The 111,173-nt window shown below is 60.6% G+C and carries 111 protein-coding genes, 2 pseudogenes and 1 riboswitch (2 of these 114 only partly in view); of the genes and pseudogenes, 55 read left to right on the top strand and 58 right to left on the bottom strand.

The genetic code is table 11. The features are described from left to right. The 3 genes from ilvD to AACY44_RS12055 all read right to left on the bottom strand — a co-directional run. Positions 1-783 carry the start of a dihydroxy-acid dehydratase gene (ilvD, locus tag AACY44_RS12065; RefSeq protein ID WP_339415237.1) on the bottom strand. Its footprint begins 1,059 nt before the window's first position, so 783 of the gene's 1,842 nt are visible here — the first part of the coding sequence; the start codon lies at positions 781-783; its stop codon lies off the left edge, out of view. Positions 784-1,008: 225 nt separating this feature from the next. Then, a complete protein-coding gene (locus AACY44_RS12060; RefSeq protein ID WP_339415238.1) occupies positions 1,009-2,199 on the bottom strand; it encodes an MFS transporter in 1,191 nt (396 codons plus the stop codon). A 125-nt stretch (positions 2,200-2,324) separates the two neighbouring features. Continuing rightward, complete coding sequence (locus tag AACY44_RS12055; RefSeq protein WP_049711083.1) at positions 2,325-3,521, bottom strand: class I SAM-dependent rRNA methyltransferase; 1,197 nt, start codon at positions 3,519-3,521, stop codon at positions 2,325-2,327. 267 nt (positions 3,522-3,788) lie between these two features. On the opposite strand from AACY44_RS12055, the gene AACY44_RS12050 reads away from it, so the two are divergent. Further along, on the top strand, positions 3,789-4,601 hold the full coding sequence (locus AACY44_RS12050; protein ID WP_339415455.1) for an HDOD domain-containing protein: 813 nt from the start codon (positions 3,789-3,791) through the stop codon (positions 4,599-4,601). A 21-nt stretch (positions 4,602-4,622) separates the two neighbouring features. After that, the gene (gene mutM, locus AACY44_RS12045) at positions 4,623-5,435 is read left to right on the top strand and encodes a bifunctional DNA-formamidopyrimidine glycosylase/DNA-(apurinic or apyrimidinic site) lyase (protein WP_339415239.1); all 813 of its coding nucleotides are present in this window, start codon (positions 4,623-4,625) and stop codon (positions 5,433-5,435) included. A 71-nt stretch (positions 5,436-5,506) separates the two neighbouring features. Here the strand turns inward: mutM and AACY44_RS12040 are convergent, their stop codons facing one another. The 5 genes from AACY44_RS12040 to AACY44_RS12020 form a co-directional block, all read right to left on the bottom strand. Next, positions 5,507-5,758 carry a YfhL family 4Fe-4S dicluster ferredoxin gene (locus AACY44_RS12040; RefSeq protein ID WP_003195146.1) on the bottom strand — a complete coding sequence of 84 codons (252 nt, stop codon included), beginning with the start codon at positions 5,756-5,758 and terminating at the stop codon, positions 5,507-5,509. A 102-nt stretch (positions 5,759-5,860) separates the two neighbouring features. After that, the gene (gene coaD / locus AACY44_RS12035) at positions 5,861-6,340 is read right to left on the bottom strand and encodes a pantetheine-phosphate adenylyltransferase (RefSeq protein ID WP_049711086.1); all 480 of its coding nucleotides are present in this window, start codon (positions 6,338-6,340) and stop codon (positions 5,861-5,863) included. Positions 6,341-6,443: 103 nt separating this feature from the next. After that, a complete protein-coding gene (locus tag AACY44_RS12030) occupies positions 6,444-8,039 on the bottom strand; it encodes a GMC family oxidoreductase (RefSeq protein ID WP_339493244.1) in 1,596 nt (531 codons plus the stop codon). A gap of 76 nt (positions 8,040-8,115) precedes the next feature. After that, complete coding sequence (locus AACY44_RS12025; RefSeq protein WP_339530323.1) at positions 8,116-8,661, bottom strand: twin-arginine translocation pathway signal protein; 546 nt, start codon at positions 8,659-8,661, stop codon at positions 8,116-8,118. A 28-nt stretch (positions 8,662-8,689) separates the two neighbouring features. Next, the gene (locus AACY44_RS12020; RefSeq protein WP_339455991.1) at positions 8,690-10,117 is read right to left on the bottom strand and encodes a coniferyl aldehyde dehydrogenase; all 1,428 of its coding nucleotides are present in this window, start codon (positions 10,115-10,117) and stop codon (positions 8,690-8,692) included. 146 nt (positions 10,118-10,263) lie between these two features. On the opposite strand from AACY44_RS12020, the gene AACY44_RS12015 reads away from it, so the two are divergent. Both AACY44_RS12015 and AACY44_RS12010 read left to right on the top strand, forming a co-directional pair. Further along, positions 10,264-10,935 carry a TetR/AcrR family transcriptional regulator gene (locus tag AACY44_RS12015; protein ID WP_339436152.1) on the top strand — a complete coding sequence of 224 codons (672 nt, stop codon included), beginning with the start codon at positions 10,264-10,266 and terminating at the stop codon, positions 10,933-10,935. Positions 10,936-10,968: 33 nt separating this feature from the next. Then, the gene (locus tag AACY44_RS12010) at positions 10,969-11,823 is read left to right on the top strand and encodes a sulfurtransferase (protein WP_339436151.1); all 855 of its coding nucleotides are present in this window, start codon (positions 10,969-10,971) and stop codon (positions 11,821-11,823) included. A 28-nt stretch (positions 11,824-11,851) separates the two neighbouring features. Here the strand turns inward: AACY44_RS12010 and AACY44_RS12005 are convergent, their stop codons facing one another. The 4 genes from AACY44_RS12005 to AACY44_RS11990 are packed head-to-tail and all read right to left on the bottom strand — an operon-like array spanning position 11,852 to position 16,325. Continuing rightward, on the bottom strand, positions 11,852-12,847 hold the full coding sequence (locus AACY44_RS12005; protein WP_339415244.1) for a hydrolase: 996 nt from the start codon (positions 12,845-12,847) through the stop codon (positions 11,852-11,854). A 22-nt stretch (positions 12,848-12,869) separates the two neighbouring features. Continuing rightward, positions 12,870-13,487: a 16S rRNA (guanine(966)-N(2))-methyltransferase RsmD gene (gene rsmD, locus AACY44_RS12000; protein WP_339415245.1), complete on the bottom strand. Its 618-nt coding sequence runs from the start codon at positions 13,485-13,487 to the stop codon at positions 12,870-12,872. After that, positions 13,487-14,977 (bottom strand): M16 family metallopeptidase, encoded by a 1,491-nt coding sequence (locus AACY44_RS11995; RefSeq protein WP_339415246.1) that lies wholly within the window; start codon positions 14,975-14,977, stop codon positions 13,487-13,489. The genes rsmD and AACY44_RS11995 overlap by 1 nt, the downstream gene beginning before the upstream one ends. Next, positions 14,970-16,325 carry a M16 family metallopeptidase gene (locus AACY44_RS11990; RefSeq protein ID WP_339415247.1) on the bottom strand — a complete coding sequence of 452 codons (1,356 nt, stop codon included), beginning with the start codon at positions 16,323-16,325 and terminating at the stop codon, positions 14,970-14,972. Before AACY44_RS11990 ends, AACY44_RS11995 begins: the two co-directional genes overlap by 8 nt. A gap of 285 nt (positions 16,326-16,610) precedes the next feature. On the opposite strand from AACY44_RS11990, the gene ftsY reads away from it, so the two are divergent. From ftsY to rpoH, 4 genes are all read left to right on the top strand, one after another. Further along, positions 16,611-18,011 (top strand): signal recognition particle-docking protein FtsY, encoded by a 1,401-nt coding sequence (ftsY, locus tag AACY44_RS11985; protein WP_339530346.1) that lies wholly within the window; start codon positions 16,611-16,613, stop codon positions 18,009-18,011. After that, entirely contained in the window at positions 18,008-18,679 is a 672-nt protein-coding gene (gene ftsE, locus AACY44_RS11980; RefSeq protein WP_003213784.1) for a cell division ATP-binding protein FtsE, read from the top strand. The genes ftsY and ftsE overlap by 4 nt, the downstream gene beginning before the upstream one ends. After that, positions 18,676-19,701: a permease-like cell division protein FtsX gene (gene ftsX, locus AACY44_RS11975; protein WP_339530321.1), complete on the top strand. Its 1,026-nt coding sequence runs from the start codon at positions 18,676-18,678 to the stop codon at positions 19,699-19,701. Before ftsE ends, ftsX begins: the two co-directional genes overlap by 4 nt. 128 nt (positions 19,702-19,829) lie before the next feature. Continuing rightward, positions 19,830-20,684 carry an RNA polymerase sigma factor RpoH gene (rpoH, locus tag AACY44_RS11970; protein WP_003176698.1) on the top strand — a complete coding sequence of 285 codons (855 nt, stop codon included), beginning with the start codon at positions 19,830-19,832 and terminating at the stop codon, positions 20,682-20,684. A 98-nt stretch (positions 20,685-20,782) separates the two neighbouring features. Here the strand turns inward: rpoH and mtgA are convergent, their stop codons facing one another. Next, complete coding sequence (gene mtgA / locus AACY44_RS11965) at positions 20,783-21,505, bottom strand: monofunctional biosynthetic peptidoglycan transglycosylase (protein ID WP_339415249.1); 723 nt, start codon at positions 21,503-21,505, stop codon at positions 20,783-20,785. A 74-nt stretch (positions 21,506-21,579) separates the two neighbouring features. Here mtgA and AACY44_RS11960 point away from each other — a divergent pair, with 74 nt between their 5' ends. The 4 genes from AACY44_RS11960 (at position 21,580) to trmB (ending at position 23,817) form a co-directional block, all read left to right on the top strand. Continuing rightward, on the top strand, positions 21,580-21,954 hold the full coding sequence (locus tag AACY44_RS11960; protein ID WP_339415250.1) for a DUF423 domain-containing protein: 375 nt from the start codon (positions 21,580-21,582) through the stop codon (positions 21,952-21,954). A gap of 80 nt (positions 21,955-22,034) precedes the next feature. Beyond that, complete coding sequence (gene thiS / locus AACY44_RS11955) at positions 22,035-22,235, top strand: sulfur carrier protein ThiS (RefSeq protein ID WP_163003275.1); 201 nt, start codon at positions 22,035-22,037, stop codon at positions 22,233-22,235. A 52-nt stretch (positions 22,236-22,287) separates the two neighbouring features. Continuing rightward, on the top strand, positions 22,288-23,082 hold the full coding sequence (locus AACY44_RS11950) for a thiazole synthase (RefSeq protein ID WP_032884143.1): 795 nt from the start codon (positions 22,288-22,290) through the stop codon (positions 23,080-23,082). 9 nt (positions 23,083-23,091) lie between these two features. After that, positions 23,092-23,817: a tRNA (guanosine(46)-N7)-methyltransferase TrmB gene (gene trmB, locus AACY44_RS11945; protein ID WP_339415251.1), complete on the top strand. Its 726-nt coding sequence runs from the start codon at positions 23,092-23,094 to the stop codon at positions 23,815-23,817. A gap of 158 nt (positions 23,818-23,975) precedes the next feature. Here trmB and AACY44_RS11940 read toward each other — a convergent pair whose 3' ends face one another. From AACY44_RS11940 to AACY44_RS11900, 9 genes are all read right to left on the bottom strand, one after another. Beyond that, positions 23,976-24,299, bottom strand: a complete 324-nt coding sequence (locus AACY44_RS11940) for a DUF3392 domain-containing protein (protein WP_010207241.1) — start codon at positions 24,297-24,299, stop codon at positions 23,976-23,978. Between the two features lie 17 nt (positions 24,300-24,316). Continuing rightward, complete coding sequence (gene hemW, locus AACY44_RS11935) at positions 24,317-25,519, bottom strand: radical SAM family heme chaperone HemW (RefSeq protein WP_339415252.1); 1,203 nt, start codon at positions 25,517-25,519, stop codon at positions 24,317-24,319. Then, entirely contained in the window at positions 25,516-26,112 is a 597-nt protein-coding gene (gene rdgB / locus AACY44_RS11930; protein WP_339427647.1) for an RdgB/HAM1 family non-canonical purine NTP pyrophosphatase, read from the bottom strand. The genes hemW and rdgB overlap by 4 nt, the downstream gene beginning before the upstream one ends. Further along, positions 26,109-26,543 (bottom strand): DUF4426 domain-containing protein, encoded by a 435-nt coding sequence (locus AACY44_RS11925; RefSeq protein WP_339415254.1) that lies wholly within the window; start codon positions 26,541-26,543, stop codon positions 26,109-26,111. The genes rdgB and AACY44_RS11925 overlap by 4 nt, the downstream gene beginning before the upstream one ends. A gap of 22 nt (positions 26,544-26,565) precedes the next feature. Next, positions 26,566-27,186, bottom strand: a complete 621-nt coding sequence (metW, locus tag AACY44_RS11920) for a methionine biosynthesis protein MetW (RefSeq protein ID WP_339415255.1) — start codon at positions 27,184-27,186, stop codon at positions 26,566-26,568. Positions 27,187-27,193: 7 nt separating this feature from the next. Continuing rightward, positions 27,194-28,333, bottom strand: coding sequence for a homoserine O-succinyltransferase MetX (metX, locus tag AACY44_RS11915; RefSeq protein WP_339415256.1), 1,140 nt, complete (start codon positions 28,331-28,333; stop codon positions 27,194-27,196). A 207-nt stretch (positions 28,334-28,540) separates the two neighbouring features. Further along, complete coding sequence (locus AACY44_RS11910; protein ID WP_339530319.1) at positions 28,541-29,131, bottom strand: YggT family protein; 591 nt, start codon at positions 29,129-29,131, stop codon at positions 28,541-28,543. A gap of 9 nt (positions 29,132-29,140) precedes the next feature. Beyond that, positions 29,141-29,959, bottom strand: coding sequence for a pyrroline-5-carboxylate reductase (gene proC / locus AACY44_RS11905; RefSeq protein WP_339415258.1), 819 nt, complete (start codon positions 29,957-29,959; stop codon positions 29,141-29,143). Between the two features lie 34 nt (positions 29,960-29,993). Beyond that, complete coding sequence (locus tag AACY44_RS11900) at positions 29,994-30,680, bottom strand: YggS family pyridoxal phosphate-dependent enzyme (protein ID WP_339415259.1); 687 nt, start codon at positions 30,678-30,680, stop codon at positions 29,994-29,996. A 57-nt stretch (positions 30,681-30,737) separates the two neighbouring features. Between AACY44_RS11900 and AACY44_RS11895 the strand changes: the two genes are divergently transcribed. Beyond that, positions 30,738-31,772 (top strand): type IV pilus twitching motility protein PilT, encoded by a 1,035-nt coding sequence (locus tag AACY44_RS11895; RefSeq protein WP_339427648.1) that lies wholly within the window; start codon positions 30,738-30,740, stop codon positions 31,770-31,772. A 77-nt stretch (positions 31,773-31,849) separates the two neighbouring features. On the opposite strand, the gene AACY44_RS11890 is transcribed toward AACY44_RS11895, so the two are convergent. Continuing rightward, entirely contained in the window at positions 31,850-32,488 is a 639-nt protein-coding gene (locus AACY44_RS11890; RefSeq protein ID WP_339415261.1) for a C40 family peptidase, read from the bottom strand. Between the two features lie 250 nt (positions 32,489-32,738). Here AACY44_RS11890 and AACY44_RS11885 point away from each other — a divergent pair, with 250 nt between their 5' ends. Further along, positions 32,739-33,167, top strand: a complete 429-nt coding sequence (locus AACY44_RS11885) for an NINE protein (protein WP_370467849.1) — start codon at positions 32,739-32,741, stop codon at positions 33,165-33,167. A gap of 76 nt (positions 33,168-33,243) precedes the next feature. Here the strand turns inward: AACY44_RS11885 and AACY44_RS11880 are convergent, their stop codons facing one another. From AACY44_RS11880 to gshB, 7 genes are all read right to left on the bottom strand, one after another. After that, positions 33,244-34,515 carry a dihydroorotase gene (locus AACY44_RS11880; RefSeq protein WP_339415262.1) on the bottom strand — a complete coding sequence of 424 codons (1,272 nt, stop codon included), beginning with the start codon at positions 34,513-34,515 and terminating at the stop codon, positions 33,244-33,246. After that, positions 34,512-35,516 carry an aspartate carbamoyltransferase catalytic subunit gene (locus tag AACY44_RS11875; protein ID WP_049711114.1) on the bottom strand — a complete coding sequence of 335 codons (1,005 nt, stop codon included), beginning with the start codon at positions 35,514-35,516 and terminating at the stop codon, positions 34,512-34,514. Before AACY44_RS11875 ends, AACY44_RS11880 begins: the two co-directional genes overlap by 4 nt. Before the next feature lie 24 nt (positions 35,517-35,540). After that, positions 35,541-36,047, bottom strand: a complete 507-nt coding sequence (gene pyrR, locus AACY44_RS11870; protein WP_339415263.1) for a bifunctional pyr operon transcriptional regulator/uracil phosphoribosyltransferase PyrR — start codon at positions 36,045-36,047, stop codon at positions 35,541-35,543. 72 nt (positions 36,048-36,119) lie between these two features. Further along, entirely contained in the window at positions 36,120-36,557 is a 438-nt protein-coding gene (gene ruvX, locus AACY44_RS11865) for a Holliday junction resolvase RuvX (RefSeq protein WP_003176676.1), read from the bottom strand. Beyond that, positions 36,557-37,126, bottom strand: coding sequence for a YqgE/AlgH family protein (locus tag AACY44_RS11860; protein WP_339415264.1), 570 nt, complete (start codon positions 37,124-37,126; stop codon positions 36,557-36,559). The genes ruvX and AACY44_RS11860 overlap by 1 nt, the downstream gene beginning before the upstream one ends. Positions 37,127-37,193: 67 nt before the next feature. Further along, positions 37,194-38,099 carry an energy transducer TonB gene (locus AACY44_RS11855; protein ID WP_339415265.1) on the bottom strand — a complete coding sequence of 302 codons (906 nt, stop codon included), beginning with the start codon at positions 38,097-38,099 and terminating at the stop codon, positions 37,194-37,196. 76 nt (positions 38,100-38,175) lie between these two features. Then, positions 38,176-39,129, bottom strand: coding sequence for a glutathione synthase (gene gshB, locus AACY44_RS11850; RefSeq protein WP_339530316.1), 954 nt, complete (start codon positions 39,127-39,129; stop codon positions 38,176-38,178). Between the two features lie 239 nt (positions 39,130-39,368). Here gshB and pilG point away from each other — a divergent pair, with 239 nt between their 5' ends. From pilG to AACY44_RS11820, 6 genes are all read left to right on the top strand, one after another. Beyond that, on the top strand, positions 39,369-39,776 hold the full coding sequence (gene pilG, locus AACY44_RS11845) for a twitching motility response regulator PilG (protein ID WP_339415266.1): 408 nt from the start codon (positions 39,369-39,371) through the stop codon (positions 39,774-39,776). 46 nt (positions 39,777-39,822) lie between these two features. Beyond that, positions 39,823-40,188, top strand: coding sequence for a twitching motility response regulator PilH (gene pilH, locus AACY44_RS11840; RefSeq protein ID WP_014720320.1), 366 nt, complete (start codon positions 39,823-39,825; stop codon positions 40,186-40,188). 12 nt (positions 40,189-40,200) lie between these two features. Beyond that, on the top strand, positions 40,201-40,725 hold the full coding sequence (locus tag AACY44_RS11835) for a chemotaxis protein CheW (RefSeq protein ID WP_339415267.1): 525 nt from the start codon (positions 40,201-40,203) through the stop codon (positions 40,723-40,725). Next, on the top strand, positions 40,722-42,773 hold the full coding sequence (locus tag AACY44_RS11830; RefSeq protein WP_339436147.1) for a methyl-accepting chemotaxis protein: 2,052 nt from the start codon (positions 40,722-40,724) through the stop codon (positions 42,771-42,773). Before AACY44_RS11835 ends, AACY44_RS11830 begins: the two co-directional genes overlap by 4 nt. A 107-nt stretch (positions 42,774-42,880) precedes the next feature. Continuing rightward, positions 42,881-48,700: an Hpt domain-containing protein gene (locus AACY44_RS11825; RefSeq protein WP_339530314.1), complete on the top strand. Its 5,820-nt coding sequence runs from the start codon at positions 42,881-42,883 to the stop codon at positions 48,698-48,700. Continuing rightward, positions 48,693-49,148, top strand: coding sequence for a chemotaxis protein CheW (locus AACY44_RS11820; protein WP_339415270.1), 456 nt, complete (start codon positions 48,693-48,695; stop codon positions 49,146-49,148). Before AACY44_RS11825 ends, AACY44_RS11820 begins: the two co-directional genes overlap by 8 nt. Positions 49,149-49,211: 63 nt before the next feature. Here the strand turns inward: AACY44_RS11820 and AACY44_RS11815 are convergent, their stop codons facing one another. Beyond that, positions 49,212-49,343, bottom strand: a complete 132-nt coding sequence (locus tag AACY44_RS11815; RefSeq protein ID WP_339530350.1) for a hypothetical protein — start codon at positions 49,341-49,343, stop codon at positions 49,212-49,214. A 137-nt stretch (positions 49,344-49,480) separates the two neighbouring features. On the opposite strand from AACY44_RS11815, the gene AACY44_RS11810 reads away from it, so the two are divergent. From AACY44_RS11810 to madM, 15 genes and pseudogenes are all read left to right on the top strand, one after another. Beyond that, entirely contained in the window at positions 49,481-49,864 is a 384-nt protein-coding gene (locus AACY44_RS11810; protein WP_339415271.1) for a polymorphic toxin type 44 domain-containing protein, read from the top strand. Continuing rightward, on the top strand, positions 49,842-50,261 hold the full coding sequence (locus AACY44_RS11805; protein WP_339415272.1) for a hypothetical protein: 420 nt from the start codon (positions 49,842-49,844) through the stop codon (positions 50,259-50,261). Before AACY44_RS11810 ends, AACY44_RS11805 begins: the two co-directional genes overlap by 23 nt. 328 nt (positions 50,262-50,589) lie before the next feature. After that, complete coding sequence (locus tag AACY44_RS11800; protein ID WP_339415273.1) at positions 50,590-50,829, top strand: DUF6124 family protein; 240 nt, start codon at positions 50,590-50,592, stop codon at positions 50,827-50,829. Between the two features lie 44 nt (positions 50,830-50,873). After that, positions 50,874-50,999 (top strand): annotated as a pseudogene (locus tag AACY44_RS11795) (transcriptional regulator); the annotation flags it as partial. Next, positions 50,962-51,183: pseudogene (locus AACY44_RS11790) on the top strand (hypothetical protein); the annotation flags it as partial. The pseudogenes AACY44_RS11795 and AACY44_RS11790, both read left to right, overlap by 38 nt. Before the next feature lie 180 nt (positions 51,184-51,363). After that, complete coding sequence (locus tag AACY44_RS11785) at positions 51,364-52,086, top strand: hypothetical protein (protein WP_339530312.1); 723 nt, start codon at positions 51,364-51,366, stop codon at positions 52,084-52,086. A gap of 153 nt (positions 52,087-52,239) precedes the next feature. Beyond that, complete coding sequence (mdcA, locus tag AACY44_RS11780) at positions 52,240-53,910, top strand: malonate decarboxylase subunit alpha (RefSeq protein ID WP_339415275.1); 1,671 nt, start codon at positions 52,240-52,242, stop codon at positions 53,908-53,910. Continuing rightward, positions 53,911-54,744, top strand: a complete 834-nt coding sequence (locus tag AACY44_RS11775; RefSeq protein ID WP_339415276.1) for a triphosphoribosyl-dephospho-CoA synthase — start codon at positions 53,911-53,913, stop codon at positions 54,742-54,744. It begins immediately after the preceding gene. Then, positions 54,744-55,043, top strand: a complete 300-nt coding sequence (locus tag AACY44_RS11770) for a malonate decarboxylase subunit delta (RefSeq protein WP_339415277.1) — start codon at positions 54,744-54,746, stop codon at positions 55,041-55,043. Before AACY44_RS11775 ends, AACY44_RS11770 begins: the two co-directional genes overlap by 1 nt. Then, positions 55,036-55,878: a biotin-independent malonate decarboxylase subunit beta gene (locus AACY44_RS11765; protein WP_339530310.1), complete on the top strand. Its 843-nt coding sequence runs from the start codon at positions 55,036-55,038 to the stop codon at positions 55,876-55,878. Before AACY44_RS11770 ends, AACY44_RS11765 begins: the two co-directional genes overlap by 8 nt. Continuing rightward, positions 55,875-56,645 (top strand): biotin-independent malonate decarboxylase subunit gamma, encoded by a 771-nt coding sequence (gene mdcE / locus AACY44_RS11760; protein ID WP_339415279.1) that lies wholly within the window; start codon positions 55,875-55,877, stop codon positions 56,643-56,645. Before AACY44_RS11765 ends, mdcE begins: the two co-directional genes overlap by 4 nt. Beyond that, the gene (locus tag AACY44_RS11755) at positions 56,639-57,235 is read left to right on the top strand and encodes a malonate decarboxylase holo-ACP synthase (protein WP_339415280.1); all 597 of its coding nucleotides are present in this window, start codon (positions 56,639-56,641) and stop codon (positions 57,233-57,235) included. Before mdcE ends, AACY44_RS11755 begins: the two co-directional genes overlap by 7 nt. Continuing rightward, complete coding sequence (gene mdcH / locus AACY44_RS11750) at positions 57,232-58,131, top strand: malonate decarboxylase subunit epsilon (protein ID WP_339415281.1); 900 nt, start codon at positions 57,232-57,234, stop codon at positions 58,129-58,131. The genes AACY44_RS11755 and mdcH overlap by 4 nt, the downstream gene beginning before the upstream one ends. 67 nt (positions 58,132-58,198) lie before the next feature. After that, on the top strand, positions 58,199-58,591 hold the full coding sequence (gene madL / locus AACY44_RS11745) for a malonate transporter subunit MadL (protein ID WP_339415282.1): 393 nt from the start codon (positions 58,199-58,201) through the stop codon (positions 58,589-58,591). Between the two features lie 5 nt (positions 58,592-58,596). Beyond that, positions 58,597-59,361, top strand: a complete 765-nt coding sequence (madM, locus tag AACY44_RS11740) for a malonate transporter subunit MadM (protein ID WP_339415283.1) — start codon at positions 58,597-58,599, stop codon at positions 59,359-59,361. On the opposite strand, the gene AACY44_RS11735 is transcribed toward madM, so the two are convergent. Continuing rightward, the gene (locus AACY44_RS11735) at positions 59,339-60,271 is read right to left on the bottom strand and encodes a LysR family transcriptional regulator (RefSeq protein ID WP_339415284.1); all 933 of its coding nucleotides are present in this window, start codon (positions 60,269-60,271) and stop codon (positions 59,339-59,341) included. The genes madM and AACY44_RS11735 overlap by 23 nt on opposite strands. Before the next feature lie 145 nt (positions 60,272-60,416). Between AACY44_RS11735 and trhA the strand changes: the two genes are divergently transcribed. Continuing rightward, a complete protein-coding gene (gene trhA, locus AACY44_RS11730) occupies positions 60,417-61,034 on the top strand; it encodes a PAQR family membrane homeostasis protein TrhA (protein WP_339415285.1) in 618 nt (205 codons plus the stop codon). Positions 61,035-61,076: 42 nt separating this feature from the next. On the opposite strand, the gene AACY44_RS11725 is transcribed toward trhA, so the two are convergent. Next, positions 61,077-61,979: a LysR family transcriptional regulator gene (locus AACY44_RS11725; RefSeq protein ID WP_339427657.1), complete on the bottom strand. Its 903-nt coding sequence runs from the start codon at positions 61,977-61,979 to the stop codon at positions 61,077-61,079. 108 nt (positions 61,980-62,087) lie between these two features. Here AACY44_RS11725 and AACY44_RS11720 point away from each other — a divergent pair, with 108 nt between their 5' ends. Together AACY44_RS11720 and AACY44_RS11715 are read left to right on the top strand one after the other, a co-directional pair. Next, a complete protein-coding gene (locus AACY44_RS11720; RefSeq protein WP_339415287.1) occupies positions 62,088-63,311 on the top strand; it encodes a D-amino acid dehydrogenase in 1,224 nt (407 codons plus the stop codon). A 34-nt stretch (positions 63,312-63,345) separates the two neighbouring features. After that, positions 63,346-64,248, top strand: coding sequence for a transporter substrate-binding domain-containing protein (locus AACY44_RS11715; RefSeq protein ID WP_339415288.1), 903 nt, complete (start codon positions 63,346-63,348; stop codon positions 64,246-64,248). A gap of 76 nt (positions 64,249-64,324) precedes the next feature. On the opposite strand, the gene AACY44_RS11710 is transcribed toward AACY44_RS11715, so the two are convergent. Then, positions 64,325-65,044 (bottom strand): 16S rRNA (uracil(1498)-N(3))-methyltransferase, encoded by a 720-nt coding sequence (locus AACY44_RS11710; RefSeq protein WP_339415289.1) that lies wholly within the window; start codon positions 65,042-65,044, stop codon positions 64,325-64,327. Between the two features lie 30 nt (positions 65,045-65,074). Further along, positions 65,075-66,481 (bottom strand): adenosylmethionine--8-amino-7-oxononanoate transaminase, encoded by a 1,407-nt coding sequence (locus AACY44_RS11705; protein WP_339427658.1) that lies wholly within the window; start codon positions 66,479-66,481, stop codon positions 65,075-65,077. A gap of 272 nt (positions 66,482-66,753) precedes the next feature. Here AACY44_RS11705 and AACY44_RS11700 point away from each other — a divergent pair, with 272 nt between their 5' ends. Next, complete coding sequence (locus AACY44_RS11700) at positions 66,754-67,305, top strand: cytochrome b (protein ID WP_339415291.1); 552 nt, start codon at positions 66,754-66,756, stop codon at positions 67,303-67,305. Positions 67,306-67,337: 32 nt separating this feature from the next. After that, positions 67,338-67,916 carry a YceI family protein gene (locus AACY44_RS11695; protein WP_049711142.1) on the top strand — a complete coding sequence of 193 codons (579 nt, stop codon included), beginning with the start codon at positions 67,338-67,340 and terminating at the stop codon, positions 67,914-67,916. 213 nt (positions 67,917-68,129) lie between these two features. On the opposite strand, the gene AACY44_RS11690 is transcribed toward AACY44_RS11695, so the two are convergent. The 5 genes from AACY44_RS11690 to ahcY all read right to left on the bottom strand — a co-directional run bounded on the left by AACY44_RS11690 (position 68,130) and on the right by ahcY (position 74,694). Continuing rightward, on the bottom strand, positions 68,130-70,028 hold the full coding sequence (locus tag AACY44_RS11690) for a DEAD/DEAH box helicase (RefSeq protein ID WP_339415292.1): 1,899 nt from the start codon (positions 70,026-70,028) through the stop codon (positions 68,130-68,132). Positions 70,029-70,249: 221 nt separating this feature from the next. After that, complete coding sequence (locus AACY44_RS11685; protein ID WP_339427659.1) at positions 70,250-71,041, bottom strand: substrate-binding periplasmic protein; 792 nt, start codon at positions 71,039-71,041, stop codon at positions 70,250-70,252. A 63-nt stretch (positions 71,042-71,104) separates the two neighbouring features. Beyond that, positions 71,105-72,187 (bottom strand): hypothetical protein, encoded by a 1,083-nt coding sequence (locus AACY44_RS11680; protein ID WP_339530307.1) that lies wholly within the window; start codon positions 72,185-72,187, stop codon positions 71,105-71,107. Between the two features lie 82 nt (positions 72,188-72,269). After that, on the bottom strand, positions 72,270-73,115 hold the full coding sequence (metF, locus tag AACY44_RS11675) for a methylenetetrahydrofolate reductase [NAD(P)H] (protein WP_339415295.1): 846 nt from the start codon (positions 73,113-73,115) through the stop codon (positions 72,270-72,272). Positions 73,116-73,284: 169 nt separating this feature from the next. After that, positions 73,285-74,694 (bottom strand): adenosylhomocysteinase, encoded by a 1,410-nt coding sequence (gene ahcY / locus AACY44_RS11670; RefSeq protein WP_339415296.1) that lies wholly within the window; start codon positions 74,692-74,694, stop codon positions 73,285-73,287. Positions 74,695-74,715: 21 nt separating this feature from the next. Then, positions 74,716-74,822, bottom strand: a riboswitch (S-adenosyl-L-homocysteine riboswitch). 205 nt (positions 74,823-75,027) lie between these two features. Here ahcY and AACY44_RS11665 point away from each other — a divergent pair. From AACY44_RS11665 to AACY44_RS11650, 4 genes are all read left to right on the top strand, one after another. Continuing rightward, entirely contained in the window at positions 75,028-75,432 is a 405-nt protein-coding gene (locus AACY44_RS11665) for an acyl-CoA thioesterase (protein WP_339415297.1), read from the top strand. A gap of 99 nt (positions 75,433-75,531) precedes the next feature. Continuing rightward, positions 75,532-77,463 (top strand): patatin-like phospholipase family protein, encoded by a 1,932-nt coding sequence (locus tag AACY44_RS11660; RefSeq protein WP_339415298.1) that lies wholly within the window; start codon positions 75,532-75,534, stop codon positions 77,461-77,463. 71 nt (positions 77,464-77,534) lie between these two features. Beyond that, entirely contained in the window at positions 77,535-78,422 is an 888-nt protein-coding gene (locus AACY44_RS11655) for a formate/nitrite transporter family protein (RefSeq protein WP_339415299.1), read from the top strand. 131 nt (positions 78,423-78,553) lie between these two features. Further along, entirely contained in the window at positions 78,554-78,940 is a 387-nt protein-coding gene (locus AACY44_RS11650) for an MAPEG family protein (protein ID WP_339415300.1), read from the top strand. A gap of 60 nt (positions 78,941-79,000) precedes the next feature. On the opposite strand, the gene mltA is transcribed toward AACY44_RS11650, so the two are convergent. Continuing rightward, entirely contained in the window at positions 79,001-80,185 is a 1,185-nt protein-coding gene (gene mltA / locus AACY44_RS11645; RefSeq protein WP_339415301.1) for a murein transglycosylase A, read from the bottom strand. Positions 80,186-80,314: 129 nt separating this feature from the next. Between mltA and AACY44_RS11640 the strand changes: the two genes are divergently transcribed. Next, a complete protein-coding gene (locus tag AACY44_RS11640; protein ID WP_028618262.1) occupies positions 80,315-80,764 on the top strand; it encodes a c-type cytochrome in 450 nt (149 codons plus the stop codon). Positions 80,765-80,770: 6 nt separating this feature from the next. Here AACY44_RS11640 and AACY44_RS11635 read toward each other — a convergent pair whose 3' ends face one another. The 5 genes from AACY44_RS11635 to AACY44_RS11615 form a co-directional block, all read right to left on the bottom strand. Then, on the bottom strand, positions 80,771-81,166 hold the full coding sequence (locus tag AACY44_RS11635) for a DUF1090 domain-containing protein (protein ID WP_339415303.1): 396 nt from the start codon (positions 81,164-81,166) through the stop codon (positions 80,771-80,773). 39 nt (positions 81,167-81,205) lie between these two features. After that, positions 81,206-82,870 carry an NAD-dependent DNA ligase LigB gene (ligB, locus tag AACY44_RS11630; protein ID WP_339415304.1) on the bottom strand — a complete coding sequence of 555 codons (1,665 nt, stop codon included), beginning with the start codon at positions 82,868-82,870 and terminating at the stop codon, positions 81,206-81,208. Positions 82,871-82,965: 95 nt separating this feature from the next. Then, on the bottom strand, positions 82,966-83,316 hold the full coding sequence (locus AACY44_RS11625; protein ID WP_049711156.1) for a DUF1090 family protein: 351 nt from the start codon (positions 83,314-83,316) through the stop codon (positions 82,966-82,968). 222 nt (positions 83,317-83,538) lie between these two features. Next, a complete protein-coding gene (metK, locus tag AACY44_RS11620) occupies positions 83,539-84,729 on the bottom strand; it encodes a methionine adenosyltransferase (protein ID WP_049711157.1) in 1,191 nt (396 codons plus the stop codon). 18 nt (positions 84,730-84,747) lie between these two features. Continuing rightward, entirely contained in the window at positions 84,748-85,743 is a 996-nt protein-coding gene (locus tag AACY44_RS11615; RefSeq protein WP_339415305.1) for an ArsR/SmtB family transcription factor, read from the bottom strand. A 259-nt stretch (positions 85,744-86,002) separates the two neighbouring features. On the opposite strand from AACY44_RS11615, the gene tkt reads away from it, so the two are divergent. The 6 genes from tkt (at position 86,003) to fba (ending at position 92,310) form a co-directional block, all read left to right on the top strand. Beyond that, the gene (gene tkt / locus AACY44_RS11610; RefSeq protein ID WP_339455968.1) at positions 86,003-88,000 is read left to right on the top strand and encodes a transketolase; all 1,998 of its coding nucleotides are present in this window, start codon (positions 86,003-86,005) and stop codon (positions 87,998-88,000) included. Positions 88,001-88,140: 140 nt separating this feature from the next. After that, a complete protein-coding gene (gene epd, locus AACY44_RS11605; protein WP_339415307.1) occupies positions 88,141-89,196 on the top strand; it encodes an erythrose-4-phosphate dehydrogenase in 1,056 nt (351 codons plus the stop codon). Positions 89,197-89,213: 17 nt separating this feature from the next. Beyond that, positions 89,214-90,377, top strand: a complete 1,164-nt coding sequence (locus AACY44_RS11600; protein ID WP_339415308.1) for a phosphoglycerate kinase — start codon at positions 89,214-89,216, stop codon at positions 90,375-90,377. 29 nt (positions 90,378-90,406) lie between these two features. Next, a complete protein-coding gene (locus AACY44_RS11595; protein ID WP_339415309.1) occupies positions 90,407-90,634 on the top strand; it encodes a hypothetical protein in 228 nt (75 codons plus the stop codon). Positions 90,635-90,661: 27 nt separating this feature from the next. Further along, a complete protein-coding gene (locus tag AACY44_RS11590) occupies positions 90,662-90,994 on the top strand; it encodes an MliC family protein (RefSeq protein ID WP_339415310.1) in 333 nt (110 codons plus the stop codon). Positions 90,995-91,245: 251 nt separating this feature from the next. Continuing rightward, positions 91,246-92,310, top strand: a complete 1,065-nt coding sequence (gene fba / locus AACY44_RS11585) for a class II fructose-bisphosphate aldolase (RefSeq protein ID WP_076953202.1) — start codon at positions 91,246-91,248, stop codon at positions 92,308-92,310. 56 nt (positions 92,311-92,366) lie between these two features. Here fba and AACY44_RS11580 read toward each other — a convergent pair whose 3' ends face one another. After that, on the bottom strand, positions 92,367-92,657 hold the full coding sequence (locus AACY44_RS11580) for a fructose-bisphosphate aldolase (RefSeq protein ID WP_339530344.1): 291 nt from the start codon (positions 92,655-92,657) through the stop codon (positions 92,367-92,369). A gap of 100 nt (positions 92,658-92,757) precedes the next feature. Then, on the bottom strand, positions 92,758-93,423 hold the full coding sequence (locus AACY44_RS11575) for a polysaccharide lyase family 7 protein (protein WP_339415311.1): 666 nt from the start codon (positions 93,421-93,423) through the stop codon (positions 92,758-92,760). Positions 93,424-93,733: 310 nt separating this feature from the next. On the opposite strand from AACY44_RS11575, the gene AACY44_RS11570 reads away from it, so the two are divergent. From AACY44_RS11570 to AACY44_RS11560, 3 genes are read left to right on the top strand one after another with little or no spacing between them, the layout of a single operon-like run. After that, positions 93,734-95,839 (top strand): putative bifunctional diguanylate cyclase/phosphodiesterase, encoded by a 2,106-nt coding sequence (locus AACY44_RS11570; RefSeq protein WP_339415312.1) that lies wholly within the window; start codon positions 93,734-93,736, stop codon positions 95,837-95,839. A 42-nt stretch (positions 95,840-95,881) separates the two neighbouring features. Further along, positions 95,882-96,382 carry a M48 metallopeptidase family protein gene (locus AACY44_RS11565; protein ID WP_065871892.1) on the top strand — a complete coding sequence of 167 codons (501 nt, stop codon included), beginning with the start codon at positions 95,882-95,884 and terminating at the stop codon, positions 96,380-96,382. A 19-nt stretch (positions 96,383-96,401) separates the two neighbouring features. After that, a complete protein-coding gene (locus AACY44_RS11560; protein ID WP_339415313.1) occupies positions 96,402-96,698 on the top strand; it encodes a winged helix-turn-helix domain-containing protein in 297 nt (98 codons plus the stop codon). Between the two features lie 113 nt (positions 96,699-96,811). Here the strand turns inward: AACY44_RS11560 and AACY44_RS11555 are convergent, their stop codons facing one another. Then, positions 96,812-97,264 (bottom strand): GNAT family N-acetyltransferase, encoded by a 453-nt coding sequence (locus tag AACY44_RS11555; protein WP_339415314.1) that lies wholly within the window; start codon positions 97,262-97,264, stop codon positions 96,812-96,814. Between the two features lie 200 nt (positions 97,265-97,464). On the opposite strand from AACY44_RS11555, the gene AACY44_RS11550 reads away from it, so the two are divergent. Continuing rightward, entirely contained in the window at positions 97,465-98,202 is a 738-nt protein-coding gene (locus AACY44_RS11550; protein WP_339530305.1) for a substrate-binding periplasmic protein, read from the top strand. A gap of 22 nt (positions 98,203-98,224) precedes the next feature. Here the strand turns inward: AACY44_RS11550 and yccS are convergent, their stop codons facing one another. From yccS to betB, 9 genes are all read right to left on the bottom strand, one after another. Beyond that, positions 98,225-100,408: a YccS family putative transporter gene (yccS, locus tag AACY44_RS11545; protein WP_339415316.1), complete on the bottom strand. Its 2,184-nt coding sequence runs from the start codon at positions 100,406-100,408 to the stop codon at positions 98,225-98,227. Between the two features lie 123 nt (positions 100,409-100,531). Further along, positions 100,532-101,710, bottom strand: coding sequence for an NAD(P)/FAD-dependent oxidoreductase (locus AACY44_RS11540; RefSeq protein WP_339415317.1), 1,179 nt, complete (start codon positions 101,708-101,710; stop codon positions 100,532-100,534). A 155-nt stretch (positions 101,711-101,865) separates the two neighbouring features. Continuing rightward, positions 101,866-103,203 (bottom strand): ATP-dependent RNA helicase DbpA, encoded by a 1,338-nt coding sequence (gene dbpA / locus AACY44_RS11535; RefSeq protein WP_231982804.1) that lies wholly within the window; start codon positions 103,201-103,203, stop codon positions 101,866-101,868. 205 nt (positions 103,204-103,408) lie between these two features. Further along, complete coding sequence (mdtD, locus tag AACY44_RS11530) at positions 103,409-104,836, bottom strand: multidrug transporter subunit MdtD (RefSeq protein ID WP_339415318.1); 1,428 nt, start codon at positions 104,834-104,836, stop codon at positions 103,409-103,411. Between the two features lie 35 nt (positions 104,837-104,871). Further along, complete coding sequence (locus AACY44_RS11525) at positions 104,872-105,720, bottom strand: alpha/beta fold hydrolase (protein ID WP_339415319.1); 849 nt, start codon at positions 105,718-105,720, stop codon at positions 104,872-104,874. Positions 105,721-106,008: 288 nt separating this feature from the next. Further along, positions 106,009-107,325, bottom strand: a complete 1,317-nt coding sequence (locus AACY44_RS11520) for a TldD/PmbA family protein (RefSeq protein ID WP_339415320.1) — start codon at positions 107,323-107,325, stop codon at positions 106,009-106,011. Beyond that, the gene (locus tag AACY44_RS11515; RefSeq protein WP_339415321.1) at positions 107,325-108,767 is read right to left on the bottom strand and encodes a TldD/PmbA family protein; all 1,443 of its coding nucleotides are present in this window, start codon (positions 108,765-108,767) and stop codon (positions 107,325-107,327) included. Before AACY44_RS11515 ends, AACY44_RS11520 begins: the two co-directional genes overlap by 1 nt. A gap of 180 nt (positions 108,768-108,947) precedes the next feature. Continuing rightward, positions 108,948-110,651: a choline dehydrogenase gene (betA, locus tag AACY44_RS11510; protein ID WP_339427662.1), complete on the bottom strand. Its 1,704-nt coding sequence runs from the start codon at positions 110,649-110,651 to the stop codon at positions 108,948-108,950. A gap of 128 nt (positions 110,652-110,779) precedes the next feature. Next, a protein-coding gene (gene betB / locus AACY44_RS11505; protein ID WP_339415323.1) for a betaine-aldehyde dehydrogenase crosses the window boundary here: on the bottom strand, positions 110,780-111,173 show its 3' end. Its footprint extends 1,079 nt past the window's final position; the window shows 394 of its 1,473 coding nt (coding positions 1,080-1,473); its start codon lies off the right edge, out of view — the gene reads right to left on this strand; the stop codon is at positions 110,780-110,782.

Raw genomic sequence — 111,173 nt, 5'->3', positions numbered from 1 at the left:
CTTGAAGTTAGCGATATTGCGCGGCAACACCGATTCATCGTTGTCATGGTAGTAACGCTTGCACAGCTCGACGATGGTGCGGCCGGCCTGCAGGAACAGTTGCTCGCGGTCGCTGTGGGTGGCCAGTGTCGAACCGTTGCCCGGCAAGGCCAGGCCCAAGGCTTCCACCAGGCAGTTCATCGAATTGGCGGTGAACATGCCGGAGCACGAACCGCACGTTGGGCAAGCGCTGCGCTCGTATTCCGCAACCTTCTCGTCAGAAGCGCTGGAATCGGCGGCGATCACCATGGCGTCGACCAGGTCGAGGCCGTGGGAGGCGAGCTTGGTCTTGCCGGCTTCCATCGGGCCGCCGGAAACGAAGATCACCGGGATGTTCAGGCGCAGGGAGGCCATCAGCATGCCGGGGGTGATCTTGTCACAGTTGGAGATGCACACGATGGCGTCGGCGCAGTGAGCGTTGACCATGTATTCCACGGAGTCGGCGATGATCTCGCGGCTCGGCAGGGAATACAGCATGCCGTCGTGGCCCATGGCGATGCCGTCGTCCACGGCGATGGTGTTGAATTCCTTGGCTACGCCGCCAGCGCGCTCGATCTCGCGGGCGACCAGTTGGCCCAGGTCCTTGAGGTGGACGTGGCCGGGTACGAACTGAGTGAATGAGTTGGCAATCGCGATGATCGGCTTCTTGAAGTCGTCATCTTTCATCCCCGTGGCACGCCACAGTGCGCGCGCGCCGGCCATGTTGCGGCCATGGGTGGATGTTTTCGAGCGGTAATCTGGCATGGAGCACTCCGGGCGGCTAATCGGTATCAAAGGGGAGTGAGCTTCTATTGACGTCTGGAACACTCAGAAAATGGCCGTGTGTCCAAAAGTTGCCACTCGCGTCGCGGGATCGCCGCTTGCTTGGGCCTTGAGCTCATAAACCCGCCGGGGGATGACTGGCGATGAATAGGCCGATTCTACACCGCTGGCGGCTGGAGGGAATGGCTGCAACCGTGAAGATGGCGGCTACGGGACGTGCGGGTGGCGCCGCACCCATGCGTTCAACGCCAGTGCGACGATGCTCAGAATTAGAAAGCACAGGCCAAGCGCAGTGCTTAGCTGGTGAGTAAAGGTGCTGATGAATGCACTGATAAGACCGCCGGCAATGAACAACACTGCTGCTACGGCTGATGCCGCCGTCCCCGCACTGTCTGGAAACAAGCTCATGGCCCTGGAGTTGGAAATGGGCCGGGTGATGGTCGTGCCCGCCGTGCAGAGCAGCATGGGCACCAGTACGGTCAGCGTTGATAAGCCGAACTGATAGGCCAGAAGTAGCATGACCAGCCCAGAAATCGCGATCAGCACCAGCCCTATGGCCATCTGAGTCGCAGCAGGCAGGCGTTTGTGCAGGAAGCCTGCACAGACGCCGCCCAATACGTAAGCGGCGCCATAGAGGAGTAAGGTCAGTGAGTACTCATGGGGTGACAGTTTCAGTTGGTCCATGAATATGAGCGGTGAAACAACGATGAACGAGAAGTGGCAGGCGAAGGTAATCGCGGAGATCGTGGCATAGCTGACGAAATGGCTGTTGGCGAAGACCTTGGTATAGGCCTTGAAAATACTGTATTGGCTCGCGGCCGTTTGAGGCATGCCGCCATGGAGTAACCGGTTAGCCATGATCAAGGATGCTGTACAGAGGGCTATGAACACGTAGAAGCTGGCTTGCCAGCCCCAATGCAGTTGCAGCCACGCGCCCAGCAGCGGCGAAATCGAAATGAAGATTCCTCCGGCCGTGACCATTGCTATGCGCAAACGCTCTTGTTCTCTGCCGAAAAAAAGGTCCTGCACCAACGCCTGGGACAATATGAAACCGCCGCAGCCCATGGCTTGGATGACGCGAAAGAACAGGAATTGGGGGGTGTTGCTGGCGGTCAAGCACCCGGCGGCACCGATGATCGCCACGACCATGCTGGCCAGTAGCAGCTTCTTGCGGCCGATCTTGTCGGACAACGGGCCGATCAACAGCATTGAGCATGAAAAGCCAATGGCGAACAGGCTGACTGATCGGGCGATATGGGTTGTCGATGTGTGGAAGTGTTCCGCCAAAGCGGGAAAGGAAGGCAGCACGACGTCAAGAGGGAAGACGCCCAGCAGGGTCATGGTCATCAGCCAGAAAACAATGAATGGTTTTTCAGCGAGCGTGATAGCAGCCGACATGAGCGAGCCTCGATTCCGTGAGGAAGGGGAGAATCGAGCCTGTGGGGAGGAAAGTCAAAGTCTGGTGCGGGACGAAACTTCCTTAAAACCTGTAGGAACCCGGAAGTCCCTACAGGTCAATAGCATCAGCTATTGGGCAACAACCGGCACGTAATGCTCTTGATATACCGGGTCTCAACAATCGCCGGGTGCACCGGATGATCCGGGCCCTGGCCGCCGCGTTCCAGCATCTGGATATTGCGATCCAGGTGACGGGCGCTGGTCAGCAGGATGTTTTGCAGGTCGTCTTCCGGCAGGTGCATGGAGCACGAGGCGCTGACCAGGATGCCGTCCTTGCTGAGCAGGCGCATGGCTTGCTCGTTGAGGCGGCGGTAGGCGCCTTCGCCGTTTTTCATGTCTTTTTTGCGTTTGATGAAGGCCGGTGGGTCGGCGACGATCACGTCGAAGCGTTCTTCGCTGGCTTTCAGCTCTTTGAGGGCTTCGAACACGTCGCCTTCAATGCAAGTCATCTTCTCGGCAACACCGTTCAGCGCGGCGTTGCGCTCCACGCCGTCGAGGGCGAAGGCGGAGGCGTCGACGCAGAACACTTCACTGGCGCCGAAAGCCGCAGCTTGCACGCCCCAGCCGCCGATGTAGCTGTAGAGGTCGAGCACGCGCTTGCCTTTGGCGTACGGGGCCAGGCGGGCGCGGTTCATGCGGTGGTCGTAGAACCATCCGGTTTTCTGGCCCTGGATCACCGGGGCTTCGAATTTCACGCCGTTTTCTTCCAGGGCGACCCATTCAGGCACCAGACCGAATACGGTCTCGACGTAGCGGTTGAGGCCTTCGGCGTCGCGTGCGGCGGAGTCGTTCTTGAACAGAATGCCGCTCGGCTTGAGCACTTGGGTCAGCGCAGCGATCACGTCTTCCTTATGCGCTTCCATGGTCGCCGAAGCGATCTGCACCACCAGGATGTCGCCGAAACGGTCGACTACCAGGCCCGGCAGCAGGTCGGAATCGCCGTACACCAGGCGGTAGAACGGCTTGTCGAACAGGCGATCACGCAGTGACAGCGCCACGTTGATCCGGTGCACCAGCAGCGACTTGTCCAAAGGCAACTTGATGTCGCGCGACAGCAGGCGGGCGCAGATCAGGTTGTTCGGGCTCATGGCCACGATGCCCAGGGTCTTGCCGCCGGCTGCTTCCAGGATAGCCTGGTCGCCTGCCTGGAAGCCGTGAAGTGGGGTGGCCGCCACGTCGATTTCGTTGCTGTAGACCCACAGGTGGCCGTTGCGCAAACGGCGATCGGCATTGGGTTTGAGGCGCAGGCTTGGCAGGGACATGACGTCGCTCCGGAAAAAAGAGCGGGAGTATACCTTGTGTGGGAGCGGGCTTGCTCGCGAAAGCGGTGGGTCAGGCACTGGATCCGCCGACTGGTATACCGCTTTCGCGAGCCAGCCCGCTCCCACTTTTGATCCATTTTTAATCCGGGTTTTGATGTGTCGGTCAGCTTCCTATAAAGGTTAGAATCGCCCCCTAGCCCGGAGTATGTACTTATGTCCCAAGAGCTTTCCGCCGAACAGATCCAGCAGACCCTGCAAGGCATCAGCGTGCCGCCTCAACCGCAGATCATGGTGGATTTGCAGATGGAGCAGTACATGCCCGACCCGGACCTGGAGGTGATCGCGCGGTTGATCTCCCAGGACCCGGGCCTTTCCGGCGCGCTGCTGAAGATTGTCAATTCGTCCTATTACGGGCTGAGTAACAAGATCGCCTCGATTCAGCGCGCGGTGAACCTGCTGGGCAGCCGTTCGATCATCAACCTGATCAACGCCCTGTCGATCAAAGGCGAGATGAGCGACGACACCATCGTCACCCTCAACCGCTTCTGGGACACCGCCCAGGATGTGGCCATGACCTGCCTCACCCTGGCCAAGCGCACCGGCGCCCAGGCGGTCGACGAAGCCTATGCATTAGGGCTGTTCCACGATTGCGGCGTGCCGCTGATGCTCAAGCGCTTCCCCAATTACATGGCCGTGCTGGAGCAGGCCTACGCCAATGCGGGGCCCGATTGCCGTGTGGTCGACACCGAGAACAACGCGTTCAACACCAACCATGCGGTGGTGGGTTACTACACCGCCAAGTCCTGGCGCCTGCCGGAGCATGTGACCGACGCCATCGCCAATCACCACAACGCCTTGGCGATCTTCAGTGATGAGTCGTCGCGTAATCCGCAGCTTAAAAACTTGCTGGCGATCCTGAAAATGGCCGAGCACGTCTGCTCGTCCTGCCGCGTGCTGGGCAATCAGACCATCGACCATGAGTGGAATACTATCGGCCACCTGGTGCTGGACTACGTGGGGCTGTCGGACTACGACTTCGAGAGCATGAAGTTGTCGATCCGCGAGCTGGGCGCGCACTGACCCTTCCTTCACGAGGTACACATGCCCGAGTTACCAGAAGTCGAAACCACCCGGCGCGGCATTGCACCGCACCTGGAAGGCCAGCGCGTCAGCCGCGTGGTGGTGCGTGAACGGCGCTTGCGCTGGCCGATCCCGGAAGACCTTGATGTGCGCCTGTCCGGGCAGCGCATCGTGCTGGTGGAGCGGCGGGCCAAGTACCTGTTGATCAATGCCGAAGTGGGCACGTTGATTAGCCACCTGGGCATGTCGGGCAACCTGCGCCTGGTGGAAGTCGGCATGCCGGCCGCCAAGCATGAGCATGTGGATATCGAGCTCGAATCCGGCCTGGCCCTGCGATACACCGACCCGCGGCGTTTCGGCGCGATGCTTTGGAGCCAGGACCCGCACAATCATGAGCTGTTGATTCGCCTGGGGCCAGAGCCGCTGACGGACCTGTTTGATGGTGATCGCTTATTTCAACTGTCCCGTGGACGGTCGATGGCGGTGAAACCGTTCATCATGGACAACGCGGTGGTGGTGGGTGTGGGCAATATTTACGCGACGGAAGCGCTGTTTGCGGCGGGCATTGATCCGCGTCGCGAGGCCGGAGGTATTTCGCGGGCGCGTTATCTGAAGTTGGCGATTGAGATCAAGCGCATCCTGGCCGCCGCTATCGAGCGCGGTGGTACGACGCTGCGGGACTTTATCGGCGGTGACGGGCAGCCGGGGTATTTCCAGCAGGAATTGTTCGTTTATGGCCGCAGCGGCGAGGCATGCAAGGTGTGCGGGACTGAGTTGCGCAATGTGGTGCTGGGGCAGCGGGCGAGTGTGTTTTGCCCTAAGTGTCAGCGCTGATTGATGTGCGAAGGCTGATGCAGCCTTCGCGGGCTTGCTCGCGAAGAGGCCCTTGCAGTCACTAAAGAGCCTCAGGCCTTACCGGTAATCTTCCGGTACTTCTCCATCAACTGCTCTTCCGTCTCCGGATGGGCCTCATCCAGCGGAATGCAATCTACCGGGCACACTTGCTGGCACTGAGGCTCGTCATAGTGGCCGACACACTGGGTGCACAGGTTAGGGTCGATCACGTAGATCTCCTCGCCTTGGGAAATCGCGGCGTTCGGGCACTCGGGTTCGCAGACGTCGCAGTTGATGCAATCGTCGGTGATGATCAGGGACATGGAAACTCCTGCCAGGGCTGTCAGCCAAGGCATCTGAAAACTAATGCGCGCAATTGTGCCGCATTGGCGCCCGCAGTGCGAGCAGGCGCCGATTAAGCGGTCTTACTTCTTGAAGCGCAGTGTCAGCGCATCGGCCACGGCCGGGTGCACGAACTTGGTGATATCGCCGCCCAAAGCGGCAATTTCACGGACCAACGTCGAGGAAATGAACGAATAACGTTCAGACGGCGTGAGGAACAGACTTTCCACGTCCGGCGCCAATTGGCGGTTCATGTTAGCCAATTGGAATTCATATTCGAAGTCCGACACCGCGCGCAGGCCACGCAGGAACACATTGGCGTTCTGCTCTTTGGCGAAGTGCGCCAGCAGTGTGGCAAACCCCACCACTTCCACGTTGGGCAGGTGTTTGGTGACCTCACGCGCCAGCTCCACGCGCTGTTCCAGGGGAAACAGCGGGTTTTTCTTGGGGCTGGCCGCGACCGCGATGATTACATGGTCGAACAAGCGTGAGGCGCGTTCGACCAGATCGCCATGGCCTTTGGTAATCGGGTCGAAGGTACCTGGGTACAACACTCGGTTCATCGCGTCGTCCTGGCGGAGTCCGTTGGGGAACCGGATGGTATCGCAGCCATCCCGGTCGGCCAAGTCGACTTATGTAGATACATGCCGCTTATCGCGCGTTTTTTCATGCTGTTTTCAGACGTTCGGCCAAAGCCGTCGCCAGTTGCGCGGTCAAACCGTACACCGATAATTGTGGATTGGCCCCAATACTGGTGGGGAATAGCGAGCCATCGTGGATCGACAGGTTGCGCAGTTGGTGATGACGACCGAGGCTGTCGGCCACTGCGTTTTTCGGGTCTTCACCCATGGCACAACCGCCCATCACATGGGCGCTGCCCAGGCAGGTGCGGTGCAGTTCCAGGTTGAGCCCGTCGATCAGGCTGCGCGCTTCGGCCAGGGTTTTCACGTAGCGCGCGTCGTGGTGCAGCGGCTTGACCGACTTGGCGCCCGCCGCGAACTGGATTTCGGCCATGCTGTGGAACGCGCGGCGCAGGCCGTCCCAGGCGTAATCCGAGACCTGATAGTCAAGCACTGGCGTACCGTCGCCGCGCAATTCCACGCTGCCGCCCGGGCTGTCGGGGTGGAAGCCGTCGCGCAGCAACGCCAGCATCGCGTGGGTGTTGGGCAATTGGCTCATATCCAGAGCGTTCTGGGTGCCATAGCCGCCGAGTAGGGTGCTCGCCAGCGCAGGGTGTAAGGGTGGCGCTTCTAGCTTGTAGGACATTTTGCCAGTGGTGCCGTCCTGCCATTGGAAATGGTCGGAATAGATCGACTGGGGTGCGCCATAGAACGGGTTGATCACCTCATCGAATAGCGCTGCGGAGAAATTCACCAGATGCAGGAAGGTGCGCTTGCCCAACCGTGAATGCGGGTCCGGAGCATCCGAGCGCATCAGCAGCGCCGGGCTGTTGATACCACCGCCCGAGAGCACGTAATGCTTGGCTTTTACCGTGATCTTACGTCCGGTCGGCGCCACGCACAGGTCGTCCAGGGCCACGCATTCCAGGCTGCTGATGGTGTCGCCGTTGTAGACGAGGCGTTCGGCGCGTGCCAGGTAAAGCAGCTCGCCGCCCTGTTCCAGGGTGGAGGGAATGGTGGTCACCAGCATCGACTGCTTGGCGTTGACCGGGCAGCCCATGCCGCAATACCCGAGGTTGAAACAGCCACGCACATTGCGCGGGATCACATGCCAGCTGTAACCGAGCTTTTCGCAACCTTTGCGGATCACATCATTGTTCGGGTTGGGCGGCAGGGCCCAGGGCGCTATGCCCAGGCGTTGTTCCATCTTTTCAAACCACGGCGCCATCTCGGCGCTGCTATGACCCTTCACCGCATATTCGCTGGCCCAATGGGCGAGTGTGGCGTCCGGGGTGCGAAAGCTCGACGTCCAGTTGATCAGTGTGGTGCCACCTACCGCCCGACCCTGCAGGATGGTGATCGCACCATCCTTGCTCATGCGGCCGATGCCCTCCTGGTACAGGCTGGTGTAGGCCTCGTCCTCGAGCAGCTTGAAATCGCTGCTGGTCTTGAGCGGGCCTTCTTCGATCAGCAGCACTTTGTAGCCGGCAGCGCTGAGGATTTCTGCGGTGGTACCGCCACCTGCGCCGCTGCCGATGATCGCCACATCGGCTTCCAGGGTCAGGTCGCTGTCGAGGGCGGCGCCGTTATGGGTTTTCCAACCACGGGCCATGCCGTCGCGGAACAGATCAGGTACGGGCATAGAAGTGCACTCTTGTTGTTATAGATATCACTGGCTATGACGTTGCGGTCCCACATTCTTGAGTGGGTTATCAGGGTCAGATTTTGGGCGGGCCCGGATAGCCGCAGTGGGCCCAGGACGCCGGCTGGAAGTACCAGGCCATGATCACCAGCTTGAGCAGCGAGCCCTGGCCCATGCGCAGCAGGTTCAGGTAGCTGTTTTCCCAGCGGTGCAAAAAGTTGCGAATCTGTTCGCCGCTGGCGTTCTCCCAGCTGCCCCAGATCCCGGTCAACGGCCCACGGGTAATGCCCATGCCCAGCACGTCGAACAGTTGTTGGGTGAGCTTGAACATCTCCGGCGACAGGCGCTGCAGGCTGAAGTCGAGCTTCTTAAGCGTGTCTTCAATCCCGCGGGTGACTTCCTGGGCGCTGGCGACGCCTTCGAGCAGCACAGGGATGACTGCGCGCAAGAAGGGCAAGTCACTGCTGCGCAACATGGCAAAGCCGCTGGCCGGCGTGCTGCTGGAGCAACCGCTGAGGCTGGCGCCGAGCCCGGCGGTGGCCAGGAAGGCACTGGCGCACAAGCCGATTTTCAAGACGACGCGCCGTGAAAGCGCAGGTGAATCAGTCAGGCTAGGGTTCATTGTTGTTGTTATCCCGTGGGTGGCGGTATCAGCGAACGAACAGCTTCTGGATCAACGTCTGGATGGATTTGCCGTAGGGTGGGTAGATCAACTTCGCCGCGTTCAGGCGTTGTTTCACCAACACACCCTTGGCTTTGCTGAAGGTAAGAAAGCCTTCGTGACCGTGGTAATGGCCCATGCCCGAAGGGCCGATGCCGCCGAACGGCATATCGTCCTGGGCCACGTGCAGCAAGGTGTCGTTCAGGCACACGCCACCGGAGTGGGTTTCGTGGAGCACGCGGTTTTGCTCGCTTTTGTTGTAGCCGAAGTAATACAGGGCCAGTGGGCGAGGGCGCTGGTTGATGTAGGCAAAGGCTTGGTCGATGCCGCGATACGGCACGATCGGCAGCACCGGGCCGAAGATTTCGTCCTGCATCACGGTCATGTCGTCGCTGACATTCAACAACAGGCTGTGAGCCATGCGCCGCGCCTGGCCCTGCTCGTACAGCGGGATCAGGGTGGCGCCCTTGTCGGTGGCGTCTTTAACGTAGGCATTGAGCCGGGTCAGTTGGCGCTCGTTGATGATGGCGGTGTAGTCCGGGTTGTTGGCCAGGGTCGGATAAAACCCGCGAATGGCCTGGGTGTAGGCCTCGACAAAACCGTCGACACGATCTTCCGGCACCAGCACGTAGTCGGGTGCCACGCAGGTCTGGCCGGCGTTCAACGCTTTACCGAAGGCAATGCGCTCGGCAGCATCCTTGAGCGGTACATCAGCGGACACGATGGCCGGCGACTTGCCGCCCAACTCCAGCGTGACCGGCGTGAGGTGTTCGGCCGCCGCACGCATTACATGCTTGCCGATGCTGGTGGCGCCGGTAAACAACAGGTGGTCGAAGGGCAGCTTGGAGAACGCCATGCCTACTTCGGCTTCACCCAGCACCACGCACACCAAATCCTCCGGGAAGACCTTTGCCAGGAGCGCCTTGAGCAGTTCGCCGGTGGCAGGGGTAGATTCGCTGAGCTTGAGCATCACCCGGTTGCCCGCCGCCAACGCGCCGACCAGCGGACCGATGGCCAAGTACAGCGGGTAATTCCAGGGCACGATCACCCCGACAACGCCCAAGGGCTGGTAGATAACTTTGGCCGAAGCCGGTTGGAAGGCAATGCCTACAGCTCGCCGGGACGGTTTCATCCAGCCCTTCAGGTGTTTGCTGGCATAGTGAATGCCATGCAGGCTGGGCATCAGTTCGGCGAACAGGGTTTCGTCGGCGCTGCGGTGGCTGAAGTCCTGGCTGATCGCGTTGATCAACGCCTGGCGCTCGTCGCTGAGCAAATCACGCAGAGCCTTCAGCCATTGTTGGCGCTGTGCGGCCGGTGGCATTGGGTTGGCGGCGTAGGCGCAGCGTTGCGCATCGAACAGGGTCTGGAGTTGATCCAGCACCTGGGAATCTTGCAAGTAGGCAACGTTGGCAGACATGGCGGCGTTCCCGATTGTTATAGGTCTGCCTGAGTTTTTAGAGTCATTACTCTAAATTGTCAAATAACATCGCAGCAACATGCACATTTATCCTGGCAAGGATAGGCCGTAAGATGCCCCATCACGTGTACAGAAGCTGATCCCCTATGGCACCACGAGTAAAGACCAGCGAGCGCATTGTGCAAACCAGCCTGGAGCTTTTTAACCAGCAGGGCGAGCGCAGTGTGAGCACCAACCACATCGCCGCCCATATGGAAATTTCGCCGGGCAACCTGTACTACCACTTCCCCAACAAGCAGGCGATCATCGCCGTACTGTTTCGCGAATACGAAGCCCTGGTGGACAGTTTCCTGCGCCCGCCTCAAGGTCGTGCCATGGCCGTGGCGGACAAGCGCTTCTACCTGCAAGCCGTATTGGCCGGCATGTGGCGTTATCGTTTCCTGCACCGCGACCTCGAACACCTATTGGAAAGCGATCCAGAACTGGCCACCGGCTATCGGCGTTTTTCCCAGCGCTGCCTGATCCAGGGCGGCGCGATTTACCAGGGGTTTGTCGATGCCGGCATTCTGAATATGGACCCGGTGCAAACCGAGGCGCTGACCCTCAATGCGTGGATTATCCTGACCTCCTGGGTGCGTTTTTTGTGCACGACCAACGAAAATTCCACCCACTTGAGCGCCGAGGCCATCAAGCGCGGGGTGTATCAGGTGTTGGTGCTGGAGGCTGGGTTTGTCACGCCCCAGGCGAAAGAGGCCGTGGACGCCTTATTCAAAGAGTTTTACGTGCCGTTGAATCAGGCATTGGAAGAAGTGAAGTAGGACCTTTCTCGAATCTATTCATAGGAGGCCGTCATGCCGCTTGCCCAACTGATCAGTCCCCAGCAACTGGCCGAGCGCCAGAAGGCTGGCGGGTTGGTGATCCTGGATTGCCGCTTTGCCCTGGAAGACCCGGACTACGGGCGCTGCAGCTACGCCGAAGGGCATATCGAGGGCGCGCAGTATGCTGACTTGGAACGTCATATGAGCGGGCCGGTGACCAAGGGTGTGACCGGGCGTCATCCGTTGCCGGCAGCGCAGACGTTCGCTCGGCAATTACGGGCTTGGGGCATCAGCGCTGACACCGATGTGGTGCTGTATGACGACGGTCCTGGCGCCTACGCCGCGCGGGCATGGTGGCTGTTGGTTTGGTTGGGCAAGCGTGATGGCGTGTTTATTCTGAATGGCGGCCTCAAGGCATGGCATGCCGCGGGTTTCGCGTTGAGCCTGGATACGCCGGTCGTTGAAGCTGGCACTTTCGCGGGGACGCCGGACAATCGCCTGCTGCTCGATGCCGAACACCTGCAAAAACGCCTGGGCCAGCCGGGATTGACGCTGATCGATGCGCGCGCTCAACCGCGTTTTCGCGGCGAAGTGGAGCCTATCGATCCGATTGCCGGGCATATCCCTGGGGCGCAATGCGCGGCGTTTAACGAAAACCTGGGCAGCGACGGTCGCTTCCTGCCGGCAGATCAGCTTAAGCAGCGCTTTGCTGCCCAACTCCGGGGGCGCTCGCCGGATGAGCTGGTGGCGTATTGCGGTTCAGGCGTGACGGCCTGCCACAACCTGTTTGCGTTGAGCCTGGCGGGTTATCCCTTGGGTAAGTTGTATGCGGGGTCTTGGAGTGAGTGGATTACTGATCCGCAGCGGGAAGTCGCTACCGGCGACTGAGTTGTCCGGCGAGCAAGCCCACACATGTTTAACCGTGTTGTGTCAGTAACCACTGGGGAATCCGGCGCTCCAGGTAGTAACCGGGGCGTTTGAGCGAGCCCTCAACAAACCCAACATGCCCACCCTTGTCCGTCAGCTCAAACTCAGTGCAGTCCGACAGCTCGCTGGCCTCTGGCAGGCTATGGGCAAACACAAACGGATCATCCGCCGCCTGGATAATCAGGGTCGGCGTGCGGATACTGGCCAGGTAATAACGACTCGATGCGCGGCGGTAATAATCCTCCGCACTCAGGTAGCCGTGCAGCGGCGCGGTCACGCGGCCATCGAAGTCCCAGAACGTGCGCATCTTCTCCAGTGAGCCGAGGGACTCCAGGGTTTTAAGCCCGTCAGCCCGACCATCCTGTAGAAAACGGCTTTGCTTGACGCGGATATACGCGAGCATTTCACGCATGAAGTGTTTTTGATAAATCCGCGAAAAGCCCAGGCCGATCCGGTCCGCACACTGATCCAGGCGAAACGGCACCGACACCGCCGCCGCGCCTTGTAGCCCCGACGCCTTTCCGGTTTCGCCCAAATGCTTGAGTAGCACATTGCCGCCCAGGGAATAACCCACCGCGTACAACGGCGCCAAAGGCCGCTTGGCGCGCAGATGAGCAACCGCTGCGACCAGGTCTTCGCTGGCGCCGGAGTGGTAACTGCGTGCCAGCAGGTTGGGTTCACCCGAGCAACCGCGCCAATTCAGCGCCACGCTGGCCCAGCCTTGGACGGCGAGGGCTTTTTGCAAGCCCGCTACGTAGGGTGAGTTGGACGAACCTGTCAGCCCGTGCAGCACCAGCACCAGAGGTGCTTGCGTGTCATGAGGCCCGTGCCAGTCGAGGTCGAGGAAGTCGCCGTCGTCCAGCCACAGGCGTTCGCGTTGGCGCTCGATATGAGTGGTGGGGCGGCACAGCGGCCCCCATAGCGTTTGCAAGTGGGGGTTGCCGAGGCCGAAGGCGGGGGTGAATTTTTCAGTGAAAGGCTTCATGAGGGTCCCGCTCACCACAGGTTTAGGCGGCGGTTTCGACCACGCGGTGCCACAACGCGTAATACACCCGACCGGACTTCTGCTCCCGGTGCAGGCGCCACGCGCCCGGCAAGCCCAGTGTCGACGGCGCAGTCTCACTTTCGGTGTAGACCCACGCATCCGGCGCCAGCCATTGGCGTTCTTCCAGCAGCGCACACACGGTCGGCAGCAGGTTCTGGTTGAACGGCGGGTCGAGGAACACCACGTCGTACTCGCTGGCGGCTTGGGTTTCCAGGTAGCGCAGCGCGTCGGCGGTTTGCACCTGGCCGTTGGTGCAACGCAGGGTGCCCAAGTGTTCCTTGAGGCTGGAGACGGCCACATTGCTGGCGTCCAGCGCCTGCGCCTGGGCGGCACCACGGGACAGCGCCTCCAGGAACAGCGCGCCGCTGCCCGCGAACGGGTCCAGCACCTTGGCCCCTGCGATGTAAGGTGCGAGCCAGTTGAACAGGGTTTCGCGCACGCGATCTGGCGTCGGGCGCAGGCCTACGACGTCGGGGAAGCTCAGCTTGCGGCTGCCCCATTCGCCGCCAATGATGCGCAGCTGGCCCACACCGTTATGCACGTTGTGGACAGGTTTTTTCGGGCGAGATGAACTGGCCATTAATGCTCCGGAACCCCGAGCGGCTGCTCGGCGGGTTTATCAGTGGGGGGCGGTAGTGGCTTTTGCGCAATCGTCGGGCCGGCGGTCACGATGACCATCTTGTCCGCGCTCAAGTGTTTGTTCATTGCAGCCTTGACCTGTTCTACGGTCAGGGCCTGGGATTGTTTCATGAAATCTTCCAGATAGCTCAGCGGCAGGTTGTAGAAACCCATCGCGCCCAGCTGCCCGACGATATCGGCGTTGCTTGCGGTAGACAGCGGGAAGCTGCCAGCCAGCTCACGCTTGGCGTCATCCAGTTCTTTTTGCGTCGGGCCGGTCTTGAGGTAGTCGGCGACCACATCCTCAACCAGACGCAGGGTGCCGCCGCTCATTTCGGCGCGGGTCTGCAGATTGATCATGAACGGTCCGCGCACCTGCATCGGCGAGAAACCGGAGTACACGCCGTAGGTCAGGCCGCGCTTTTCACGCACTTCACTCATCAAGCGAGTGCCGAAACCACCGCCGCCGAGGATCTGGTTGCCCAAGGACAAGGCTGCGTAGTCCGGGTCGGCGCGGTCGATCCCCAGTTGCGCGAACAGCAGGTGAGTCTGCTTGGACGGGAACTCGATACGGGTCAGGCCGGGCTTGGGCTCGGTGGGCTGGGCGATTTTTGCCAGGGCCGGGCCTTTGGGCAGCGATGAGGAAATCTTGGCCGTCATGGCTTCAGCTTCGGCGCGGGTCATGTCGCCGACAACGGCAATCACCGCGTTGCCCGCTGCATAAGCCTTGGCGTGGAACGCCTGCAACTGCGCCAGGGTAATCTTCGGAACGCTTTGCGGCGTGCCTTCGCTTGGGTGAGCGTAAGGGTGGTCACCGTACAAGCGCTTGAACAGCTCGAGGCTCGCCAGCTTGCCGGGGTTTTGCTTCTGGTACTCAAAGCCGGCCAGGATCTGGTTCTTGATCCGCGCCAGGGAATCGGCCGGGAAAGTTGGCTTGCCGATCACTTGATCAAACAGGGTCAAGGCGGCGTCGCGTTTGTCGCTGTCACTCAGGCTGCGCAGGGAAACCAGCGCCATGTCGCGAAATGCGCCGTTGCCAAAGTCCGCGCCGAGGCCTTCAAAGTCGCGGGCAATCTGGCTCACGTCCTTGCCCGGCACGCCTTCGTTGAGCATGGCGTTGGTCATCAGCGCCAGGCCAGGCACGTCGCCGTCCTGGCTGCTGCCAGCGGCGAACAGGATGCGCACGTCGAACATCGGCAGTTCGTGGGCTTCGACGAACAGCACTTTGGCGCCTTCGGCGGTATTCCAGGTCTGCACGTCGAGCTTGCGGTTGGTCGGCGCCTTGCCGTCCAGTTCCGTCAGGGATTGCAGTGTATTGCCCGATTGGGCTTTTTCCAGCGCTGGGCTCGCAACCGATTCAGTCGGACGCATGAAGTACACGGCGCCGGCGGCGATTAAGGTGACAGCGATCAGGCCGGGAAAGATCAGGCGGCTGTTTTTGCGATCACTCATGAGCGGTCTCCTGGGGCAGGACATGGGCGACGCTGAGACGTTCGCGGGTGAAATAGGTGCGCGCGGCTTTCTGGATATCTTCCGGGGTCACGCTTTGCAGGTCGGCCAGTTCGGTGTCCATCAGCTTCCAGGACAAACCGACGGTTTCCAGCGCGCCAATGGCCGTAGCCTGGCTGGTGATGGAATCACGCTGGTAGACCAGGCCGGCAATGACTTGGGCTCGGATGCGTTCCAGTTCTTCGGCGGTCGGTGGTTTGGCTTTCAGCTCTTCCAGCAGGCGCCACAGGCCGGCCTCGGCTTGGGCCACGGTTTTCTTTTTCTGCTGGTTGGGAGTGGCGGTCAGCATGAACAGGGTATCGCCACGGGTGTAGGCGTCGTAGTGGGTAGAGGCAGCGGAGACCAGTTCCTCACCGCGTTCCAACTGCTCGGAGATACGCGCGCTGTAGCCGCCGTCCAGCAAGGCCGAGATCAGGCGCAGGGCTTGTACCGAGCGTTTGTCTTCGGCGGTGGCCAGCCCAGGTACGTTGAAACCCAGGATCACGCTCGGCAGTTGAGTCTGCACATGCAGGGTCAGCAGGCGTTCGCCCGGCTCGGCCAGTTCCATCGGGATCTTGGCCGGTGGTACGTCACGCTTGGGGATCGGGCCAAAGTAGCGCTTGGCAAGGTTTTTTACCTCGTCCGGGGTGACGTCGCCGACCACCACCAGGGTCGCGTTGTTCGGCACGTACCAGGATTGGTACCAGTGGCGCAGCTCTTCGACCTTCATGCGGTCCAGGTCGGCCATCCAGCCGATGGTCGGCGTGTGATAACCGCTGGCCGGGAAGGCCATGGCCTTGAAGCGCTCATAGGCCTTGGACATCGGATTATCATCGGTGCGCAGACGGCGCTCTTCCTTGATCACCTCGATCTCGCGGCTGAACTCGTCGGCCGGCAGGCGCAGGCTGGCCATGCGGTCGGCCTCCAGCTCGAAGGCCACACCCAGGCGGTCACGCGCCAGCACTTGGTAGTAGGCGGTGTAGTCATCGCTGGTGAACGCGTTTTCTTCGGCGCCGAGGTCGCGCAGGATCAGCGAGGCTTCGCCGGGGCCGACTTTGGCGCTGCCCTTGAACATCATGTGCTCCAGGGCGTGGGACAAACCGGTCTGGCCCGGGGTTTCGTAGCTCGAACCGACCTTGTACCACACCTGGGAAACCACCACTGGCGCGCGATGATCTTCGCGCACGACCACCTTGAGGCCGTTATCCAGGGTGAACTCATGGGTGGGTTGTGGGTCGGCAGCCAAGGCTGACAGAGGCAGACAAACTGTACCGAACAGCAGGCCTGCGGCGCGGCGGGCTAGAGCATTCATTCGTTTTTAAACCTGTTGGGCTGACCGCTTGGTCTTAGCGTCGGCGGGCGAGGAGGTTAGGGCGTGTCATTCATCATTACCAGTGGCACTGGTAATGATGAATGACACGCCCTAGGATACTGATCCGACTTAAGGACGGCCACTGCGGCGGTCCTGTTGAGGCCCTATTTAGGCCTTACAAAATGTTGCGCATGAACGAGCTGGCTAAAAAACAGTCTGTTACGCATCAAATTTTATTTACCGAAGCGCCCCTTGGCGCGTCGCTACCTTGAGATAGCCGTCTCCATGTTTGGTTCCAACGACGACAAGAAGACCCCAGCTGCGGCTGGCGAGAAGAAAGGCCTGTTCGGATGGCTGCGCAAAAAGCCGCAGGAAACCGTCGTCGAACAGCCGCAGGTTCAAGCTGAACCGATCCCTGACCCTATAGTAGAAGCCGAACCGGTCGCCGAAACGCCAGCGCCGGTGGTGTTGCCGATGGCTGAACCGGTGTTGCAGCCGGTGGCAGAGGGTGAGCCAGGGCCAGAGCCAGAGCACAAGCCGTGGCCTGAGTTGCCGGTGGCCGAAGAGCCTGTGGCGTTGGTTGAAGATGTGCAGGCCGAGCATGTGGCACCGCCGATTCCGGCTGTGGCTGCGCCGGTTGACATCGTGGTCGAAGCGCCGCCCGTCGTTGAAGTGCCTGCGCCAACGGTGGTCGAATCCCCGCCTGCCGCCGTCGAGCCCGAGCCCGAGCCTGTCGCTGACACTGCGCAAACCAGCAAAGCTGGCTTCTTCACCCGCCTCAAGCAAGGCCTGAGCAAAACCAGCGCCAGCATCGGCGAAGGCATGGCCAGCCTGTTCCTCGGCAAAAAAGTCATTGATGACGAACTGCTGGAAGACATCGAAACCCGTCTGCTCACCGCCGACGTGGGCGTCGAAGCTACTGCCGTAATCATCCAGAGCCTGACCCAGAAGGTAGCGCGCAAGCAGCTGACCGATGCCGACGCGCTCTACAAATCCCTGCAGGCAGAGCTGGCCGCCATGCTCAAACCGGTGGAAGCGCCGCTGGTGATCACCCCGAACAAGCCGTTCGTGATCCTGGTGGTGGGCGTCAACGGCGCCGGCAAGACCACCACCATTGGTAAATTGGCCAAGAAACTTCAGTCGGAAGGCAAGAAAGTCATGCTGGCCGCGGGCGATACCTTCCGTGCTGCCGCGGTTGAGCAGTTGCAGGTCTGGGGCGAGCGCAACAAGATCCCGGTCATCGCCCAGCACACCGGCGCCGATTCCGCCTCGGTTATCTTCGATGCCGTGCAAGCCGCCAAGGCGCGCAACATCGACGTGCTGATCGCCGATACCGCCGGTCGCCTGCACACCAAAGACAATTTGATGGAAGAACTGAAGAAAGTGCGCCGCGTGATCGGCAAGCTGGATGCAGACGCGCCGCACGAAGTGCTGCTGGTGCTCGACGCCGGTACCGGCCAGAACGCCATCAGCCAGGCCAAACAATTCAACCAGACGGTGCAACTGACCGGCCTGGCATTGACTAAGCTCGACGGCACGGCCAAGGGCGGTGTGATTTTCGCCCTGGCTAAACAGTTCGGGCTGCCGATTCGTTACATCGGCGTTGGTGAAGGCATCGACGACCTGCGCACCTTTGAAGCCGAACCCTTTGTACAGGCGCTGTTTGCCGAGCGGGAGCGTTCATGATTCGATTCGAACAGGTCGGTAAACGCTATGCCAACGGGCATGTCGGCTTGCATGAGCTGAGCTTTCGAGTGCGTCGCGGCGAATTCTTGTTTGTCACCGGCCATTCCGGTGCAGGCAAAAGTACCTTGCTGCGCCTGCTGCTGGCCATGGAGCGCCCAACCACCGGCAAACTGCTGCTGGCGGGTCAGGATCTGGCAACTATCAGCAATGCGCAGATTCCCTTCCTGCGCCGCCAGATCGGCGTGGTGTTCCAGAACCACCAGTTACTGTTCGATCGCACGGTGTTCAATAACATCGCGCTGCCGTTGCAGATCCTCGGGCTGTCCAAGGCCGAGATCGTCAAGCGCGTGGACTCGGCCCTTGAGCGCGTGGCGCTGTCTGACAAGACTGATCTCTACCCCGGCGACCTGTCCACCGGCCAGCAACAGCGTGTCGGCATCGCCCGCGCCATCGTGCATCGCCCGGCCTTGCTGCTGGCTGATGAACCCACCGGTAACCTCGACCCGCGACTGGCGGCCGAGATCATGGGGGTATTCGAAGACATCAACCGCCTGGGCACCAGCGTGCTGATCGCCAGCCACGACCTCGCGCTGATCGCGCGCATGCGCCATCGCATGCTGACCCTGCAACGCGGCCGCCTGATCGGTGACGGGGAGGCCGGCGTATGAGTGCAACACGCAGCCCTAAAGTCTCCGAGCGCGTGGCGCCGAAACCGGCCGACCCGCAACCGCAGAAGAAGAAAAAACACGACGAAGACGACGGCCCGAACTTCAGCACCTTGCTGCGCGCCTGGATTGAAAGCCATCGCGCCAGCCTGCTCGACAGCCTGCGTCGCCTGGGCAAGCAGCCGATCGGCAGTTTTTTCACCTGCCTGGTGATGGCTGTGGCGTTGAGCCTGCCGATGGGTTTGTCGTTGCTGCTCAATAATGTCGAGCGCCTGGGCGGTTCCTGGCAGCGCGCGGCGCAAATTTCCCTGTACTTGAACATCGACGCCAGCGCCAAAGACGGCGAGTCCCTGCGCGATGACATCAAGAATATGCCCGGCGTGGCGGAGGCTGAGTACATCAGCCGTGATCAGGCTCTTGAAGAGTTCCAGCAACAATCCGGCCTGGGCGAGGCGCTCAAGGAGCTGCCGCAGAACCCGCTGCCGGGCGTGGTTCTGGTAACACCGAACGAAGTCGATAAGCCGACGCTGGAAGCCCTGCGACAAAAACTCGCAGAGATGCCCAAGGTGCAACAGGCGCAACTTGATCTAGTCTGGGTTGAGCGGCTGGCGGCGATTCTGAAGCTGGGCGACCGGTTTGTGTTCGGGCTGACGGTGCTGTTGGTGTCTGCATTACTTTTGGTGATAGGTAATACCATTCGTCTTCATATTGAAAACCGTCGCATCGAGATAGAAGTGATTAAACTGGTCGGCGGCACGGACAGCTATGTGCGTCGTCCTTTTCTGTACATGGGCGCGCTTTATGGCTTCGGTGCCGGGATTTTGTCCTGGGGGGTGCTGGCGTTTGGCCTTGACTGGCTGAACGACGCGGTTGTCGGGCTTGCCGGACTTTATGGCAGTGATTTCGCCTTGGCCGGTGTGCCGGTCGCCGATGGTCTGAGCCTCTTGCTTGGCGCAGTACTGTTGGGGTATATCGGTGCCTGGATTGCGGTTGCACGGCATTTACGTGAGTTGGCACCGAAGTAGTTAATGCCAGATTAATGTGGTTACGTTGTATTGACCGTATCAGTGGTTTAGGGAACTTGTCCTACGGTTCCCGGTCAATTTTCGCAGTGCTGAACTGCACGAGTTATGTGAGTCGGAGGTTTTTTCGTATGACCACTTCTTTGCAACCTGCTTATGCCTTGGTGCCAGGTGCGAACCTGGAAGCCTATGTGCACACGGTGAACAGCATTCCATTGCTGACGCCTGAGCAGGAGCGTGAACTGGCCGAGAGTCTCTACTATGAGCAGGATTTGGGGGCGGCTCGGCAGATGGTGCTCGCCCACCTGCGTTTTGTCGTACATATCGCCCGTAGCTATAGCGGCTACGGCCTGGCCCAGGCTGACCTGATCCAGGAAGGCAACGTTGGCCTGATGAAGGCGGTCAAGCGCTTCAACCCTGAAATGGGTGTGCGCCTGGTGTCGTTTGCCGTCCACTGGATCAAGGCGGAAATCCACGAGTTCATCCTGCGCAACTGGCGCATTGTGAAAGTCGCGACCACCAAGGCCCAGCGCAAGCTGTTCTTCAACCTGCGCAGCCAGAAGAAACGCCTGGCGTGGCTGAATAACGAGGAAGTCCACCGTGTGGCCGAAAGCCTCGGCGTGGAGCCGCGTGAAGTGCGCGAGATGGAAAGCCGCCTGACCGGCCATGACATGGCCTTCGACCCGGCCGCCGAAGCGGACGACGACAGCGCCTTCCAATCGCCGGCCAACTACCTGGAAGATCACCGGTACGACCCGGCGCGTCAACTGGAGGATGCGGACTGGAGCGACAACTCCAACCACAACCTGCACGAAGCGTTGGAAGTGCTGGACGACCGCAGCCGTGACATCCTCTACCAGCGCTGGCTGGCGGAAGAAAAAGCCACGCTGCACGACCTGGCACAGAAGTACAACGTGTCGGCTGAGCGGATTCGTCAGCTTGAGAAAAGCGCGATGAATAAGCTGAAGTTGTCGATCGCCGCCTAAAACGCTGCGAAAAGCCAAAAAAATGCCCCGATCGAGAGATCGGGGCATTTTTGTTTGCATCTATTAACTGACCGTAGCCGCTGTCGAGAGAGGTTGGGTCAGTCGGACCAAGGCGCCTTGCGGGAGTTATTCAACTCAACCAGATAACCATCCCCACCCAACTGGCCCATCTGCTGCCGAATCCACGCCGCGCGCCTTGCCACATACGCCGTCGGATGGCTGGCACTCCAGACCCGAGGGTTAGGCAGTACGGCGGCCAAATAGCTGGCCTGTTGCCGAGAAAGCCCCTTGGCACTTACCCCAAAGTGATGCCGCGCTGCCGCTTCTGCGCCAAACACCCCTTCATCCCACTCAACGCTGTTGAGGTACACCTCAAGAATCCGCTGCTTGGGCCACAACACCTCGATCAGCCCGGTAAACCAAACCTCCAGGCCTTTGCGTAAATAACTGCGGCCGGCCCACAGGAACAGGTTTTTCGACACCTGCTGGCTCAACGTGCTGGCGCCGCGTATCGAACCGCCGCGCTCGTTGTGCTGGATCGCCGCCTGGATTGCGCCGAAATCAAAACCCCAGTGCTGCGGGAAGTGCTGGTCTTCACCGGCAATCACCGCCATTTTGAGGTCATCGGAGATCTCGTCCCACGGCACCCAGCTGCGCTGCAGGTCGATGGGCTCACCGTCAAGCCACGATTCGACCTTGCGCTCCACCATCAGCGCAGTGAAGGGCGGCGGGACGAAGCGAAACAGCAGGACCAACAGCACACTGCCGATGGCGAGCCATTTGACGACGTTGAGAAAGCGTTTGAAGAGGACACGCAGCATAGAGATGGCTTGGCCGAACCCGTTGAGCGGGCCATTATACAGACCCTGCCCGATGAGTCTGACTGGAGTTCCTCATGCTGCGTAGCTTTCTGATGCTGGCTGCCTTTTTCGGCTTCACCGGTGTCGCCCTTGGCGCCTTCGCCGCCCACGGCCTGAAGAACCGCCTGAGTGCCGAATACCTGGCGATCTTCCATACCGGTGTGACCTACCAACTGGTGCACACCCTGGCCCTGTTTGGCGTGGCACTGTTGGCCGCGCACATTCCTGGCCGGCTGGTCACCTGGGCGGGCATCTCCTTTGCCGTCGGCATCCTGCTGTTCTCCGGCAGCCTGTATGTGCTGACGATGACCGGTATCAGCAAGCTCGGCATCATCACGCCATTTGGTGGCCTGGCCTTTCTGCTCGGCTGGTTCTTTCTGGGGCTGGCGGCGTGGCGCTTGCAGCTTTAGACCGCTTGACGCTTGAAGCTGACCTTCAGGTCCCAATCGCGCTAGAATGCTGGCCCCTAAAAACGATGGCGGCCCCTGGCATGCGCATTCAGTTGAACGGCGAGTCCCTTGAACTGCCCGACGGTGAAACCGTTGCGGCCCTACTGACCCGTCTGGACCTGACCGGGCGTCGCGTCGCAGTGGAGCTCAACCTGGATATCGTCCCGCGTAGCCAGCACGCCGAGACCGCGCTCACCGACGGTGATCAGGTCGAAGTGGTCCACGCCATCGGCGGCGGCTAGTCGCGCAGCTTGCTGAATTCTGCAGAACCTCACCCCATTTCGAGGATTTCCCATGAGCATCGTTCGTAGCGACAAGCCCTTCGTCCTGGCCGGTCGTACCTACCAGTCCCGCCTGTTAGTGGGTACCGGCAAGTACCGCGACATGGAAGAGACCCGCCTGGCCATTGAAGCCTCGGGCGCCGAGATCGTCACCTTCGCCGTGCGCCGCACCAACCTCGGCCAGATCGAAGGCGAGCCGAACCTGCTCGAAGTGCTGTCGCCGGATCGCTACACCTTTTTGCCGAACACCGCCGGGTGCTACGACGCCATTGAAGCCGTGCGCACCTGCCGCCTGGCCCGTGAGCTGCTCGACGGCCATAATCTGGTGAAGCTGGAAGTGCTGGCCGACCAGAAAACCCTGTTTCCCAACGTGATCGAGACCCTCAAGGCCGCTGAAACGCTGGTCAAGGAAGGCTTCGACGTGATGGTCTACACCAGCGATGACCCGATCATCGCGCGCCAACTGGCCGAAATCGGCTGTATCGCCGTGATGCCGCTGGCCGGTCTGATCGGTTCCGGTCTGGGTATCTGCAATCCGTACAACCTGCAGATCATCCTTGAAGAAGCCAAGATTCCCGTGCTGGTCGACGCGGGCGTGGGCACTGCCTCCGACGCTACCATCGCCATGGAACTGGGCTGCGACGCAGTGCTGATGAACTCGGCCATCGCCCATGCCCAACAGCCAATCATGATGGCTGAAGCCATGAAACACGCCATCGTCGCGGGCCGCCTGGCGTACCTCGCCGGTCGCATGCCGAAAAAACTCTACGCCAGCGCCTCCTCGCCGCTGGATGGTCTGATCAAGTAAGAGCCATTGATGACTGAATCAAACGAAACGCCGAACACTCTGGACGACGCCGACGAGTCCAAGCACCGCCGCATCAAGAGTTTTGTGATGCGCGCCGGTCGCATGACCGAAGGCCAGCAAAAGGGCCTGGAGCAAGGCGCACCCTTGTTTGTGCTGCCCCTGGCCGACGCACCGGTGGATTACGACCAGGTGTTCGGCCGTTCGGCCCCGCGTTCCCTGGAAATCGGCTTCGGCATGGGCCACTCCCTGCTGGAAATGGCGGCAGCCTCGCCAGAACAGGATTTCATCGGTGTTGAAGTGCATCGCCCAGGTGTTGGCGCGTTGCTCAACGGCGTATTGACCCAAGGGTTGACCAACCTGCGGGTCTACGACTGCGACGCGATCGAAGTGCTCAACCGCTGCATCGCCGACAACAGCCTTGATCGGCTGATGCTGTTCTTCCCGGATCCTTGGCATAAATCCCGTCACCACAAGCGCCGTATCGTCCAGGCTTCCTTCGCGGAGCTGGTACGCAGCAAGCTCAAGGTCGGCGGCATCTTGCACATGGCCACCGACTGGGAACCGTACGCGGAATACATGCTGGAAGTCATGAACGTGGCCCCCGGCTACCGCAACCTGGCCGAAGACGGCAAATGCGTGCCACGCCCGGCTGAGCGCCCGATCACCAAGTTCGAACGTCGCGGCGAGCGATTGGGGCATGGGGTGTGGGATTTGAAGTTCGAAAAAATCGACTGAGTAGCACACGGTCAAAACTGTGGGAGCTGGCTTGTCGGATCGCGGCACCGCTGCGATGCAGACACCTCGGTGTATCAGTGATACCCAGGTGATGCTATCGCAGCGGTGCGGCGATCCGACAAGCCAGCTCCCACATTTGTTTTGTGTTGGGCTTTAGGTCAGCGGCGGTCTGCCACAACCCCAATCAACACCAGCACCACCACCAGCACCGGTGCCAGGCTGTAGTTATTGAACTGGCTCAACCCTCGCACAATCCACGGCGTGGCATAGATCAACGCCGCGCCGCTGCCGATCATGCACAGCAGCGCCATCAACGGGACGCGCAATGCGCCGGCGACGCTGCCCAGGCGGGCTTCTACCCAGCCTTTGATATCAGCGCCAAACAGCACCAGCAAACAGCCCACAAGGGCCAGGGATATTTCCGACAGGTTGCTGCGGCTCCAGCGGGATACGGTGGCGAGCAGGTCGAGTACCAAATCCATTCGATTTCCTTAGAGCGTCAGCTCAAAAACTTCTGCAGCAGGTCATTGAGAAAGAGTTGCCCGCGGTCGGTCGCCGCCAGGCGTGACGGTTCGACCTGCATTAAGCCGCTTTGTTCTGCATCCGTGCGTGCGTCATCCAGGCTTGCCAGATCGAGGCCGGTGCGCTCGGCGTAGAGCTTGGCTTCGACACCTTCGGTCAGGCGCAAAGCGTTCATCAGGAACTCAAACGGCAGTTCCTCGTTAGTCAGCTCTTTCGCCCCAGCCTGAAAGCTTTTGGCCGGGTTGAGGTAGTCCTTCGGCGCTCGCGTCTTCCAGGTGCGCACGATGCGCCCGTCCGGATGGCTGAGTTTGCCGTGGGCGCCGGCGCCGATGCCGATAAAGTCACCGAAGCTCCAGTAGTTCAGGTTATGCCGCGCCGGGCGACCTGGCTGGGCATAGGCCGAGACTTCATATTGCGCGTAACCGTGTTCAGCAAGCAGCGCCTGGCCCGCTTCCTGGATATCCCACAGCGTATCGTCTTCCGGCAGCGCGGGCGGCTGGTTCCAGAATACGGTGTTGGGCTCCAGGGTCAGTTGGTACCACGACAAGTGCGAGGGTTTGAGCGCGATGGCTTGGCGCAAATCGCTCAACGCGTCGTCCAGGGACTGATCGGGCAAACCGTGCATCAAATCCAGGTTGAAGTTATCAAACCCGGCCAGGCGCGCCATGCCCGCTGCACGCACGGCTTCATCACCATTGTGGATACGTCCCAGGGCCTGGAGCTTTTCCTGCTGGAAACTCTGGATGCCGATGGACAGGCGATTGATCCCCAGCTTGCGATAAGCCACGAATTTCTCTTGCTCGAACGTCCCTGGGTTGGCTTCCAGGGTGATCTCTATATCGCTGGCAAACCGGATGCGTGCTTCCACGCCCTCAAGCAAGCGGCCCAGCGCTGCGGCGCTGAACAGACTGGGCGTACCACCACCGAAGAAGATCGAACTCAGTTCGCGACCGTAAACCGCATACAGGTCCTGATCGAGATCGGCCAGCAAGGCGTCCACATAGTCTTCTTCCGGCAGCACCTTGCTGGCGGTGTGGGAGTTGAAGTCGCAATAGGGGCATTTGCGTACGCACCACGGGATGTGGATATACAGCGCCAGGGGCGGCAGCACAGGCAGGGCCGCCCGGGGTGTTTGCGCGCCGCCGTGGATCAGCGGCTGCGCGGAGGTGTTCTGGGTCATTTCAGGCTCAGGCGTTGGCGCAGCAAATCCATTGCGCGAGCGCGATGGCTGATCTGGTTCTTGTCGGCCGGGCTCAACTCGGCGCTCGAGACATTACGTTCCGGTACCCAGAACAGCGGGTCATAGCCAAAACCATGCTCACCGCTGGCCGCATGCAGAATGCGCCCGTGCCACAGGCCTTCGCACAGGATCGGCAATGGATCATCGGCATGTCGTACCAGGGCCAGCACACACACGAACTGCGCGCCGCGCATCGCGTCCGGTACATCCTTGAGGGCGTCGAGCAACTTGGCGTTGTTGGCCGCGTCGCCTTTGCCGTCGGCGTAACGTGCCGAGTAAATGCCAGGGGCGCCGCCGAGGAAGTCCACCGCCAGGCCCGAGTCATCCGCCAGCGCCGGCAGGCCGGAAATACGTGCCGCATTGCGTGCCTTGAGAATGGCGTTCTCGACGAAGGACAGGCCGGTCTCTTCCGGCTCCACCTGGCTGAACTCGCCAATCGAGCGCAATTGCACGGATTCGCCGAGCATCGCCTGGAGTTCTTTAAGCTTGCCGGCGTTGTGGCTGGCGAGTACGAGTTGGGTAAGGTTTATCATTGCGCCGGAAACAGTTCCTGGTTGAATTGGAAGCTATGGGCTTTGCCACCGGTTTCAACATTGATGGTAAACGTCTTGTATTCCCGCTGCGTCACGGCGTAAGGGGCGAGGTAGTTAATCCCGCCTTTTTCTTCGATTTGCTTGAACGTCAGTATCTCGCTCTTACCGCCCAAATCCTTGATGGTGCCCGTCACTTGCGCCGCCACTGGCGTCACACCCTTGATCACGGTTACGTTGATCAAACCCTTCTCCTTGCTGCGCACCACGCCGATCTTCTGGGCGGTTTCCGGTTGCAGGAAGCTGGAAGTGAAGGTGTTGTAGTGGACGGTGATATCGCCAAAGTCTTTCTTGCGATTTGCGTCGATAGCGTCCGCGGCCATGGCGCTGGCGCCCAGGCAAGCGGTCAATAGAAAAACAGCCAAACGACTCATGAACGTCCCTCTTGAAAGATGATTAGACGGCAATCTTGTGGTCGATCAGGCCAGGGCTGCTGACCCGGTAAATACCAATTTCGCCCAACAGGTTGGGCCATAGCTTACTCGCCCAGCCGTGGCGGTGCTGTTGATCGACGGCAAGGCGGTTGATCACTTTGGCTTCACGCTCGCTACACAAGGCTTCGAAGTCTTCGAAAGTGCAGAAGTGGATGTTCGGCGTGTTGTACCAGGTGTAGGGCAGGAAATCCGATACCGGCATGCGGCCCTTTGTGGCCAGGTACCAGCGGCAGCGCCAGTGACCGAAGTTGGGAAAGGTGATGATGCACTGGCGGCCGACGCGCAGCATTTCGTCGAGGATGCGATCCGGGTAGTGCACCGCCTGTAGCGCCTGGGTCATCACCACGATGTCGAAACTGTTGCTGGCAAAGTTGCCCAGGCCCTTGTCCAGGTCCTGTTCGATCACGTTAATGCCCTTGGCTACGCACTGGGCGATGTTGTCCGGGTCGTTTTCCAGGCCGTAGCCGGTGACTTGCTTGTTGTCCCGCAGCCAACTCAGCAGTTCCCCATCGCCGCAACCCAAGTCGAGCACGCGGCTGCCAGCGGGGATCCAGTCTTGGATGATTTCCAGGTCGGCTCTCATGGTGCTCTCACAAAGTTATGCGGTTCATGTAGTTGCTGAAGGCTTGCAGGTACCGCGGGATCGGAATCAGGAAGGCGTCATGGCCTTGCGGAGCATCGATCTCCAGGTAGCAGACGTCTTTGCGCGCAGCCATCAGCGCATCCACCAGCTCACGCGAGCGTGCCGGCGAGAAACGCCAGTCGGTGGTGAAGGACATCACGCAAAACTTGGCCGTAGCGCCCTCGAAGGTTTTCGCCAGGTCGTCGTCGTGGTTGGCGGCCGGGTCGAAGTAGTCCAGGGCCTTGGTCATCAGCAAGTACGTATTGGCGTCGAAACGCCCCGAGAATTCCTCGCCCTGATAACGCAGGTAGCTCTCCACCTGGAACTCAACGCTGTGGAAGTCGTAGTTGAGCTTTTCGCTCTTGAGGCCACGGCCGAATTTTTCGCCCATGGAATCATCGGACAGGTAGGTGATGTGCCCGACCATGCGCGCCAGCATCAGGCCGCGCTTGGGAATCACACCCGCTTCCTGGAACGAACCGCCGTGGAACTCGGGGTCGGTAAGGATGGCCTGGCGCGCCACTTCGTTGAAGGCGATGTTCTGTGCCGACAACTTGGGGGCCGAGGCGATAGCCAGGCAATGGCGCACGCGATCCGGGTAGGTAATGGTCCATTGCAGCGCCTGCATGCCGCCCAGGCTGCCGCCGATCACCGCTGCCCATTGATCGACGCCCAACAGGTCGGCAAGACGCGCCTGGCTGTGCACCCAGTCTTCCACGGTGAGCACCGGGAAGTCGGCGCCGAACGGCTTGCCGGTTTCCGGGTTGATACTGCTCGGGCCAGTGGATCCGTTGCAGCCGCCTAGGTTGTTCAGGCTGACCACGAAGAACGTGTTTGTGTCGATGGGTTTGCCAGGGCCGATGCAACTGTCCCACCAGCCAGGCTTGCGCTCGTCGGCGGAGTGGAAACCGGCAGCGTGATGATGGCCGGACAGGGCGTGGCAGATCAGCACGGCATTGCTCGCCGTGGCGTTCAGTTGGCCGTAGGTTTCGTAGATCAGGTCATAGGCAGGCAGCGAACGTCCGCAGGCCAGGGCCAGCGGTTCGCTGAAGTGCGCCACTTGGGGCACGACCAGTCCAACAGAATCGGGGGGGAAGGCAGTTGGCATCGACCCTGCTCTCGTTTAAATGAGGCGTAAGTCTAAAGACCGCTGCACCTAGCGGCAAGCAAAGGCCTGTGCGGATTCAATTCAATAGGCAGATACAAAATGTGGGAGCTGGCTTGCCTGCGATACCGGCGTGCCAGTCAGCCAATCCGTTGACTGATACACCGCTGTCGCAGGTAAGCCAGCTCCCACACTTTACTGCGCCAAGTGTTAGATCAGCACTCGCAGGATGTCCGGCATTGACGTCATGGCCGCCATGTTGTTGATCACCAGCATATCCAGCAACTTGAGCACCATGAACGCCAGGATCGGCGAGATATCCAGGCCGCCCAGGTTCGGCAGCAGCCTGCGGAACGGCGCCAGGGCCGGCTCGCAGATCTGGTTCACCAGCTCAGCGCCGGGGTTATGGCTACCCGGAGCGACCCAGGACAGGATCACGCTGATGATCAAAGCAAAGAAGAAGATCTTCAGGAACAGCGCGGTCACGCCGATGATTGCCCAGACCAGCAACTGGACGAAATTGCCGGTGGTGCCGTAGGTCAGCAGCAGGGTCAGCGCCATCAAGGCCAACTGCACCAGGATCGCCAGTACCAGCGACGACATGTCCAGGCCGAAAAGGCTCGGGATGATCCGGCGCAACGGCTTGAGCAGTGGCTGGGTGGCCTTGACGATGAACTGGCAGAGCGGGTTGTAGAAGTTCGCGCGCACCAGTTGCAGCACGAAGCGCATCAGCACGATCAGCAAATACAGACTGCCGATGGTTTGCAGCACGTAGACGGCTGCGGTGTTCAAACCAATCATGTTGGCTCCTTATTTGCCAAGTTGTTCGGCGAGTTCGGCCGAGCGGTGCGCAGCGGCGCCCAATGCTTTTTCGACCAGGGCTTCAAAGCCCCCGGCCTGGAACGATTCGATAGCCGCTTGTGTGGTGCCGCCGGGGGAGGTCACGCGACGGCGCAACTCGGCTGCGTCCACGTCGCTGGACACCGCCATATGTGCGGCGCCCAGGGCGGTCTGTTCAGCCAGCTGCTCGGCAACGTCCTTGGACAGGCCCAGTTTTACGCCGGCGGCGGTCATGGCTTCGATCAGCAGGAAGAAATACGCCGGGCCGCTGCCGGATACGGCGGTGACCGCGTCCAGTTGCTGCTCCTGTTCCAGCCACAGGGCGATGCCCACGGCGGACAGCAGCTCTTGGGCCTGGTCACGTTGTTCGGCGGTGACGTCAGCCGTTGCGTACAAACCGCTCACGCCCTGGCGCAGCAGGGATGGCGTATTCGGCATACAACGCACGATCGGCTGGTCGCCGAGCCATTGCTTCAGGCTGGCGCAGTTGATCCCGGCGGCGATGGACACCACCAGTTGCTGCGGTTGCAGGCTCGGGCGCAGGCTTTCGCACACGGCCTTCATGGCTTGCGGCTTGACTGCCAGCACGATCACGTCGACGCCCTGGATGGCCTCAGCGTTGTCGGCAAAGGTTTCAATGCCGTGCTCGGCGCTGACGCGGGCACGGGTGTCGGCGCCCGGGTCGCTGGCGCGAATTTGCGCGCTGCCCAGGCCTTGGGCCCGTAGGCCACCGATCAGGCTGGCCGCCATGTTGCCGGCGCCGATAAAAGCTATACGCGTGTCTGTCATGACAGGTCCTTGGTTAAATAGAAGTCAGCCATTTTCAAGGCTGGCCGTAGTCGCGGGCGCCGAACAGGGCGGTACCGATCCGCACCCAGGTGGCGCCTTGGGCAATGGCCGACTCGAGGTCGTGGCTCATGCCCATGGAAAGTGTGTCCAACGGCAGGTTCAAACGGGCTTGCAGCTCGCGTACGGTGGCGAACGCCGCATCTTGGGCCGCCCGATCTTCAGTCGGCTCGGGGATCGCCATCAAGCCACGCAGCTTCAGGCGCGGCAAGGCGCTGATCGCATTGGCCAGGGCCGGCAGGTCGGCGGGTGTACAGCCGGACTTGCTGGCTTCGCCACTGACGTTGACCTGAATGCAGATATTCAGCGGCGGCAGGTTGGCCGGGCGCTGTTCGGACAAACGTTGAGCAATTTTCAAGCGGTCCACGGAATGCACCCAAGCGAAGTTCTCGGCGATCGCACGAGTCTTGTTCGATTGAATGGGGCCGATGAAGTGCCAACTCAAGGGCAAGTCGGTCAATTCCTCCTGTTTGCCCAACGCTTCCTGTAGATAGTTCTCGCCAAAATCGCGCATCCCGGCGGCATAGGCTTCGCGCACTGCGAGTGCGGGTTTGGTCTTGCTCACGGCCAGCAGGTGGATGCTGCTTGCGTCACGTTGCACGGCGTCGGCTGCGGCGCGGATGCGCTGGCTAACCAGGCCGATGTTGTCTGCTATCGTCGACATTCAAGATGCGCCCGTGGATATGGAGTCCGCGGCATTCTACTGGAAATGGAAAGCCCTATGGATATCACTGAATTACTCACGGCCAGCGTGCGCCGTGGCGCCTCCGACCTGCATTTGTCAGCTGGCCTGGCGCCGATGTTGCGGGTGGATGGCGAGGTGTGGCCGCTGGATTGGCCGGTGCTCTCACCTACGCAAGTTGCGGACTTATTGAGACCCTTACTGAATCAGCACCAACAAAAGGATTTCGAAACATCTCTTGAAACGGATTTTGCTTTCGAGCTGCCCGACGTAGCGCGGTTCCGTGCGAATGTGTTCCAGCAGGACCGCGGCATGGGCGCCGTGTTTCGCACCATCCCCTCTGAGGTGCAGAGCCTGGAAAGCCTGGGCCTGGGGGATGTGTTTCAGCGTATCGCCCAGCTACCGCGCGGCTTGGTGTTGGTGACTGGCCCCACTGGCTCGGGCAAGTCCACAACCTTGGCGGCGATGATCGATTTTCTCAATCAGCATCGGCGTCAGCACATCCTCACGCTCGAAGACCCCATCGAGTTTATCCACACACCGAAAACGGCGTTGATCAACCAACGCCAGGTGCACCGCGACACCCATAGCTTTTCCACCGCACTGCGCTCGGCGCTACGGGAAGATCCTGACGTGATCCTGGTGGGTGAACTGCGCGACCTGGAAACCATCCGCCTGGCGCTGACGGCGGCGGAGACCGGGCACCTGGTCTTTGGCACACTGCACACCAGCTCGGCGGCGAAGTCCGTAGACCGGCTGGTGGATGTGTTCCCGTCCGGGGAAAAAGCCATGGTCCGCGCGATGCTGTCAGAGTCGTTGCAGGCGGTGGTGTCCCAAGTGCTGGTGAAGAAGATGGGCGGCGGGCGGGTGGCGGCTCACGAGATCATGCTGGGCACGCCGGCGATTCGGAATTTGATCCGCGAGGACAAGGTGGCGCAGATGGCCTCGGCGATCCAGACGGGTGGAGCGTTGGGGATGAAGACGCTGGATATGAGTTTGAAGGCGTTGGTCGGGGAGGGCGTGATCAGTCGGGAAGAGGCGCAGGGCAAGGCGAGGGTGCCTGCAGACATATGAGGTCTTGAAAACGATGTAAATAAAAGGTGGGAGCGAGCAAGCTCGCTCCCACCTTTTTACTGTATTTCAGCCTGAAATCAGCGCTGGACGATCCGCAAGTTGTTCTGCTCTTTAGGCAGAACCCGCTTGGCAACCACGTAGTTCTTATTCCAGAACGGCTTTTTCAGCGTGTCGATGCTGACCGATTTGCCACGGCGCGGCGCGTGGATAAAACGGTCATTGCCCAGGTAGATAGCAACGTGGTTCACCTTACGGCTCTTCAGTTTGAAGAACAACAGGTCACCCGGTTTCAGGTCCTTGCGATCAACCTTCTGCCCGTGGCCTGCGGCCATGGCATTGGACGTGCGCGGCAAGTCTACTGCTGCAACATCATTAAACGCATATTTCACCAAACCACTGCAGTCGAACCCTTTACTTGGGCTGCTACCGCCCCAACGATAAGGAGTACCGAGCACGTTGACGGCGCGGCTGAGGACGCTGCTGCTCTGCTTGGTGTTGACGCCTACCAGGCCCGGTACTGCTTTGCCGTTGTGGGCCTTGCTCAGTTGAGTTGGGCGGCTGACAGTCAGCTTTACCGACTTGGTAGTGCCTGGCGTGCTGTGGACTTTAGGGGTGAAACCGTTAACGTTAGGAAGTCGTTGCTCACGATTGGTGGCGTGGGCGGCCAGTGGCATTAATAGGCAAATGGTTAGCCATGTCTTGAAAAATGGTCGCATTAGGCGTGGCTCTTATGGGTTTGCGCGCAACTTTATAACAGGTTTTAGTGTCGTTCTCAGGCCGTTTGTCGACTGAACCTTGACGTCAAAATCAGGAAAAACGCGACGATTCGCCGCAATTGTCCTACACAAGGCAGGTGGCATAAGGCTTTCAGGGCAGGGAAGATACCATTTGCCGTACGTCGGGCGCCTGTAAAAAAGTCACAAAGAAAGTGAAAAATTTTTTCTATCGAGGCAAAAGAGGTACGCGATGAACACCTATCAGCAGATTGGCCAGCAACAAGACACCCACAGCAAGGTGATCGGTTACCTGTTGTGGATTTTCGGTTTTACCGGCGCGCATCGCTTCTATTACGGCAAGCCGGTGACCGGTACGATCTGGTTTTTCACCTTGGGCTTGCTGGGGATTGGCTGGCTGATCGACCTGTTCCTGATTCCGGCCATGGACCGTGAAGCGGACCTGCGTTTTACCGCCGGGCCTATCGAATACAACGTGGCGTGGATTCTGTTGGCGTTCCTGGGCGTATTTGGCGTGCACCGTATGTATCAGGGCAAATGGATCTCCGGCCTGATCTACCTGCTGACCGGCGGCTTGTTCCTGGTGGGCGTGCTGTATGACTTCTGGACGCTGAATACGCAGATTTCGATTCGTAATGCCGAGCGCAACGGCGGACGTTGAGTCTCTAGAGGCCGATACAAACTAACTGTGGGAGCGGGCTTGCTCCCACAGTTACTGTGCCCGCTCTAGACCGGCTTTAGGCCTGATAGCTGATCCGCCCATCCACCAAGGTGTAACGCACCGTTGCCGGCAAGCTATGCCCGATAAACGGGCAATTCTCACCTTTGGACAGCCAGTGCTCCCCAGCTACCGTGGAGCTGGCCGGATCAAACAGCACCAAGTCCGCCGCCGAACCCACCGCCAACTTACCCGCCGGTAAACGCAATGCCTCGGCCGGGCCGGCGCTCAGTCGCGTGAGCAACGTCGGCAAGTCCAGCAAACCCTCTTCCACCAGCGTCATCGCCAACGGCAGCAACAGCTCAACGCTGCTGATACCCGGCTCTGTCGCGCCGAACGGTGCCAACTTGGCATCGCGCTCGTGGGGCTGGTGGTGGCTGGAAATCGCCGAGATCACACCCGACTTCACCGCCGCGCGCAAACCATCACGGTCGGCACGGGTGCGCAGCGGCGGTTGCACGTGGTAGAGGCTGGAGAAGTCGATCAGCGCCTCATCGGTCAAAATCAGCTGATACAACGCCACATCCGCCGTCACCGGCAAGCCACGGGCCTGGGCCTGCGCAATCAGGGCCACACCGCGTGCGCTGGTCAGTTGGCTGAAGTGCGCACGCACACCGCTTTGTTCCACCAGCAGCAGGTCACGGGCCAGGGCCACGGTTTCGGCGGTTTCCGGAATGCCCGGCAAGCCGAGGAAGCTGGCCACGGCGCCTTCATGGGCCAGGCCGCCTTCGGCCAAGTCGTGGTCCTGGGAGTGGAAGATCACCGTCAGGTCGAAGGTGGCTGCGTATTCCAGGGCGCGGCACAGGGTGCGGGTACTGCGAAAGCTCTCCAAACCGTTGCCAAAGGCCACGCAACCGGCATCGCGCAGGGCGATCAGCTCGGCCAGTTGTTCGCCTTCCAGGCCTTTGCTCAGGGCGCCAATGGGGAACACTTTGCAATTGCCGGCCTCACGGGCGCGGTCCAGGATCAGCTCGGTCACCGCCGAAGTGTCCAGGACTGGCTTGGTGTGCGGCGGGCAGCACAGGCTGGTCACGCCACCGGCCGCAGCGGCGCGGGTTTCGCTGATGATGTTGCCCTTGCGACTGTAACCCGGCTCGCGCAGGGCGACGTTCAGGTCCACTAGGCCAGGCGCGGCCACCAGGCCTTTGGCATCGATGGTTTCAACCGCGCTGAAACCAGCAGGGGCCGCGCCAATGGCGATGATCTTGCCGGCTTCCAGGTGCAGATCGGTAACTTGATCCAGGCCACTGGCCGGATCGATAACGCGGGCGCCGAGAATGCTTAGCTTCACTGGGCGTTCTCCTGCTCGAATTGACGTTGCGCGGTTTGCCCGCTCATGGCCATGGACAACACCGCCATGCGCACGGCGATGCCGTAGGTCACTTGGTTGAGGATCACCGACTGGTTGCCGTCGGCCACCGCCGACTCAATCTCCACGCCGCGGTTGATCGGGCCGGGGTGCATCACGATGGCATCCGGCTTGGCGCCGGCCAGGCGTGCAGTGGTCAGGCCGAACAGGCGGTAGAACTCGCCTTCGCTTGGGAGCAGGCCGCCGGACATGCGTTCGCGTTGCAGGCGCAGCATGATCACCACGTCGACATCCTTGAGGCCTTCGGTCATGTCGGTGTAGACCTTCACGCCGTACTGCTCGATACCGATCGGCAGCAGGGTTTTCGGTGCGATCACGCGGATGTCCGGGCAACCCAGGGTTTTCAGGGCCAGCATGTTCGAGCGCGCCACCCGCGAGTGCAGGATGTCGCCGACGATGGCCACCGAGAGGTTTTCAAAGCTGCCCTTGTGCCGACGGATGGTGAGCATGTCGAGCATGCCCTGGGTCGGGTGGGCGTGACGGCCGTCGCCGCCGTTGATGATCGCTACCTGCGGGCACACGTGCTCGGCGATGAAATGCGCGGCGCCGGAATCGCCGTGGCGCACCACGAACATGTCAGCGGCCATGGCTTCCAGGTTGCGCAGGGTGTCGAGCAGGGTCTCGCCCTTGCTCGCCGACGAGGTCGACACGTTCAGCGTGATCACGTCGGCCGACAGTCGCTGGGCCGCCAGCTCAAAGGTGGTACGGGTGCGCGTGGAGTTTTCGAAGAACACATTGCAGATGGTCTTGCCGCGCAGCAGCGGGACCTTCTTCACCGCGCGGCCGCCGACTTCGAGGAACGAGTCAGCGGTGTCGAGGATTTCGGTGAGCAGTTCGCGGGGCAAACCGTCGAGGGACAAGAAATGTTGCAGCTGGCCCTGAGCATTGAGCTGCAGCGGGCGCTTGGCATCTAGAGGCGTCATCGCGGGGACTCTGTACAAGGCGGTTTAAAGGGCAAGGTCTTGCAGTTCGAGTTCGAGCGGCGTGGGACCGGACAATTTTACCCGCTGGTGGGCTTCCAGCGACAGTGTGGCGCCGACCACATCCGGGCTGATCGGCAATTCGCCGGCTTCCAGATCCAACAGGCACACCAGTGTCACGCTGGCCGGGCGACCGTAGTCGAACAGTTCGTTCAGGGCGGCGCGAATGGTGCGGCCGCTCATCAGCACGTCATCGATCAGCACCAGATGCTGGCCTTCGATCTCGAAGGGCAGGGCCGACGGGCGCACTTGCGGGTGTAGGCCGTTCTGGCTGAAGTCATCGCGGTAGAAGGACACGTCCAGGGTGCCCAGGGGCGAATCGCTGCCGAGCTCTTCCAGCAGTGCCTGGGCCACCCACACACCGCCAGTGCGAATACCGATGAAACGCGGTTCGCTGATGGCGCGGAGTTGCAGATGGGCCGTGAGGCTTTTGGCCATCTGGCTGATCAGTTCGGCGGGGTTCGGCAAGCTCATGGTGGCTCCTTCAAGGCCTGGCGGGGGCAAGGTCCGGGCGTAAACGTAAAAAGACGCGGCAAGCCGCGTCAGTCAGGATTCAAATAAAGCTGTGTTTTCGTCCAGCCAACCCTGCAGCAGCAGGGCGGCGGCGATGGCGTCCACGGGGTTGTCGCGGTAGCTGCCTTTCTGCCCGCCACGGTCGCGTCGCTCGCCCTTGGCTTCAAAGGTGGTCAGGCGCTCGTCGTGGGTATAGAAGGGGATGTTGTAGCGGCCATTGAGGCGGCGTGCGAACTTTTCGGCGCGCAGGCACATGTCGCTGGGCGTGCCATCCATATTCAAAGGCAAGCCGACCACCACTGCGTCGGGCTTCCACTCTTTAATGAGGGCCTCGACCTGGTTCCAGTCCGGGATGCCGTTCTGGGCCTTGAGGGTGCACAGCTCGCGGGCCTGCCCGGTAATCACCTGGCCGACTGCTACGCCGATCTGTTTGGTGCCGTAGTCAAAGCCGAGGATCAGACGCAAGGCCATCAGGCGTGCCCCGCCTGACTGGTCAGCAGGCTGAGGTTGACCCGCAGCTTCGCCGCCGCAGCTTCCAGGCGCAGTTCGCTGGGGGTGTTGAAGAGGATATCGGCGTCAAAGGGGCAGGTCAGCCAGGCATTGCTCGCCAACTCAGCTTCCAGTTGTCCGGCTTCCCAGCCCGCATAGCCCAGGGTGATCACGTTTTGCTCGGGGCCAGCGCCGTCAGCGATGGCGAACAACACGTCCTGAGAGGTCGACAGCGACACGCCTTCCAGGTCGACCGTGGCCTGGAACTTCGGCCCGGTGGGGTGCAGTACAAAACCGCGATCGGTCTGCACCGGCCCGCCGATGTAGATCGGCACGTCCTGGCAACGGGCCGGCGGGTCGACGTCCGGTCGCAGTTGTTCGAGGATATCCGCCAGGTTCAGCTCTTGCGGGCGGTTTACCACGAGTCCCATAGCACCATTGGCCGTGTGCTCGACAATGTAGGTCAAGGTTTGCGCAAAGTTCAGGTCGGCCATATGGGGCATGGCGATCAGGAATTGGTGCTTGAGGTAGGTAGGGCTTACGTTTTTCATGTCCGCTAGTGTGGCGTTGGAGGGGCGAACTGACAAGCTGGCGATGTGCCGGATCCGGCAATTGTCATCAATTGCTGGAAAGCCGGTCGCCCTTGGCGAACTTCCAGGTGCGGATGATTTCCAGGCGGTCAACGTCATTCAAATCCCCGCTGAACGGGGCAAACGGTGCAGCCAGGCGCACGATGCGCTGGGCAGCCTGGTCCAGCAATGGCTGGCCGGAGGACTCCAGAACCTGCACTTCATATAACGTACCGTCACGGTTGATCGACACCAGTAAGCGCAAATTGCCATAGATCTGCTGGCGCCTTGCCTCATCCGGGTAGTTGAGGTTACCGATACGCTCAACCTTCCTGCGCCACTCATCCTTATACCAGGCACCTTTGTCGCGCCTGGTCGAGGCGGCGTTCAACCGGTAGATACGCGGGCGCTTGGCGTACAACTGCTGCTCGTTGGCCAGCTCCGCTTCCAGGCTGGAAATTTCATCGGTCAGCGTCGAGCTGTCGAACGTCGGCGCCGGCTTGACGGGCTCGGGTTTCGGTTCGGTCTTGATCTTCTCGCGCTGGGTCGGGGCTTTTTGCGGTTTGGGTGCGACGGTAGTCACCGCAGGCTTGGGTGCGGCTTGCTTGACCTCGGGCTTAGGCGTCGGCGGCGGACCGACTTTATTCACCTTGTTGTCCTGGAACGGCGCCACTTCGGTGGTCTTGGGCACGGCTTTCTTGTCCAGGGTGCCGCTGCCTTGCTGGTTGTCCTGGGCGAGAAAGTCGGCCTTCTCGGGCGTCTTTTCGCTCTTGAACGTGGCGAGGGTGATTTCCAGGGTTTTGCTGATCTGCTTGGGTTCGACCATCGTGAACCCCACGCCGAGGATCAGGGCCAGGTGAATCAGTGCCGCCAGGAACAGGGTAAATCCGAGCCGATCAGCCGGGCGCACGCCACTAGGCGAGAGTTCGGGGGGCAGTTCGGACGGGAGTGTCATGACAAAAAACCAACATCGCGCGTTTCACAGGTGGCACATGATAACGCAATGTTGGTATGTGTCCGGCTGTTCTATGTCACTTGGCTTGTAGCTTGCGCTCAATGGCGGCCATCAGCATTTCGCCGATGTTCGTGCCAAATGCATTGTCGATCTCGCGGATACAGGTCGGGCTGGTGACGTTGATTTCAGTCAGGTTCTCACCGATCACGTCCAGGCCGACAAACAGCAAGCCCTTTTCACGCAGTGTTGGACCGACTTGGGAGGCGATCCAACGGTCCTTGTCCGACAAAGGCCGTGCTTCACCACGCCCACCGGCCGCCAGGTTGCCACGGGTCTCGCCGGCTGCCGGGATGCGCGCCAGGCAGTAATCCACCGGCTCGCCGTCGATCATCAGGATGCGCTTGTCGCCGTCCTTGATCGCCGGAATATAGGCCTGGCCCATGATCTGCTGGGTGCCCAGGGCGGTCAGGGTTTCCAGGATCACCGACAGGTTCGGGTCGCCCGCGCGGTGACGGAAGATCGAGGAGCCGCCCATGCCGTCCAACGGCTTGAGAATCACATCGCCATGTTTAGCGGCAAATTCACGCAGCACATCGGCGCGGCGGCTGACCACGGTCGGCGGCGTGCACTGCGGGAACAGCGTGGCGAACAGCTTTTCATTGCAGTCGCGCAGGCTCTGCGGCTTGTTGACGATCAGCACGCCAGCGCGTTCGGCCTGCTCCAGCAGGTAGGTGGAGTACACGAATTCCATGTCGAACGGCGGGTCCTTGCGCATCAGGATCACGTCCAGATCGCTCAACGGGCTGTCGATTTCATCTTGCAACTCGAACCACTTCTGCGGGTTGGCAAACACCTGCAGCGGGCGCATGCGCGCGCGGGCTTCGCCGTCGCCTTGGTAAAGATCGCGCTGCTCCATATAGAACAACGTCCAGCCGCGGGCCTGGGCGGCCAGGAGCATGGCCAGCGAGCTGTCCTTTTTATAGGAAATGCTGGCGATAGGGTCCATGACAATGCCGACGCGAACGCTCATGGGGGATTTCCTCTAACAAATAAGGGCACACAAAAGTGGCGTCAGAGTGGCGCTGCGGCTGTTGTGGGTCAAGGAAAAACCACCCGGCCGGTTGCTCGATAGATTGCGCCCGGAGACTGTGCTAAAAAGACTGCCACAGCGCAGCAGCCCTTGAATTCCAAGGCTTGCGGCGTTCATCCTGTGCAACATCAGACAGTACACACCGAAAACCGATTCGCTGTGGCGATGGCAGAGCAGATATGGAACAGCAATCCAACGCCTTGAGAGTGATGGTGATCGACGATTCGAAGACGATCCGCCGCACCGCCGAGACCCTGTTGAAGAACGTGGGGTGCGATGTCATCACGGCCATCGACGGTTTTGATGCCCTGGCCCGGATTGTTGATCATCACCCGCACATTATTTTTGTCGACATCATGATGCCGCGCCTGGATGGCTATCAGACTTGCGCGCTGGTGAAGAACAACCCGGCGTTCAAGTCGATCCCGGTGATCATGTTGTCCTCCAAGGACGGCCTGTTCGACAAGGCCAAGGGCCGTACCGTGGGTGTCGATCAGTTTTTGACCAAGCCTTTCAGCAAGGAAGAACTGCTGGGCGTGATCAAGGCCTACGTGCCTGCCTTCGCCGCAGTAGAACAAGCACACTGACGCCGCCTCACAAGGGCCGGTGTCCACCTATGTAGTGGGGAAAACCATGGCACGTGTTCTGATCGTCGACGATTCGCCGACCGAAATGTACAAACTCACCGGCATGCTGGAAAAGCACGGCCACCAGGTCCTCAAGGCTGAGAACGGTGCGGACGGCGTGGCCCTGGCCCGCCAGGAAAAACCCGACGCCGTGCTGATGGACATCGTGATGCCGGGCCTCAATGGCTTCCAGGCCACGCGCCAGCTGTCCAAGGAGCCGGAAACCAACGGCATCCCGATCATCATCATCACCACCAAGGACCAGGAAACCGACAAGATCTGGGGGGCACGCCAGGGCGCCAAGGACTACCTGACCAAGCCGGTCGATGAAGAAACGCTGATCGCCACCCTGAACAAGGTGCTGGCCGGCTGACGGTACGCGATCATGACCGAGTCGCAAACCGCCTTTGAGCTGTTGCTGGACATCGACCGCCGCTGCCGCCTGTTGGCCGCCGACCTGCCGTCCCAGGAAACCCGCCTGCAACGTTGGAGCGGCATTGGTTTTCGCCTGGGGCAGCACTGGTATGTGGCGCCCATGGGTGAAGTCGCCGAAGTCCTGCATGAGCCGCGTTGCACTTTAATGCCCGGGGTCAAGGCCTGGGTCAAGGGCGTGGCTAATCTGCGTGGGCGCTTGTTGCCGGTGATGGACCTGGGTGGTTTCCTCAGCCTTGAACTGTCCAAGGCGCGTAAACAGCGGCGGGTGTTGGTGGTGGAATGTAACGACCTGTTTGTCGGGCTGCTGGTGGACGAGGTGGTGGGGATGCAGCATTTTGCACAAGACGCGTGGCTGGCGAACGCCGCACCCGACGCACCGTATATCCAAGGCTGGTTCGACGGCGACCAGCGGTGGCAGGTCTTCAGCCCCTTCGCCCTGGCCCTGGCCCCAGGTTTCATGGATGTTGCCGCATGACCACCGCCACCACGTCCAAACCCCAGGCCGGCTCGCGCAGCCGCTCGCAGATCATCGTGCTGTTTATCGCACTGATCGTGTTCATCATGTTGCTGTTCGCCAACTTTGCGTACCTCAACACCCAGTCGACCTATGACAAACAGTACATCGGCCACGCCGGTGAATTGCGCGTGCTGTCCCAGCGCATCGCCAAAAACGCCACCGAAGCTGCCGCCGGCAAGGCGGCTGCGTTCAAGCTGTTGGGCGAGGCGCGCAACGATTTCGCCCAGCGCTGGGGCTACCTGAAAAAAGGCGACCCACAAACCGGGCTGCCCGCCGCGCCCAGTGCGGTACGCGCCGAAATGCGCGCCGTACAGACCGACTGGGAGGCGCTGCTGAAAAATACCGATGCGATTCTTGCCAGCGAGCAGACCGTGCTGTCGTTGCATCAAGTTGCCGCGACGCTGGCCGAGACTGTGCCGCAATTGCAGATCGAGTCGGAAAAGGTCGTCGACATCCTGCTGCAACGTGGCGCCCCGGCCAGCCAAGTGGCGTTGGCCCAGCGCCAGTCACTGCTGGCTGAACGTATCCTGGGTGCGGTGAACACCGTGCTCGCCGGCGACGAAACCGCCGCGCAGGCCGCCGACGCCTTTGGCCGCGATGCCAACCGATTTGGGCTGGTGCTCAACGGCATGCTCCAGGGCAACCCCGGCCTGCGCATCACCCAGGTCGAAGACCGCGACGCCCGCGCGCGGCTGGCGGAAATTGCCGAGCTGTTTGAGTTTGTCTCCGGCTCCGTGGATGAAATTCTTGAGACCTCACCGCAACTGTTCCAAGTGCGCGCATCGGCGAGCAACATCTTCAACTTGTCGCAAACCCTGCTCGATGAAGCCTCACACCTGGCCACCGGGTTTGAAAATCTTGCCGATGGGCGCAGCTTGGACACCATCGGTGGCTACGTGCTCGGCTTGCTGGCGCTGACCTCGATTATCCTGATCGGCCTGGTGATGGTGCGTGAGACCAACCGCCAACTGCATGAAACTGCCGAGAAGAACGAGCGCAACCAGAACGCGATCATGCGTCTGCTGGATGAAATCGAAGACTTGGCCGACGGCGATCTCACCGTGACCGCGTCGGTGACCGAAGACTTCACCGGTACCATCGCCGACTCCATCAACTATTCCGTGGATCAGCTGCGCGACCTCGTCGCCACCATCAACCTCACCGCCGGGCAAGTCGCCGGAGCGGTGCAGGATACCCAGGCCACCGCCATGCACCTGGCCCAGGCGTCGGAGCATCAGGCCCAGCAGATCGCCGAAGCCTCCACCGCGATCAACCAGATGGCCCAGTCCATCGATCAGGTCTCGGCCAACGCCGCCGAATCTTCGGCAGTGGCAGAGCGTTCGGTGGAAATTGCCAACAAAGGCAACGAGGTGGTGCACAACACCATCCACGGCATGGACAACATTCGCGAGCAGATCCAGGACACCGCCAAGCGCATCAAACGCTTGGGCGAGTCGTCCCAGGAGATTGGCGACATCGTCAGCCTGATCGACGACATTGCCGACCAAACCAACATCCTCGCCCTCAATGCCGCAATCCAGGCGAGCATGGCTGGGGATGCAGGGCGCGGCTTTGCCGTGGTGGCGGATGAAGTTCAGCGCCTGGCCGAACGTTCGTCGGCCGCGACCCGGCAGATCGAAACCCTGGTGCGCGCGATCCAGGCCGACACCAACGAAGCGGTGATCTCCATGGAGCAGACCACCACCGAAGTGGTGCGCGGCGCGCGGCTGGCGCAAGACGCCGGGGTGGCGCTGGAAGAAATCGAAGGCGTGTCGAAGACCCTGGCAGCGCTGATCCAGAGCATATCCAACGCGGCGCAGCAACAGACCTCGTCGGCGGGGCAGATTTCCCTGACGATGAATGTGATTCAGCAGATCACTACGCAGACCTCGTCGGGCTCCACGGCCACGGCCGAAAGTATCGGTAACCTGGCAAAAATGGCCAGCCAGTTGCGCCGGTCGGTGTCGGGTTTCACCCTCCCGGCCCCCAAGCAGGTCGACGATTGAAATGCCGTCAAAATCTGGGAGCGGGCTTGCCCGCTCCCAGATTAGGTATCCATTGGTTTTGAGATATCTGCAAGACAAGCAACCCACGAATTCTAAGCGGAGCAGTTATGGTTGATCGGCACGACTACGTGGCGCTCGAATGGGTCAAGGGCGACATTGCCGAAACCCTGAAACAGGCCCGTTCGGCGCTGGACGCGTATGTCGAAACCACTGACGGCGACGCAATAAGCGAGTGCCTGGCTGGCATCCACCAGGTGCATGGCGCGTTGCTAATGGTCGAGTTCTACGGCGCCGCGCTGCTGGCCGAGGAAATCGAAGCACTTGCCTTGGCCCTGCAAGCCGGGCGCGTCAGCCAGCGCGATGAAAGCATCCGCCTGCTGCAACAGGCCCTCAACCAATTGCCGCTGTATCTGGAGCGTGTACACAGCGCCCGACGCGATCTGCCGCTGGTGGTGTTGCCGCTGCTCAACGACCTGCGCAGCGCACGCGGCGAAAGCCTGCTGTCGGAGACCAGCCTGTTCAGCCCGCAACTGCTGTCGATTGCGCCGCTGCCCGACGAAGCGCTGGCGCAACGCGCGACGCCTGACCTGAAAGAGCAACTGCGCCAGTGGCACTTACTGCTGCAACACGCCTTGGCGGGTTTGTTGCGCGAAGACCACGGCCCAAGCAACCTGGAAGACATGGCGCGAGTGTTCGCGCGTCTTGAAGCGTTGTGCCAGGGCGCGCCGCTGTTGCCGCTGTGGCAAGTCACCTCGGCATTGGTCGAAGGGATGCTCACCGGTGTGATCGCCAACAGCCCGGCCCTGCGCAGCTTGCTCAAGGCCAGCGACAAACAGCTCAAACGCCTGCTGGCCCAGGGTATCGGTGGGATCAACCAGCCGGCGCCGGATGAATTACTCAAGAGCTTGCTGTTCTATGTCGCCAAGGTCACCCGACCGACGCCGCGCATGCAAAGCCTCAAGGAACGCTACGGTTTGGATGAGGCCTTGCCTGACAGCGCGGTGGTCGACGCCGAGCGCGCCCGCCTGGCCGGTCCGGATCGCAATGCGATGGGCTCGGTACTCGGCGCGTTGTGTGAGGAGTTGGTACGGGTAAAAGAGCGCCTCGACTTGTTCGTACGCAGCGACCGCCAGCACACCAATGACTTGGATGCGCTGCTCGCGCCGCTGCGGCAGATCGCCGACACCTTGGCCGTGCTGGGCTTTGGCCAACCGCGCAAAGTCATCATCGACCAGCTTGCGGTGGTGCTGAGCCTGGCTCAAGGTCAACGCGACCCCAACGATGCCGTATTGATGGACGTTGCCGGCGCGTTGCTCTACGTCGAAGCCACGCTGGCCGGCATGGTCGGTACCGTCGAGCCGGAAAGCCGCGAAGAAAGCCGCCTGCCCACCACCGACCTGACCCAGATCCACCAACTGGTGATCCGCGAATCCTGCCAGTGCCTCAAGCAAGCCAAGGAACTGGTGATCGACTGCATCGAAGCCGATTGGGACCGCCAGCGCCTTGAGTCCCTGCCGGAACTGCTGAGTCAGGTGCGCGGCGCCCTTGCGATGATCCCGCTGCCCCGCGCGGCGAGCCTGATGCGCGGATGCACCGATTACGTCGACGAGCAATTGATGGACACCGATGCGCCGCCGTCCGAGATGCAGCTTGCGCATTTTGCTGACGTGATCAGCAGCCTGGAGTACTACCTCGAACGTATGCTCCAAGACCCGGACGCCGGCGGCGAACGGGTGCTGGAACTGGCCACCCAAGGCCTGGCCGCACTGGGTTATCTGCCCGCCGAGAAGCCCTGGCGCCAAGCCTTGGCTGCACCGGATGGGGCACTTTCGGGTGAGATCACGCCGAGTCAGTCCCAGTTCGATGCACTGGCCAGTCCAGCGTCGCGCCTGAACCCGCCGGCCCTGCAACGCCCCGGCAGCCTGTTGCCGCCACCGGCCGATGAAGAACCCATCGACGATGAGCTGCGCGAAGTCTTCCTCGAAGAAACCGACGAAGTCCTCGAGGCGCTGCACCGCTCTCTGCCCAACAGCACCAACAAAACCGCCCAGGGCGAAATGCGCCGTGCTTTCCATACCCTCAAAGGCAGTGGCCGCATGGTGCGCGCCCTGGTCTTGGCCGAGCTGGCCTGGGCCGTGGAAAACTTGCTCAACCGCGTGCTGGAACGCAGTGTTGTCCTGGGCCCCAAGGTGCAACAGGTGCTGGATGAAGCGGTGGCCCTGCTGCCGGAGCTGATCGCCGACTTCGCCACCGACGACCAACGCCAGCGCGATGAAGTCGACGCCCTGGCTGCACGTGCCCACGCCTTGGCCAGCGGTACGCAAGCGCCGGTCGCAGAGTCCCACGACCCGATGTTGCTGGAGATCTTCCGCAACGAAGCCCAAAGTCATCTGGACAGCCTCAACCACTTCCTGCAACAGGCTGCCGAGCATGTGCCGCTGCAAGTCAGCGATGAGCTGCAACGCGCCTTGCACACCCTTAAGGGCAGCGCCTACATGGCTGGCGTGTTGCCCATCGCCGAACTGGCGCGCCCCCTCGACCACCTGACCCGCGAATATAAAGCTCACCGCCTGCCGCTGGACCTGGACGAAGTGGAGTTATTGCTGGAGGCCGAAGACCTGTTCCAACGCGGGCTGCGTGATTTGAACAGTGATCCCCTGGCGCCTATCAAAGGCGCAGAGGCCCTGATCAGCCGCACCCAACGCCTGCTGGATCACCAGCTCGAAGCACTGCTCGACGCGCCGAGTACCGGCCTGCACATCAAGCGTGACACGCAATTGATCGCCAACTTTCTGGCCCAGGGCATGGACATCCTGCTCGACGCCGAAAGCCTGCTGCGCCGCTGGCAACAACACCCCGGCGAGCGCCAGGAGCTCACCGCGCTGCTGGACGAATTGACCACGTTGGGAGAGGGCGCTCACGTTGCCGACCTGCACGCCATCGACGAACTCTGCGAAGCCCTGCTCGACCTGTATGGCGCCGTGGAAGAGAGCAGTCTGGCCGTCAGTGAGCGGTTTTTCCACGAGGCTGAGCAAGCCCACGAAGCGCTGATCAGCATGCTCGACCAATTGGCCGCCGGCCAGGAAGTCAGCCCGGCGCCGGCACGGGTCCTCGCCCTGCGCGGTCTGCTGGACGACGCCCTCGATCCGTCCGCCACCGGCCTGATCAAAAGCGACGGCAGCCGCACGCTGAGCATTTCCGAGCTGGGCGCCGCCACACAGCAGTTGGAGCATGAAACGGCGATAGACGACGAGATTGTCGAAATATTCCTCGAAGAAGCCGTGGACATCCTCGACAGCGCCGGGCAGTCGCTCAAACGCTGGTTGCTGGCGCCCGACAGCGCCGCACCGTTGTCGTCGTTGCAGCGTGATTTGCACACCCTCAAGGGCGGTGCGCGCATGGCCGAAATCGGGCCCGTGGGCGACTTGGCCACTGAGTTGGAATGCCTGTACGAAGGGCTGGTGGACCGCCGCTACAGTTACTCCACCGAGCTGTCCCTGTTGCTGATGGCCAGTCATGAGCGGCTGGCCTTGCAGCTTGAAGAACTGCAACAGCACCAACCCCTGAGCGATGCCAATGAGCTGATCGCCGCGTTACGTGAATTCCGCCAGAACAGCACGCCTTCGGCTCCGGCCGAGGCGCCCCAAGCGTCGGGCGCTGATCCTGAATTACTGGATATTTTCCTCGAAGAAGCCGCCGACATTCTCGACAGCTCAGGCAGCGCATTGCTGCGCTGGCAGGCCGAGCCCGGCAATCGACAGGAAGTGGAAACCCTGCTGCGCGACTTGCACACCCTCAAGGGCGGTGCGCGCATGGTCGAAATTGCGCCCATTGGCGATTTGGCCCACGAGCTGGAATTTCTCTACGAAGGCCTGTCCGCCGGCTTGATCGCGCCCTCTGCGGAGCTGTTCGCGTTGCTGCAAGGTTGCCATGACCGCCTGGCGCAGATGATCGACGCTGTGGCGGATGGCCTGCCTGTAGGCTCGGTGGACAAACTCATTGAGCGCATCAAAAGCCTGTTGCACCCAAGCGTAGAGCCGGTAACGCCAGTGGCGTTGCCAGTCGGCAAGACGGAAGCAGTCGTCGACCCGGCTGCCGACATGGTGAAAATCTCCGCCGAGCTGCTCGACGACCTGGTCAATCTGGCCGGTGAAACCTCGATCTTCCGTGGCCGAATCGAGCAGCAAGTCAACGACGCACGCATCGCCCTGACGGAAGTGGAAACCACCATCGAACGCATGCGCGACCAACTGCGCCGTCTCGACACCGAAACCCAGGGCCGCATCCTCAGCCGCCAACAGGCCGAGGCCGAACGCCTGGGCTACGAAGAATTCGACCCGCTGGAAATGGACCGCCACTCGCAGTTGCAGCAGCTGTCCCGTGCGCTGTCCGAATCCGCCTCCGACCTGCTGGACCTTAAGGACACCCTTGAGCGCCGCAACGAGGATGCGCACGACCTGTTGCAGCAACAGGCACGCATTAACACCGAGTTGCAAGAAGGCCTGATGCGCACGCGCATGGTGCCGTTCGAACGCATGCTGCCGCGCCTCAAGCGCATCGTGCGCCAGGTAGCGGGCGAGTTGGGCAAAGACGTGGAGTTCAACGTCGGCAATGCCGAGGGCGAGATGGACCGCAACGTGCTGGAGCGCATGGCGGCGCCGCTGGAACACATGCTGCGCAACGCCGTCGACCATGGCCTGGAATCCCGCGATGTACGGCTGCTGGCCGGTAAGCCGGAAAAGGGGCGCATCACCCTGGACCTGACCCATGAAGGCGGCGACATTGTCTTCGACATGCGTGACGACGGTGCCGGTGTGCCGCTGGAAGCGGTGCGGCGCAAGGCGATCAAGCGTGGCTTGCTCGACCCCAATCAAGAGATCAGCGACCGCGACGTGTTGCAGTTCATCCTGCAACCTGGGTTCTCCACGGCGGAGAAGATCACCCAGATTTCCGGACGCGGCGTGGGCATGGACGTGGTGCATGAGGAGGTGCGTCAGTTAGGTGGCTCAATGTTCATTGACTCGACGCCGGGCGAGGGTGTGCATTTCCGCATTCGCTTGCCATTTACCGTGTCGGTCAACCGTGCGCTGATGGTGCAGTGTGCGGACGATCAATACGCGATTCCGCTCAACACCATCGAAGGCCTGGTGCGCGTGCTGCCGCATGAGTTGGCCGGGCACTATCAGCAGGATCCGCCGTGTTATGAGTACGCCGGCCAGCGCCACGAGCTGTTCTATCTCGGTGACTTGTTGCAGACCGTCAGCCGCCCGAAACTGCTGGGCCAGTACCAGCCCGTGCCGGTGCTGTTGGTGCAGTGCAATGAGCGGCGCGTTGCCATCCATGTGGACGCCATGGCCGGTACGCGGGAAATCGTGGTCAAGGGCCTGGGCCCGCAGTTTGCGGGTGTGCAGGGCTTGTCCGGCGCGACGATTCTGGGCGATGGGCGTGTGGTACTGATCATCGACTTGCTGGCACCTATCCGCGCCCGCCAGCCCGCGTTGCCGGCTCAAGCGGCTGATGTGCCGCTGATTCTCAACGATCCCCTGAAAAAGCGCCCGCTGCTGGTGTTGGTGGTGGACGATTCGGTCACCGTGCGCAAAGTCACCAGTCGCCTGCTGGAGCGCAACGGCATGAACGTGCTCACCGCCAAAGACGGCATCGACGCGCTCGCTGTGCTTGAAGAACACACCCCGGACCTGATGCTGCTCGACATCGAAATGCCGCGCATGGACGGCTTCGAAGTGGCGACCCAGGTGCGCGCCGACCCGCGGCTGATGCGCCTGCCGATCATCATGATCACCTCGCGCACCGGCCAGAAACACCGCGACCGCGCCATGGCCATTGGCGTGAATGACTACCTCGGCAAGCCGTATCAAGAGTCGGTGCTGCTGGAAAGCATCGCCTATTGGAGCAAGTCCCATGCTTGACCACCGCACCCGCCAACTCACCGGCCTGTTGCTGCCCCTGGCCGATCGTCACCTGGTGCTACCCAACGTCGCCATCGCCGAGTTGATCGACTTCCAACGCGGCGAACCGGCCAGCGATGCGCCGCCGTGGTATCTGCGGCAAGTGACGTGGCGCGATCGGCAAATCCCGTTGATCAGCTTTGAAGCGGTGTGCGGCGAAGCGAGTGTGACCGGCGCACGCTCGCGGATCGTGGTGCTGAATGCGTTGGGTGGGCGGCCGACGTTGAAGTTTATTGCGCTGGTGATCCAGGGCATTCCAAGGTCGTACAAGCTCGACAGCGAATTGAGCTACGTGGATGTGCCGCTGTGCCCGCTGGAGCTGGCGGCGGTGCAAGTGGGGGAGCATGTGGCGAAGGTGCCGGACCTCATGGGGTTGGAAGCCTTGCTGGTCGAATCCGGATTGGCCTGAGCACTATTCTCCAATTCAACGAGACCAACTGTGTGTGGCTTGCCTGCGATAGCGGGGTGTCACTCACGCATAAGCCAACTGACCCACCGCCATCGCAGGCAAGCCAGCTCCCACGCTGAGCACAATCCGCGCAAACCGCTCAATCACTGGCTGCTCCCGATGCTCGGCCTGCCATAAGTCATAGGCACTTTGCATCGACAACCATTACTGGGCGATATGTCGGAATAGGATGGAGTTACTGTAGGCGAGTTCTGAGTTTGGAATAGGCGGGTTTTCAGGCCGCAGTGGAGTGGCTAGTTTCTGCACTCCTCACTGCCAGCAAGGATTCGCAAATGGCCGTACCGTTAATGCCGCCGGGTGTTTCACTTCTCGAAAATATGGCGACAGCCAAGTGCAAGGGCACTCATCTCCAGTCAGGCTCCGCATTCGCTTATTCCTGGTTTTACTCACAGGTCAGGGCTGCCGGCCCATGGAACTACAAGAAGCGAGGGCGTCAGTACGAAGCTTTTGGTAACTTCAATTACGGTGCTACAGGCACGGTGCTGGGCATTCCCGAGCATGTTCTGTTACGGGCAGCAGGTGTCGCTCAAACATTCGCAAAAACCACCAAGCCGGAATTTGGCTCATGGTGGGGCGGTGACCCTTTTGGCGATGATCCTCGAGATCAATATTGGATAAGGAGAGGTATCGAGTATGCAATTTCTCAGGGCTACTAAGAGCCTCTTGCCGGTCCTGCGCAACTGCCTGCTGGTGGCCTGCCTGATTTATATCGGGGGCAATTGGATCATGTCATCCGGTACCCCGGATTTGGACGAAGTGGTTTTGAAACACGCCTTAGGCAACGGCAGCTCAATTTATGGAGCACGTGACGGTCAGGGCGGCGCGACAGTGGGGTTTTCCTACAGGTACTACGTTTATAAGGACTTAGGTAGTGATCGGGAAATACTGACAGCGCTGGTTTCGGCACATCCCTTTTTGAAAACCAAAGAGCCTGATGTCCAAGTGACTCGGGTGGATGGCGTCATCCACCTCATTGTCCGTGGGGAGGTTTATGAGTACCGCAGCTATCCGCTTGAAGGTTTGGGGGCTGTGAGCATCGACATGAAGTTGTAGGCCGGCCGGCTTCGGATTTTTCCCGCAAGATTTTGGGCAGTGCATGAACTTGTCGCGTGCAGCCAGCGCGCCTAGTCTTCGTCCCGTCATCGCAAAAAACGGTGACACGGACGTGCAAGTCCGACGAAACTGTTTAGGCGTACAAACGCCCAGCCAACCAACGGGCGTTGTTTGTGCTCGCTGCTTTATGGCGGCTGCGCGCAGGAGGTCTTCGGACCTGCTGGGTGTCCTAAACAGGCCCGGTCTTGCACACCTGCGCACGGTCGCCACCCTCATTCGCGTGCAAGCGAACGGTGGCGCTCCTTACTCACTGTTTAGGAGATTCATCATGGTCAAACCTACCCCCAATCCGCCCCTTTTCACCGTAACGCCCCACCAAGACACCGAAACCCTGCTGGTTAACGCCAGCGAGACCCTGTCCTCCCTGAGCGCACTCACCTGCAACTTGGCCTTCGACCTGGACACCTCCCAGCGCGCAATCATGCTCGGAATCCAGCAAATGGCAGCGTTGGGGCAGTTGTTGGTTGATAGAGCGTTGGAGCACGTCAGCCCATCGCCGGAATCTTAAAGCGGTCTCAAATAGGGACTGATCGTTAACAAGCGCCACCGAGCAAATGGAATGCCGGGAACAGTTTTGTGCAGCGGGTCGTGCAGCAGGACAAGATCAATCTGATTGGGGGCAACCCATTGGAACCCACGGATGGACAGCAAGGCAAACCTGGAGAATCTGCAACGTAGCGGCGGCTTGAAGGCTGAGCCGCCGGATCGCAAAGAGTGTGATGGGCTGATGCGCTCAGCCAGGGATCGGTTAAGGGGCGCGAGTAATCCACAGTTATCGTTCGCCAGCCGTTTCGAGTTTGCGTACAACGCCGCCTACGCTATTGCGCTCCCGGCTTTGCGACTCCAAGGGAGGTCCCAGAAATTTGGCAGGCGATCAAATTGACCCGTCTGATGTTTTGAAGGGCCGAGCGGTCCTTTGGAAGAGGTTCTGATTAAAGTGGGGCGATAGTTGGAAGGCTTTTTTATTCAATCTGGCTGTAAAGAATTCGGACGGCCTGCCGACAAGAAGTGAACTCTTCTCAGTAGGGACAATGAAGGATCTATGTATTTCATTAATGAATTTCTTGAGGCTTTCAAGGCGCTTTTCAATAGTTCAAAATTTACGTTGACGTTAGTCGTGTGGGGGGCTGTGATCGTATGTACTTGTGCAGTAACAATGAGTGATGTGAGCTCATCACGGAGAAAGCTCTGGAGCTTTGTCATCTCTGCAATAGGTGCAGTGGGTATTATGTTGCACCTTGAAAGTTTTGAGGGCCTTAATGCCGCTGAAACCTCAACTAGACTAGTAATGACCAACTTTGTCGTCATGACTCTTGGTGGGCTTGGTGCCGGTCTTCTCGGGCTTGCCATAACCGCTGAACCGGATAAGAAAGATGCCGAAAACTTTCGGCACGCATTGTTTGGTGTTTTGGAGCGGATATACATATATTTAGTGATTTCATCTGTCATGGTATTCGCGCTTTGCCATATGTCGAGTATTTTTGAGTCGGTTTATGTCACGGATCATCAACTCAATGGCCTGCAGGTTGTTATAGCAAGTGCGGTTGCCGGTTGCTTGCTTAGTGTATATCGCTTTGAAAGTGCTCGTTGGGACGAGATAGTCGGTATTTTTCTTTTCTTGTTTTTACTTGTTGTGTTGGCGATTTACGCCAATGCCCTGACAGCTATATGGGGCCAAGCCAAAGGCTGGTTGCTTGGGTTAAATGTACTGTTAGCTTTTTTTGTGATGATGCTATCGAGGCATTATCGGAATAAAACATACTAATTGCTTAGCAGTCAGGTCTCGCAGTCTATTTAGCGGCTCGTCACAACCGTTGGAACCATTACTTTAACCGTAATGGTTCATCTTTATGCTTGATTGATCCCTCCTCGTTCCACTCCTAAGGTAAGCCCACGACAGCAAATCCGTGGAGCGACCATGACAACAACAAAAACCCCCGACTCGCGCTGGACGCGGCGGCGCGACGAGAAGCAGCGGCGGCTCGGGCTGGTCAAAAAGTACGCAGACGGGGCCGTGCTGCCCAGCGACAAGATCGTGGAGGCGCTCGAAGCGCTGATCCTCCCCGGCGACCGCGTCGTGCTGGAAGGCAACAACCAAAAGCAAGCCGACTTCCTCTCGCGCTCCCTGGCCAAGGCCGATCCCGCCAAACTCCACGATTTGCACATGATCATGCCCAGTGTCGGCCGTTCCGAGCACCTGGACCTGTTTGAAAAGGGTATCGCGCGCAAGCTCGATTTCTCCTTCGCCGGCACCCAATCCCTGCGCATCAGCCAGTTGCTGGAAGACGGCTTGCTGGAAATCGGCGCGATCCACACTTACATCGAACTCTACGCACGGCTGGTGGTGGACCTGATCCCCAACGTGGTGCTCTCCGCCGGTTTCATGGCCGACCGCGCCGGCAATATCTACACGGGCGCCAGCACCGAAGACACCCCGGCGTTGATTGAACCCGCTGCCTTTAGCGATGGCATTGTCATCGTGCAGGTCAACCAGTTGGTCGACGACGTCACCGACTTGCCCCGTGTCGATATCCCGGCGAGCTGGGTGGATTTTGTGGTGGTGGCCGACAAACCCTTCTACATCGAGCCTTTGTTCACCCGCGACCCGCGCCATATCAAGCCGGTCCACGTACTGATGGCGATGATGGCGATCCGCGGCATCTACGAAAAACACAATGTGCAGTCGCTCAACCATGGCATCGGCTTCAACACCGCCGCCATCGAATTGATCTTGCCCACCTACGGCGAATCACTCGGCCTGAAGGGCAAGATCTGCCGCAACTGGACCCTCAACCCGCACCCAACCCTGATCCCCGCCATCGAAAGCGGCTGGGTAGAAAGCGTGCATTGCTTCGGCACCGAACTGGGCATGGAGAACTACATCGCCGCACGGCCAGACATTTTCTTCACTGGCCGCGACGGCTCGATGCGCTCCAACCGGATGTTCTGCCAGTTGGCGGGCCAGTACGCGGTGGACCTGTTTATCGGCGCCACCCTGCAAGTCGACGGTGACGGCCATTCCTCTACCGTGACCCGTGGCCGTCTCGCCGGTTTTGGTGGCGCGCCGAACATGGGCCACGACCCGCGCGGCCGTCGCCATGGCACGCCAGCCTGGCTCGATATGCGCCACGGCGACGCCCCCGAAGCTTTGCTCGAACGTGGCAAAAAGCTTGTCGTGCAAATGGTCGAGACCTTTCAGGAAGGCGGTAAACCGACCTTCGTCGACACCCTCGACGCGGTGGAAGTGGCGCGCAAAAGCCGCATGCCGCTGGCACCGATCATGATCTACGGCGACGACGTGACTCACCTGCTCACCGAAGAAGGCATCGCCTACCTGTACAAGGCACGATCCCTTGAGGAGCGCCAGGCGATGATCGCCGCCGTCGCCGGGGTGACCGCCATTGGCATGCGCCACAACCCCAAGGACACCGCACGCATGCGCCGCGAAGGCTTGATCGCCTTGCCCGAAGACTTAGGCATCCGTCGCACCGACGCCACCCGCGAGTTGCTGGCCGCCAAAAGCGTGGCTGACTTGGTGGAGTGGTCCGGTGGCCTGTACAACCCGCCCGCCAAGTTCAGGAGCTGGTAAATGCGCGCCCTCAAACTGCATGAACTGAGCCTGGCTGAACGCCTGGCGGATATGGCCGTCGATGCGCTGATCGATGAGGCTGACTTGTCGCCAAAACCTGCGTTGGTCGACCGGCGTGGCAACGGTGCCCACAGCGATTTGCACTTGGGCCTGATGCACGCCTCGGCGCTGTCGCTGTGGCCGATGTTCAAGGAAATGGCGCAAGCGGCTATCGAATTCGGTGAGGTCGGTTTGCCCCTGCGCGAAGCGCTCGGGCGCATTGGCCGTGAAGGGGAGCTGGCGATGCTCGCTACCACCGACGGCGTGAATACCCATCGTGGTGCGATCTGGGCCCTTGGCTTGCTGACCGCAGCGGCAGCCCTGCAACCACGCTCCATAACGCTGACCGCAGCCAGATTAGCCTTGCTCAACGACCGCTTCGCGCCCCAGCCCATGAGCCACGGCGCCCAGGTTGCCCAACGCTACGGCGCCCGCGGCGCCCGCGAGGAAGCGCAACTTGGATTCCCCTCCGTGATGCAACGTGGCCTGCCGCAACTGCGCAAAAGCCGCCAGCAAAATACCGGCGAACAGAACGCTCGCCTGGATGCCTTGCTCGCGATCATGACTGACCTGGCCGACACCTGTGTGCTCTACCGCGCGGGTGTCGAGGGGCTGAACGCCATGCAAAAAGGCGCCCATGCGGTGTTGGACGCGGGTGGCAGCGCAAGCCTCGCTGGGCGTCGCAGCTTGCACGAACTGGACAACCAGTTGCTGGCCCTGAATGCCTCCCCCGGTGGTGCTGCCGACCTGTTGGCCGCCTGCCTGTTTATCGATCGCCTCGACGGAGCGTTGTGATGGAAACCTTATCCTTTGAATTCCCCGCCGGGCAGCCGCCAAAAGGCCGCGCGCTGGTGGGTTGTGTCGGCTCGGGCGACCTGGAAGTGCTGCTGGAACCAGGCACGCCGGGCACGCTGACCATCCAGGTGCAGACCTCGGTGAATGGCGCCGAGCACCGCTGGCAGCATCTGTTCGAACGCATCTTTCAGGAGCAGACGCCACCGGCGTTGAAGATTGATATCCACGATTTCGGCGCGACCCCTGGCGTGGTGCGTTTGCGTCTGGAACAAGGCTTTGAGGAGGTGGGTCATGACTGACTTGCTCGCTAAACACAGCTTTGTTGAATTGGGTGCGCGGCAGCGGGCACAGGCGCTGCTGGATGCAGGTTCCTATCGTGAATTGATCGACCCGTTCCAGCGCGTTATGTCGCCGTGGCTCAGCCGTCAAGGCGTGGTGCCGCAAGCCGATGACGGCGTGGTGATCGCCAAGGGCAGCATCGCTGGCTTGCCGGTGGTGATCGCGGCGATTGAGGGCAATTTCCAGGGCGGCAGCCTGGGTGAAGTCGGCGGTGCAAAAATCGCCGGCGCTCTGGAGCTGGCGGCTGAAGACAATCGCAAGGGCATTCCCACCCGCGCAGTTCTGCTGCTGGAAACCGGTGGCGTGCGCTTGCAGGAGGCCAACCTGGGCCTGGCGGCGATCGCGGATATCCATGCAGCGATTGTCGATCTGCGCCAATACCAGCCGGTAATCGGCGTGGTGGCGGGCAGTGTCGGTTGCTTTGGCGGTATGTCGATTGCGGCCGGGCTGTGCAGTTACCTCGTTGTCACCCGTGAAGCGCGCCTGGGCCTGAATGGCCCGCAAGTGATCGAGCAGGAAGCCGGCCTGGAAGAATACGACTCCCGCGACCGGCCTTTCATCTGGAGCCTTACCGGCGGTGAGCAGCGCTTCAACAGCGGCCTGGCCGACCGTTATGTGGCAGACGATGTGGCGCAGATTCAGCAGACCGTCAGCGCACTGCTGCAACAAGGCCTGCCCGCCCGGCAACGCAGCCGTCAGGCCGACTATTACCTGGCGCGCCTGGCCGAATTGGATACCACGCCGCAAATCGAACCGGCGACGGTGCGCAAGCTGTATCAAGGAGAACGCTCATGAGAGGCTTGCAGTGGTTCAATGCATTGAGCGTCGGCGCGACGCCTGTTGCGGGTTTGCCGGATTCTCTGAAAGTGGCCGACGGCGTAGTGGGCGAACACGCCGTGCGATTTCTGGCCGTGGTCACCGACGAACACAATCGCTTCCCCCGCGCACGCAGTGGCGAAGTCGGGTTGCTGGAAGGTTGGGGTCTCGCTAAAGCGGTGGATGAAGCCATCGAGAAGGGCGACAAGCGCCCGCTGATCGCTATCGTCGATGTGCCGAGCCAAGCCTACGGCCGTCGCGAAGAAGCCCTCGGCATCCACCAGGCCCTGGCCGCCGCCGCCGACAGCTACGCCCGCGCCCGACTGGCCGGGCATCCGGTGATTGCGCTGCTGGTGGGCAAGGCGATGTCCGGAGCATTCCTCGCGCACGGCTATCAGGCCAACCGCCTGATCGCGCTGCGTGACCCTGGTGTGATGGTGCACGCCATGGGCAAGGCCTCGGCGGCGCGGGTGACCCTGCGCAGTGTCGAAGAACTGGAAGCCCTGGCCGCCAGCGTACCGCCGATGGCGTATGACATCGACAGTTATGCCAGCCTTGGTTTGTTGTGGGAGACCTTGTCGGTCAGCCAGATTGAACAGCCCACGTCGGACGACGTGGCGCGGGTCAGCGATTGCCTGGTGAGTGCGATCAAGGCTATCGGGGGGAGTGATTTGAGCGGGCGTCTCGGTGCAACCAATCGCGCTGCGTCCAGCCATGTTCGGCAACTGCTGCGGGAACAATGGTGAACGCGCACGACCTGCTCTGGGGCATGACCCCGGCGCACCTGCCCGCTGATGCACCGGCCTGGGCGGTGGAGGTGATCGGCGCCGGTCACCCGGTGGTGGTGCGTCGCGCCATTACCCAGCCGGGCCTGGTTGCAGTGGGTGTGCGCGGGCGTGTGCGTGAGCAGCGGCTTGCCGCCGAGATGCCCATCGCTGCGCTGCAGCGGCGCGTAGTTCCGGAAGCTTTGTGCGGCGTGGTGTCGACACGGAACTTGCCCGCATTGCGAGCACTTGCGTCGCTGCAGACGGTACTGGCGAACGAAACCTGGGGCGTCACTGGCAGCGCAGGCTTCGAACTGGCCACGGGTATTGAAGCGCTGCATGCCCTGAGCGACCTGGATTTGATTTTGCGCACGCCCGAGCCATTGGCGCGAGGTGATGCTGAGGATCTGCTGGCGATTCTCGACACTGCGGAGTGTGCCGTGGACCTGCAACTGCAAACCCCTTTCGGTGCAGTCGCCTTGCGCGAATGGGCGAGCGGGTCGCGCCGTGTGCTGCTCAAAACCGTCAGCGGTGCGCACCTCGTGCTTGATCCATGGCAGGCCGTGGCATGAGCAGCCTTCTCGTGTTCCCCGGCCAGGGCGCCCAACGCCCAGGCATGCTCCAGGCGTTGCCGGCCGCTGTGTTGGAGCAAGCCAGCGATGCCTTGGGTGAGGACGTTCGCGCCTTGGATTCGGCGCAAGCCCTGGCGAATACCCGCGCCGTTCAGCTTTGCCTGTTGATCGCTGGCGTGGCCTATGCGCGCCTGCTGCAACATACCCCGGATTATGTTGCGGGCCTGTCTATCGGTGCCTATCCGGCGGCGGTGATCGCAGGCGCGCTGGACTTCAGCGACGCAATCAAACTGGTCAGCCTGCGCGGTGAGCTGATGCAAAACGCTTATCCACAGGGCTACGGAATGACCGCCCTGATTGGCCCGGAGTTTTCCACAGTCGACCCTCTGTTGGCCGATATCCACAGCCCCGAAACCCCGGTGTACCTGGCCAATATCAACGCCGACAACCAAACCGTGATCGCTGGGAGCGACGACGCCATGAAGCAGGTCGCCAGCCGCATTAAAGGTAACGGCATCGCCAAACGCCTGGCCGTCAGTGTGCCGTCGCATTGCGCGTTGCTGGAGCAACCGGCCCGGGTACTGGCCGAGGCATTCGTTACGCTCAAGGCGCCACGCATCACCTACCTGAGCAGTACCCGCGCGCGGCCTATCCACAACCCGGAACAGCTACGCGATGACCTGGCCTTCAATATGTGCCGCGTCGTCGACTGGCGCGGCACCGTGCAAAGCGCCTATGAGCGCGGCGTACGCCTGCAGATCGAACTGCCCCCGGGCGCCGTGCTCACCGGCCTGTCGCGCCGTGTGTTTGAACAAGGCACGGTGATCGCCTATGAAGGCGCCCGCCTGGATACCTTGCAAGCCTTGCTGCAAGAGGAGGAACGCCGCCACCGATAAAGCACCACCCAAGGCTGTCGAAGCACAAAAACAACAATTTCGATTGAGCACTTTGAGGACAACAACAATGATTATTTACGGTGTGGCGTTTTTGGCGCTCTGTACGTTGGCCGGCCTGTTCGTCGGTGAGCTGCTGGGCAAATGGATGGGCATTCCGGCCAACGTCGGCGGGGTGGGTATCGCCATGTTGCTGTTGATCGGGCTGGGCAGTTACCTCGCCAAGCGCGGCTTGTTTACCGGTAAATCGGAGCAGGGCGTGAGCTTCTGGGCGGCCATTTATATCCCGATCGTGGTGGCCATGGCTGCCCAGCAAAACGTCTACGGTGCAATCAGTGGCGGCCCGATGGCGATTCTGGCTGGGGCACTCGCGGTGGTGCTGGGCTTTGCCCTGGTGCCAGTGCTGATGCGCATCGGCAACCGTGAGCCAAGCGCGGTTGTTCCCACCAAAGAAGCCGGGTGATTGCCATGTACGAATCGATGATGAAAGTGATCACTGGCTACGGCCTGATCAGTGGCTTTGCGGTAATCGGGCTGACCATGTGGGTCTCTTACTGGATCTGCGACACCTTCACCAAAGGCCGCCTGCACGGCTCGGCCATCGCTATTTTGTTGGGGCTGGTGCTGTCTTACGTGGGCGGTGCGTTTACCGGTGGCTCCAAGGGGGTGGTGGATATTCCGTTTTTGTCGGGTATCGGCCTGCTGGGCGGGGCGATGCTGCGCGACTTTGCCATTGTTGCCACGGCGTTTGGCGTGAGTGTCGATGAGCTGAAACGGGCAGGATACGTCGGTGTATTGGCGTTGTTCGTGGGCGTGGGCTCATCGTTCATCGCGGGCGTCGGGGTGGCCATGGCGTTTGGCTACACCGATGCCGTGAGCCTGACCACCATCGGCGCCGGCGCCGTGACGTACATTGTCGGCCCGGTGACCGGTGCGGCGATTGGCGCCAGTTCCGAAGTGATGGCACTGTCGATTGCCGCCGGGTTGATCAAGGCCATTCTGGTGATGGTGATGACGCCGTTCGTTGCCCCGCTTATCGGCCTGAATAATCCGCGCAGCGCGGTGATTTTCGGCGGGCTCATGGGCACCTCCAGCGGTGTGGCTGGCGGCTTGGCGGCAACCGACCCGAAACTGGTGCCTTACGGTTGCCTGACCGCGGCGTTTTATACCGCGTTGGGCTGTTTGTTGGGACCTTCGCTGTTGTTTCTGATCATGCGCGGGTTGGTGGGTTAGCGCCCCGATTGGCATACATCCGACACTCCGCCAACAGCGCGAGCAAGTTAGGGTCGCGCTCCTTGGCCTTCAAGAACACCACGCCAATCTGCTGCTGCAACCGATACCGTGGTTGCAGCGGTATCAGCTTCACGCGGTTCTCATACACCGCCGCAATCCGCCCCGGCAGCAGTGCATAACCCACCCCTGAACTGACCATGCTCAGCAGCGTAAAGATGTCATTCACTTGCATCGCCACCTTTGGCTCGAACCCCGCCTGCTTGAACACCCGGTTGCCGTCCTGATGGGTGGCAAAGCCCTGGGTGAGGGTGATGAACGTGGCGTCGCGGACGTCGGCCAGGTCAATTTCCTGCTCGCGGTCGAATGGTGATTCGGCGGGAGTGGCGAGGAAGATGTCGTCGGTAAACAGCGCGATCTGTTCGCAGTCGGGCTCGTTGGCGTGCTCATCCAGGGAGATGAGGATCGCGTCCACCTCCATGTTCTTGAGCTTGTAGAGCAGGTCGAAGTTGGAGCCCAGGATCAGGTCGATGTTGAGTTCGCTGCGACGGATTTTCAGGCCCATGATCAGCTGTGGCACGGTTTTCACCGTGAGCGAATACAGCGAGCCGAGCTTGAAGCGTTCGGCGGAGAAACCAGCGGCCTCGCGGGTCAGGCGCACACTGTCGACCACATCGGCCACCAGTTTCTGTGCACGCTCTTCCAGTACGTAGGCGCTTTCCAGCGGGGTGAGGTTGCGCCCTTCGTGTTTGAACAGCGGGCAGCGCAGCGCATTTTCCAGTGAGTGGATGGCGCGGTGCACGCTGACGTTACTGGTTTGCAGCTCGGCGGCGGCGCGGGCCAGGTTGCCGGTGCGCATGAACGCCAGGAAGATTTCGAGCTTTTTGAGGGTGAATTCTTCGTCGATCAGCATGGCCGTAGGCTCTTGTTCGAATGCCGACAATTGTGCCCGCAAAACCGCCCGGCGTCGCCGGAACGTCATAAGCCGCTTGCACTCTGATGCGCAAGGCTGGACGCTTGCCTGCCAGTCGTTAACGCTTACGGGAGGGCAGTGACAGATGTACCACGGGGAACGATTCAACGCCTGGAGCCATTTGCTCGGTGCAGTCGCGGCGTTTGTAGGCGCAGTGTGGATGTTGGTGGTGGCGAGCCTGGATGGCAGCCCCTGGAAGATCGTCAGCGTGGCAATTTATGGTTTTACGCTGCTGGTGTTGTACAGCGCGTCCACCGTGTATCACAGCGTGCAGGGCCGCCGTAAAGAAATCATGCAGAAGGTTGATCACTTTTCGATCTACCTGTTGATCGCCGGCAGTTACACGCCGTTTTGTCTGGTGACCTTGCGAGGGCCGTGGGGCTGGACGCTGTTCGGCATCGTGTGGGGGCTGGCGGTGATCGGCATCCTGCAAGAGATCAAGCCGCGCTCCGAGGCGCGCATCCTGTCGATCGTGATTTATGCGGTGATGGGCTGGATCGTGCTGGTGGCGGTCAAGCCGCTGATCGCCGCGCTGGGCACGGCAGGGTTTACCTGGCTGGCGGCGGGTGGGGTGCTGTACACCGTCGGCATCATATTTTTTGCCTTGGAGGACCGCCTGCGGCACTCCCATGGGATCTGGCATTTGTTTGTGATTGGCGGCAGCCTGCTGCACTTTGTGGCGATCATGCATTACGTGCTCTAACAGACAACACATTTGATCCTCGTTGTTTTGAAAATCGGCTTTTCACAGCCGTTCCAGCAGCTCTCGGGCGCGGTGGCCGAAAATCTCCAGCAGATTAGCCAGCATATGCGGCGGCGGTTCATCGGCGCGGGTCAGGGCGTACAGCGTGATCGGCAGCGGCGGAGTGAGCGTGCGGATGCAGGTGGCGGCGGTCGAAGCACCGAGCGCGGTGAAGGGGTCGATCACCGTGAGGCCGGCGCCGGATTCCACCATCGCACGGGCCAACGAGTAGGTTTGTACGGAGATCGTCACTCTTGGCGGCGGGTCGACGTTTTCCAGGTAGCTGTCGAGTTTTGCCGCCAGCGGGTCGGCGCTGGAAAGACCTATCAGCGGCGTGCCCGCCAGATCAGCCAGGGGCAGCGGGTTGCTCAGCTCGGCATCAGACCAATAGCCTTTGGACGCCAAGGCCACCAACACCCCGTTGGCCAGCACTTGCGTGGTCAGCCCTGGATGGCCAGAGAAGTTGAGCGTCAGCGCCAAGTCAATCTCACGCATCAGCAGCTTCTGCACCAGCTCGCGGCTGTGGTCGCTGGACAACTCGCAGGCCATGTCCGGGTAGTCGCGTTTCCACTCCAGGATTGCTGGCGGCAGCAGTGACAGGGCCAGCGCCGGGATCGCGCCGATGCGCACACTCTGGCCCGGTTCACGGCGCAAACTCTTGGCCAGGCGCCGTACGCCTTGCAGGCTTTCGGTGACTTTCTCCACTTCGCTTTCCAGCGCCAGGGCTTCCGGCGTCGGCTGCAACTTGCCGCGCACGCGCAGAAACAGCGGGAAGCCCAGTTGCAATTCCGCGTGCTGCAACACCTTGGTCACCGCCGGTTGTGACACATGCAGCAGTTGCGCGGCGGCGCTGACGGAGCCGGTCTGGCGGATGGCCTGGAAGATTTCGATATGACGCAGGCGCATGGCAGGTCCATAACCTTTATTTATAGGTGACCCATCTTTATTCATTGTCGGCGGCCTGTCACCTGCCCCTAGGCTTGAGGCCTCTTGATTAAACGGCGGGCGGCGGGAATGGTGCACATTATTGGGGGTGGGGTGATTGGTCTGGCCAGTGCGTATGCGCTGGTGCGCGCGGGCCACGAGGTGACGGTGATCGACGTGCGCGAGACCCTGGGCAGTGAAACCAGTTTTGCCAATGGCGGGCAGTTGTCCTATCGCTACGTGGCGCCGCTGGCCGATGCCGGCGTGCCGCTTCAGGCCATCGGTTGGCTGTTGCGCGGTGACTCGCCGTTAACGCTGCGCCCACGCCTCGACCCTCAGCAATGGCGCTGGATGGCCGCGTTCCTCGGCGCCTGTCGTCGCTCGGTGAACAAACGCAATGCCGCCCACCTGCTGCGACTTGCCTCCCTGAGCCAGGACACGTTGCAGCAATGGCGCGAGGATGATCATCTGGACGGCTTCCACTGGCGGCGCAACGGCAAACTGCTCACCTTCCGTAAACCCAACTCCTTTGCGCATGCCCGCAGCAAGGTCACCGATATCCTTCAGCAGCAGGTGCTGTCGGCCGCCGATTGCGCACGCCTGGAGCCGGCGCTGGCGGGCGGTGGTTTTGTCGGTGGGATCTACACGCCGAATGAGGAGGTGGCGGATTGTCATGCGTTCTGCCAGCGCTTGGCGGCGCGGCTTGAAGCGTCCGGCCGCTGCCGCTTTTTGCTGGGGCGCAAGGTCACTGGCATTCGCCACGCTGGCGGTGGGGTGCAGGCTATCGAACTGGGCGCAGAGGTGATGCCGGTCGAGCATCTGGTACTCGCGGCCGGGTATCGCAGCGCGGAGTTGGGTGTGCCGCTGCCGCTGTACCCGCTCAAGGGTTACAGCCTTAGTGTGCCGATTGGCGCGCAGCACCAGGCGCCGAAGGTGAGTATCACCGACTACGACCGCAAGATCGTCTATGCGCGCCTCGGCGAACAACTGCGGGTGGCGGCCATGGTGGATATCGTCGGCTTCGACGCCAGCCTTGAACCCAAGCGCCTGGCGCTGATGAAACGCCAGGCGCTGGAGACATTTCCTTTGGCGGGCGATTACGCCGATGCGGTGGAATGGGCTGGTATGCGCCCGGCCACCCCGACGGGCGTGCCGCTGATTGGGGCCAGTGTCTATCCCAACCTGTGGCTGAACCTGGGCCACGGTGCACTTGGCTTTACCCTGGCGTGCGGCAGCGGCCAGCTGCTGGCTGAGTTGATCGGGCAACACGCGCCATCTATTGATATGCAGGGCCTTGCGCCCCAGGCTGCTTGAATGTTCACAACCCCAAGACCAACGGAGAAGAACAATGAAAAAAATCCTGTTGACCGGCTGCACCCTGGCGCTTTTGCTGGGCGCACACGCCCATGCGAACCAAGCGCCGTTGGACGGCACGCTGGGCAAGATAGCTAACGCCAAGTCCATCACGTTGGGCTATCGCGATGCGTCGGTGCCGTTTTCCTACGTCGGGGATAACAGTGGCAAGCCCATGGGCTATTCGGTAGAGCTGGCAAACAAGATCGTCGAGCGCATTCAGCAGAAAACCGGAGTGGCGAAGCTTAATGTGAAGTACAACCTGGTGACTTCGCAGACCCGTATCCCGCTGGTGCAGAATGGCACAGTCGACCTGGAATGCGGTTCTACCGGGGTGACGGCCGAACGGCAGAAGCAGGTGGCGTTTTCCTACGGGTTTATCTACGTGAAGGGGCAATTGCTGACGGCCAAGGACAGTGGCATCCAAGGCTTTGCTGATCTTGCGGGCAAGAACGTGGTGACCACCGCGGGTACCACCAACGAGCGTTTCCTCAAAAGCTACAACGCCGACCACAAGGCCAATATGTTTGTGATCAGTGCCAAGGACCATGGCGAAGCCTTCAAGATGCTCGAGACCGGCCGTGCAGCGGCGTTCTATATGGATGACGCGTTGCTTTACGGGGAGCGCGCCAAGGCAAAGGACCCGCATAACTGGGTGGTGGTGGGGAAGGAGCAGTCGCGGGAAATCTACAGCTGCATGGTGCGCAAGGACGACCCGCAGTTTCTTGCGGTGGTTAACGAGACACTGGCTGATCTGTACCGAAGCGCAGAGATCAACGCGATTTACCAGCGCTGGTTTGAATCACCGATTCCGCCCAAGGGCTTGAACCTGGAATTCCCGATGACCAGTGAATTAAGGGCGATTATTGCCAAGCCGGTGAGTGACCCTGTGGAGTAAGGGGGTAACCCGATCCAACGGTGGGCGCTGGTAAGCCAGCTCCCACCGTTTTGATTGGGTTTGCAACGGAAGAGGGTTAAAAGTCGCCCCACAGTTGTTGGGCGACGGCCAGAGCCACTACCGGCGCCGTTTCGGTGCGTAGCACCCGCGGGCCGAGGCGGGCGGCGTGGTAACCGGCGGCTTGCGCGGTTTCGACTTCCTGGTCGGTCAGCCCACCCTCAGGCCCGATCAAAAACGCCAGGCTTGATGGTTTGGCATGGCTGATCATCGGTTCAGCCACGGGGTGCAGCACCAGCTTCAAATCCGCCTCGGTCTGCTTCAACCAGTCCGCCAGCAACAGTGGCGGGTGAATCACCGGTACCGTCGAGCGCCCACATTGCTCGCAGGCGCTGATGGCCACCTGGCGCCAGTGCAGCAGGCGTTTGTCGGCGCGTTCATCCTTGAGGCGTACTTCGCAGCGGTCGCTGAAAATCGGCGTGATCGCGTTGACCCCCAGTTCGGTGGCTTTCTGAATCGCCCAATCCATGCGCTCGCCCCGGGACAGGCCCTGGCCCAGGTGGATATGCAGCGGTGATTCGGTCTGACCAGCAAAGCGCTCCGTGAGTTGCACGGTGACACGTTTCTTACCGACTTCCAGCAAGTTGCCGAGGAACTCCTGGCCGGAGCCGTCGAACAGTTGCACAGCATCGCCTTCGCCCATGCGCAGCACGCGGCTGATGTAATGCGCCTGGGCTTCGGGTAATTCGTGGTCGCCGAGGCTCAGCGGGGTGTCGGTGAAAAAGCGGGACAGTCTCATTTCTGTTCTCTGGAAAAGTTGGTTAGGCAATCAACCTGGATCGCGGAAGCCCGGGTGGAAGTCTTTTGGCACAGCGACACTGACGTTGCTTTTGGTGGCGATGTCGATCCCTTCACTGGCGACTTCAGCCAGGAAGTCGATCTGCTCCGGCGTAATCACATACGGCGGCAGGAAATACACCACGCTGCCTAATGGTCGCAACAGCGCGCCACGTTCCAGGGCGTGCTCGAACACTTTCAAGCCACGGCGCTCCTGCCACGGGTAAGCGGTCTTGGTGGCTTTGTCCTGGACCATCTCGATGGCCAGCACCATGCCGGTCTGACGCACTTCCGAAACGTGAGGGTGGTCCACCAGGTGCGCGGTGGCGGTCGCCATGCGCTGGGCCAGAACCTTGTTGTTTTCGATGACGTTGTCTTCTTCGAAAATGTCCAACGTCGCCAGCGCCGCCGCGCACGCCAGCGGATTGCCGGTGTAGCTGTGGGAGTGCAGGAACGCGCGCAATGTCGGGTAGTCGTCGTAGAAGGCGTCGTAGACGTCATCGGTGGTGACCACGGCGGCCAACGGCAGGTAACCGCCCGTGAGCGCCTTGGACAAACACAGGAAGTCCGGGCGGATACCGGCCTGCTCACAGGCGAACATCGTTCCAGTGCGGCCGAAGCCCACGGCGATTTCATCGTGGATCAGGTGCACACCGTAGCGGTCGCACGCTTCGCGCAGCAGCTTGAGGTACACCGGGTGGTACATGCGCATTCCGCCGGCGCCCTGGATCAGCGGTTCTACGATGACGGCGGCGACGGTGTCGTGGTTGTCCGCCAGGGTCTGTTCCATGGCCAGGAACATGTTGCGCGAGTGTTCTTCCCAGCTCATGCCCTCGGGGCGAAGGTAGCAATCCGGGCTGGGCACCTTGATGGTGTCGAGCAGGAGCGCCTTGTAGGTCTCAGTAAACAGCGGCACGTCGCCCACCGACATCGCGGCGATGGTTTCGCCGTGGTAGCTGTTGGTCAGGGTGACGAAACGCTTTTTGTCAGGCAGGCCGCGGTTGAGCCAATAGTGGAAGCTCATTTTCAGCGCGACTTCGATACACGACGAACCATTGTCGGCGTAGAAGCAGCGTGTCAGGCCTTCAGGCGTCATCTGCACCAGGCGTTCGGACAACTCGATCACCGGCTGGTGGCTGAAACCGGCGAGGATCACGTGCTCCAACTGATCGACCTGGTCCTTGATGCGCTGGTTGATGCGCGGGTTGGCGTGGCCGAACACATTGACCCACCAGGAACTGACGGCATCCAGGTAGCGCTTGCCTTCGAAGTCTTCCAGCCACACCCCTTCACCGCGCTTGATCGGGATCAGCGGCAATTGCTGGTGGTCTTTCATCTGGGTGCAGGGATGCCACAGCACCGCAAGGTCGCGTTGCATCCACTGGTTGTTCAAGCCCATCGTTATCTCCTCGAAGCGGTCCTGCGGCGTGCGCAGGTAAAACAATCGCGCAAGCCTATGCAATGGGCGGCTGTGTCACAAGACATTACCTGTGAATGGGGTGTAAACGCAGGACGGTCTGTCACGTTTCTTCTGGATAGTCCTTAATCCATTGTTAATTTACTCTTCATACCCTCAAGATCGTATTTCTCGATATTTCAAAGCAGAATTTTCCGCTTTAATTCGATAGGTAAATCGCTAGTCTTGGGCGCAGCTACTACGGGATTAAGTACATGCAGTTACGCAATTCACCGGCCCGCTATGGCTGGGTCAGCATGGTTCTGCACTGGGGCGTGGCCTTGGTGGTATTCGGCCTGTTCGCTCTGGGCTTATGGATGGTCGGCCTCGACTACTACAGCGCCTGGCGCAAAGAGGCACCGGACCTGCACAAGAGCATTGGCATCACGCTGTTCGCCATCATGCTGGTGCGTATCGTCTGGCGCTTGGTCAGCCCGCCACCACCGCCCTTGACCAGTTACAGCCGCATGACCCGCATGGGGGCCGCGTTTGGCCACGCATTCCTGTATCTCGGGTTGTTTGCCGTGATGATCGCCGGTTACCTGATTTCCACCGCAGACGGTGTCGGTATCCCGGTGTTTGGCCTGTTTGAGATTCCTGCCGTGGTTTCCGGACTACCGGACCAGGCAGATAATGCAGGCTTGGTGCATCTGTACCTCGCTTGGGTGTTGGTGGTCTTCGCCGGTTTGCATGGCGTGGCTGCGTTGAAACACCACTTTATCGATCGTGATGTGACCCTCACGCGAATGCTGGGGCGCAAAGCCTGATGTTCAACCTCGACTCACAAGGAATAGAAAGCATGTTGAAAAAGACCCTCGCCGCTCTGGCAATCGGTACTGCCCTGCTGTCCGCAGGTCAGGTGATGGCTGCTGACTACAAGATCGACAAGGAAGGCCAGCACGCCTTCATCGACTGGAAAATCAGCCACCTGGGCTACAGCTACATTCACGGCACCTTCAAGGATTGGGACGGTACGTTCAGCTGGGATGCGGCTAAGCCAGAAGCCAGCAAAATCGCAGTCGACGTGAAAACCGCCAGCCTGTGGTCGAACCACGCAGAGCGTGACAAGCACATCGCCAGCAAAGACTTCCTGGACGTTGCCAAGTTCGCCGACGCCAAGTTCGTCTCCACCGCTGTTAAGTCCACCGGCGCGAAAACCGCTGACGTGACTGGCGACCTGACTTTCCACGGCGTGACCAAACCTGTGACCTTCAAGGCCACGTTCAACGGCGAAGGCAAGGACCCGTGGGGCGGCGAACGTGCTGGCTTCAACGCCACCACCACGCTGAACCTGAATGACTTCGGCATCAAAGGCCCAGGCCCGACTTCCCAGACGGCAGACCTGGAAATTTCGCTGGAAGGTGTTAAGCAAAAGTAATTTCTGCCCGTGCACAAAAAAACCGGATCTCAGGATCCGGTTTTTTTATGCCTGAAATGTCGTCAATAGCGGTAGATCAGTCACTTTAATGTTGGCAGGGATATCGCTATCGCAGGCAAGCCAGCTCCCACAGAAAAGCTCATTGAATGTTGCGAAGTCAAAAAAAATGCCCCGCATCAAGCGATGCGGGGCATTTTTATGAGGCGTCTAAAATCAGCGGTTGCGAGTCAGCAACGCTGGTTTTTCACCACGAGGGCGGCCTGGCAGTTGATCCAACTGCTCAGGTGTCGGGAAGCGATCCACTTTCGACTCCTTGTGGATGATCTTCGGCGCCGGGCCACCACGCGGGTTCTGCACGGCCGGTTCGGACGAGCGAGGCTGGTCGTCACGGGCTGGGCGGCGGTTGTTGCTACGCGAGTCTTCGCGACGGGCTTGACCGTCACGCGGTGCGCCATTTCGCGGGCCGCTGCGCTTGGCAGGTGGCGTGCCGGTGGTACCGCCGCTGCTGTTACGCGGGCCGTTCTGACGACCGCCCTGAGGCTGGCCGCCACGTGGCGCGCCCGAACCGGTGCCTGCACCTGCACCCGGAGCTTGCCCACCTGGGCGACGGCCACGACCTTGGGCGGGTTTTGCCTGAGGTACGTAGTCAGCGCGGTTACCGAAGTTATCGATATCGTCGTCAAGGAACTCGTCCGGGGCGCGATCAGCAGCGGCGCGTGGCGGCTGGCTCGGCTGGCGCTGTTCGCGGGCCGGGGTACCTTCACGGGGCTTTTGCTCGCGGGCTGGGCGCTCGCCACGGCCGTTGGTTGGCGCTTTTTCCTTGCCGCCTTTGTCTTTGCCCTTGTCGCGACGACCACCGCCACCGCCGCCGCCGTTCGGGCCATCGCCCTTCGGACCGCGTGGGTTGCGTGGGTTACGCACGTCTGGGCGCTCGCGCGCTTCAGGCTTCTCAGCTTCCACGGCGCTGGAATCGAAGCCCATCAGGTCGCCGTCGGCGATTTTCTGCTTGGTCATGCGTTCGATGCTTTTCAGCAGCTTTTCTTCGTCCGGTGCAACCAGGGAAATGGCTTCACCCGAACGACCGGCGCGGCCGGTACGGCCGATACGGTGCACGTAGTCTTCGTCGACGTTTGGCAGCTCGAAGTTGACCACGTGTGGCAACTGGTCGATATCCAGGCCGCGAGCGGCGATATCGGTGGCAACCAGAATGCGTACGCTACCGGCCTTGAAGTCGGCCAGGGCTTTGGTGCGCGCGTTCTGGCTCTTGTTGCCGTGGATGGCGACGGCGGTGAGGCCGTGCTTGTCCAGGTACTCGGCCAGACGGTTGGCGCCGTGCTTGGTGCGGGTGAACACCAGCACCTGTTCCCACGCGCCGGCGGTGATCAGGTGGGCGAGCAGCGAACGCTTGTGGCTGGCGGCCAGGCGGAATACGCGTTGCTCGATACGCTCGACCGTGGTGTTCGGCGGCGTGACTTCGATGCGCTCCGGGTTGTGCAGCAACTTGCCGGCCAGGGCGGTGATGTCCTGGGAGAACGTTGCCGAGAACAGCAGGTTCTGACGTTTGGCCGGCAGGCGGGCAAGGACCTTTTTCACGTCATGGACAAAGCCCATGTCGAGCATGCGGTCGGCTTCGTCCAGCACGAGGATTTCCACGTGGGACAAATCGACGCTGCCTTGGCCGCACAGGTCGAGCAAACGACCTGGGCACGCCACCAGCACGTCTACACCACGGGACATGGCCTGAACCTGTGGGTTCATGCCAACGCCGCCGAAGATGCAGGCACTGACGAACTTCAAGTCGCGGGCATACAGCTTGAAGCTGTCGTGCACCTGGGCGGCGAGTTCGCGGGTTGGGGTCAGGACCAGTACGCGCGGTTGGCGCGGGCCGTGACGCTGGGATTTGTCCGGGTGACCGTTGGGGAACAACCGCTCCAGAATCGGGAGGGCGAAACCGCCGGTTTTACCAGTACCTGTCTGAGCCGCAACCATCAGGTCGCGACCTTGCAACACGGCGGGAATGGCCCGCTGTTGCACCGGAGTAGGCTCGGTATAGCCCGCTGCCTCGATGGCGCGGACTAAAGCCTCGGAGAGACCGAGGGAAGCAAAGGACATGAGTAATCCTGTTTTAGTTAGGGCTTGGCCCAAAGGGATAATCTTGCCGGGCGTGAATGGCGCTTAGGGGAGCGCAATCCCGTCCGGTCCTGCTGCGTCTGGCGGGCACTCCATCGGCTCGCGCGGGCTAAAAGCTGCGCAGTAGCGGGGTTGGGTGCCTTTTTCAAGACCTCAGCGGCCGGGCGTAAGCCTGGCGGAAAGGCCGGAGTATAACAGAGCAATCACCGCGCGCTGCTTTCCTGCTGCTCAACGGTGCGTCCAGCCCCCGTAATCGCTTGGATTCCACCATATTTTGCGCTCAAGGCGGTGTAGGCGGGCTCTTGCTTGAAACGTTTAAGTTCTGCGGCGAAGCGTTGCACCAGCAGGTCCATGCCCGCGCCACGGCGCACGGCGAGGTACTGCTGCTGGCGGCTGACCACTGCTGGCGCCTGGCTGACCTTGCCCTCCAGGTCCAGTGCCTTGATCACATGCTGACCCACCCGGCGATCGGTGATCAGCAGATCGATGCGCCCGAGCATCAATTTGCCGAAGTTGGCCTCATGACTGGGGGCAGCTTCGCGGTTGAACAGGGTCGAATCGCTGAATTCTGCGCCGTACAGGTAGCCCGGTGACGTGCCGACGGTAAGGCCGCGAAGCGCTTCAAGGCTTTGGGCGGGATGAGGGCGCTCATTGGCGTAGAACAGCACGAACTCCACCTCCGACAGCGGTTCGCTGGGGTAGAGCAGCAAGGCATCGCGCTCATGGCTGTGGAAAATGTCCAATGCGCCATCGGCCTGTCCCTGGTCGAGCATCGCCAGGCAGCGCTTCCAGGGCAGGAATTGCCATTGCACCTCGACCCCCAGGCGCTGGAACACGATGACTGTGGTTTCGTAGTCCAGCCCCTGCATGCTGCCGTGTTCCTCATACACGTAGGGTGCCCAGGGCTCGGTCACAATGCGCAATTTCTCGCCATAAGCGGCCAGGCTCAGGCAAGTAAAAAGGGCAGCGGTCGCAAGCTTCAAAATGATGCGCATGCCCTGAGATTACGACGCTCCTGCATTAAAGAGAAGCTCTGGCGCACACATCTGCGAACGATGCTATTTGGCCTCTGAGGTCATCAGGTGTTCGTAGATGGCTGCGCGCCGCTCGCCAAGTATCAGGCGCACCAGGGGGTTGGCGAACCAGTGCTCCAGTTGGTGCGCGTCGACCGGGCATTTCTGGCGTTCTTCCTGATTCTGCCGGGCCTTGTCCCACCAAACCGTGCCACATGCCTGGTCGAATTCGTTTTCGTGCTCGTAGCAGCCGTAGAGAATCTCGCGGATAAATTGCTGCTTGCGCTTGGGCAGGGCCAGGGTGATCAGCTTGTACACCATGCGCTGCAGGCGCGGCGGGCGTGGCAGGTGGGCGGATACCTTGCGGGTATCGGCCAGTGCCACGGCGCTGGTGGGGGCGGCGCCGTGCTTGGCGACCCACGCCAGGACCTTGGCGCGGAACAGCTGTTTGCGGCTCCAGTAGTGGTGGATCAGGTCCGGGCACTGGCGTACGTTGACCTTGCGGTAGGCGGCAACCGACAGGCAGAACTCTTCCAGAGTGTAGGCTCCGTGGGCCATTGGGAACAGTTCGTCCATCAGCTCAATGGAATGATCCAGCAACGGCGCGTCTTGCCGGGTCAGGCCCATGACGCCGGAGTTGAGCAGCCACATATCGTCGTCGGCCACGCCTTTGTCGGCCAGGTAGTTGGCCAGGGCCTTGTACAGCACACTTTCGCGGTTATCGCCGTACTTGGCCTGGAAGGCATTGCACAACAAGGTGCCGGGGGCGACGCGTTCGAACAGTGCCATGGGCGAGTCGTGGAAAAACGTGTCGGTGTCGATCAACAGCGCCTGTTCCGCCGTTTCAAGCACGTGGCGCAGCAGCACGTGCTTGGTTCGAAAATGGTATCCGTGGGGCTCGCTCCACTGTTTGCGCGTGGCTTCGTCCAGTGCGTGGACCTGCACCGGCAACCCCACGTAGGGCGCCGGGTTGTCGCTGAACACCTGGATGTCCAGCGGCATGTCCTGGGCACCGCCCAAATGTGACAGCGCGCTGGCGATGCTGAATACGGCTTCCTGATGGTAGGTCTCGGCGCCGAATACCAGGTAAACCAACTGCGGGCGAGGTGTCGAGGACGCTGTATTCATTTACTGCGGGCTTCCATTCCAAGGATTTTTGAACAAAAAAGGCCCCCGTATGAACGAGGGCCTGGATGCTACTCAAACGACCTCAGCGCGGCAGCTTGAGGTTGTTCCAGATCGCAAGGCTCGGCTCAGCCTGGTTAAGGGTATAGAAGTGCAAGCCTGGCGCGCCACCTTGCAACAATTCTTCACACATATTGGTGATGACCTCTTCGCCGAACGCCTGGATGCTCTTGACGTCATCGCCATAGGCTTCCAGTTGTTTGCGCACCCAGCGCGGAATCTCGGCACCGCAGGCGTCGGAGAAGCGCGCCAGCTTGCTGTAGTTGGTGATCGGCATGATGCCCGGTACGATCGGGATGTTCACACCCATGGCCTGTACCCGCTCGACGAAGTAGAAGTAGCTGTCGGCGTTGAAGAAGTACTGGGTGATTGCGCTATTGGCACCGGCATTCGCTTTACGGACGAAGTTTTGCAGATCGTCTTCGAAATTGCGTGCCTGCGGGTGCATCTCCGGGTAAGCCGCCACTTCGACATGGAAGTGATCGCCGGTTTCTTCACGAATGAAGCTCACCAGGTCATTGGCGTAGCGCAGCTCACCGCTGGCCATGCCCATGCCGGACGGCAGGTCGCCGCGCAGGGCAACGATGCGCTTGATGCCGGCTGCCTTGTATTGAGTCAGCAGGCCGCGCAGGTCGCTCTTGCTGTCGCCCACGCACGACAAGTGCGGCGCGGCGGGAACTTTGACTTGGCTTTCCAGCTGCAACACGGTGTTGATCGTGCGATCACGGGTCGAGCCACCCGCGCCGTAGGTGCAGGAAAAGAAGTCGGGGCTGTAGCTGGCCAACTGCGTAGCAGTCGCCATCAGTTTTTCATGCCCAGCATCGGTCTTGGTCGGGAAGAACTCGAAGCTGTAGCGACGGTCTTGGGACATGGAGGAGGTCTCCAGCTGCAAGTTGCAAGCTTCAAGCTGCAAGAGGGCGGCGCGCCTGTTCTTGTAGCATGAAGCTCACAGCCCACAACTGCTTAAAGAGCAAGGAAGTAGCAAGCCTTCACACAAACGCTTTTACTTGCCGCTTGTAGCTGAAAGCTTGCCGCTGCTGTCAGTACCTATAAGCGTGCGGCTTGAACGGACCTTCAACGGTCACGCCGATGTAATCGGCCTGGGTCTTGGTCAGTTGAGTCACGACGCCGCCGAAGCCGCGGACCATTTCCAGGGCCACTTCTTCGTCGAGTTTCTTCGGCAGTACTTCCACGGTCAGGCGCTCGGCTTTCTGGGCTGGCGACAGGTCGGCGTACTTCTGGCCGAACAGGAAGATCTGCGCCAGGACCTGGTTGGCGAACGAGCCGTCCATGATGCGGCTTGGGTGGCCGGTGGCGTTACCCAGGTTAACCAGACGGCCTTCGGCCAGCAGGATCAGGTAGTCATCGTTCTGCGGGTTGAAATCACCAGCGCCGGTACGGTGAACCTTGTGCACCTGCGGCTTCACTTCTTCCCATGCCCAGTTCTTGCGCATGAAAGCAGTGTCGATCTCGTTGTCGAAGTGACCGATGTTGCAGACAACGGCGCGCTTCTTAAGGGCTTTGAGCATGTTTGCGTCGCAAACATTCACGTTGCCGGTGGTGGTCACGATCAGGTCGATCTTGCCCAGCAGGGCGTTGTCGATGCTTGCTTCGGTGCCGTCATTGACGCCATCGATGAACGGCGAAACCACTTCGAAGCCGTCCATGCAGGCTTGCATGGCGCAGATCGGGTCAACTTCGGAGACTTTAACGATCATGCCTTCCTGGCGCAGGGACTGGGACGAGCCCTTGCCCACGTCACCGTAGCCGATCACCAGGGCTTGCTTACCCGACAGCAGGTGGTCAGTGCCGCGCTTGATGGCATCGTTCAGGCTGTGACGGCAGCCGTACTTGTTGTCGTTCTTGCTCTTGGTCACCGAGTCGTTGACGTTGATGGCCGGGATTTTCAGCTCGCCCTTGGCCAGCATGTCCAGCAGACGGTGTACGCCGGTGGTGGTTTCTTCGGTTACGCCGTGGACGCGGTCGAGGATCTGCGGGTACTTCTTGTGCAGCAGCTCGGTCAGGTCGCCGCCGTCGTCGAGGATCATGTTGGCATCCCAAGGCGCGCCATCTTTCAGGATGGTTTGCTCCAGGCACCACTCGTACTCTTCTTCGGTCTCGCCTTTCCAGGCGTAAACCGCGATACCGGCAGCAGCGATAGCGGCAGCGGCCTGGTCTTGAGTCGAGAAAATGTTGCAGGACGACCAACGCACTTCCGCACCCAGGGCAACCAGGGTTTCGATCAGCACGGCAGTCTGAATGGTCATGTGGATGCAGCCGAGGATCTTGGCGCCTTTGAGTGGCTGCTCAGCAGCGTACTTGCGACGCAGGCCCATCAGGGCAGGCATTTCGGATTCGGCGATAAAGGTTTCGCGACGGCCCCAGGCGGCGAGGGACATGTCGGCGACTTTGTAGTCGGTGAAATCTGCAGGCGTGTTGACAGCGCTCATGAAGAGCCTCCATTCGTAGTGTGCGAATGGGCGCCGTTGTGCGTTTAGTATCAGGCCGAATAAACCAGGCCGGACAACGCCCCATCCGAGCCTGACAGGTTGAACCTGCTGCAGCGCCCCTCGGACAGGTGGCGGGAGAACGGTGGTGGCCGTTCGAAATCAGGACGATTATAGCTTTCTTTGTCTGGTGAGTGGCAAGGGGCAGCTACAAGCGACAAGCTACAAGCGGCAAGTAAAAGCGAATTGGCTTTTAACTTGCAGCTTGCAGCTTAAAACTCGAAGCTGGGGGCCATAACCCAATCGTCCAACCCCCTCAACGTCGGAGCCCCCCCCATGAACTTTCATACCCGCAAATGGGTAAAACCCGAAGACCTCAACCCCAACGGCACCCTGTTCGGCGGCAGCTTGCTGCGCTGGATCGACGAAGAAGCGGCGATCTACGCCATTGTGCAATTGGGCAATCAGCGCGTAGTGACCAAGTACATCTCCGAAATCAACTTCGTGAGTGCCTCGCGCCAGGGCGACATCATCGAACTGGGCATCACCGCCACCGAGTTCGGCCGCACCTCCATCACCCTGACCTGTGAAGTGCGCAACAAGATCTCCCGCAAAAGCATTCTGACGGTCGAGAAAATGGTCTTCGTCAACCTCGGTGAAGATGGGCAGCCTGCACCTCACGGCCGCACCGAGATCAAGTACGTGAAGGATCAGTTTCAGGACGACGGCCTTCCCGAGTAACCACGCCGCGGTTTGATTTGCTTTACCAAATCATTCCGCATGGATCGTTGCGCGGCGCGCTCATCACTCAGGACCACACCCTGTAGAGAGAGCCCGTGGATGAAAGTGTTTAATTCGATTGCGCAGATTCATCCCTCATTGAGTGAGAAGGGTCATTTCCCGGCCCATCAAGCTGAGAAGACGCCTCTGGTGGAGGGGGTTGGCAAGCGCAACCTGACGCTCCTGCGTGATAACCAGGGACGGGTGGAGGTGATTTTATCGGCACCGCCCGTCACGAGCTTGGTGCTCAGTGGTGGTGGGGCCAAGGGCATCGCTTTTTCGGGGGTGGTGCAGGCACTTGAGGGCGCCGGACAGCTGCAAGGTATCCAATCGACCTCCGGCTCATCTGCTGGTGCGATTTCAGCGGCGCTGATTGCCAGCGGAATGAGGGCTGCGGCGTTCGACAGGTTGTCGGACAGCATCAATTTGCCAAGCCTGTTGAACAGCAGCGATGCCGTGACGGCCTGGATGCAAGAGGCCAGTACGGCACTTGGCAAACTCACTGGCCGCTTGCCCGGCTCCGTCGGCGCGGTTTCTCAGTTGTTGATGACCTTGCTGCCGCGCTTGCAGACTGAAGCCTTGCCCCTGGAAGATTTGATCCGCAACGAGTCGCGCCAGTCGATTCTTGGCCACATCGCGCAAACCCCTGGGGAAACCCGACCCGCCGAAGTCATCGACATTGCTGACAAACTGAGTGCCGGTGGCGGCCCCACGTTTGGTGATCTCGAGGTGTTGAGCCGGCATATTCCTGCGATCAAGCAACTCAATATCACGAGCACCGGCATGTTTGCCGGCCGCCCGCAGTTGGTGGTGTTCAATGCCAGTCTGACCCCGCAGATGGACATTGCCAGGGCGGCGCATATTTCGGGTGCGCTGCCGATGGTGTTCAAAAAGCCGGTGGAGCAAGGTCATGGTTTCCAGGCGTCAGCTGAAACCACCGCGTTCAAAGACGGCGGCTTGCTGCTCAATACCCCGGCGCCAGGCGTGGTGGAAAGGTTATTTCCTGACAGCCCCTTGAACAAATCTGAATCGTTGATCGTCAAGTTCGAGGCTGGCATCACTGATGCGCCAGTGCGCAGTAGGCGTTTTTTCAGCCGTGTGGCCGACCGCATTACAGGCGTTGCGCATTCGGCCGCTGGCGCCTTTCAAGATAAAAAGCTCGAAGCGTTTGCCGATCAGATTGTGACATTGCCCCTCAAGACCGAAAAAGGTGACTTTCGTGGCCTGCTCACGGGCACAGTCAACTTCACTATGCTGCATGAGCAGAAGCAACACCTGCAGGCAAAGGCGCGTCAAGCGGTGGAGGCACATTTGGAGCGTCGCACCACGGCACTTGAGCATCACGCGTTCCATTCGCTGGATGAGGCAGTGCTGGCCATGGATGATGAAATGCTCGCCAGTGTGCAACCGACGCTGCACAAGGACCCGGCCGCTGCTGATGTCCTCATGTTTCGAAAGAGCGCGCAGCAGGTGTTGAAAACCCTGGATGACGCGATTGGCGAGGCCAATCAGTCACAGGCCGCGTTGGTGTTCACGCCGAAAATATCAACGGCATTGCGTAATCTGAATGCGCTCGCCAAAAGGCCTGAGCAGATCGATTGGTTGGCGCGGCGCCTCAATGTTACAGGCCAGCGCAATTTCCAGCAGTTGCTGCAAGTGGCGGCCAGACAGATCGCAAGCGATGCAGTGCCGATGTCCAACGTCATCGGCGGCGCTGTCGCCGAGATGAAACTGCGTGACATAGCGATGAAGGCTGAGAACTTCACACGGGAAGTCATTTATCCCTCGTTGTTTCGGCTGGGCCAACCCGAGTCCAACGTGGAACTGTTGCACCGCGCAGCTCAAGACATAGCGTGGGCGAACACGCCCGCCGAATTCAACCGGGTGCTCGATACCCTCAGTGGCAGCTACAAAGCGCGTAACAAACCCTGGGACAAGGCGTCCGGCTCGACCACTGTGGAGATGGCAAAGGCCTGGCGTGTGCAGGTTTAGTTGCTTGGCCATTGAACAGCCACTGTGGCGGCGTGTCGTAGCTACAAGCACCCCTTGGACTCTGGATAATCATGGCCACTGACGAATCAGGCAAAACCCCTAATCTGTCGCAGGAAGAGCAACAGGACGTCGACAAAAACCAACCGCCCCGTGCGGCGGTGCTGCATGAAATCATCCGCACTCAGGGCGACCAGGAGCTGGAGCGCAATGTGGCTGCGTTGTGGTGGTCGGCGTTGGCTGCTGGCCTGACAATGGGCCTTTCATTGATGGCGATGGGGCTACTCAATTCGCGCCTGCCGGACGGCGAAGGATTCAAGGTTATTGCCAGCTTCGGCTACTGCGCGGGCTTCCTGGCGGTCATTTTGGCGCGCCAGCAACTGTTCACCGAAAACACGCTGACCGCTGTGCTGCCCGTGATGAGCAAGCCCACCCTCGGCAACGCGGGGCGCCTGTTAAGGCTATGGACCGTGGTGCTGGTGGGCAACCTGTGTGGCACTTTGCTGGTGGCTTACGTGATGTTGCACCTGCCGATCTTTGACACCAAGACCGACATGGCCTTCCTCGACATTGGGCGCAAGGTCATGGAAAACGATGCCGGCCAGATGTTTGCCAAGGGCATCATCTCCGGCTGGATGATAGCCACCATGGTCTGGATGATCCCCTCCATGGAAAGCGCCAAGATGTTCATCATTATCCTGATCACCTATCTCATGGCGCTGGGGGACTTCACTCACATCGTCGTGGGTTCGGCAGAGGTCTCGTATCTGGTATTTGCAGGCGAGTTGCCGTGGAAGGATTTCTGGTTGGTGTTTGCCGGGCCGACCCTGGCCGGCAACATCATTGGTGGCAGCTTTATCTTTGCGCTGATCAGTCACGCGCAGATTCGCAGCGAAGGCAGCCTGGCGGGCAAGAAAGCTGCGGACCCGAGGCATCCGCAGCAGATCAACAAGGATCAGTGAGCGTCAGGCGTAGCCTGGGGCTCGTCACGTAGAACCTTTCCAGGCGCTACGGTTCATAGCGGTAGGGTGCGGCCAGATGTTTTTAGTGCTAAAACTCTAATCGCTGTTTAAAACTAAAAAAGGAATGAGTCATGACGGTCGCTTTCTGGTGTGTGTTGATCGCAATTTTTCTGCCTTACCTGTGTACCGGCGTGGCCAAGTTCAGCGGCGGAAAGTTTCGGCCGCGCCACAATCACGACCCGCGTGCATTCCTCGAGACGCTCGAGGGGGTTGCCAAGCGAGCCCACAGTGCACAACTCAACAGCTTTGAAGTCACCCCGGCATTTGCGGCGGCGGTCATTGTCGCGCACCTGGCCGGCACGGCTGAATTGGTGACCATTAACGTGCTGGCCGTGCTGTTTATCACCAGCCGCTTGTTGTACATCATTTGCTACCTGGCGGACTGGGCAATGCTGCGCTCGGTGGTGTGGGCGGTGGGCATGGCGTTGATTGCGAGCTTCTTCTTTATCTCGATCTAACGTTTGACGCGAATCCTCCTGTGGGAGCGAGCAAATCCGCTCCCACATCTTCAGTGTCTGTCAGCTTCCGACAGGTGCATCCGGCACTTGCGGCAACGCTGCGCCCTTGGGCCACAGCATCCAGATCTGGCCTTGCTGTTTCATATTGCCCGCCAGTTCACCGGCTGCATCGCCGGTGCCCCAGAACAGGTCCGCGCGCACTTCACCGGTGATTGCACCGCCGGTGTCCTGTGCGGCCACGGGTCTCGTGATCGGCGAGCCATCCGGCTTGGTGGTCGACAGCCACAACAGAGTGCCCAACGGAATCACCTTGCGATCCACTGCTACGCTGTAGCCAGGGGTCAACGGCACGTTCAAGGAGCCGCGCGGGCCTTCATTGCTATCGGGGCGGGCGCTGAAGAACACATAGCTCGGGTTACTCGCCAGCAGTTCCGGAATACGCTGCGGATGCGCCTTGGCCCAGGCGCTGATGGCACCCATGGTCACGTCTTCTTTCTTCAACTCGCCTTGCTCCACCAGCCAGCGACCGATCGGGCGGTAAGGGTAGCCATTCTGGTCGCCATAACCGACACGAAGTTGGCGTCCGCCCGCCAGTTGAATCCGGCCCGAGCCCTGGATTTGCAGGAATTGCAGGTCCATCGGGTCTGTCAGCCAGGCAATCGGTTTGGCGGTTGAACCCTGGCCGTTGATGGCGCTGGCATCGTCATAGGGCTTGAGTACGCGACCTTCCAGACGACCGCGCAGGCGCTTGCCCTTGAGCTCGGGGTAGATGCTTTCCAGGTTGACGATGATCAGGTCGTCCGGCACGCCGTACACCGGCACGTTGGCTTTGGCGGTCTTGGTCAGGCTGCCGGGGTAGACCGGTTCGTAGTAGCCAGTGATCAAACCGTTCGGGGTGTTGTCGGCCGAGCGCAGGCCGAACACATCCAGGCGCTCTTTTAGAAACCCGCGCACTGCCACTGCGTTGCTCGGGACCGTGGCGGCTGCCGCACAGGTCGCGCCCCATACCGGGTCTGCCTTGAGGCGTTGGCAGGCGCTGCGCCAGGATTCAAAACCGGCCAGCAGGTCGCTGTCGGATACTGTCGGCAAGGCTTCCCACGGCGCACTGACATAGGTGGCGACGGCGTGAGGCTTGGAAGTTTCATCCTTGGCTGTTTCTTTGCCCGCGTCGCAGCCGGCCAGCAGCGCGATCATCGGTAGAGCCCACGCCAGGCGGCGGCTCCAGGGTTTCAAGCTGACATTCATACAAACAATTCCTGAAGCGATTGCCCGCGTCGCAGCGCTTTTGGGCAACCCTTATTAATAATAGGGCTATTGGTCTTTGCGGGCGGGGCGAGGATACTGGCCGCCGTTTCCCGCGACCTCGAAGCCACCATGACTTTTAAAAGACTGACCGTTGTACTGCTGGCCTGCCTGACACTGTCCGCCTGTGGCGGCGTTGATCCGAATTCGCCGCTGGGCCAGCGCAAGGCGATCTTCAAGCAGATGCTCAAGACCGGCGAAGACCTGGGCGGCATGTTGCGTGGGCGCATCCCGTTCGACGGCGCTAAGTTTGCCGAAGGTGCGGTCAAGCTGGATGCATTGTCCCATGAGCCGTGGAAGCATTTCCCGAGCGTGCGCGAAGAAGATCACACCAGCGCCAAGGACGATGTCTGGCAGAAACAGGCGCAATTCCAGCAATTGGCCCGCGACCTTGAGGCGGCCACCGGTGAATTGGTGACCGCCAGCCAAGTGCAGCCTTACAAGGCGAGCAACCTGGGGCCTGCTGTGCAAAAAGTTGAAGATGCCTGCAGCGCCTGCCATAAACAGTTCCGGGACCACTGATCGGTTTTACTGGTCTAGCTCCTCCACGGCATCCTGCAGTTCCTTGCGGGATTCGGCGAGCTTGTCCTTACGTTTGTTGATCTTGTCCGCGTCGCCTTTTCTCATGGCCTTGTCCAGATCGGCCTGACGGCGGCTGACCTCATGCTTGGCGTCGAGCACCTTGTTTTCCCGCTCCTTTTTCAGGGATGCGTCGGTGCAGTTGGCGGTCACTTCGCTCAGGGCTTTTTCCAGGCCGGCTTGTTGCGCACTGTTGCCGTGGGCCTTGGCCTGTTCGATCTGGGTGCTGATGGCTTGGCGCTTGGCGGCGCAGCCGGTGAGCTGCGGTGCTTCCTCCGCAGCCAGTAGCGGAGTGGTCATGAAGCTTGCGACGGTCAACAGGGCAAGCGGTGCTAGAAATTTCATGTGGGACTCCAAGGTCGCAATCTGGTGGCCGGCTGGGGTCTAAAACCCGTCGATGCCGGCCGCGCGTAATGTGTCTGCCAAGGCCTGTACTTGCGGGTCGCGGAAAAAGGCGCTCAATTGCGCTGCGCGGCCCGGGCCGATGCCGTCGATGGCCAGCCAGGCTTGGGTATCTCTGGCGACCAGCGTCTGCCAGTCGCCTTCCAGGTTGTTACGTGCCGCAGGCGGTACACCCAAGGCTTTGAGCCATTGTGCGAAGGGCCGTTGCCGCGCGCTGTGAAGGCTTTTGAGCACTCGCGCACGGCTGCGATCACCGAAGCCATCAATGTTAGCAAGCTCTGCCGCATCCAGGGTCAACCAATCGAGAAAGCCTGCGATTAGACCGGCCTGGATTAATACGTTCCAGGTCTCGCGGCCGATGTGTGGCAAAGCGAGGCCCTCGTTGCCGCTCAGCCAGGTAAGGCGTGCCAGCAATTGTTCTTCACAACCGGGGTCCAGTTGCCAGCAGCTCAACGCGTGGAATTTTCCTGGGTTGGGCACTGGCAGCTCCGCCCTTGTGGTGTTGCGCAGAATGACCTCATCCAACCGAGGAATGACTTGGCCCGCCAGGCTGATCGAAACCTGGTCACCGGGGCGGATATCCAGCGCTTGCCAACGCTTCAATGAGCCCACGCTTACCCGGCTGATCTGCCGGTCATCCAATCGCACCGGTTCCAACGCCAGCATCGGGGTCACGCGCCCGGTGCGGCCGATCTTGAATTGCACGTTACGCACCAGCGCCAAGGCCTTGGCCGCCGGGTACTTCCAGGCAACCGCCCAGTAGGGCGCGCTGGCCTGCCAGCGATCGGCGGGTGCGCGCTGCGCCTGGTGCAACACCACCCCATCGCTGGCGAACGGCAGAGGGTGGTTGTACCAATAGGCGCGCCAGTGCGTGGCTTCGTTGGTGTCGCGGATGGGCTGGCTGTAGCGCCGGCTATCGGTGAAACCCCAGCTTGCCAGCGTGGCCAGGCGCTCGCTGAACCCTGCCGGCCCCTCAGGCCAGGCCCAGACGAACAGACCAATGCCGGCGGCGTCGGTGTCGCTTAATCGTTTGCGGTTCATCAGCCCGGCCACCTTGCTGCGGGCATTAAGCCCTCCGCTTGCCGATTGCACATGGTCGTCGAGGTGCCAATAAAGTTCGCCTTGCAGCACCACGTCGATGGGCTCTGGCAATTGCTGGACAATGCTGGGGATTTTGCGCGCGGAGGCAGACCAGTCGTGGCCCTTGACGCCATCGCCTCGGCTGATGACTTGACTCAGGCGCCCCTGGCGATACACCACAGTCACTGCAACACCGTCTACCTTGGGTTGAATCCATACATCCTCGCGCTTACCCAGCCAGCGACCGACGGCCTGTTCATCCAGCAGTTTCTCCAGACCGGTATGGGCAACGGGGTGAGGCAGGGTGCCGCGTGAACTCGCGAGAGGGTTGTCGGGCGTCGCAGTGGGCTCGGGAAAGCACCGACGCCAGTGAGCCAATCGCTGGCGCGCCTGGTCGTAAAGTTCATCAAAGACCGGGGATTGGCCAAGCCGGTGGTAGCTGTCATCCCACTGGCGGATCTGTTCGGCCAAGGTGTCGACCTGCGAGCGGGCTTCGTCCGGGCAGCCTTCGGCCCACACCCAGAAGGGTAGTGCGCTGAGTAAAAGGGCAAATAATGAACGCATCATGAGCATCCTTGCTCGGAAAGGGTGCCCAGCCTAAATGATCCGCGCGGGCACAAAAAAGCCCCGGCAGTGCGAGGCTTTTTACTGGGTGTTTCTATTTACTTGAACAGCCCGCCCAGGGCTTTCACTGCGTCGGGCTTATCGGCCTTGGCCTCTTGGTTTTGCTGCTTGGCGTCGGCTTTGGCTTGGGCTTCAGAGAGTTTGTTGCAACCTTTGTTGATCTGGTCCTGCGCGGCTTTGAAAGCCTTCACTTTCATCTTGTCCTTTTGGGCTTCGGCGGCATCGATCTTGGTTTGCAGGTCTGCAGATTGCTTCTGGCAGTCGCCGGAATTGCCGCCACCCAGTTGGGAGCCCAGGGCGCCACTCAGTGCGCTCAGGTCGGCGGCGTTTACTGGCAGGGCGAACAGGCTGAGCAGAAGAGCGGCAGGGGCGAGCGTGGAGATGCGCATGAAAAACCTCAATGTTCGATTGCCTGCGCACGTGTCTATCCCGGGCTGGCGCAGGGCAATATCCAAATAAGGTAGGGGGCCCGAGAGGGCGCGGATTCTAGAGCGCCATCATTGTGCCTTCAAGATTTGGATCCAAAAAATGTGAAAGTCATCGCGCGAGTTGCCGCGCAATAAAAGGCCCCGCCGGGCAAACCCGGCAGGGCTTTTGTGTACCGGCAGCGATTACAGGCCGGCGGCAGTCCGCAGGTCGTTGGCGCGGTCGGTTTTTTCCCAGGTGAAGGTGGTGAAGGTGTCGTCGCCGACAGTCTTCTGCGCAGGGGTACGACCGAAGTGGCCGTAGGCTGCGGTTTCCTGGTACATCGGGTGCAGCAGGTCGAGCATGGTGGTGATCGCGTAAGGGCGCAGGTCGAAGATCTCACGCACCAGTTTCACGATCTTGTCATCGCCGATCTTGCCGGTGCCGAAGGTATTCAGCGAGATCGACGTAGGCTGGGCCACGCCGATAGCGTAGGAAACCTGGATCTCGCAACGCTCGGCCAGGCCGGCAGCGACGATGTTCTTGGCCACGTAACGACCGGCGTAGGCCGCCGAACGGTCAACCTTGGAAGGGTCTTTGCCCGAGAACGCGCCACCGCCGTGACGGGCCATGCCGCCGTAGCTGTCGACGATGATCTTGCGACCGGTCAAGCCGCAGTCGCCTACCGGGCCACCGATGATGAACTGGCCAGTCGGGTTGATGTGGAACTGGGTGTCTTTGCTGAGCAGTTCGGCAGGCAGCACGTGCTTGACGATCAGCTCCATCACGCCTTCGCGCAGGTCAGCATAGGACACGTCCGGGTTGTGCTGGGTCGACAGAACCACAGCGTCGATACCGACGACTTTGCCGCCCTCATAACGGCAGGTCACCTGGGACTTGGCATCCGGACGCAACCAAGGCAGCAGGCCGGATTTACGCGCTTCGGCCTGGCGCTGCACCAGTTGGTGCGAGAAGGTGATCGGTGCTGGCATCAGCACGTCGGTTTCGTTGCTGGCGTAACCGAACATCAGGCCCTGGTCGCCGGCGCCCTGGTCTTCCGGCTTGGCACGGTCGACACCCTGGTTGATGTCCGGGGACTGCTTGCCGATGATGTTCATCACGCCGCAGGTCGCGCCGTCGAAGCCGACGTCGGAGCTGTTGTAGCCGATGTCGGTGATCACGTCACGAACGATCTGCTCAAGGTCAACCCAGGCAGTGGTGGTCACTTCGCCAGCGATGATCGCTACACCGGTTTTCACCAGAGTCTCGCACGCCACACGGGCGAACTTGTCTTCAGCAATGATGGCGTCCAGCACCGCGTCAGAAATCTGGTCGGCGATTTTGTCCGGATGCCCTTCAGACACGGACTCGGAGGTGAAAAGGGAGTATTCGCTCATCTCGATGTTTTCCTGATTTTACCGATGGTGAGTGTCGCCAGCCGGCCGCTGAAAATGGCGGACCTGGATCTGGAAACCATTACGTAAACCTACATAGAGGCTTTCCCCGGGAACGAGTCCCGCAGCGGTGGCCCAACGGGCCAGATCGTCCTGTTCAAAACCCAACCAGAGATCACCGCAGGCCTCCCTGGCCCAATTCTGGTTGTGGCTGCATAAATCCGTAACCAATAGGCTACCGCCGGGGTGCAGCAACCCGGCCATTTGTTTGAGCGCGTCGGCGGGGGCGGCGAAATGGTGCAAGACCATGTTCAACACCACGCAGTCGGCTTTAATCGCTGTGCTATTCAATGCATCAGCCAGTTGCAGGCGGACATTGCCCAGTGCCTCGCGCTCGCAGAGCTGGCGCGCCAGTTCGAGCATCGCCGGGCTGTTGTCCAGCGCCGTGACCTGGTGAAAACGCCGCGCCAGTTCCGGCAGGAAACCGCCATCGCCTGGGCCGACTTCGAGTGCTGTGGCCTCATCACTGAAGCTCAGCTTGTCGAGCAGCGCCAGTACGCTGTCGCGGTATTGGGCAAGGCCGGCAATCAGGTCTTGCTGGGCGCGAAACTTGTCGGCAACCCGTGCGAAAAAATCCTGGCTCGCGGCAGCCCGCTGCCCGTGGACCTGGCCGATGCGGGACTGCACATCCCCCGGCAGCTCCAGGCTGTCCACTTCTTCAAGCAGGGCGGCGTGCAGCTTGCCACCGAGCAGTTCGGTGTGGGGCAGGGCGCGGCGGTAGAAAATCGCATTGCCTTCGCGGCGGGTGGCTACCAGGTCGGCTTGGGCCAATACCTTCAAGTGGTGACTCATGCCGGACTGGCCAATGGCGAAGATCTGCGCCAGTTCCAGTACGCCAAAGGAATCGTTGGTCAGCGCGCGCAATACATTCAAACGCAGAGGATCGCCGGCGGCCTTGCACAAGGCTGCCAGTTCATCGCCGTCGTCGGGGCGCAGTGAGGGCATCGGTAGATTCATAAGGCCAGCAGTCTAGTGATGGCTGGATAACCCTGCAAGGCCAATATCAAAAAGTTTTGATATTGGTCGATAAGTGGTGGTTACAAGCAGCCGCTATAACCTTTAGACGAACCGGTTAAAGGTTTATGCAGGGGATTGGCGTCCAAAGCACAGGAAAAACCGCCCAAGTGACTATCTGTCATTGCCCGCAAGCGGTGGCTGAGGGAAAATGCCGGTCCTTTTTTCCGTTTCTTTATATTCAAACCTCAGGAGATCAGCGATGCCCAGCCGTCGTGAGCGTGCCAACGCCATTCGTGCCCTCAGCATGGATGCCGTGCAAAAAGCCAACAGCGGCCATCCCGGTGCCCCGATGGGCATGGCGGATATCGCCGAGGTACTTTGGCGTGATTACCTGAAACACAACCCGAGCAACCCGTCGTTCGCCGACCGTGACCGCTTCGTGCTGTCCAACGGCCATGGCTCGATGCTGATCTACTCGCTGCTGCACCTGACCGGCTACGACGTCACCATCGACGATCTGAAAAGCTTCCGCCAGTTGCACAGCCGCACCCCGGGCCACCCGGAGTTCGGCTACACCCCAGGCGTCGAAACCACCACCGGTCCCCTGGGCCAAGGCCTGGCCAATGCCGTAGGTTTCGCACTGGCTGAAAAAGTCCTGGGCGCGCAATTCAACCGCCCTGGTCACGACATCGTTGATCACCACACCTACGTGTTCCTGGGTGATGGCTGCATGATGGAAGGCATTTCCCACGAAGTCGCTTCCCTGGCCGGTACCCTGGGCCTGGGCAAGCTGATCGCTTTCTACGATGACAACGGTATCTCCATCGACGGCGAAGTCGAAGGCTGGTTCACCGATGACACCCCTAAGCGTTTCGAAGCCTACAACTGGCAGGTGATCCGCAATGTCGACGGCCACGATCCGGAAGAGATCAAGACTGCCATCGACACCGCTCGCAAGAGCGCGCAGCCGACCCTGATCTGCTGCAAGACCACCATCGGCTTCGGTTCGCCGAACAAGCAAGGTAAAGAAGACTGCCACGGCGCCCCACTGGGTGACGCGGAAATCGCCCTGACCCGTGAGGCGCTGAAGTGGAACCACGGCCCGTTCGACATCCCGGCCGACATTTACGCCGAATGGGATGCCAAGGAAAAAGGCCTGGCCGCCGAAGCCGAATGGGACCAGCGTTTCGCTGCCTACTCTGCCGAATTCCCAGAGCTGGCCAATGAGCTGGTTCGTCGCCTCGCTGGCGACCTGCCTGCCGACTTCTCGGAAAAAGCCTCGGCCTACATCGCCGAAGTTGCGGCCAAGGGCGAGACCATCGCCAGCCGTAAAGCCAGCCAGAACACCCTCAACGCCTTTGGCCCGCTGCTGCCTGAGTTCCTCGGCGGTTCGGCTGACCTGGCCGGTTCCAACCTGACCCTGTGGAAAGGCTGCAAAGGTGTCTCGGCTGAAGACGCCAGCGGCAACTACATGTACTACGGCGTGCGCGAGTTCGGCATGAGCGCCATCATGAACGGCGTGTCCCTGCACGGCGGCCTGGTGCCTTACGGCGCGACCTTCCTGATGTTCATGGAGTACGCGCGCAACGCCGTACGTATGGCAGCGCTGATGAAGAAGCGTGTGATCCATGTGTACACCCATGACTCCATCGGCCTGGGCGAAGACGGCCCGACGCACCAGCCGGTCGAGCAACTGACCAGCCTGCGCACCACGCCGAACCTGGATTGCTGGCGCCCAGCCGACGCCGTCGAATCCGCCGTGGCCTGGAAGCACGCGATCGAGCGTAAGGACGGCCCTTCGGCGCTGATCTTCTCGCGTCAGAACCTGCAGCACCAAGTGCGTACCGACGCGCAGATCGCCGACATCAGCCGTGGTGGCTACGTGCTCAAGGACTGCATTGGCGAGCCGGAGCTGATCCTGATCTCCACTGGTTCCGAAGTGGGCCTGACCGTTCAGGCCTACGACAAGCTGACCGAGCAAGGCCGCAACGTACGCGTCGTGTCCATGCCGTGCACCAGCGTGTTCGAAGCCCAGGACGCGGGCTACAAGCAGTCGGTATTGCCGTTGCAGGTCAGCGCGCGTATCGCTATCGAAGCGGCGCACGCCGACTACTGGTACAAATACGTGGGCCTGGAAGGCCGCGTGATCGGCATGACCACCTACGGTGAGTCGGCGCCGGCGCCAGCATTGTTCGAAGAGTTTGGCTTTACCCTGGAAAACATCCTGGGTCAGGCTGAAGAGCTGCTGGAAGACTAAGGCTGTAGATTGAGGTGGCTGTACTGACCTCTTCGCGAGCAAGCCCGCTCCCACATTGGAGTGCAATCTAATGTGGGAGCGGGCTTGCTCGCGAAGGCGGCGGCACATTCACCCCATTACCCACGGTAATCGAGAACCCCATGCCCCAACCGCGTCCCTACAAAGTTGCACTCAACGGCTACGGCCGCATTGGTCGTTGCGTCTTGCGTGCGCTGTTCGAGCGAGGGGCGGCAGCCGGGTTTGAAATTGTCGCGATCAATGATCTGGCCGACATGGCCAGCATCGAATACCTGACACGCTTTGACTCCACCCACGGCCGGTTCCCCGGCGAAGTGCGGGTTGAGGGCGACTGTCTGCATATTAATGGTAGCTGCGTGCAAGTCTTGCGCAGTGCCACCCCCGAAGGTATCGACTGGAAAGCGCTGGGCGTCGACCTGGTGCTGGAATGCTCCGGTGTCTATCACACCCGCGCCGACGGCCAGCGTTTTATCGACGCCGGCGCACCGCGTGTACTGTTTTCCCAGCCGATGGCCAGTGAGGCGGACGTGGATGCCACCATCGTCTACGGCATCAACCAGGATTGCCTGACCGGCGCCGAGTTGCTGGTGTCCAACGCCTCCTGCACCACCAACTGCAGCGTGCCGCTGTTGCGCCTGCTGGATCAGGCGATTGGCCTGGATTACGTGTCGATCACCACGATTCACTCGGCGATGAACGACCAGCCTGTGATCGACGCCTATCATCACGAAGACTTGCGCCGCACGCGTTCGGCGTTTCAATCAGTGATTCCGGTGTCTACAGGCCTGGCGCGCGGAATCGAGCGACTGCTACCGGAACTTGCCGGGCGAATCCAGGCCAAAGCCGTACGGGTGCCGACGGTGAACGTGTCCTGTCTGGATATCACGATGCAGACCGTCAGCGACACCGATGCGACGCAGGTCAACCGAATCCTGCGCGACGCCGCCACCAGCGGTCCGCTCAAAGGTTTGTTGGCCTACACCGAGTTGCCCCACGCCAGTTGTGATTTCAATCATGACCCGCATTCGGCGATTGTCGATGCCAGCCAGACCCGCGTTTCCGGCCCCAGGCTGGTAAACATCCTGGCCTGGTTCGACAACGAATGGGGTTTTGCCAACCGAATGCTCGACGTTGCAGAGCACTATCTGCAAATAGCTTCCAAACAACCTCAACAGTAATTCAGGAACTGCGACCCATGACCGTGTTGAAGATGACCGACCTCGATCTGCAAGGTAAGCGCGTACTGATTCGCGAAGACCTCAACGTCCCAGTCAAGGACGGTGTTGTCACCAGCGATGCGCGAATCCTGGCCTCGCTGCCGACCATCAAGCTGGCCCTGGAAAAAGGCGCGGCCGTGATGGTCTGCTCCCACCTGGGTCGCCCGACCGAAGGTGAGTTCTCCGCCGAAAACAGCCTCAAGCCTGTCGCCGATTACCTGAGCAAGGCCCTGGGCCGCGACGTACCGCTGGTGGCTGACTACCTGGGTGGCATCGACGTTAAAGCCGGCGACATCGTACTGTTCGAAAACGTGCGCTTCAACAAAGGCGAGAAAAAGAACAGCGACGAACTGGCCCAGCAATACGCTGCGCTGTGCGACGTGTTCGTGATGGACGCGTTCGGCACTGCCCACCGCGCTGAAGGCTCGACCCACGGCGTGGCCAAGTTCGCCAAGGTCGCCGCTGCTGGCCCGTTGCTGGCTGCCGAACTGGATGCACTGGGCAAGGCGCTGGGGGCTCCGGCGCAACCGATGGCCGCCATCGTGGCGGGCTCCAAGGTGTCCACCAAACTGGACGTGCTCAACAGCCTCAGCGCCATCTGCAACCAGTTGATCGTCGGCGGCGGTATTGCCAACACCTTCCTGGCCGCTGCCGGTCACCCGGTGGGCAAGTCCCTGTACGAGCCGGACCTGCTCGACACCGCCCGCGCCATTGCCGCCAAAGTCAGCGTGCCATTGCCGGTCGACGTGGTGGTTGCCAAGGAGTTTGCTGAAAGCGCCGAAGCCACCGTCAAGCTCATCGCCGATGTAGCCGACGACGATATGATCCTGGACATCGGCCCGCAAACTGCAGCCAATTTCGCTGAGTTGCTGAAGGCTTCGCAGACCATCCTGTGGAACGGTCCGGTTGGCGTGTTCGAATTCGACCAGTTCGGCAACGGCACCCAAGTGCTGGCCAAGGCCATCGCCGAAAGCTCGGCATTTTCCATCGCTGGCGGCGGCGACACCCTGGCCGCCATCGATAAATATGGCGTTGCTGATCAGATCTCCTACATTTCTACCGGTGGCGGCGCATTCCTTGAATTCGTCGAAGGCAAAGTGCTGCCTGCCGTTGAAGTGTTGGAAACCCGAGCCAAAGGTTAAGGCGCGTGATCCGGAAAAGGAGTATTCCCATGATCAAGTCATTGGCGTTGGTGATCGCAGCGGGCCTGCTGGTCGGCTGCGGTAGCACGCCAAGCACGGCGCCTGAGCCTGGAAAGCCTGGAGCGCAGCCGAAAAAAAGCTGCTACCAGGCTGACTGGCAAGCCGAGACCATGCCGGTGATTAACAAGCGAATTGGCAACGAGCGGCTGGAGCAATACGACTCCGCGCCCAACGGTCAGGAACAGGGTTGCCCTTGACGGGTCTGATCAACTTGAGGATTGGCAATGAAAAGCGCTTTCGCCCTGGCAGCCCTGGCCTTGTTGGCCGGCTGCAGTAGCATGGACATGTTTAACAAGGCAGAAACTGCCGATAAGTGGACCACCTGGACCTGCGACAGCAAGGCCGAGGTCAACTGGCGCTTTGCCAACCCGGCTAAATCCGAGGTGGATGTTCGCCTTGGCGGTTCCGCCCAGATCTACCGCCTCAAACAGGACGTGGCCGCCTCGGGCGTGCTGTATGCCAACGACCAATTGGCGTTTCACACAAAAGGTGAGGAAGGCCTGGTTTACTGGGTCGCCACGGATGATTTGATTGGGCGCGGCTGCAAGGCCCAATAGTGAGATCAATGAAAATCAAATGTGGGAGCCGGTGGGTCTGTAATGCATGTGTTAGCTGACACACCGCTTTCGCGAGCAAGCCCGCTCCCACAGTAAATCCGGTTCCAAAGTGACATAAGTTGCGAACCTGACACTGCAATAACGATTCAGCAGGCCAGGCCTACAAAACCTGACCGGCAATAACTTGAATAGCAGCCGCCGCTACGGCAGGCTTGCACGATTAACGACCCTCGACCGGGAGAGACAACACAATGGCACTTATCAGCATGCGTCAAATGCTGGACCACGCAGCCGAGTTCGGCTACGGCGTCCCAGCCTTTAACGTCAACAACCTTGAGCAGATGCGCGCCATCATGGAAGCCGCTGACAAGACCGACTCCCCCGTTATCGTCCAGGCTTCCGCCGGTGCGCGCAAATACGCCGGTGCACCGTTCCTGCGTCACCTGATCCTCGCCGCGATCGAAGAATTCCCGCACATCCCGGTGTGCATGCACCAGGACCACGGCACCAGCCCTGACGTGTGCCAGCGCTCGATCCAACTGGGCTTCAGCTCGGTGATGATGGACGGCTCCCTCGGCGAAGACGGCAAGACCCCAACCGACTACGACTACAACGTACGCGTGACCCAACAAACCGTGGCCATGGCCCACGCCTGCGGCGTGTCGGTTGAAGGCGAACTGGGTTGCCTGGGTTCCCTGGAAACCGGCATGGCCGGCGAAGAAGACGGCATCGGCGCTGAAGGCGTGCTGGATCATAGCCAAATGCTGACCGACCCTGAAGAAGCCGCCGACTTCGTGAAGAAGACCCAAGTTGACGCCCTGGCCATCGCCATCGGCACCAGCCACGGCGCCTACAAGTTCACCAAGCCACCGACCGGCGACGTACTGGCCATCGACCGCATCAAAGAAATCCACAAACGCATCCCCAACACCCACCTGGTGATGCACGGTTCGTCCTCGGTCCCGCAAGAGTGGCTGGCGATCATCAACCAGTACGGCGGCGACATTAAAGAAACCTACGGCGTGCCGGTTGAAGAGATCGTCGAAGGCATCAAGTACGGCGTGCGCAAGGTCAACATCGACACCGACCTGCGCCTGGCCTCCACCGGCGCAATGCGTCGTTTGATGGCGACCAACCCGAGCGAGTTCGACCCACGTAAATTCTTCGGCGCCACCGTGACCGCCATGCGTGATGTGTGTATCGCGCGTTATGAAGCGTTTGGTACGGCGGGTAATGCTTCGAAGATCAAGCCGGTTTCGTTGGAGGCGATGTATCAGCGGTATTTGAAAGGTGAGTTGAACGCTAAGGTGAATTAAGCCTTAGGCATTTAAAAAGAAGCCCGCAGCGATGCGGGCTTTTTTTCGGATGGACTTTATAAAGCGGCGTCAGCTGTATCGAAGCTTCGGTGCTCGATCACCCGGAATACATCACTCACGTCCTGCACCAGAATGCGCGCCGTATTGGCTACGTTGTTCAGGTCGCGTTTGCCAACGTCCGGCAGGCTGGAGCAGGCCATCAGGTTGAGGTGTTCGAGGACGGCGTTGAGACGTTCTCGCAAGCAGGAATGGCGGTCCCGCAACGGGGCGTCGCTGTCGATTAAGAGCAAGGCTGCCCGCGATGGCGGCGTGTCAGTCTCTGAGGATGCCGGCTGATACACCGTCATCGCGGGCAAGCCCGGCTCCCACACGAATCGTTGGCGTATTCAAGAGTGCGAATGATCTGTGGGCTCGTTAGGACTAGGCCTACAAGACAGGAGTCGATGCTTACTCGTGATCAATATCCAATTTAGCAAACGTCACCCGCGCGCCTTCCTTGGTATTCCCACTGTTGTCCTGCACGTACGCCCCAGCCTTGAAGTACAACGGCTTTGACCCCCACGCCGCACCAATGCGTTCATTCCACTCTCCATCCGCCGCATACACACTTAGCAGCCCGGCTTTGTTGAGGTTGATCACATAGGTAAAGCTCTTCTCCAGCGGCACATTCGACGCGACGGTAATCACCCGACTTTCACCGTCATCCGGGCGCATGCGCACCTTGGCGACGATGTTGCCGGTCTGGGTTTTTTCCTTGAATTGGTACTCCAGCTTGATCAGCGGTTTCTGGCTGTCATAGGCATGGATCTGCCCGATCACTATCTTGCCGGTGGACGGTACCTGATTGACGGCCAGGGTGGCGCGCAGAAAGTTGTCCGCATCCGGATAGGTCCAGTTGCGCAGGCGCCCGTCGGCGTAGGTTTCGCGCAATTCGCTGCGCGGGTAAACGGCGTTTTCGGTGCGGGTACCGGTCACGGGTGTCCAGAATTGCACGCTGCTGCCTTCGGCCTGGAAATATTGGTCCTTGAATCCGCTCATCAGTTTGGAGGTTTCGATGGTGGCAGGCGGGGAGCCGACAGGAATGCTGAGGTTCCAGGTGGAAAGGTCAATCATGGCGTAGGCCTTTTTACAGAGAGGTGTAGGCTATGGCCCTTGGGCCAGACAAGTTCTTTATAGGTGGTGTTAACCGTCTTGTTAAATATTTTTGGCGATTTATTGGCGTCAACCAAGCGTCAAAAAGCCATGTCTCCCATGACCCGCGGGCTCCAGACACTGACCGTTAGTCGGCTTCCTGAAAATTGGCGCAATGATGGCACTGCTGTTACTTCTGATTTTTCGGAACCGAGGATAGAGTGAGGCCTCATTGTTTGTCCGGGTTTTTTCCCAGAAGTGACCGGAGCAGCTCCTAAGGAAGATTCGTAGCATGGAATGCGCTCCACACCACGGCGATGGCAATTCAGTTCTCTTGGTGGTCGATGACTATCCGGAAAACCTGATCAGCATGCGTGCACTTTTACAGCGTGACGATTGGAAGGTCGTCACTGCGAGCTCCGGCTTAGAGGCCTTGGAGTTGTTGCTGGCGCACGAAGTCGACCTGGTGTTGCTGGATGTGATGATGCCCGGCATGGATGGCTTTGAAGTGGCCCGCCTGATGCGCGGCAGCCAGCGTACGCAGATGACGCCGATCATCTTCCTCAGTGCCAACGCCCAATCTCCCGCCGCAGTGCTGGAGGGCTACGCCAGTGGCGCCATCGATTACCTGTTCAAACCCTTCGACCCGCATATGCTCAAGCCCAAGGTCCAGGCGTTGCTGGAGCATCAGCGCAATCGCCGGGCCTTGCAGCGCCTGAGTCATGATTTGGAGTCCGCTCGCGCCTTTAATGCCTCGGTGTTGGATAACGCCGCCGAAGGCATCCTTGTGGTGAGTGAGGAGGGCGTGATCGAGTACGCCAACCCGGCGATATCACGCTTGCTCAATGCCACGATGGACGAACTGCAGGGCCAGGAGTTCCTGGGGTTCCTGCAAAAACCTCATGTGCCGACCTGGCCGGACTCGCTGATGTATGCCGCTTACCGCCAGAGTGACACCTGGCGCCTGCACGATGCGCTCCTGCGTACCAATCGTGGCCAGCAGGTGCCGGTTGCGTTGTCTTGCGCGCCGTTGCCCGCCGAGCAGAAGGCGATGGTAGTGACGGTGCTGGACATGTCCGAGGTTCGCCACCTGCATCAGCAACTGGAGTTCCAGGCCGTTACGGATCCGTTGACCGGGCTGCTGAACCGGCGCGGTTTCCACCAGGCAGTGGAGAACACCCTGCTGCGCAGCGAGCGAACTGACCAGGCCCTGGTGTTGCTGTACCTGGACCTGGATGGCTTCAAACGGGTCAACGACTCCCTGGGGCATGACGCAGGCGACCGGGTACTGCGTTGGGTGTCGGAGCAATTGCAGCGTTGCCTGCGCTCCTACGACATTCTCGGGCGCATGGGCGGCGATGAATTCACCGCGCTGCTGGAGTTGGAATTCCCAGAACAGGCGGCGAAGATTGCGGAAAAACTGATCGAGCGTGTGTCGATCTGCCATCAGGTGGACGGCCTGGACGTGATGCTCGGCGTCAGTATTGGTATCGCTACTTTTCCGGATTGCGGCTCGGACTTGAATGGCCTGATGCGCGCCGCCGACATCGCCATGTACGAGGCCAAGCGGGCGGGCCGTCAGCAGTATCGCTATTACGACCAGGAAATGAACGGCCGCGCCCGTTCGCGCCTGATGCTGGAAGACAGCGTGCGCACGGCGATACACAACAAGGATTTCATCTTGGTGTATCAGCCTCAGGTGTCCCTGGATGACGGGCGTTTGCGCGGTGTCGAAGCACTGTTGCGCTGGCAGCATCCGAGTGTTGGCGATGTGCCGCCTGGGTTGTTCTTGCCGTTGCTGGAAGAAGCGCGGTTGATCAGCCAACTGAGCGCCTGGATTTACCAGCAGGTCGCCGCCCAGCGTCAGGCATGGCAAGCCAGCTTTGATGATGAGCTGGTGCTGAGCGTGAGCCTGAGCAGTAACCAGTTCAATATGCCCAACCTGGCGACCCAACTGCAGCAGGTACTCGATCGACATGGGTTGCAGGGGCGCCAGCTGGAGGTGGAAATCAGCGAAGAAAGCCTGATGAGTAACCTGGAAGAGTCGACCAAGCAACTGAAGTTGCTGCGCCAGCTCGGTGTGCGCACTGCGCTGGACGATTTTGGTTTAGGCAACTGTTCCCTGGCGCATCTTCGCGATTTAGCGTTCGACACCCTCAAGCTCGACCCGCAATTGGTCGCTCGCTTGCCGGGCTCCGCACGGGATGCGGTGATGGCCCGTAGCATTATCGAGCTATGCGGGCATTTCGATGTGCTGGTGATCGCCGAAGGCGTAGAAACCCAAGAACAGGCTCAATGGCTCAGGGCCAATGGGTGCGCGTTTATCCAGGGCCCATTGGCGGCGCAGCCATTGATGGCCGAGGAAGTCGCCAACTGGTCGCGCGCCCGCGTGCGCTGAATTCGCTACACTGGCGCCCATCCGAACCCTGTTGCAGACCCCATGACCGCGCTGAAGTACCTCCAGGCTTATCCCACCGCTCTCCAAGAGCAAGTGCGCCAGCTGATCGCCAAGGACCAGCTGGGTGCTTACTTGGAGCAACGTTACCCTGAACGCCACGCCGTGCAGAGCGACAAGGCCCTGTACGCCTACGCGTTGGCCTTGAAGCAGGAACACCTGCGTAATGCGCCGGCCATCGACAAAGTGTTGTTCGATAACCGCCTGGACCTGACTCATCGCGCTCTCGGCCTGCACACCACGATCTCGCGGGTGCAGGGCGGCAATTTGAAATCCAAGAAAGAGATCCGCATTGCTGCGCTGTTCAAGGAGGCCGCGCCAGAGTTCCTGCGCATGATCGTGGTACACGAACTGGCCCACTTCAAGGAATCGGACCACAACAAGGCGTTCTACAAACTCTGTGAGTACATGATGCCGGGCTACCACCAGGTGGAATTCGACCTGCGGGTCTACCTCACGTACCGCGACCTGCAGGGCAAACCCTGACCGCACAAGGCGACCGACGATGGATGTGAGCAAGACCAAGAGCAGCTTTTACCGCCGCCTGTATGTGGCCTACCTGATCGACAGTGGGCAGGCGAGCAACGTCCCGGCGCTGACCGACACCACCGGCATGCCCCGGCGCACGGCGCAGGATACGATTGCGGCGTTGGCCGACCTGGATATCGTGTGTGAGTTCGAGCAGGAGGACGGTGCGCGCAATCATGCGGGGCACTATCGGATTCGCAGCTGGGGGGCGATTGATCGGGTTTGGATCGAGGAGAATCTGGCGGTGATCAAGCAGGTGTTGGGGTATCCCTGAAGGTCGGCGCTGTCTGGGCTGACGCCTTCGCGAGCAAGCCCGCACACATTCGACCGCATTCCAAAGGTAGTAACCGGTCAAATGTGGGAGCGGGCTTGCTCGCGAAGAGGCCCTCAAGCGCGCCGCATTCCAATATGTGGAATGTCATCTTCCAAATACTCCTCACCCGCCACCACGAACCCATACCGCTCGTAGTACCCCTGCAAATGCGCCTGGGCTGACAGAAACATCGGCGTCTGCGGCCATATATCGGCAATCCGCTCTAGCGTCTCTTCCATCATCCGATGCCCCAGTCCGGTGCCGCGCGCCACGGGCGCCACAATCACTCGGCCGATCACCACATCGCCGCCCTGGGACTCCGGGTCCAGCAGGCGCAGGTACGCCACGAGTTGATCATCCTGCCAGGCCATCAGGTGGTGGGTGTCGCCCGACAAGTCCTGCCCGTCGAGATCCTGGTAAAGGCATTTTTGCTCCACGACAAAGACCTCGTTGCGCAAGCGCAAGATGGCGTAAAGCTGCTCCTTGCCCAAGTCGTCGTGATGTTTGCAGACCCATTCAACTGTCATGACGTGTTCTCTTATAAATGTCTGTTCCGGATAGTAAGCGCGACCGCCGTGTGTGTCTAAATTCGTTATTTTTGTGAGTGAAATCAAATTGCCATCATTGAGTGCGCTCGGCGCCGGTTTCTTTGTGTAATCTGAGCTACTGTTAGAGCCTCAGGCGCTGCCTGAGCTAAGGCCACCGCCTGCCTGCCTAGGACTTGAGCATGCCGCGATTCTCTCGTGCCGTTGCTTTGATTGGAGTGTTGTTGCTGGCCCAGCCGGCCTTTGCACAGCGTTTGCGCCTGGTAGCGGATGCGTGGCCACCTTTTACTGACGCCACGTTGATCAACGGCGGGCTTGCCACCGATATCGTCAGCACCGCGTTGGCCCGTGCGGGGTATGCCAGTGATTTTGAACAGGTGCCCTGGGCCCGTGCGTTGTTGGGCGTGGGCGATGGGCGCTACGACGTGCTGGTCAACGCCTGGTACGACGATGCCCGCACTCAACTGGGGCAGTTCTCCGGCGAGTACCTGCTCAACCGCGTGCGTTTCATCAAGCGCCGCGACGACCCCATCGATTTCCAGAACCTTGAGCAACTGCACGACTACCCCATCGCTGTGGTGCGCGGGTATGCCTATTCGGCGGCGTTCGATGGGGACGCGCAGTTGCACAAAGTCCCTGTGCATAACTTCGCCATGGCCGTGCGCATGCTCGCGGCGCAGCGGGTTCGGATGACCGTGGAGGATGAATATGTGGCGCGTTTTTACCTTTCCCGGGAGTCGGCACGGGTGCGCGATGCGGTGGAGTTTTTACCCAAGCCGCTGAGTCAAAACAGCCTGCATATTCTGGTCAGCCTGAAAAACCCTGAGCATGCGCAGATTGTCGCCAGCTTTGATCGGGAAATTGCCAGGATGAAGGCGGATGGGAGTTATGCGCGATTGATGAAGCAGCATGGGATGTAGGGCTCTTGCTAGCGAAAGCGGTCTAGGCCGCGCTGGTGTCTTTGATCAGATGCGCCGCCAACGTGCGCAGCGGCCCCAACTGCCGACAAATCAACGCCAACTGCGTCTGCACCAACCGCTGCCCTTCATCAATCTCATCCTGCATCTGCTCCAGATCGGCCGCCAACGCTTCCTCGGCATCGCTTTGAATCGCAATCGGTTGTTTGTTCGCCAGCGCTGTAGCGACTTCATCGATGCTCGCCGCCAAGGTATTACCGGCGCCGTCGATCAGGTGTTCGCGCACCTCGGCCGGCAACTGTGTTTCGCGATGCGCGCCCAGCCCTGACAAGTAACTGAGCAAGGTGTGCGAGAGCACCAGGAAGCGGAAACCCACGTCCGCCTCCTTCCGGAAGTGCCCCGGCTCCATCAGCATGTTCGCCAAGGTGGTGGACAGCGCCGCATCGGCGTTGTGCGCATTGCGACGGGCCAGGCGGTAGGCCAGGTCGTCGCGCTTGCCGGCGGCGTATTGCTGCATGATCTGGCGCAGGTAGATGCTGTTGCAGGTCAGTGTGTTGGCCAGCACCTTGTTCAGGCGTCGGCCCTGCCAGTCCGGCAGGAACAGGAATACCGCCAGGCCCGCAATCAAGCTGCCGAGCAAGGTATCGAACAGGCGTGGCAGGAATAGCCCGTAACCATCACCCACCTGGTTGAAGCAGAACAGCACCATCAGGGTGATGGCGGCCGTGGCCAGCGTGTAGCGGGTAGTACGGTTGATAAAGAACACCAGGCCGGCGGCGATGGCGAACATCGACTGCACCAGGGGGCTCGGGAACAGGTCGAACAGTGCCCAGGCCACAGTGAGGCCGATGGCGGTGCCGATGATCCGTTGGCCGAGCTTGCGCCGTGTCGCGCCGTAGTTGGGCTGGCACACGAACAGCGTGGTGAGGATGATCCAGTAGCCTTGGGAGGCGTGGATGGCATGCAGGGTGCCGTAGCCAATGGTCAACGCCAGGGACAGGCGCAAGGCATGGCGGAACAGCAGTGATGTCGGCGTGAGTTGGGTGCGCAACCGCGTCCACATTTCCTTGAGGTTGCGCGGAGCACGGTCCAGCAGGTTGCTGTCGGTGGCATCAGCCAGCCTGTCGGGGTTACTGGCGTCGCCCAGCAGGCGGTCGAGTGTGGACAGGTTGGCCGCGAGGGCGCGCAACGACCGCAGCAGGCCGCGCCAGGCCGGGTTGCTCTGGATGCGCAGGTGTTCCAGCGACGCATTCAAGTCGCCCAGCGCTTCGGCGAAGCTGTCGTCATAGATGAACGGTTGGCGCAGTTGGATCGACTCGGCGAGGGCCTGACAGGCCTTGCCCTGTTGGCGCAGCAGGCGCTGGCAACGGAACAGCACATCACTGTGGAAGAAGGCTTCGGCCAGCGCGTTGTAAGGGTAGTGGGATGAGCTGGCGCGTTCGTGGATGTCCTGGGCGAGGAAGTACAGCTTCAGGTAACGGCTGACTTTCGAGCCTGGGCGGCCATTGCCCACGCGGTGCAGGATGATTTCCTTCGCCGCATTGAGCGCCGCCACCACCCGGCCGTTTTGCTGGGCCAGTTCCAGGCGTCGCGCCTCTACATCCAGCTGGCGAATCGGTTCAAACAGTGACGACTTGAGCTTGAGGTAACGCCCCAGTTCGCGAAACAGCCGTGCCAGGCTCTGCTGCACCGGCTGGTTGGAAAACAGCGCCTGCCACAGGACTGACAGCACGCCGTACCAGGCGGCGCCGGCCACCAGCAGCAGCGGCTCGTGCCAGAAATCGGAGACGGCGCCACCGCGTTGGTCCACACCGATCATGGTGTACACCGACAAAATCAATGTCGCCGAGGCAATCGCGCCATAACGTTCGCCCAAGGCGCCGAGCATGGTCAGGCAGAAGGTGGCCAGGGCCAGGGAGATCGCGAAAATCCAGGGATAAGGGAACAGCAGTTCCACCGACAGCGCGGCAATGCTGAAACACACCAGCGTCACTGCCAGGGCGTTGAGGCGGCCCTGCCAACTGTCGTCGGTCTCGGCCAGGGCGCTGGCGATAATCCCCAGGAACAGCGGGATCAGCAGCGTCATTTCATCCTGATACCAGCACAACGCCATGCTGCCGGTGAGGGCGATGAACACCCGTATGCTGTAGCTGAATTTATCCAGCGCCCACAGGCGCCGCATGGACTGCTTGAACGAGGTCGATGACATGAAGGCTGGAGTCTTCCGGGACGATGCCGTTAAATTGAGCCAGTAATGACGCCACGGCAAGGGTGGTGATCACATCTGACAGCAAATTATTCACTGGCACACCACATGTTTTACCGCATTGTGTCAGGCATATTGTGCGGCCGCGTAACCTGAGGCCCACGCCCACTGGAAGTTAAAGCCACCCAGGTGACCGGTCACATCCAACACTTCACCAATAAAGTACAAACCGGGGCTTTTCAGCGACTCCATGGTCTTGGAAGACACTTCCCGCGTGTCCACCCCACCCAACGTCACTTCGGCCGTGCGATAGCCCTCGGTGCCCGCCGGCACCAGTTGCCAACTGCCGAGCTTTTGCGCGATATCGGCAATCTCGGCGTGGGTGTACTGCTTCATCGGCTTGGACACAAACCAGGTCTCTGCCAGCAGGTTGGCCATCTTCTTGGTGAAGATCTCGCCCAGCAGGGTTTTCAGCTCGCTGTTAGGGCGCTCGGTCTGTTGCTGTTGCAGCCAACTGTGGGCGTCGTGGTCAGGCAGCAGGTTGATCTCCACCGTGTCGCCGGACTCCCAGTAAGAGGAAATCTGCAGAATCGCCGGCCCGCTCAGGCCGCGGTGGGTAAACAGGATGTTCTCGCGAAAGCTCTGGTCGTTGCAGCTGACCAGGCAATCCACCGAGGTGCCGGACAGCTCTGCGCACAAGTCCTTGAGCTGGTCGGTGATGGTGAACGGCACAAGCCCGGCGCGGGTCGGTAGCAACTCATGACCGAATTGCTTGGCGACTTGATAGCCGAAACCGGTCGCGCCGAGGGTTGGAATCGACAAGCCGCCCGTGGCAATCACCAAAGACTCGCAGCGCAGCTCACCCAGCGTGGTCTGCAACTGGTAACCATTGTCGACTTTGGCAATCTCCTGGATCGACGTGTCCAGGTGCATGCTCACACCGGTCTGGATGCACTCGTCCAGCAGCATCCCGAGAATGTCGCTGGACTTGTTATCGCAGAACAGCTGGCCGAGCTTTTTCTCGTGGTACGGCACGCCGTGCTTGGCCACCAGACCGATAAAATCCCACTGGGTGTAGCGCGCCAGGGCGGACTTGCAGAAGTGCGCGTTGTGCGAAAGAAAATTGGCCGGCTCGGTGTACATATTGGTGAAATTGCAGCGGCCACCGCCGGACATCAGGATCTTCTTGCCGGCCTTGTTCGCATGGTCGATCAGCATCACCTTGCGCCCACGCCCGGCGGCGGTCAGTGCGCACATCAAGCCTGCGGCGCCGGCGCCAATGATCACAACTTCGGTCGAGCGCAAAACGGTGTCCTCGTACATTTTCTGATTTGGAATACAGTCAAATGTGGGAGCGGGCTTGCTCGCGAAGGCGGTGTGTCAGTCATTATATTTTTGACTGATATACCGCCTTCGCGAGCAAGCCCGCACACATCGGATCTCCATTGGACGGGAAAGCTTTACAGGATCCGCACGCGCAACGAACGGCCTTTGATCTTGCCATCATTCAAGCGCTGCAATGCCTGCTTGGCGATCCCGCGCTCCACGGCCACGAACGCCTGGAAATCAAAGATCGCGATCTTGCCAACCTGGGCCCCCGGAATGCCCGCATCACCGGTCAGCGCGCCGAGGATGTCGCCTGGGCGAACCTTGTCTTTGCGCCCGGCAGCAATGCACAGGGTGCTCATCACCGGCAGCAACGGACCACCGCTTTGTGGCTTGAGGTTGTCCAGTTGGTCCCAGTTCAACGGCGACTTCTGCAACTGCTCGATCGCCTGGGCGCGGTGCGCTTCTGACGGTGCAACCAGGCTGATCGCGATGCCGGTCTCACCGGCACGACCGGTACGGCCGACGCGGTGGATGTGGATTTCCGAGTCGCGGGCCAGTTCGACGTTGATCACCATGTCCAGCGAGTCAATGTCCAGGCCACGGGCGGCCACGTCGGTCGCTACCAGCACCGAGGTACTGCGGTTGGCGAACATCGCCAACACTTGGTCACGGTCACGCTGTTCCAGATCGCCATGCAGGCCAACGGCGCTGATGCCCTTGGACGTCAGGTGATCCACGGTTTCCTGCACTTGCTGCTTGGTAAAGCAGAACGCCACGCACGATGCCGGGCGGAAGTGCGCCAGTACCTTGGTCACGGCGTCCATGCGCTCTTCCGGCGAGATCTCGTAGAAACGCTGCTCGATCTGGTCGTCGGAGTGGAAGGCTTCGGCCTTCACTTGTTGCGGCGCCCGCATGAATTTCGAGGCCAACTGCTTGATGCTCACCGGGTAGGTGGCCGAGAACAGTAGGGTCTGGCGGCGCGGCGGGGTCTTGCTGATGATGTCTTCGATGGCGTCGTAGAAGCCCATATCGAGCATGCGGTCGGCTTCGTCGAGAATCAGCGTGTTCAGGCCGTCGAGTACCAGCGAACCCTTGCGCAGGTGCTGCTGGATGCGGCCTGGGGTGCCGACGATGACGTGGGCGCCGTGTTCCAGGGACGCGATCTGTGGGCCGAGGGACACGCCGCCGCACAGGGTCAGCACCTTGATGTTGTCTTCGGCACGGGCCAGGCGACGGATTTCCTTGGCGACCTGGTCGGCCAGCTCACGGGTCGGGCACATCACCAGGGCCTGGCAGCCGAAGTAGCGCGGGTTGATCGGGTTCAACAGGCCGATGCCGAACGCAGCGGTCTTGCCGCTGCCGGTCTTGGCCTGGGCAATCAGGTCCAGCCCTTTGAGGATCACCGGCAAGCTTTGCGCCTGGATCTGCGTCATCTCGACATAACCCAGCGAGTCGAGGTTAGCCAGCATGGCGGCGGACAGGGGCAAAGTATTAAAAGCGGTGGCGATGGTAGTCACGGGACTGGCTCTGCAAAACAAAATGTCGCGCAGTGTAGCAGGCCCCTTTGAGTTTCTTTATATGTTCTCGACGAGGAGCAGGGGGCCAGCGGCAAGTTACGAGCTGCAAGCGGCAAGCTTGAGGCTTACAGCTTGAAGCTTGAAGCTTGCAGCTGCTTCAATGCTCAATATGCTGCTCCGGGCTGGCCACACGTTTGCCGTCTTTTGGCGACAATTGCAGGAAGATCGCCGCCGCCAGCATCGCCATGATGCCCACCGTAAGGAAGGTCAGCTGGAAGGCGCCGAGTACGCTTTCCACACCATCGTTGCCGGTTTCGGCCGTAAATCCACCCAGCAATGCACCGGCGCAGGCCACCCCGAGGCTCAGCGACAGTTGCGCCACCACCGACAGTAAACTGTTGCCGCTGCTGGCCTGGGCGTCATCAAGGTCGATCAACGTAACGGTGTTCATTGCGGTGAATTGCAGGGAGTTGATCGCCCCCAGCACCGCCAGCATCCCCAGCAGCAGCGGGTACGGCGTGTTTTCAGTGACCAGCCCCATGCTCGCCAGCATGATGCCCAGCGCCAGGGTGTTGCCGGTCAGCACGATGCGGTAGCCCAGGCGTTCGATCAGCGGCCGCGCAACGGACTTGGCAAACATCGCCGCCGCCGCCAGAGGCAACATGCTCATCCCGGCTTCCGACGGCGAATAACCCAGCGCCACCTGCAACAGCAGCGGCACCAGGAACGGCAGGGCGCCGCTGCCCAGGCGCGCAAACAGGTTACCGAGAATGCCCACGGCAAAGGTACGGGTCTTGAACAGCACTGGCGAAAACAACGGGTTATCGATATGCCCGGCGCGCAGCCAATAGGCCGCGAGGCAGGCAAGCCCGCCAAACAGCAGCAACATCACGCGCAGGTGCGGCAGGTGCAATTCGCCCAGGCCTTCCATGGCGATGGTGATCAGCACCATCGCGGCGCCAAACAACAGGAAGCCGATCCCATCGAATCGCGTGCGCTCACTGCCGCGCAGGTCGGGGATAAATTTCCACACGGCGTAGCAGCCGATCATGCCCACCGGCAAGTTGATCAAGAAGATCCAGTGCCAGGTCAGGTATTGCACCATCCAGCCGCCCATGGTCGGCCCAAGCAATGGGCCGAGCAGCCCGGGGATGGTAATGAAGCCCATGATGCGTACCAGTTCGGAGCGGGGGTACGCGCGTAACACCACCAACCGTCCAACCGGCAGCATCAGCGCACCGCCCAACCCCTGGATCACCCGCGCACCCACCAGCATGCTCAAGCTGTTGGACAAGGCGCACAGCAGCGAGCCCATGCTGAACAGCATGATTGCGCAGAAGAAGATTTTCTTGGTGCCGAAGCGGTCGGCGATCCAGCCCGAGGCCGGGATCAGCAAGGCGACGGTGAGCATGTAGGCGATCACCACCCCTTGCATGCGCAGCGGGTTTTCCGCGAGGTCCCGTGCCATGGCCGGCAGTGCGGTGTTCAGGATCGTCCCGTCCAGCGACTGCATGAAGAAGGCAATCGCTACCACCCAGGGCAGCCAGCGGGCGGTCTTGGCATCAAGCGGGACGCGGTTCGGCATGGAAAACCTTTTGTTAGCAGGCTATGTGTTGGCGATTATGCGCCATCCGTCGCGCCTTTTCCCACCAGGAAATCCAGCAGTTCGCGGTGCACCGCCACGGCGGCTTCGCTGGATTCGAGGTCGAGCAAATGCCCAGTATGTTCGGCCACAGCAAAGCTGCTGCGCCCCACGTAGTGCTTGAATAGCTGCGCCTCGGCGGCGGGGGTGTATTCGTCCAGCGCGCCATTGAGAAAGTGCACCGGCGTTTCAATCTGCCGGAGTGCCGGCAAGTAGTTGCCATCGCCCAGAGCCAGCACTTGGTGGATATGAAAACGCGCCTGGCGGTATTCGGTGGTCGCCATGCTCGACAGGTGCCGATGGTTGTTGCGCTTGAGCCGAGGTGACAGGTATTTGCCCACGGTTTCATTGAGCAAGTGGCCGACGGCAGACTTGTCATCCGCCTCGATCAGTACGCGCACACGCTCCACATAGTCGAGCATGGCTTGGTTGAGGTTGGGCGCCAGGGCCATCACCACCGAGCTTTCAATGGACGGTGGGTTGTGCGCCAGGGTCAGCAGCGTGGAGATACCGCCCCAGGAGGCTGACACCAGGTGGTTGACGTGAAAGCGTTCGACCAATGCGCGCAGCATGTGCACCTCGTCGTCCTTGGTCACCAAGTCGAGGTCAGTGTTGTGCTCGCGGGAATAGCCGGAGAATGGCAAGTCGAACAGCAACACATTGAAGTGTTCCGCCAGACATTTGCTGGTGCGCGCAAATGAGCGCGTGGTGGACAGCGCGCCATTGACCATCAGCACGGTTTTTTTCTGCGGATTGTTACCTAGCAGCTCGACGTGAACGTTGTAGTGCTTGAACAGCTTTTGTATGACGAAACTTCCATGGTCCATGTCAATGCTCCGGCTTGCCCATACCGGGCAAGTGCATGCAGTACTTCCTGTGGGGTAGCGGTGTGCCACTAACCGTTATAGCGAGGTTTTCTGCGGGCGACAACAGAGCATGCGGGAACACGTGCGGGATGGGATTTGACGGTAGGAAGGGGCAGACCAGACGTGTCTGAAATCAACACAACCCAATGTGGGAGTGGGCTTGCTCGCGAAGGCGGTGGGTCAGTCACCAGTTGTGTTGACTGACACGTCGCCATCGCGGGCAAGCCCGCTCCCACAAGGGGATTGTGTTTACAGGGTCAACGTCAGGCGTTTTACCAAGGCGCCTGGCAATAAGTTGGAGGCGGTGTTGCGCTGGCTATACGTACTCGCCGACAGCAGCAATTCCCTGTCAACGGTCAGCGCTTCCAACTGCGAACCAAGCAGGCTATAGATGCTGTCATCAAACCGCATGGTACTCACCGGCGCCTTGATCTCGCCGTCTTCCACCCAGAAGGTGGCGAAGCGCGTCATGCCGGTCAGGCGTGCCGCCGGCAGGTCCGAGTAGTTCAGGTACCACAGGTTGCTGATGTACAGCCCGGTGCCCAACTGCTTGAGAATATCGGCCTGGGCCAGGCTACCGGCAGCCATCTGCAAGGCGCTGGGCGATTCATCACTGCTCGCGCCATTGGTACTCAAGCCGTATTCGGCAGCGCTGCGTGAGTTGATCAGTTGGCCATCGGCTTTCCCCGCATTGATCAGCGTGACATCGCCGCGTGGGTAACCTTCGGTGGAAAACGCCTGGCTCAGGGAACCGCTGATCTGTTCAGCCACCGTCACCAGCGGGCTCAGGGACTGTTCGCCGGCATACAGCTTTTGCAGCGAGCTGCCCTTGCTGGCGATGGCCTGGGCGGAAAACCCACCCCAGGTGATGATGCTGATGATTTCTTCAATCGCCGCCGGGGCGAGGTAAGCGCGGTATTGTCCAGGTGCCAGCGTGTGCAGTGGGCGGCCGAGGAACTCAAGCTGTTCGCGGGCCTGCTGGAGGCGCGCGGCAAACTCGGCGCTGTCCCAGGTGTGTCCGGCGTAGCTGGCTTTCACCGCTTCGCCATTGGCGTGGAACAGGCTGAAATCGAAGTTGAAACTATTGGCCTGGTGCCAGCCGAAGGCGCCCGACGAACTGGCGAAGCCTCGGCTGATGGGGCCCGACGCATAGAAACCGACCAGGTCGACGCCTTGCGCGGCCCGGCTGATCTCTTCCAGTACCTGAGCCAGTGCCGGCAGCGGTCGGGTGTGTGCGTTGTTGCTTTGCCAGGCGTTGTGGTTCAGCAACAGGTACGGATCCTGGGGCAGCAACGGCAGGGTTTCACGCAGCTGTTTCAGGCCATCGGCCAAGCGTTGGCGGTCCAACTCCGGCTCGCCTGCCAGGGTGATGCCCAGGTCGGCGTGGCGGCCGTCGTTGATCAGTTTCAGGTTGAGGCTGGCCTGTTGCACCTGGCCGGCCTGGCGCACCTTGGCGTGGTTGAAACGCACGAACTCGGACGCTTCATCCGCATAGCCCAGGTGGAATTGTTCGCGGTCGGTGATGGCGTGCTTGAGCCACTCCACCAATGCCTTGAAGTTGTTCATCAGGCGTCTCCCCCAAATACGTCGACATCACTGAATACGCAGGCGGGCGACGCATGGCCGACGCGGATCACCTGGTTGGGTTCGCCTTTGCCGCAGTTCGGCGTGCCCAGGACCTTGAAGGTGCTGGCATCGCCAACCGCACTGAGATTGCGCCAGAAGTTTGCGGAAATAGCCCGGTAGTTGGGGTTCTTCACCACACCTTTCAGCTCACCGTTTTCGATCAATTGGCCCCATTCACAGCCGAACTGGAATTTATTGCGCGCATCGTCGATGGACCATGAACGGTTGGTCGACATCAGGATGCCGTTTTCTATGCCGCCGATCAGTTGTGCAAGGCGCTTGTCGCCAGCTTCGATGTTGAGGTTGGCCATGCGGTCGATGGGCGCACGGTTCCAACTGCTGGCCCGGCTGTTGGCCACGCCTGGCATGCCGGAGCGGTATTGCGACAGCGCCCCGCCCAGCGGTTTGAGCAACCGCCCTTCGCGGATCAGGAACTGCTTGCTGGCGCGGGTGCCGTCGTCGTCATGGCGGTAGCTGGCGAGTTGCTCGGGGATGTCCGGGTCGAACGTTACGTTGAGCAACTTGGAGCCATATTGCAGATGGCCGAAGTCGCCGGCCTTCACAAAGCTGGTGCCGGCGTAATTGCGCTCGTCCCCCAGAATGCGGTCCAGCTCCAGCGGGTGGCCGATGGATTCGTGGATCTGCAGGATCATCTGATCGGGCATCAGCAGCAGGTCGCGCGGGCCGTTGGGGGTGTTCGGTGCGAGCAGCAGTTGCAGGGCTTCGTCGGCGATGCGTGGCGCGGCACCGATCAGGCCGAAGCGGCTGATCACCTCAACGCCGCCTTGCTGGCCGAAGTTGCTGCCGCCCAGGGTGCGGCTCTGGCTGTCGTTGCCGTCATAGGCCGTGACGTTGACGCCGGGGAACACGAAGCGCTGGGCCTGACGCAGTTCGGCGCCCGCGTTGTTGAGGTAGATCTGCTCGACGTGGGTCAGGCCGAGGCTGACTTCCCAGTTCACCAGGCGCTCGTCCTTGGGCACGGCGGCGGATTCGTCACCCAGCAGTTGGTAGCAGTCGCTCAAGGACGGGAAGGGTTGGTTAAGGTCGGGGGACAGGTAGTCCGCCACATCGCTGGAGACGTGCTGGTCGCGCAGGTCGAGCAGCGCGTGGGGCTTGATCAACCGGGCTTGCTGTTCGGCGCGCGCAAGGGCGGCTTGCAGGCCATGCAGGGAAATGTCGTGCGTCGCGGCGTAGGCTTCCACGCCATTGAGACGCACGGTGAGCATGGCGCCTTCGTCGTGGTTCATGTGGGGTGGTTCGGCGACGTTCTTGCGCACGGCCAGGTATTGGCCGGACTCGCGCACGTAACGCAGGGAGAAGAATTCGGCGGAGGTGCGCAGGGCACTGAAATGCTGTTTGAGTGTGGAGTGGTGGTCGAACATGGGACCTTCCTTGTGGGCGGCTCGTCGCGCGCAGGCAAACAGAGTAGCTGATCAAGGAGAGGTTTTGCAGTGAATGGTCGGGCCCCTTCGCGAGCAAGCCCGCTCCCACATTTTGACCGTGTGAACCCGATCAACTGTGGGAGCGGGCTTGCTCGCGAAGGGAGCACCGCGGTGTATCAGTTACTGTGCAGTCGGGCCCACTTCACGCATCGGCTTGCCACGCACCGGCGCATCGCCTGCCACGTAGTAGTCGGCGGTGCTGCGCGGCAGCGGCTGGCGACCACGGATCTTGTCGGCGATTTTCTCGGCGATCATGATCGTCGGCGCGTTCAGGTTGCCGGTGGCGATGATCGGCATGATCGACGCATCGACCACACGCAGACCCTGCATGCCATGCACGCGGCCTTCGCCATCCACTACAGCCATCTCGTCGGTGCCCATCTTGCACGAGCAGGACGGGTGGTACGCGGTTTCGGCGTGCTCGCGGATGAACTTGTCCAGCTGCTCATCGGTTTGCACTTCAATACCTGGGCTGATTTCGCGGCCACGGAACGGGTCCAGTGCCGGCTGTTGCATGATTTCACGCGTCAGGCGGATGCCGTCGCGGAATTCCTGCCAGTCCTGCTCGGTAGCCATGTAGTTGAAGAGGATGCTCGGGTAGTCCCGTGGGTTCTTCGACTTCAACTGGATGCGGCCACGGCTTGGCGAACGCATGGAACCCATGTGCGCCTGGAAACCGTGTTCTTTTACGCCATTGCTGCCGTTGTAGTTAATCGCGACCGGCAGGAAGTGGTACTGGATGTTCGGCCATTCGAATTCCGGGCGTGAACGGATGAACCCGCCTGCTTCGAACTGGTTGCTGGCGCCGATACCGGTGCCGTTGAACAGCCATTCGGCACCGATGGCCGGCTGGTTGTACCAGAGCAGCGACGGGTACAGCGACACCGGTTGGGTGCACGCGTATTGCAGGTACAGCTCAAGGTGGTCCTGCAGGTTTTCGCCGACGCCCGGTAGGTCGTGGACCACCGGGATGTCGAGGCTTTCCAGCAGTTTGGCCGGGCCAACGCCGGAGCGTTGCAGCAATTGCGGCGAAGCGATTGCGCCGCTGCACACCAGCACTTCCTTGCGAGCGCGGGCTTCAACGCGCTCTTCGGCTGCGCCGATCAGGTAACGCACGCCAACCGCACGCTTGCCTTCAAACAATACTTTGTCGGTGAGGGCGTGGGTGACGATGGTCAGGGTCGAACGCTTTTTAGCCGTGTCCAGGTAACCGCGCGCGGTGCTGGCGCGACGGCCGTTAGGCGTGACAGTTCGGTCCATCGGGCCAAAGCCTTCTTGCTGGTAGCCGTTCAAGTCTTCGGTACGCGGGTAACCGGCTTGTACGCCAGCCTCAATCATCGCGTGGAACAGCGGGTTGTTGCCGGCTTTAGGCGTGGTCACGCTGACCGGGCCATCGCCGCCGTGCCAGTCGTTCGGGCCGATGTCACGGGTTTCGGCTTTGCGGAAGTACGGCAGGCAGTCCAGGTACGTCCAGTCTTCCAGACCGGGCAGCTTCGACCAGTTGTCGTAGTCCATGGCGTTACCACGGATGTAGCACATGCCGTTGATCAGCGAAGAACCACCCAGGCCCTTGCCGCGACCACATTCCATGCGACGGCCGTCCATGTGTGGCTCTGGTTCGGTCTCGTAGGCCCAGTTGTAGCGGCGGCCTTGCAGCGGGAAGGCCAGGGCTGCTGGCATCTGGGTACGGAAGTCAAGACGGTAGTCGGGGCCGCCGGCTTCCAGCAGCAAAACGGTGACGCCTTCGTCTTCGGTCAGACGGGTCGCTAAGGTGTTGCCCGCAGAACCTGCGCCAACAATGATGTAGTCGTATTCTTGAGTCATTTGTACTCCGGGGGAGCTGCAAGCTCCTAGCTTCAAGCTGCAAGAAAGAGCAGCGAGCGATGCATGTGGGAGATGCGGCAAACCAAACTGCTTTTACTTGCAGCTTGAAGCTTGCCGCTCGAGGCTCATCAGAACACTGATGCGTAATCGCCCAGCTCAACCTGTACTGATTTGATGCGGGTGAAGTTGTTCAGCGAGCTGATCCCGTTCTCACGGCCCACACCGGATTGCTTGTAGCCACCCACTGGCATCTTGGCGTCGGACTCGCCCCAGGCGTTGATCCAGCAGATACCCGCTTCCAGTTGATGAATCACGCGGTGGGCGCGGTTCAGGTCCTTGGTCACCAGGCCGGCAGCTAAGCCGAAGTCGGTATCGTTGGCGCGGCGGATCACTTCTTCTTCGGTATCAAAGGTGAGGATGCTCATCACCGGGCCGAAGATTTCTTCACGCACGATGACCATGTCGTCGGTGCAGTCGGTGAACACGGTCGGGGCCACGAAGGCGCCTTTGGCGAAGTCGCCG

The organism is Pseudomonas sp. RA_15y_Pfl1_P11, assembly GCF_963970975.1.
Lineage (GTDB): Bacteria > Pseudomonadota > Gammaproteobacteria > Pseudomonadales > Pseudomonadaceae > Aquipseudomonas > Aquipseudomonas tritici.
Note: the sequence above shows the minus strand (reverse complement) of the source record. Positions and strands in the feature narration are given on the sequence as shown.

Excerpts from the sequence above, each read along its gene's own strand:
- AACY44_RS11900 (WP_339415259.1), bottom strand. The coding sequence starts at position 30,680 with ATGTCGACGATAGCAGACAACATCGGCCTGGTTAGCCAGCGCATCCGC.
- AACY44_RS11800 (WP_339415273.1), top strand. The coding sequence starts at position 50,590 with ATGGTCAAACCTACCCCCAATCCGCCCCTTTTCACCGTAACGCCCCAC.
- proC (WP_339415258.1), bottom strand. The coding sequence starts at position 29,959 with ATGACAGACACGCGTATAGCTTTTATCGGCGCCGGCAACATGGCGGCC.
- tkt (WP_339455968.1), top strand. The coding sequence starts at position 86,003 with ATGCCCAGCCGTCGTGAGCGTGCCAACGCCATTCGTGCCCTCAGCATG.
- AACY44_RS11960 (WP_339415250.1), top strand. The coding sequence starts at position 21,580 with ATGCTGCGTAGCTTTCTGATGCTGGCTGCCTTTTTCGGCTTCACCGGT.
- AACY44_RS12025 (WP_339530323.1), bottom strand. The coding sequence starts at position 8,661 with ATGAACCCTAGCCTGACTGATTCACCTGCGCTTTCACGGCGCGTCGTC.
- AACY44_RS11685 (WP_339427659.1), bottom strand. The coding sequence starts at position 71,041 with ATGCGCATCATTTTGAAGCTTGCGACCGCTGCCCTTTTTACTTGCCTG.
- AACY44_RS11695 (WP_049711142.1), top strand. The coding sequence starts at position 67,338 with ATGTTGAAAAAGACCCTCGCCGCTCTGGCAATCGGTACTGCCCTGCTG.
- AACY44_RS11910 (WP_339530319.1), bottom strand. The coding sequence starts at position 29,131 with ATGATTGGTTTGAACACCGCAGCCGTCTACGTGCTGCAAACCATCGGC.
- AACY44_RS12010 (WP_339436151.1), top strand. The coding sequence starts at position 10,969 with ATGCCGCTTGCCCAACTGATCAGTCCCCAGCAACTGGCCGAGCGCCAG.
- AACY44_RS12060 (WP_339415238.1), bottom strand. The coding sequence starts at position 2,199 with ATGTCGGCTGCTATCACGCTCGCTGAAAAACCATTCATTGTTTTCTGG.
- AACY44_RS11990 (WP_339415247.1), bottom strand. The coding sequence starts at position 16,325 with ATGAATGCTCTAGCCCGCCGCGCCGCAGGCCTGCTGTTCGGTACAGTT.
- AACY44_RS11680 (WP_339530307.1), bottom strand. The coding sequence starts at position 72,187 with ATGAATACAGCGTCCTCGACACCTCGCCCGCAGTTGGTTTACCTGGTA.
- AACY44_RS11665 (WP_339415297.1), top strand. The coding sequence starts at position 75,028 with ATGAACTTTCATACCCGCAAATGGGTAAAACCCGAAGACCTCAACCCC.
- AACY44_RS11860 (WP_339415264.1), bottom strand. The coding sequence starts at position 37,126 with ATGAAAAACGTAAGCCCTACCTACCTCAAGCACCAATTCCTGATCGCC.
- AACY44_RS11700 (WP_339415291.1), top strand. The coding sequence starts at position 66,754 with ATGCAGTTACGCAATTCACCGGCCCGCTATGGCTGGGTCAGCATGGTT.
- AACY44_RS12055 (WP_049711083.1), bottom strand. The coding sequence starts at position 3,521 with ATGTCCCTGCCAAGCCTGCGCCTCAAACCCAATGCCGATCGCCGTTTG.
- AACY44_RS11640 (WP_028618262.1), top strand. The coding sequence starts at position 80,315 with ATGACTTTTAAAAGACTGACCGTTGTACTGCTGGCCTGCCTGACACTG.
- AACY44_RS11655 (WP_339415299.1), top strand. The coding sequence starts at position 77,535 with ATGGCCACTGACGAATCAGGCAAAACCCCTAATCTGTCGCAGGAAGAG.
- AACY44_RS11570 (WP_339415312.1), top strand. The coding sequence starts at position 93,734 with ATGGAATGCGCTCCACACCACGGCGATGGCAATTCAGTTCTCTTGGTG.
- AACY44_RS11895 (WP_339427648.1), top strand. The coding sequence starts at position 30,738 with ATGGATATCACTGAATTACTCACGGCCAGCGTGCGCCGTGGCGCCTCC.
- mdtD (WP_339415318.1), bottom strand. The coding sequence starts at position 104,836 with ATGCCGAACCGCGTCCCGCTTGATGCCAAGACCGCCCGCTGGCTGCCC.
- rdgB (WP_339427647.1), bottom strand. The coding sequence starts at position 26,112 with ATGATAAACCTTACCCAACTCGTACTCGCCAGCCACAACGCCGGCAAG.
- fba (WP_076953202.1), top strand. The coding sequence starts at position 91,246 with ATGGCACTTATCAGCATGCGTCAAATGCTGGACCACGCAGCCGAGTTC.
- AACY44_RS11775 (WP_339415276.1), top strand. The coding sequence starts at position 53,911 with ATGCGCGCCCTCAAACTGCATGAACTGAGCCTGGCTGAACGCCTGGCG.
- AACY44_RS11660 (WP_339415298.1), top strand. The coding sequence starts at position 75,532 with ATGAAAGTGTTTAATTCGATTGCGCAGATTCATCCCTCATTGAGTGAG.
- ftsY (WP_339530346.1), top strand. The coding sequence starts at position 16,611 with ATGTTTGGTTCCAACGACGACAAGAAGACCCCAGCTGCGGCTGGCGAG.
- rpoH (WP_003176698.1), top strand. The coding sequence starts at position 19,830 with ATGACCACTTCTTTGCAACCTGCTTATGCCTTGGTGCCAGGTGCGAAC.
- AACY44_RS11830 (WP_339436147.1), top strand. The coding sequence starts at position 40,722 with ATGACCACCGCCACCACGTCCAAACCCCAGGCCGGCTCGCGCAGCCGC.
- AACY44_RS11835 (WP_339415267.1), top strand. The coding sequence starts at position 40,201 with ATGACCGAGTCGCAAACCGCCTTTGAGCTGTTGCTGGACATCGACCGC.
- pyrR (WP_339415263.1), bottom strand. The coding sequence starts at position 36,047 with ATGAGCTTGCCGAACCCCGCCGAACTGATCAGCCAGATGGCCAAAAGC.
- AACY44_RS11635 (WP_339415303.1), bottom strand. The coding sequence starts at position 81,166 with ATGAAATTTCTAGCACCGCTTGCCCTGTTGACCGTCGCAAGCTTCATG.
- AACY44_RS11770 (WP_339415277.1), top strand. The coding sequence starts at position 54,744 with ATGGAAACCTTATCCTTTGAATTCCCCGCCGGGCAGCCGCCAAAAGGC.
- metF (WP_339415295.1), bottom strand. The coding sequence starts at position 73,115 with ATGTCCCAAGACCGTCGCTACAGCTTCGAGTTCTTCCCGACCAAGACC.
- rsmD (WP_339415245.1), bottom strand. The coding sequence starts at position 13,487 with ATGGCCAGTTCATCTCGCCCGAAAAAACCTGTCCACAACGTGCATAAC.
- thiS (WP_163003275.1), top strand. The coding sequence starts at position 22,035 with ATGCGCATTCAGTTGAACGGCGAGTCCCTTGAACTGCCCGACGGTGAA.
- AACY44_RS12040 (WP_003195146.1), bottom strand. The coding sequence starts at position 5,758 with ATGTCCCTGATCATCACCGACGATTGCATCAACTGCGACGTCTGCGAA.
- AACY44_RS11580 (WP_339530344.1), bottom strand. The coding sequence starts at position 92,657 with ATGACGGTGTATCAGCCGGCATCCTCAGAGACTGACACGCCGCCATCG.
- AACY44_RS11735 (WP_339415284.1), bottom strand. The coding sequence starts at position 60,271 with ATGCTGATCGACGAAGAATTCACCCTCAAAAAGCTCGAAATCTTCCTG.
- ahcY (WP_339415296.1), bottom strand. The coding sequence starts at position 74,694 with ATGAGCGCTGTCAACACGCCTGCAGATTTCACCGACTACAAAGTCGCC.
- AACY44_RS11515 (WP_339415321.1), bottom strand. The coding sequence starts at position 108,767 with ATGTTCGACCACCACTCCACACTCAAACAGCATTTCAGTGCCCTGCGC.
- ruvX (WP_003176676.1), bottom strand. The coding sequence starts at position 36,557 with ATGGCCTTGCGTCTGATCCTCGGCTTTGACTACGGCACCAAACAGATC.
- metX (WP_339415256.1), bottom strand. The coding sequence starts at position 28,333 with ATGCCAACTGCCTTCCCCCCCGATTCTGTTGGACTGGTCGTGCCCCAA.
- AACY44_RS11565 (WP_065871892.1), top strand. The coding sequence starts at position 95,882 with ATGACCGCGCTGAAGTACCTCCAGGCTTATCCCACCGCTCTCCAAGAG.
- AACY44_RS12015 (WP_339436152.1), top strand. The coding sequence starts at position 10,264 with ATGGCACCACGAGTAAAGACCAGCGAGCGCATTGTGCAAACCAGCCTG.
- yccS (WP_339415316.1), bottom strand. The coding sequence starts at position 100,408 with ATGTCATCGACCTCGTTCAAGCAGTCCATGCGGCGCCTGTGGGCGCTG.
- hemW (WP_339415252.1), bottom strand. The coding sequence starts at position 25,519 with ATGACCCAGAACACCTCCGCGCAGCCGCTGATCCACGGCGGCGCGCAA.
- AACY44_RS11550 (WP_339530305.1), top strand. The coding sequence starts at position 97,465 with ATGCCGCGATTCTCTCGTGCCGTTGCTTTGATTGGAGTGTTGTTGCTG.
- AACY44_RS11710 (WP_339415289.1), bottom strand. The coding sequence starts at position 65,044 with ATGAGACTGTCCCGCTTTTTCACCGACACCCCGCTGAGCCTCGGCGAC.
- AACY44_RS11525 (WP_339415319.1), bottom strand. The coding sequence starts at position 105,720 with ATGGACCATGGAAGTTTCGTCATACAAAAGCTGTTCAAGCACTACAAC.
- AACY44_RS11705 (WP_339427658.1), bottom strand. The coding sequence starts at position 66,481 with ATGGGCTTGAACAACCAGTGGATGCAACGCGACCTTGCGGTGCTGTGG.
- AACY44_RS11890 (WP_339415261.1), bottom strand. The coding sequence starts at position 32,488 with ATGCGACCATTTTTCAAGACATGGCTAACCATTTGCCTATTAATGCCA.
- AACY44_RS12020 (WP_339455991.1), bottom strand. The coding sequence starts at position 10,117 with ATGTCTGCCAACGTTGCCTACTTGCAAGATTCCCAGGTGCTGGATCAA.
- trhA (WP_339415285.1), top strand. The coding sequence starts at position 60,417 with ATGTACCACGGGGAACGATTCAACGCCTGGAGCCATTTGCTCGGTGCA.
- gshB (WP_339530316.1), bottom strand. The coding sequence starts at position 39,129 with ATGAGCGTTCGCGTCGGCATTGTCATGGACCCTATCGCCAGCATTTCC.
- AACY44_RS11725 (WP_339427657.1), bottom strand. The coding sequence starts at position 61,979 with ATGCGCCTGCGTCATATCGAAATCTTCCAGGCCATCCGCCAGACCGGC.
- AACY44_RS11765 (WP_339530310.1), top strand. The coding sequence starts at position 55,036 with ATGACTGACTTGCTCGCTAAACACAGCTTTGTTGAATTGGGTGCGCGG.
- AACY44_RS11590 (WP_339415310.1), top strand. The coding sequence starts at position 90,662 with ATGAAAAGCGCTTTCGCCCTGGCAGCCCTGGCCTTGTTGGCCGGCTGC.
- AACY44_RS11720 (WP_339415287.1), top strand. The coding sequence starts at position 62,088 with ATGGTGCACATTATTGGGGGTGGGGTGATTGGTCTGGCCAGTGCGTAT.
- AACY44_RS11810 (WP_339415271.1), top strand. The coding sequence starts at position 49,481 with ATGGCCGTACCGTTAATGCCGCCGGGTGTTTCACTTCTCGAAAATATG.
- madL (WP_339415282.1), top strand. The coding sequence starts at position 58,199 with ATGATTATTTACGGTGTGGCGTTTTTGGCGCTCTGTACGTTGGCCGGC.
- AACY44_RS12005 (WP_339415244.1), bottom strand. The coding sequence starts at position 12,847 with ATGAAGCCTTTCACTGAAAAATTCACCCCCGCCTTCGGCCTCGGCAAC.
- mdcH (WP_339415281.1), top strand. The coding sequence starts at position 57,232 with ATGAGCAGCCTTCTCGTGTTCCCCGGCCAGGGCGCCCAACGCCCAGGC.
- AACY44_RS11690 (WP_339415292.1), bottom strand. The coding sequence starts at position 70,028 with ATGTCCTTTGCTTCCCTCGGTCTCTCCGAGGCTTTAGTCCGCGCCATC.
- metW (WP_339415255.1), bottom strand. The coding sequence starts at position 27,186 with ATGAGAGCCGACCTGGAAATCATCCAAGACTGGATCCCCGCTGGCAGC.
- AACY44_RS12030 (WP_339493244.1), bottom strand. The coding sequence starts at position 8,039 with ATGCCCGTACCTGATCTGTTCCGCGACGGCATGGCCCGTGGTTGGAAA.
- pilG (WP_339415266.1), top strand. The coding sequence starts at position 39,369 with ATGGAACAGCAATCCAACGCCTTGAGAGTGATGGTGATCGACGATTCG.
- ftsE (WP_003213784.1), top strand. The coding sequence starts at position 18,008 with ATGATTCGATTCGAACAGGTCGGTAAACGCTATGCCAACGGGCATGTC.
- AACY44_RS11615 (WP_339415305.1), bottom strand. The coding sequence starts at position 85,743 with ATGAATCTACCGATGCCCTCACTGCGCCCCGACGACGGCGATGAACTG.
- mdcE (WP_339415279.1), top strand. The coding sequence starts at position 55,875 with ATGAGAGGCTTGCAGTGGTTCAATGCATTGAGCGTCGGCGCGACGCCT.
- AACY44_RS11560 (WP_339415313.1), top strand. The coding sequence starts at position 96,402 with ATGGATGTGAGCAAGACCAAGAGCAGCTTTTACCGCCGCCTGTATGTG.
- AACY44_RS11600 (WP_339415308.1), top strand. The coding sequence starts at position 89,214 with ATGACCGTGTTGAAGATGACCGACCTCGATCTGCAAGGTAAGCGCGTA.
- AACY44_RS11940 (WP_010207241.1), bottom strand. The coding sequence starts at position 24,299 with ATGGATTTGGTACTCGACCTGCTCGCCACCGTATCCCGCTGGAGCCGC.
- AACY44_RS11925 (WP_339415254.1), bottom strand. The coding sequence starts at position 26,543 with ATGAGTCGTTTGGCTGTTTTTCTATTGACCGCTTGCCTGGGCGCCAGC.
- AACY44_RS11855 (WP_339415265.1), bottom strand. The coding sequence starts at position 38,099 with ATGACACTCCCGTCCGAACTGCCCCCCGAACTCTCGCCTAGTGGCGTG.
- AACY44_RS11595 (WP_339415309.1), top strand. The coding sequence starts at position 90,407 with ATGATCAAGTCATTGGCGTTGGTGATCGCAGCGGGCCTGCTGGTCGGC.
- AACY44_RS11820 (WP_339415270.1), top strand. The coding sequence starts at position 48,693 with ATGCTTGACCACCGCACCCGCCAACTCACCGGCCTGTTGCTGCCCCTG.
- mltA (WP_339415301.1), bottom strand. The coding sequence starts at position 80,185 with ATGAATGTCAGCTTGAAACCCTGGAGCCGCCGCCTGGCGTGGGCTCTA.
- mtgA (WP_339415249.1), bottom strand. The coding sequence starts at position 21,505 with ATGCTGCGTGTCCTCTTCAAACGCTTTCTCAACGTCGTCAAATGGCTC.
- AACY44_RS11575 (WP_339415311.1), bottom strand. The coding sequence starts at position 93,423 with ATGATTGACCTTTCCACCTGGAACCTCAGCATTCCTGTCGGCTCCCCG.
- mdcA (WP_339415275.1), top strand. The coding sequence starts at position 52,240 with ATGACAACAACAAAAACCCCCGACTCGCGCTGGACGCGGCGGCGCGAC.
- AACY44_RS11625 (WP_049711156.1), bottom strand. The coding sequence starts at position 83,316 with ATGCGCATCTCCACGCTCGCCCCTGCCGCTCTTCTGCTCAGCCTGTTC.
- AACY44_RS11785 (WP_339530312.1), top strand. The coding sequence starts at position 51,364 with ATGTATTTCATTAATGAATTTCTTGAGGCTTTCAAGGCGCTTTTCAAT.
- AACY44_RS11950 (WP_032884143.1), top strand. The coding sequence starts at position 22,288 with ATGAGCATCGTTCGTAGCGACAAGCCCTTCGTCCTGGCCGGTCGTACC.
- metK (WP_049711157.1), bottom strand. The coding sequence starts at position 84,729 with ATGAGCGAATACTCCCTTTTCACCTCCGAGTCCGTGTCTGAAGGGCAT.
- betA (WP_339427662.1), bottom strand. The coding sequence starts at position 110,651 with ATGACTCAAGAATACGACTACATCATTGTTGGCGCAGGTTCTGCGGGC.
- ftsX (WP_339530321.1), top strand. The coding sequence starts at position 18,676 with ATGAGTGCAACACGCAGCCCTAAAGTCTCCGAGCGCGTGGCGCCGAAA.
- AACY44_RS11885 (WP_370467849.1), top strand. The coding sequence starts at position 32,739 with ATGAACACCTATCAGCAGATTGGCCAGCAACAAGACACCCACAGCAAG.
- ligB (WP_339415304.1), bottom strand. The coding sequence starts at position 82,870 with ATGATGCGTTCATTATTTGCCCTTTTACTCAGCGCACTACCCTTCTGG.
- trmB (WP_339415251.1), top strand. The coding sequence starts at position 23,092 with ATGACTGAATCAAACGAAACGCCGAACACTCTGGACGACGCCGACGAG.
- pilH (WP_014720320.1), top strand. The coding sequence starts at position 39,823 with ATGGCACGTGTTCTGATCGTCGACGATTCGCCGACCGAAATGTACAAA.
- AACY44_RS11825 (WP_339530314.1), top strand. The coding sequence starts at position 42,881 with ATGGTTGATCGGCACGACTACGTGGCGCTCGAATGGGTCAAGGGCGAC.
- AACY44_RS11995 (WP_339415246.1), bottom strand. The coding sequence starts at position 14,977 with ATGAGTGATCGCAAAAACAGCCGCCTGATCTTTCCCGGCCTGATCGCT.
- AACY44_RS11875 (WP_049711114.1), bottom strand. The coding sequence starts at position 35,516 with ATGACGCCTCTAGATGCCAAGCGCCCGCTGCAGCTCAATGCTCAGGGC.
- AACY44_RS11755 (WP_339415280.1), top strand. The coding sequence starts at position 56,639 with ATGGTGAACGCGCACGACCTGCTCTGGGGCATGACCCCGGCGCACCTG.
- mutM (WP_339415239.1), top strand. The coding sequence starts at position 4,623 with ATGCCCGAGTTACCAGAAGTCGAAACCACCCGGCGCGGCATTGCACCG.
- AACY44_RS11715 (WP_339415288.1), top strand. The coding sequence starts at position 63,346 with ATGAAAAAAATCCTGTTGACCGGCTGCACCCTGGCGCTTTTGCTGGGC.
- madM (WP_339415283.1), top strand. The coding sequence starts at position 58,597 with ATGTACGAATCGATGATGAAAGTGATCACTGGCTACGGCCTGATCAGT.
- AACY44_RS11805 (WP_339415272.1), top strand. The coding sequence starts at position 49,842 with ATGCAATTTCTCAGGGCTACTAAGAGCCTCTTGCCGGTCCTGCGCAAC.
- coaD (WP_049711086.1), bottom strand. The coding sequence starts at position 6,340 with ATGAACCGAGTGTTGTACCCAGGTACCTTCGACCCGATTACCAAAGGC.
- AACY44_RS11555 (WP_339415314.1), bottom strand. The coding sequence starts at position 97,264 with ATGACAGTTGAATGGGTCTGCAAACATCACGACGACTTGGGCAAGGAG.
- AACY44_RS11815 (WP_339530350.1), bottom strand. The coding sequence starts at position 49,343 with ATGCAAAGTGCCTATGACTTATGGCAGGCCGAGCATCGGGAGCAGCCA.
- AACY44_RS11520 (WP_339415320.1), bottom strand. The coding sequence starts at position 107,325 with ATGAACAACTTCAAGGCATTGGTGGAGTGGCTCAAGCACGCCATCACC.
- epd (WP_339415307.1), top strand. The coding sequence starts at position 88,141 with ATGCCCCAACCGCGTCCCTACAAAGTTGCACTCAACGGCTACGGCCGC.
- dbpA (WP_231982804.1), bottom strand. The coding sequence starts at position 103,203 with ATGCTGGCTAACCTCGACTCGCTGGGTTATGTCGAGATGACGCAGATC.
- AACY44_RS11650 (WP_339415300.1), top strand. The coding sequence starts at position 78,554 with ATGACGGTCGCTTTCTGGTGTGTGTTGATCGCAATTTTTCTGCCTTAC.